Genomic DNA, 115,343 nt, shown 5'->3' on the forward strand with positions numbered 1-115,343 from the left:
GCCGTTCATCTGGCGGATGGCATCGACGAACCCATCCCCGAGCTCGTTGAAGAGTCGCTTGAGATCGGGGAGCGGGATCGCCGAACCGATCTTGCTGCTCGGGATGTCCAGACACCCAGAAACGAATCGGCTGACGAGCTTCACGCTGAACCTGGTCGCGGCGGCGATGACCTCTTTCTCGGTCGGATCCTTGCCCTTAGAGGATTTGGGCGAGTACGTCGAGAACTCCTCGAGTGCCTGGATGACCGTCATGCCCGTAGCCTCCTCGATCGCGACCATGCGGTCGAGATCGAAGACGACGGTCTGCGGTTTGCCGGCCACGGTCACGGTCACGGTCACGGACGGAGCGTTCATGTTCGTCTCCAGCGGAGAACGGGCACTGCGGCGACTCGGATCTCACCTCGCCGCTTCGATTTGAGCGTCACCATCCTGAACCAGACCGTGTGAGGTCGGCGGCGGAAGAGGAACGCGACCAAACGCACCAGCACGACCGCGAGCCGAACCCTCCATGTGCTCGTAAGCACGGTGATGTTCGGCGATGTCGCCATGGTTTAGGGATGCGTTTCCTTGGCGACCTTCCCGGAGATCGAGAGCGTCACGTCGTTCATCATCACGCCCTTCACAGGGAAGGTGTGGCCGATGTTCGCGACATACGCCGTGAAGGCCAGGCGCTTGGTTCCGCTAGGGAAGACAAGCCTGTAGTTCGAGAGGGTTCCGGCGGCCTGGTCCAGATACAGGGGGTTCTGGGTGGCGTCGTCCTGGACAAGGTGCATCTGGAACGTCAGGTCGCCGGCGTTCTTCAGGCCGACGTGGACCTTCTCCTCCCAGCCCTCGGGCGACTCCATGTGTGTGGCGTCCTCGATCACGCTACCGAGTGTCGGGCCGTTGAAATCCTTGCAGTCGGCGACGGCGACGAACGTTCCTGTTCCGTCGTCTCGAAACAACTTGGTTCCGAAGCCGCCCTTGGCTTTGTGTGCAGCCATGACCACCGCCTCCTCACGTCCACGCCGCGAAACTAGGCGCGTCAGTCGTCGCCGGCGACCTCACTCGACGTGGGCGATGGCAAAGTCCATGCGGTACCAGTAGACCTTCATGTCGTCGTCGTATCCATCGTCGTCGTCCTCGAGGAACGCGCTCTGGACATCGACCGTACCCATTGGCCCTCTGTACCCGCTGAGTGCGAGCCGAAGTCCCTCGGCGAGGGCCTTCGCCCCCACGTGGGTCCTGTCGTAGCAATCGAACTGGAACCTCGGCTCTGCCCGGTTGCCTGATCCGTCGTGCGAGTAGTCCCGAGCCCCCGAGATCCTGTGGTAGACGATCGCCGGGTAGATGGGGTTCTGCGGCAACTGTTTCGGGTAGAGCCGATCAGCGAGCAGGCCGGACAGGGCGGCGTTCGTCGTCAGGAACTGGAACAACTCGGCCTCGATTGTCACGACGCGGCCTTCCTTCTCGTTCCCTGTCCGAGCTTGGTCAGTTCCTTCTGGAACTCCTGTCGAAGGGTCGCGATGATCTTGCTCGAGGCCTCACCGCGCTTGGTGTCGTACGCCGGCCGGATAAACGGCTGTGGCGGTGTGCCTGGGTGCATGGCTCCACCAGCCCTGCCTTTGCTGAGTCTCGATCCCTTTCCAACGGCGTGCGGCCTGGTGCCGAACTCGACCAGGTGCGCGTACGCACGCGGGTAGACCTCGCCCTTGACGCTGCGCTTGCCGCGAGCCTTCTGCACCTTGCTACTCACCGTCTTGGCCCGACCCTTCGGGGAGACGGTGTAGGACTTTGGCGCGATCTTCACGACGGCGACCAGCCGATCCCGGGTCGAACCCTTTCGGTCGGTCTCGGCGACGATGGCCTTCTTGAGGGCGCCGGTCCGTTTCGGGGCCTTGATCCTGGCCTCGTCGCGGATCACCCTCGCGCCAGAGAGGAGGGCTCGCCGGATGACGTTTGTCGTCAACCGCACGCCCAGGAGCTCCATCTTGCGACGGACATCCGCGACGTCGATCTCGACTCGAAACCCATTACCGATCGCGGGCACGTCACCCTCCTCCGCTCTTGACCTCGCGAGCGTACCCGCTCAGCACCAGGCCGTCACGCCGGCCGTCACCTGCCTCGCCCACATCCTCGATCTCGTATCGCTCGCCGTCGTAAACCACGCTCATGGTCGGGTCGATGTCGGCCCTGTATCGGATCGTGAACTGCACCTGCTGGCGGTTCGATCGCTGCTCGGCCTTCTGCTCCTCGACGCCGCTCACTCGCTTGAACGCCGCCCAGGTCGTGGCGACGTCGACCCAACCCATGATGATCTCGCCGTGGTCGTTCCGCAGGGCCACGGCCCGCTGGATCAGGATTCGTCGATCGAGCTCGCCGGCCTTCATGCCCATGGATCTCCCGGGATCACGCGAACTGGAACAGCCTGACGTCCGCCAGTTTCAACTCAAGCGAGGGCAGGAAGTCCCCGCGACCGACCGCCTCGCGGTTCTCGTAGTTCCAGCCCACGTGGAGCAGCACCGCTTGCTTGATGATCGCCGGGACGGCCGTGGCGTCGCCATAGCCGGCGGTGTACTCGATCTGCACCGCGTTAGGTTCGGATCTGGCGATCGGCCAGGTCTTTCCATACGCCGGCAGGAGCCTGGAGTGCTTCTGCGGGTCCTTGGAGTCGAGCGCGTACTCGGTGCCGGCGAGCGTCTGCAGCACGCCGGCGGAGTCGATGTACTTCACGCTGTTGATCGACTTGATCTTGCCACCGGGGAGCCAGATCGCCACGTCGCCCAGCGGCCGGTTGCCCAGGATCGGTTTCCCGTACTCGTCGACCGCGCCGTCAGGGAACCTGTCGACCCACAGCCGCCAGGTCTGGTCCACAACCGCTCGCCTGGTGTATCGCTCGACCCACTCGCGGGCTTCGGCGATCAGCCGCGTGATCAGATCGTCCTCGGCCGTGACGTCGACCCGCAGGTGGGCCTTCGCCTCGACGAGGGTGACCGGCTCTTCGGTCGGTGGTGTGACGATCTCGACCGCCATCGATGGGCGCTCCATGGAGCGGGGACGGACCAGCAGGGAACCGGCCCGCCCCCGATTCCGGACGCGTGGACTCGCCGGGGTGCGAGGAACGGGCCGGCGGCCGCCACATTGGCGACCAGGGTGCAGCACGGTGGGGTCGGGTCCAACGTGCGGCGAAAACACCAGGGGTGGGCTTTACGTCCCACCCCCAGTGCTCGTGGGGGTGGGGTTAGGGCGTTCCGGTCGGTGGGCTCACAAGCGACTTGCTGATCAGGGTGTTGGCGACCTGGTTGAGCGTCGGCTTGAACTGCCCTTTGTACAGGATGTAGTACATGTCGCCGGTGATGGTTGCTGCGGTGCGGACGATCGCGGGCTTCACATACCGCTTCATGGGCTTGTTGATGTCGACGCAGACTACCTGGCCGTTGGCGACGGCCACGACCTTCGAGCCTGCCACATTGGCGCCGTCGGACATATCCGAGGCGTCGCCATGATCAAGCGCGAGGTAGTTGCCGGCGTTCTGGGTGGCGATCGTGCAGAACACCGCCACACCGTCGTAGCCGGCCGTGTCGATCGTGGCGCCGCTCACCGGCGTGGTGCCGCTGGCAGCGCCGGCGACGGCGAGACGAATCGCATTCTCCTCGGTAAACACGTTGGCCATGATGCTCTCCTTGCCCCGGTGGATTCCGGTGCGAATGTCCACTACCGGCCCAGAGCGTCACCGCTTGAGCGTCGTTTCTTCCTTGGTCTTGCCCGATCGCTTGCCGGTGCCTGCGCCGTCGGCGTGTTCAACCTTGCGATCGTCCTTCGCGGCGGCCTTCGCGGCGGCCTTGGTCGGCTCAACGAGTTCGGCATAGCCGGCGTCGATAAACCGCTTCGCTTCCTTGTCGTCGGGCCAGTCAACATCCTCGCCGGGCATGTGGCTGTAGTTCAAACCCGAAATCGAGGTGCGGAACTTGATGCGCATGGCTGGTCTCCAGTGATCGGGACGGGCATCGGCTTCTCAATGGGTCCGGCCCGCGGGTAGCGAGCCGGACCCTCTCACGAATGAGTAAAGGATCTCGGTGTCGAGCCAGGACTAGGCCTGAATCAGGTGCTTGATGGGATTCGTGCCGGCGTTGGAGAGGCGGCCGTCGGCACGCAGGTAGGCGAAGAAGCCGACCTGCAGCTTCTCGGCGTAGCGCTCGGTGAGCCGGAGGATCTGCATCCCGCGAACACGGCGGATCTTGTACTTGCTGAAGTCGCCGAAAAGCACAGACTTCTTGCCGGTGGTGGGCAGGTCCATGTTCTGGTTGACGAGGTAGGGCCGGTTGTTGAGCAGGCCCGGGGCGCCGTCCGCCATCCCCGCGTTCATCGAGGGCATCCACAGCGGCCGACCGGCCGAGTCCTTGAGCTTTCGGAGGAGGCCGACGGTCGTGTCGTGCAACATGAACGCGGCGTTGGTCCGGTACGCCGGATCGACCGAGTGCTCAAGGTCGACAAGCTCGTCGTACGTGATCGCCGTGGCGCCGGCCGCGGTCTTCCCGAGCGTCGACCCGTTCACCACGCCCTGGGGCTGATTCGCGCCAGTACCAATCGTCAGCATCCGGTTCAGGATGCGGCCGATGCGCTCGGAGATGAGATCGGAGAGCAGGGCCTCGACATTGACGCCCGTGTCCTGGAGCAACTGGATCGGAACCAGGATGAGCTTCGAGCTGAAGGTGTAGGCCTTCGCGGTGATCTGGCCGAAGGAGACATCGGCGTTGGCAACCGCCGTGTTCTCGCCGACCAACTCGCCCTCGTTGCTCGTGTCGTTCACCGTGGGCCAGGGCAGGTCGTTGCCGCTGTCGGTCGTGATCGTCTGCGCGTTGGACTTCAGCACGCCGCTGTAGTCCTTCATCGCTTTGTCGACCTGCGCCATGAATCCGGTCGGGACGGTGAACCCGCCCGTCGCGCCGGTGATGGCGGACAGGTCGCGGGCCTCGATGTCATTGGGTAGTGACGAGAACCGAGACTGGAGGATCGAACGCTCTTCCTGGGTGACGCTACCCAGACCATGGCGGAGGAACTTGTCGAAGGCCGCGGAGTAGTTCGACTCACGCTCCTCGGCCTCGGTGCGCCCGCTCTCGCCGGCGGACCTTCGGGGATCGACGTCTCGGTTCTGGGTTCTGGAGACACCCTCGTCGTCGGCATCCTCGTGGGACTTCAGGTGCTTGGTCAGCAGGTCCTCACGCTTCTGATATGCGACGATCTGGTCCTGGAGCTCCTTGAGCTCCTTCTCCTCGTCGGGTGTGAACTCACGATCCTCAGTCGTGACACGAGCAACCAGTTCGTCGGCCTTGTCGCGGGCCTTCGAACGCTTGTCCTGCAGATCGTCAATTGTCTTCGACAGATCGACCGTGATCGTCCGCTTCTTGACTGCCATGTGTGCCTCCCGCGGCCATGCGGTTCACGTCCACTTCCCGCGCGCCGAGACTAGACCTCGCCTACTTCCCAGTCCACAACGCCACGCGTGTGCGATACGCGCTGATGAGTCGATCTCTCCGCCGGAAGGACCCGTGGCCGGCGTCCTTGCCGAGCCGACGGATCCCCTCCTCGAGGATGTCCTTCGCCGAACGATCGGTGTTTCTGGCCTCGACGCTCGTTTCCGGATAGGCCGGGAACGCGACAGCCGAGACCTCGAACAGGTCCACCTCGATCAGCTCGCGGAAGTACACCGTCCGTGCGTTCTCCGTCTTCCTGGTCCACTCGTCCTCGACCGTGGCGAACCCGAAACTCATGCCGGTGATGTCGCCTCGCTTGACGCTCACGACCAGGTCGCGACCGGCAGAGGTGTCGGGCACGGCGATCTCGACCTTGAGGCCTTTTTTGTCCTCGGAGATGTCGAGCGTCTTCGCGGTCCGCCGGCCGATCACCAGGTCGGTGTTGTGACCGACCAGGGCACGGATGTCGTCGCCGCGATCGAGAGAGGTCTTGAACGCGCCGGCACGGATCGTCTCAACGAATCCGCCCAGGTCCTCACTCTTGGAATCGAAGAGGGCGGCGTACCCCTGCAGCGTGGCGATGCGACCATCCTTGGCGTCGCCAGCCTCGCGAAGTTCAACGCCGGCGTGGAATCGCCGCTCGACTTTCTTCACAGCCATGAGCGCACCTGTCTGCCGTCCACGCGGCGAAACTAGGCGCGTCAGCCGTCCTTCGCTACTTTGCCATCGGTCTTGGGATCGGGTGAGCCCGGATCGTCGCCAGGTCCACCCGAGCCGCCGGGTCCGCCGCCCTTCTTGATCCAGGAGTCGATGAGTTCGTCGCGCTGGTCCTCGGTCGGCATGGGCATGTTCGACGACTGGGTCCAGTAGGTCCTGCCGCGGCCGTCGGGCAGGTCGTTCATATTCTCCCGCTCGCGGATCTCGTCGCTCGAGATGCCGCCGACCCGGAACAACCGCTCGTAGAACTGGCCTCGGGCGTTCGCGTCCATCTGGATGATCGCCTGGGTCAGGTGCTCGACGTAGTGGGTGTCCTGCTCGTCCTGGCCGAAGAGCTTCCAGTTGAACTCCTGCTCGGTCGCCTCGACCCACGGCGCCAGCGTGTCGCCCAGGAAGTCGAGGCTCTGCTGCTCGATGTTGTTGTTCGTCGCCCGGGCCAGGTGCTGGATCTTGTGCGGCTGCACGCCGAACCACCGGCAGATCTCCTCGACGCGGAACTGGCCAGTCTCGATGAACTGGGCGTCCTCGAGGGGCATCGCGGCCGCGGCCCATTTCATGCCCTCCTCGAGGATCATCGGCTTGCCGGCGTTGGCCGTGCCTCCGTAGACGTGCGTCAAAGACTCACGGAGGTTCTTGAGAGCAGCGTCGCCGATTTTCCCGGGGTGCTCGAGGACGCCGCTGGGTCGGAGCCCGTTCTTGAGGAGTGTGCCCTGGAACTTGTCGGCCGCGAGCGCCGCACCGATCGTCTGCCGCGCGTGGGCAATGACCGACAGGCCGCAGATCCCGTCGTACGACAGCCCGGGAATGTGGAGCATGTCACGCTTCAGCAGCGTGATCATGCCCCGATCGGTCTGCACCTTGTACCGCAGTTCTCCGTTCTCGCGGCAGGGCGTCACACGGGGCGACTCGATAGGGATGAGGGCGTCGATCATCCCCGATCGCCGGCGGACGATCTCGGCGTAGCCGTTCCCCCAGAGGAGTGTGTTCGCCTGCATCGTTTTGCGGAACGCGAAGGCGCTCATGTCCGGGTTCGGCCGGATCTTCAGCAGGCGATAGAGCGGGTGGTCCTTGGCCCGCTCGCGGCCATTCTCGGTGCGCTCGTACGTGATGAGGGGCATCCGGGCCAGGGCGTCGGAGATCACCCGCACGCAGGCGAAGACGGCGCTCACGCGCATCGAGCTGGCCGGCGTGACCGTCTCGCCCGAGCCCGACTCGCCGCCGGCGAGGATGCCCGCGAGCTGGGCGGCGGTGATCGGGGTGTTGGGGTCCTCGAGGTTCCGGCTCTCGCCCAGGAGCAGGGTGCGGAAACGCCCGAGCAACCCGCCCGACGTGTGCTTCTGTGTCGCGGTCATAACTGGATCACTCCGCGTTTCTCGTACACCGAGGGTGCCACGTCGGCCACACTAGCGCGGACGAGGGCCGTCACCAACGCCGCCAAGCCGTCGATGCGGCTGGTCGATCCCTTCTTGGTCAGCCGCTCGTTCCCGTTCACGTCGGAGATCACCGCGACGTTCTCGACCATCCATCGCAGAACCGGGTTGCCGCCGTGGGAGATCTTGCCCTCGAGGACCAGGTTCTTCAGTTCCATCGTCGCCGGCGAGACGTGCTTGATCGTCTGAATGATCTCGGCGCAGGTCATGCCGGCGGCCGTGAGTTCGTTCGCGATCTGGGTCGCGTTGTACGGGTCGTACGCGACCTCTCGGATCTGGAACCGCCTCGCCCAGTCCTCGAGGATCTTCTCGCGGATGGCGGCGTAGTCGACGACGTTGCCCGGGGTCAGGGTGACATGGCCGGCCTTCGCCCACTCTCGGTACGGGACGCCGTCGCGCTTCTCTTTGAGGTCGATGTTGTCCTCGGGAACGAAGAAGTGGGGCAGCACGTAGAACCGTTTCGCGCCCCCCTCGGACTGCCGGAAGAGTGAGACCAGGGCGGTGAGGTCGGACCGCTTGGAGAGATCCAGCCCGAGCCAGGCCTGGAGCGACGCCATGACCGCAGGGTCCACCTGACCGGCGCACTTGTCCCAGTCCTCGACGTCGAGCCATCCGGTCTTCTGCCCGGTCCAGATGTTTAGGAAATACCGCTTGAAGGCCGCTTCCTTGCTCGCGTCCTCGAGCGCCTCGTTGAAGAGCGACCGGAACTCCCTCGGCTTGATCGTGACGCCATATCCGGGGTTCGCCTTCTTCCAGGTCGATTCCTGTTTCCAATCGTCCTTCGGGCCCGCCTCGTAGATCACGACGAGTCGGTCCTCGATGCGGCTCTTGCCCTCGAGGATTCGCTTGTCCTGGACGTACTCGCGCCAGCCCACGGTGTGCCGGTCGTAGCCGGCGGTCGAGATGACGAAAGTGAGCGGCTGCCGGCGAGTCGCCGATCCGGTCGTCATCTTGTCCCAGAGCTCGAAATCCCGAAGTTCGTGGATTTCGTCGAACACCACGCCGCTGGGATTCAGGCCGTCCTTGTTCTGCGGCAACGACGAGAGCGCCTGCAGCGATGACATCTGCTCGGGGTAGACGATCGACTTCGTCCTGGCCGAGTCGAACACCTGGCTCCGGTCGTTCAGATCCGGGCACGCCCGCACCATCCGAGCGGCCTCGCGGAACACGATCGAGGCCTGTTCCTTGTCGTTGGCGAGCAGATAGAGCTCGGCGCCGGCCTCCTCGTCCCCGAAGAGCAGGTAGAGCGCGACGCCGGCGGCGAGCGTGCTCTTGCCGTTTTTCCTGGGCACCCACAGATCGCAGCGCCGGTACCAGCGCAGGCCATCGGACTTGCGACGCCAGCCGAAGAGCGGTCGGATGATCTGGTCACGCTGCCAGTCGTGCGGGATGAACGGCTGGCCCGCCCACTCGCCCTTCGTGTGGGTCAGGAAGAGTTCGAAGAACTGGCACGCGCGGTTGGCCTGCTCCTTGTCGAAGTAGGCCTCGGCGATGGGCGGCGTTCGTGCCTCAGCCGGTCTTCGGCGAGGACGGCCGCGAGCCGAAGAACTTCGCTTTGAGCTCATTCACGTCACCTTGACTCGCTTTCTCGGCCGCGACCTGGATGCGCGATCGCGCCGACGGCGTGAGCCCGAACTCCCGCTCGATCGCCAGGAGGTCACGCGAGAGCCGCAGCACCATGGATATCTCCGGGAACGCGGAGAATCGGATGATCTTGCCGGGCTTCTTCGGGTTCCCGCTGTCCGCTCGAACGGGATAGGAGCGGCCATTCTTCTCGATGAACGCCGTCGCGTCGCGCCACAGAACGATCATCTGGCAGTACCGGGCGAGCGCCTCGCCGTCGACCGAACGGGCGAGTCCGATCCGCGTCAACTTCGGGACGACCTGATCCCACACGAGACGGGCACGTTCGTCGAGATGCTCGGGCGCCTCGGCGTCGCCGGGCGGGGGCACGACTTCCTGGACGTTGAGCTTGCGCCCGCCGGGGTTTCCGGCGACGAGTTTCAGCACGGTCGGCTTCGGCGGAGGACCACGTTTCCCCATGCGCCAAAACTAGCCGCGTCGGCGTTGGTCGCTAAGTGTTTTCAAAACCTGCGCGCGCGCACGCGACGGGCCCCACTGCGGTCCCCACGCACCCTCCCAGAGAAATTGCCCCCCCTCCCCCCAACGACGCTCTGGATGCCCAATGCCGCGTCCTGGACGCCCTGGGCAGCCTGCTGGCCATCGACGTGGGCCGCGTCTAGTCTGGCCGAACGCGGCCCGTGGAAGCCGCCCTGGAGGCCGAACATGGCTGCTATTACGCCTGCCGTTCCATCGATGATTGGCACCAACCCCGCTGGCATCTCCGCGAATGCCGGTGGCGACACGATCAAGAACACCAGCGGAAACTCATTCCTGCGGGTCACGAACGGCAGCGGCGCGTCTATCGATGTGACGCTTGCTGCTGGCGTGAACAAGAACAGGCCGGGCGACGGTGTCTTCCCGCCCATGGTGCTGGAGGATCAGGTGGTCGCCATACCGGCAGGACAATCTCGGATCATCGGGCCGATTCCGCCGGCGTTCAACGATGGAAGCTCGAACGTCCTCGTCTCGTATAGCTCTGTCACCTCGGTTACTGTCGAGGCGTACCGGCTCTCCTGATCGTGTTGGCCAGACGCGTCGCCGCCTTCCTCGCATGGCCGTCTCTGGCGGTCTTCTGCATGTGACAACGCTCGCACAACCCTCGCAGGTTGTCGAGCGATTCCCCTCCACCCGTGGCCTTGGGCTTGATGTGGTCGACGTGCTTCGTCGGCTGCTTCATGCACAACACACAGATCGGATCGCGGGCGATCACCAGCTTCCTCAATCGACGCCAGCGGGCACCGTACCCCCTCGAGGTCGAGCTCCCTTGCGTGGTCCTCCACGCCGGCGCGGGCTCATGCTTGGGTCCGTGGACATCGCAGTATCGTCGGTCGGTGAGGATGTGGCATCCGGGGTGATTGCAGGGGTGCTTGGGCTTGGTGGGCATGGCGCATGCTCCTCGACGTCGACGCCGCGGGACCTGGCGATCTCGGCCCACGTGCGCCCGTCGCCGGCCAGCCTAGCGGCTCGCCCAGTCATCATCTGCCATCGTCGGACTCCGACGTCCACGAACACGGGCTCGAGCTCCATTGCGTAACAGCGCCGGCCGAGCTGCTCGGCCGCGACCAGTTGCGAGCCTGATCCGCTGAAGGGCTCATAGCACACGTCTCCGCGTTTGGTGTGCTTCCGTATCGGTCTGGCGAAGATCTCGACGGGCTTCTGGGTCGGGTGCTCGTTGCCAATGGGCCTGGACTTGCCTTCCCAGTCGACCTCCCACACCGAAGACGCGTCCTTGATGATGCCGAGGAGTTGGGACTTTGTGAGTTGCTCGAGTGGGATGGCGTCACCGGCGGACGTCCACACCGAGTCGAAGTCGTGAAGGCCATTGTGCGTCGGCTTGCTCCCCTGCACCCATCCCATGAGACATGGCTCATGCCGAAAGTGCCAGAAGACCGACCCGAACACGGCCGCCGGCTTCACCCAGATGATCTGCTGGTGATCGAGAATATCCAGCGATCGCCATGCATCAATGATCTCGACCAGTCGCTTGTGCGCGTGCCAGCAATAGATCGCTGCATTGGGCGCGAGCACACGGACGATGTTCCCGAAGACCGATCGAAAGAAGCCGGCGGCATCCGTAATCTCGACCTCGCGATAAGTGGCAGACCAGTCTTTGCCGCGATCGCCGGCACGTACTCCGGTGTAGTCAACCAGGTAGGGAGGATCGGTCGCCACAAGGCTCGCACGATGGCCGTTCATGAGCTTGTCAACGTCGTCGTCCTCGGTTGAATCTCCACACAGCAGTCGGTGCGAATCAAGTTCCCAGAGATCACCAGGCTGAGTCACGGCTATTGGCAAGAGATCTGGCGCCGTGTGCTCGACCGCCGGCTCGTCCGAGTCCACGGTGAGGAGTTCGGCGAGTTCGTCCTGGGACCAGCCGGCCGACTCGGCCATGTCGGCGGGCATGTCCGCCAGCACGAGCCGGAGCGCGTCGTCGTCCCATCTGGAGAGTTCGGCAGTGCGGTTGTCGGCGATCGCGTAGGCCGTCCGGTCGACGCCAACCAGATCCGATTTGATCGTGGCGACGTGTGTCCATCCAAGCGACTTGGCAGCCTCAAACGTGCCGTTCCCGGCCACGACCACGCCGGCGTCGTCCACGACGATGGGCTTCTGTTGCCCGAACCGGCGTAATGACGCCCTCAGGGCCTCGATACTGCGCTCATCGTGGATTCTGAGGTTCGCCGGGTCAGTCGAGACGTCGCCGACGGGCGTGGCCAGGGAGATCAGGTTGGGCGCGATATTGTGAGTTCCGGTCTTTGGTTTGGCCTTGGCCATGGATCTTCGCCCCTGGAACCACCACAAGTCCAAGCACCCGCATGACAAGCACGGCCTGTCGGACGCGGATGCTGCGAACACCGCTGAGCCATCGGCCCAAGACCGAGCGATCAACGCCCGACTTCTTTGCCAGCCGGCTGATCGACATCTCGCGACGTTGCATCTCGCGAAGGACCTCGATGGCGATCGTGTCATCGGCGGGCACGTCTCTACTAGGCGGTTCTGTCATGGGCCAGACGCATCGAGTGCGCCGTCGTGGCACATAAACGCGCGTGATGAAAACTTCACGCCCGCATTCGGGTAGAACCGTCTCTGAGGACCGATCACCCGGGCATGGCTGCCCAATGGAGGCAGCCATGCGACTTGTCCCCTCCGATAATGACCCTTCTGACAGGCTTACAGGCCACGCCGTGGTCGAGATTCACGTCCGGGAACCGATCACGGGCAAGACGATCTCCCATTTGGTCTTGCGTCTCGCAAGTGACTGTGCTGTAATGCCTTGCATGGAGCCTTCCTCCCTTGGCACTCAGGAGGCGGGCACGGACTCGTCAACGGTCTGTGGTCCCGTTGCCGGGCGCATTGCGTCCGAGGGGACGCCATTGGCACACGCCGTAGACGCATGGCTCGAGTACCTCAGAAGCCGCCGGAAGAAGCCCCGAAGCGTCGCGTCGTTTCGTCAGGTCGTGTCCAAGGCCATGGGTGAATGCGGATGGTCATCGCCGGCAGACGTGACGTTCGCCGCGGTGACGTCCTGGATGGGCGCTCAGGCCTGGAAGGGATCGACGTACAACCGCAATCTCTCGTGCTTCAGATCGCTGTGCAGGCACATGAAGCGGTCCGGAGTCATATCGCTCGACCCGCTGGAACTAGTCGAGCGTGCTGAGGATGATGGTGGGGAAGGGGCACGACCGGCGACAGTGGACGAGGCCAGCAGGATCATCCTGCACGCGTGGGTTCGCGACCAGGCCGACCGCCGGTGCAAGGGAAATCGGGCGCTCTATTGGCTGTGCCTGTTCTCCCATGCCTCGCGGGTGACCGAACCGAGTCTGTGGAAGCGTCGGCACTTGGTGCTCGACCATCCCGTGCCGCATGTGATCTGGGAACCGGAGATCAACAAGGGCCGCAAGCGCCGCGACTGTGCGCTCGCGCCCGAGATCGTCGAGCAACTCCGGCTCCATCTCGCCGCCGTCGATCGCGACCTTGCCGCAGCGGGACTTGCTCCAGCCGGCCCGAACGATCCGGTGTTCCCGGTGGTTCCGAGCAAGGGGACATTCCTCGCTGATCGCGACGCCGCCGGTATCGCCGCCGAGGACTATCGCGGCCGTCGGTTCAGCACGCACTCGGCCCGGAAGTACTTCGCGACGGTGCTCGGGTCGACCGCCAGCGAAAAAATGGTGGATTTTCTGATGCGGCATTCCGGGCGGGTCGAGCACCGGTATTACATCCCACCCCTCGAGGAGCAAGCCTCGGCCCTGTCGGCACTTCCGCGTCTCTGGCCGGCATCCGGCCGGGGTGATGGGAATGCCCAGCCCAAACCGCCGGCGCGTGGTCCGCGTCATGATTCCTCGCCTGATGATTTGACAAACCGGGGCGACATGGCCGAAGATGGGGGCGGCACTCACGAGGGACTCCACGAAAACCCGTCCCGAGTTTCGTCCCCTGGCTCTGCTCCTTGCCCACGTGAGTGCCAACGAAGGTGGTCGATCGCAGAGTCGGGGACGATGATCGGGGAGTTGATGCGGGCGGTCGGGCAAGGCCGTCTCGAGCACGCGGAGGACGAGTTGAGTCCAGCCGCAGTATGCAGACGAAAATCGGCATTTGTTTGAGAGTCTTTCCCGGGATGACGGGATTCTGAAACGAGAAAGCCCCCGCGATGGTGCGGGGGCTTGTGTGTTTTTTGGGGTGCGGCGTGTGTGCCGGTCTGTGGTCGATCAGCACCCAGCGAAGAAGTGATCGAGGAAGAAGAGCAGGTCGTCGATGGTGACGGCTCCGTCGGGAGTGCCTGTGGTAGAGCCGTCGTCGAGGTCTGCGGCGAGATTGCCGGCCTGGAAGACGGCGAGGAAGTAGAGGAGATCGTCGATGGTGACGGCGCCGTCGGGTGTGGCGGAGTTCGTGCCATCGTCGAGGTCGGCGGGGCAATCGGGGCAGTTGCCAAAGGTGTATCGGGCGAAGTAGGCGGAGGGGTTGCCGCCTGCTGCGGTGAAGGAACCTCCCACGAGGACGTCTCCGTTCTGGAGAGCAACTAGATTTGTGACGGTATCGTTTACCCCTGAATCTAGGGCTGACCACGTACTTGTCGTCCAGTCATACAAGGCGACATTACGTGCCGCCACGCCGAATGCGTTAGAAAAACTGCCCCCTGTTACCACTTCACTGTTTGGGAGCACGACAAATGCGTTGATAGTATAAGACACAGGCCATGTGGTAAAGGCCGACCATGTATTAATGTATGGGTTATATATCGCGTAGTCGAGTGCTGACTCCGCCTGCAGTCCTGAAGTTACCGCTTACGATAATGTTGCCGTTGAGGAGCGGCGTAAATGAAAAAATAACACTGCTCGTGCCCGATCCCGGATTCGACCATGTGTCGCTGGTAGGATTGTATCGTGCGAGATGGCTGACTTCGATGCCGCCCGCGATAGTGAAATATCCGCCCACGAGCACGTCGCCATTCTGAAGTACGGCAAGCGCATTGACCTTGTCGAAATCATCTGTGCCGATTCCAGAGCCAAGTGGAGACCAGGTGTTTGTGTCTGAGTGATAGCGGGCAATCTTGCGAGCGGTGACACTTCCGACGGAGTTGAAGTCGCCTCCTGCGATTATGTCGCCGTCCGCGAGCATACACATGGCGCGGATCGTGTTGTTCATGCCCGGCCCAAAGGCGGACCAAGTGCTCGACGTCGTGTTGTAACGGGCGATGCGGTTCACATGAACTCCGTCAACTTGATATAATGAGCCGCCCACAATAATGTCGCCTCCAGGCAACTCGACCGCGGCCTTGATCCCAAACTCGGTGCCGTATACGCCCGAGCCCATGGCAGACCACATGTTTGTCGATGGGTCGTAGCGAGCAACGTGGTTGACCGCAACTCCGCCCGCTGTGGTGAAGGCGCCGCTCACAATCACCTCGCCGCTCTGGAGCACCGTCATGTTGGAAATGGTGTCGTTCAAACCTCGCCCAAGAGTGGTCCATGTGTCTGAGGCCGACTGATAGCGAGCGATGCGATTGACATCCATTCCGCTAACTGAGGTAAAGGCCAGCCGCGATCACGTCGCCATTCTGGAGAACGGCTGACGCGCCGATAAAGCCGATCGTTCCTGAGCCAAGAGTTGTCCAGGTATTTGTGGCGGTTTGATACTTGGCGACTTGGTACCCGGTGCTTGTTCCGGGCCATTTGCTCCCCACGATAATGTCGCCGTCCGGGAGTACAGAGATTGTGTTGACGATGTCGGCCGCGCCTGATCCGAGAGTGGTCCATTGGTTCGTTGCCGGGCGATACCGGGCGATGCGGTTGGCCTGGGCCCCGCCGGCAGATTGGAATGATCCCCCCGCGACCAGGTCGCCATCTGGGAGCACCGCCATGTCGAAGATGGCGCTGTTTACGCCCGATCCGAGAGGCGACCATGTGTTTGTTGTTGGGTTGTAGCGGGCGATGTTGTTTGCCAGTGCTCCACCTGCCGAGATGAACGATCCTCCTGCGACTAGATCGCCATCCGGGAGCACAACCAAGGCGAACGCGGTGCTGCCTAGGCCTGAGCCAAGTGCTGACCAAGTGTTCGTGGCGGGGTCATAGCGGGCAATATTGTTTGCTTCGACCCCGCCGGCTGATGAAAATAAACCGCCCGCAATCATGTTGCCGTCCGGGAGTACAGCTAGCGCGTGGACAGTGCCATTCAGGCCTGATCCAAGCGATGTCCATGTGCTAGAGGTTGGATTGAAACGGGCTATGCGGTTCACCAGAACCCCGCCAGCAGAGCTGACTGTTCCGGCGGCGACAATGTCGCCATTATGGAGAACCGTCAGCGCCCGAACATCCCCGAGTACACCTGTTCCGAGGGCGGACCAAGTCTGCGTGGTCGGGTTGAAACGTGCGATTCGGCTTGCTGCAACGCCGCCCGCTATCGAAAAACGGCCCCCAACGATCAGGTCGCCATCGGGAAGGACTGCGGTGGATAGGGCATCATTGTTCAATCCCGGCACACCCTCGCCCGGGAGCCAGTGTGGGTCGCAAGGGCCTTGGCCGAATGCGCGAGAGCAGACTGGCATGAGCAGGGTGAACAGAACAAGCACAGTTCGCACGACTGGGGAGGGTTGGTATATGGCTGACTCCTTTGTGCGATATCACAAGAGTTGTGCGAGGGTCTCTGGATGTCGGCGGGAGATGTCCGTCAGCACCCCGCGTTGAAGCGGTTGAGGTAGTAGAGGAGGTCGTCGATGGTGACGCCGCCGTCGGGGTTTCCTGTGGCGGTGCCGTCGTCGACGTCGGCGTTGAGGGTTCCGGCGTTGAAGGCGTTGAGGTAGTACAGCAGGTCGTCGATGGTGACGCCGCCGTCTGGTTGGCCTGTGCCGCTGCCGTCGTCGAAGTCGGCGACGCAGACGACGCGGAACTGCCGCATCATCTCGTGGTCCTCGTGCTCCAGGATGTGGCAGTGGTAGGGGAAGAGACCCGTGAAGCCCTCGAAGCGGGCGGCGACGCGGGTGATCATGTTGGGCGAGGCCTGGACGGTGTCCTTCCAGCCGGTCTCGGACGGGGAGGGCGGGATGAGCGGGCCGGTGGGGACGACGACGTTGCTGACGATGGTGAAGGCCTGGCGATCGAGGATCTGGAAGCGGACGAGGTGCATGTGCATGGGATGGGTGAAGGGTGAGCGGTTGACCCAGGACCAGATTTCCGTGGCGTTCTCGCGCGGGAACTCGGTGATGTCGTCCCAGAGGAGGCCGTTGATCATCCAGGTGCCGTCGTCGTGGCCTGGGCAGTGGGCGTCGGCGAAGTTTCGGAGTTCGAGGGAGCGTTCGATCGTGCCCGGATTGATGTTCATGGGGGTGACGGGGACGAGGGTTGCGGGGAGGGCGTCGGTGTCGCCGGGGGAGTTGGTGACGCGGAACTGCATGACCTGGGGGACTTCGCTGCCGGGCGTGCCGTTGGGGAAGGGGGCGACGGCGGAGTTGACGAACTCGATGGTGGTGCCGGTGGAGTAGGGGGCGAAGTCGACGACGATCTCGGCGCGCTCGGCGGGAGAAAGGGTGATGGAGGTGAGGGGGACGGGGGTGGAGGTCATGCCCAGGTCTGTGGCGATGAGGTGGAAGGTGGCGTTGTTGGAGAGGGCGAGGGTGTAGGTGCGTGAGTTGCTGCCGTTCAAGAGGCGGAAGCGGTACTTGCCCTTACGGACATCGAGGAAAGGCCAGACCTTGCCGTTGACGCAGACGAACTCGCCGAAGAAGTCTTCCTGGAGATCGGTGTTGTACTTGAGTTGGCCCGTGGGGTGGAAGGAGCGGTCCTGGATGACCAGGGGGATGTCGTTGTGTCCCTGGGGGAGATTGAGGGCGTTGCTCTCGGTGTCTCGGAGGAGATAGAACCCGGCGAGGCCCATGTAGACGTTGAGTCGCGTGATGCCGAGGGCGTGGTCGTGGTACCACATGGTGCAGGCGGGCTGGTTGTTCGGGTAGGTGTAGAGGGGTGCGCCGGTGCCCGGGGGGAAGGCGGTGTCGGGGTCGCCGTCGGACTCGCTGGCGACCTTGGCGCCGTGGAGGTGGACGACGGTGACGGGGACGTTGCCGGTGACGTCGGGCCCGTGGAGGCAGGTGTCGACGTTGAGTCGGTGCTGGGTCTTGAGGGAGTTGTCCTCGTTTCGGAGGTTGTTGAACCAGTTGACGGTGACGGTTTGGCCCTTGAAGGCCTCGATGGTGTCGCCGGGGTACTTGCCGTCGTAGGCCCAGACCCAGGCGTCGCCGGAGAGCTCGGAGTGGAAGCGGTGGGTGGTCTCGACGATGTCGATGTCGTAGTGGGCGGCGCCGCCGGCGGAGCCTGTGGTGGGGACGGCGGTGCCTGGGATGGGGAGGGCGTCAATGTAGGGCGTGAGGATGATGGGGCAGTTGGCGTCGGCGCAGAGGGTGTTGTCGCCGTTGTAGGTGCCGTTGGAGGCGAGGCAGTTGGCGGCGGTGACGGTGACACAGAAGCCACTGGGAAGGCAGCAGGAGCCGGTGGGTTGGGGGCAGAGATTGGGGGAGCAGTTTGTGTTGTCGCCGTTGTAGAAGCCGCCGGCGGAGCTGCAGCCGACCTGGGTGTTGACCTGGCAAGAGCCGTCGGGGAAGCAGCAGGCGCCAGTAGCGGGGATGACCTGGTACTGGACTTCGAGGACGGGTTGATTGCCGCGGGTTGGGTTGTTCCTGGAGCCGAAGCCGCGGAGAGCGTTGCCGCCGAGGGCGTTGGAGGAGAGGATGATCCACCCGTGGTTCTGGCTTGGGTTCTGGATCCATTGCTGGACGTTGGCGGCTACTTGGGATCCTGTGAAGTCGTGGAAGGTGTTGAGGATGGTGGAGACGGTGGTGGTCGCGCTGGCGGGTGTGGCGAAGGCGCCGCCGGGAGTGGACCAGGCGGTGAAGGGGAAACTTCTCACGGTCCAGTTGGCATCGGTGATCTGTGCGGCGGCACCGGTGTATTCGTCACCGACCGCGTTGGACCCGGCCTCACCCCAGGATTGGGTGACGCGGTAGATGGAAACGCCGCGCGAGGCGGAGTCGTTGGTCTCGAGAAGGCGCAGGGTGAGCGTGGCGCTGATGACGGTGGCGTTGGAGGGGATGGAGGAGAGATCGAACTTGATGAGGCCGTTGCGGCTGAGGAGTTCGGTGAAGATGGAGCCTGTGGTTCCGGTGATAATGAACTCTCCAGCGCCATTGGAGTTGCCGGTGGCGTTCTCGTAGATCGTGGTATCCTGGAGGGCGCCGAAGGTGTCGGTGATGGTGGCGATGCAGGGGGAGGGAGAACAGGAAGTGCCGTGGCCTTGGTAGGTGCCGCCTTGAGTCGTGCAGTCGGCGGGCTCGAGGACGACGCAGGTTTGGTTGGGGAGGCAGCAGGCGCCCGTCGGCGGTGGACAGGGGTTGGGTGAGCAGGAGGTGTTGTTGCCTTGGTAGGTGCCGCTCTGGGAGTTGCACGAGGCCTGGGTGACGACGACACAGGTGCCGTCGACGAGGCAGCAGGCGCCGGTGGGCGGAGTGAAATCGACGGTCAGCGTCGGGCGGCTGGCGGTTGTGGCAAAGGTTCGGGAGGCGAACTTCTTGGTGCTGCCGAGGGTGGTCTCGTTGCCTCGGACGATCCAGCCGAAGTTGGTGGAGGAGTTGTTCACCCAGTTGGAGACGTCGGTGATCATGCCGGCGCTGGACCAGGTGTAGGCGCCCGTGGCGCCGACGGAGAGGGTGGCGCTGGAGCCGGCGGTGAACTGGCCGCCGGCGGTGGACCAGTTGGTGCCGGAGAAGAAGCGGTGGATCCAGGTGACGGAGTTGGTGGTGGGCGCGCCGCCGGAGCCGCCGCCGGTGCCGCCGGTGGAGGTTCCTTCGCCCCAATCGGCGAGGACTTTGTGGAGGGTGATGTTGAAGTTGCCGCTGGCGTTGTTCTGGATGGCGGTCAGTTTGAGCGTGACACTGTTGATGGTGGAGCCTGCGGGGATGGAGGAGAGGTTGAAGGCGAGGATGCCGCGTCGGATGCCCTCACCCGCGCCGCCCTGGTTGGTGTGGCCGACTTGGAAGCCGTCCTCGCCGCCGTTGGCGAAGTCGCCTTGTGCGTCCTCGATGAGTGTGGCGTCCTTGGTTGGGGTGAGGACGACGGAGTCGGCGAGCGCGGGTGTGGTGAGCGTGACGGCGAGGGCCAGGGCGAGAGTGTTCGCACGGATGGCGCTGGACCACGAGAAGAGCGAGGGCATCGGAGACTCCTTGCACACGGACAGGGGCGCTGCGTATGAGTGAGCGCTTGGGACGGCACTGATCGGGCGGATGGCCCTGAATACCAAGGTCATAGCGTACCACCGAAGCATGGTGGGCACAATGGGAATCGGCTTGGAAACGGGTTGATCCCCAGGTTTTCGTGGGGGTGAGGGTCGTGGAGGTTTGGGCGAGGGAGTTAGACCGAGGCCGGGTGCCAGATGGTTTTCATTTCGACGAAGGGCTCGATCCAGGAGACCCCCTGGGCCGTTATCCAGTCGGTGTTCTGGCGGATCTTGACGCGTTTGAGATTCTCGGCGGCACCGGCGCGGAGGGCGGCAGCGTGGTCAAGAGAGTCGCAAGCGGCGTGGACGGCGTCGATGTCGCGGTGCGAGGCGATGTGGGGGATGAGTTCGCTGTGATCGGCGGTGAGAATATTTACAACGCCGGGCGGGATGTCGCTGGTGGCGCAGGCTTCAGCGAAGATGGTGGCGATGGTTGGGGCGGATTGGCTGGGGACAAGGATCGCGGTGTTGCCCGGGCAGAGCACAGGGGCGAGGAGTGAAACGATGGCGAGGAGTGGTGGCGAGTTGGGGCAGAGGATGGCGACGACGCCAGTGGGGTCGGGAACGGTGAAGTTGTAGTGGGGGCTGGCGACGGGGTTCTGGCCGCCGAGGATCTGGGCGTGCTTGTCCGCCCAGCCGGCGTAGTGGACGAGGCGGTCGATGGAGGCGGCGACCTCGTGGGCGGGCGAGAGGCGCGGCGTGGACGATTTGGACTTGGCGGATTTCGCTGCAGGCTTTGCTGGTTTCTGGTACAGAGCGAGTTCGTGCTCGAACTCGTTGGCGCGGGCCTCGATCATCTCGGCAAGGCGGTAGAGGATCTGGCCACGGTTGTAGGCTGTGGCGGCGGCCCATTTGGGTTGGGCGGCGCGGGCGTGCTCGACGGCGTCTCGGAGGTCTTTGCGCGAGGCGAGGGAGACGTGGGCGATGAGGGAGCCATCGGCGGCATGGGCGGGAGTGGTGCGGCCTGATTCGCTCCGGGGGAACTGGCCATTGATGTAGAGTTTGCAAGTCTTATGGACTTCGAGCCTGGTGGACATGGATCGCTCCCGTCGCGCGGCCCGGTGGAGTGGTTGGCTCTCCGGGAGATCGCGCTTCACCAAGTGTACGGCGAGTCGGGGGATTCCTCGTGGGCGTGCTCGCTCTGGCGGGCGAGGAGGTCGCTGTAACTGCAGTCGATGACCTCGCCCATGACGGGCTGGAAGGCCTTGCGGAGTTCGGTGATGGCGTCGTGGCAGCGGGCGAGGTTGTGCTCGCGACTCACGAGGCACTCGAACTCGAGGAAGTTGCCGAGGTTCTCGACGGCGTCGAGGTGGATTCGGGAGTTCCCGATCATCCAGAGCGATCGTCGTTTCTTGACGGCGACCCAGATGGGGAGGGGTTGCGTGCCGAAGCGTTCGAGGGCCTGCTGCTCGGAGTAGATGGCGAAGTGGCTGAGTTTGGGCCTGGCGAGGTTGGGACGTTCGTAGAAGATGTATTCGGTCTCTTCGCCGATGGTCTCGCGGCGTTTGAGCCGGCCTGTGGGCGTGCGGAAATAGGTGTCGGTCTGGACGAGGTCGGCGATCCAGGTGGCCTTGAGGGCGTGGCAAATGGACCGGGCGAGGCCCGGGTCTCGGAGTTCGGCTTTGAACTCGACGTTGTGCATGGATCGATGGACCGAGAACGTGGGACGAGAGGGCGTACGCGATGAGCGTATCGGCGAGTGAACGTCGCGCATTGATCGACGGCCGGGAAAGATGGGTGAATGAATCGCATACGATCCGCGCGTTCCGAATGGTTGACAAGGAATCCCACGCCGTGCGAGTTGATTTGCACACGCACATCCTGCCGGAGCGATGGCCGGACTGGACTCGAAGGTCCGGATATCCGGGGTGGATCGCGCTGGATCACTGCGGGCCCGGGTGTGCGCGGATGTGCCGATCGAACGCGGACGGGACGACGACGTTCTTCCGGGAGATCGGGGCGAACTGCTGGGATCCGTCGGTTCGGCTTGGCGAGATGGACGCGACGGGCGTGTTGATGCAGGTGCTGTCGACGGTGCCGGTGATGTTCTCGTATTGGGCGGCGGCGAGCGACGCATTGGATCTGGCGCGGCTTCTCAACGACCACATCGCGGAGATCGTGCGGGCGCATCCGGCTCGGTTCGCGGGGCTGGGGACGGTGCCGATGCAGGATCCGGGGATGGCGTGCCGAGAGTTGGAGCGTTGCGTGGGTGAGTTGGGGATGAGGGGCGTCCAGATCGGGACGAATGTCAACGGTCTGAACCTCGATGAGCCTGGCGTGTTCGAGGTGCTGGCGTGTGCCGAGCGATTGGGGGCGGCGGTGTTCGTGCACCCGTGGGACATGTTGCAGCACCAGATGGTGCGAGCACCGGGTGGGGTGTCGGCTGGCGATGGTGCGAGGGCTGTGGATCGGATGGCTCGGTATTGGATGCCGTGGTTGGTGGGCATGCCTTGTGAGACGACGATCGCGATGATGTCGGTGATGTTTGGCGGGGTGCTGGATCGGTTGCCGCGGCTGAAGATCGCGTTCGCGCATGGGGGCGGGAGTTTTCCGGGGACGCTGGGGCGAATCGCGCACGGGTTTGCGTGCCGAAGGGATTTGTTTCCGGAAGGGGCGCGAGATCCGCGGGAGTATCTGGCGAGTGATGGGCGAGTGGCGCGGGTGTATGTAGACTCGCTCGTGCATGACGCGGAAGCGCTTCGGCTTCTGTTGAAGCAGTTCGGGGCGCCGCGGGTGGCGCTGGGGAGCGACTATCCCTTCCCATTGGGCGAGGAGAAGGCGGGGGAGTTGGTGTGGTCGATGCGGGGGGAACTGGGAGAGGATGTTGTGGAACGGTTGTTGCGAGGGACGGCGAGGGAGTTGTTGGGGATTCTGGACAGCAGAACATCTGAAGGATGAATATGGAGAAGAGGTAGACACAGGCGAGACGCCTGTGCCACGAGGGTGGGTAGGGCCAGACGAGATCGAAGCGATGGAGATCGGAATCGATGACGACGAGTCCGTATGAGTTTGATCGGGAGTTGAACGCCGCGGTGGCGATGGACCTGGCGGATCCGATGCGCGAGTTCCGTGGTGAGTTTGCGCTGCCGAGTGCTGGGGAGATCGCGAGGACAGTGGGGGCGGCGTTGCCCGCGAGCGAGGCGTCGAGGGCGGCGATCTATCTGGTGGGGAACTCGCTGGGGGCGCAGCCGAAGTCGGCGCGGGTGGCGGTGGAGCAGGAACTGGACGACTGGGCGCGGCTGGGCGTGGAGGGGCACCTGCACGGGAAGCATCCGTGGTATCCGTATCACGAGTTTGTGCGCGAGGGGCTGTCGATGATCGCCGGGGCGTCGGCGCGCGAGGTTGTGGCGATGAACTCGCTGACGACGAACCTGCACCTGCTCATGGTGAGTTTCTATCGCCCGACGCGCGAGCGGTACAAGATCGTCTTTGAGGACTCGGCGTTTCCGAGCGATTCGTACGCGATCCAGAGCCAGTTGGAGTTTCACGCGCGGCACGCGGGGTTTGACACGAAGGCCGGGAGCGTGCGATTGAAGCCTCGCGCTGGGGAGGCGACGCTGCGGACGGAAGACATCCTTGATCGGATTGATCGCGAGAAGGACTCGATCGCGATGGTGATGCTTGGGGGCGTGAACTATCTGACCGGGCAGCGGTTCGACATGGAGACGATCACGCGGTTTGCGCGGGAGCGGGAGATCGTCGTGGGGTGGGACCTAGCGCATGCGGCGGGGAACGTGCCGCTGCGGCTGCACGACTGGGGGGCGGACTTTGCGGCGTGGTGCAGTTACAAGTACCTCAACTCCGGGCCTGGCGCGGTGGCCGGGGCGTTCGTGCATGAGCGGCATCTGGCGGACCAGAGCCTTGTGCGGTTTGCGGGATGGTGGGGGAACGATCCGACAACGCGGTTTGCGATGACGCCGGACTTTGTGCCGGTGCAATCGGCGGACGCGTGGCAGTTGTCGAATCCGCCGATTCTCGCGTTGGCGCCGCTTCGGGCGTCGCTGGAGATTTTCAAAAGGGCGGGGGTGGATCGACGCTGGGCGAAGGCGCAGAAGTTGACGGCGTTTTTGCGTTATCTCGTGGGTGAGATCGAGGGGCGGCCTTTGGAGGTCACGACGCCTGAGGATCCGGAGCAGCGCGGGTCGCAGTTGTCGCTGCGGCTGAAGCACGCGGGGGGCGGGGCGGGGAGGGCGCTGCACCAGGAGTTGCTGGCGCGGGGCGTGGTGTGCGATTTCCGCGAGCCGGACGTGCTCCGTGCCGCACCCGTGCCGTTGTATACGACGTATGAGGATGTGTGGCGGTTCGTGGACCACCTTCGCGAGATTCTGACGCGGAAGTAGGACGGGGCGGAGTTCGCGTCGGTTCGGTACACTGAACGGCCTTTGGTCGCGATCTTCATCCAGTCGTCCACGCGTGTCTCGATCTCTCCCGCATGATTCTGAATGTCCTTGCTCTTGGTGTGCTCGCGTTTCTGATCGCTCTGCCGGCGACGGTGGTGGTGCGCGGGGTGGCGCGGCGGTGGAGCGCGTTCGATTCGGCGGGAGTTGAAGGGCAGGTGAAGGCGCCGCGGAGGAAGGTGCCGAATGTTGGCGGTATCGGGATCTTTGTGGCGATCGCGTTGCCGATGGTCCTTTTCCTGTCGCTTGCCCGACTGCACGGACACGCGGAGATGCTGGATCCGAGCGATCCGTCGCTCGTTCCTGTCGATGTCCAGGAGCATCTGCCTGGGGTGCTCTCGAGGTGGCGCGAGGCCGTGGTGCTGTTGGGCGGGGCGTTTCTTGTCCACGGGCTTGGGTTGATTGATGATCGGCGGCCATTGGGGCCGTTTGTGAAACTGGCGGTGATGGCGATTCCGGCGTTGGCGGTGCCGATGTTCGGTGGGACGCGGCTGCTCACGCTGATGGATGCGCACGTGGGCGGGGCGTGGTTGTCGGTGGGGTTGACGGCGGTGTGGATCGTTGTGGTGATGAACGCGTTCAACTTCATGGACAACATGGATGGGCTGTGCGGCGGGGTGGCGCTGGTTGCGTCGTGCTCGTTGCTGGTCACCGCGGTGCGATTTGAGCAGTGGTTTGTGGCGGGGACGCTGGCGCTGGTGGCGGGGGGGACGCTGGGGTTTCTGGTCTTCAACTTTCCGTGGAGGCCGAGAGGACACGATGGGCAGACGCGGGGCGCGTCGATCTTTCTTGGTGATGGCGGGTCGCTCTTGCTTGGGTTTGTGCTGGCGGTGTTGAGTGTGCGGCTGACGTATATCCGAGTTGGAGACGCGGCTCCCGGGTGGCACGCGCCATTGACGCCGCTGGTGGTGCTGGCGGTGCCGTTGTATGACTTTGCGAGCGTGGTGCTGATCCGGTTGGTGCAGGGGAAGTCGCCGTTTGTGGGAGATTTGCAGCACTTGTCGCATCGGATCGAGCGGCGTGGGCTTTCGCGGCGGGCGACGGTGACGGTGATCGTGCTGTTCGCGGCGGCGTTTGGGCTTGGGGGGACGGTGCTGGCAACGAGCACGCCTCGCGACGCGATGGTGATCGGGGCGCAGAGCGCGGCGATTCTGGGGGCGTTAGCGCTCTTTGAGTGGTCGGAGACCCGGCAGAAACGGCGCGGGGCATGAACGAACGCGAGATGGGCGTAACCGATGGAGGCGGGGCGTCGCGGGCCGTCGCGACGGTGTCGTGCATGGTGGTGTGCGTGATGGTGCTGGCGAAGATGGTGGCGACGCGGGAGGTGATGCCGTATTGGTCGGAGGATCCGTTGTTGGTGCCGGCGTTCTCGGCGGGGGTGACGCCGGCGATCTCGCTGACGATGGATGTGGTGTCGCTGGTGGCGTCGTCGGTGTTGCTGTTCTCGATGCGGCGGGCGAATGTCGCGGGGCTGGTGTGCCTGGTGTGCTGTGCGATCTTGGGTCTTGCGCCGGCGGGCGTGCACGCGTTCTCGCCACGGTTCAATCTTGAGAATCTTGTGATGTTCTCGAACTGGTCGGCGGCGTTCTTCGGGGCGATCGCGCTGCATGCGGCGTCACGGGACTCGCGGCTGCATCGGCTCGCGTCGGCGGTGCTCCTCGCGGTGGTGGGGATGCTCATCGCGAAGGGGGCGATGCAGTTCTTTGTCGACCATCCGCAGACGATGGCGGAGTTTGAGCGGAATCGCGAGCGGATCCTGGATTCGCACGGATGGTCGAAGGACTCGGTGAATGCGAGGCTGTTCGAGCGGCGGCTCTTGCAGCGAGAGGCGACGGGGTGGTTCGGATTGTCGAACGTTTACGCGAGCGTGCTGGCTGCGGCGTGCGGGGCGTGGCTGGGGGCGTTTGTTTGCGCGGAGCGGGAACGGCGGGAGAACGCAGCGAGGCCGATCATGGCGACGATGCTCGGCATGGGGGCGTGCGCGTTTGGGTTGGCGCTCTCGATGTCGAAGGGTGGGATGGTCGCGGCGTGCGTGGGGGCGGTCTTTGCGGTGCTGCCACGCGTGCTCGATCGATTGACGGCGAGGCCATCGGCGTTGGGGTGGCTCGTGCGTGATGAGGTACGGCGGGCGGGGGTGCTCGGCACGGTGTATGTGCTGGTGCCTCTTGTGGTGATCGCGATGGTGGTGGTGCGTGGGGTGATCGGGACACGGGTCGGCGAGTTGAGCGTGCTGTTCCGGTGGTTCTATATCAAGGCGTCGTGCCGGATGCTGGTGGATCATCCGTGGCGTGGCGTGGGGTCGGACGCGTTCCAGGCGATGTATCAGATCGTGAAAGATCCGCGGAGTCCCGAGTCGGTGACTTCGCCTCACTCGATGTTCTTTGAGTATGTGGCGACGCTGGGGATCGCGGGATGTGCGTTGGTCGCGGTGGTGCTTGTACTCGCCGGGCGGGCGGGTGCGGCGCTCGGTTCGAAGAAGAGTGGGGATGATGGGCCGACGGACCCTTCGGATCGGCGGACGGAGGTGTACACGATCGTGCTGGTGCTGCTCGCGGTGAGCGGATTCTCGCACACGATCGCGGCGGTGATCGGGGATCCCGCGGGGGCGAGCCAGAACGTGATCGCGACGGTGGCCGGGCTGGTGCTGGCGATCGCGATGTCGCTGGTGGTGCTGCGCTGGAGTGTGCCGGCACGGGTGGTGGCGATGGCGGCGGGGTGTGCGGCCTTGCTGGCGCACGGGCAGATCGAGTTGACGCCGACGAATCTATCGTCGGGGGCGTGGGTGATGGCGATGCTGGGTGTGGCGGGGGCGGGACGGGCGCTTTGCGGACGTGGTGTCGGAGGAGAGGCTAGACACGCGGCCGTCAACTCGCGTCGGCGATGGTCGATGCTGGTGCCGGGCGTGGCGGCGCTGGTGCCGGTCGTGGTGGTGGGGACACGGCTCGAGAGTGTGTGGCGGTGGGAGGGGGCGCTGGCGTCAGCAGCAAAGCGGTTGGACTTGCTCCCGGTGGTGGACTCGTTGGGTCAGGCCGCGTCGGAGGCGACGAGTGCCCAGGAGCGGCAGCGGGCACAGCAGGATCTCCGCGCGGTGCTGGAGCCGGAGGGGCTTCGGCCTGACGATCGCGAGCATTTCATCGAGTCGTACGCGGCATGGCGGCAGGGGAAGATGAAGTTGGCGGCGGAGGACTTGGGCCGAGCGACGCGGATCATGACGACGCACGCGGAGACGTGGCACGCGTTGAGCGGGCTGCTGGTGCACTCGGCGTCGGATGCTGTGGCGATGGGGGACGAGCGGACGGCGATCGAGAAGTTCCTGTTTGCCGGCGACGCGGCGCGGCGCGCGGTGGATGTCCGTGGCCGGGCCGGGGACTGGGTGTGGCTCTCGACGGTGAACCGGTCGGAGGCTGAGTTGAAGATCGGAGATTCGAGGACGAGTCTCGCTTTGGCCCTGGAGGCGCTCGATCATGCCCGGGTGCTCGATCCATACGCGTTGTCGCCGGTGGTTCAGGCGATCGAGGTAGCCGGGAAGATGGGGGATGCCGCTCGACAGCGAGACCTGGCGCGCGAGGCGTTGCGGCTGGATGGACTGATGGGGCTCGATCGGGAGGCCGGGCTGACGAAGGAACAGCGGGGGATGTTCGAAAGATTGTCCAGGGAAGGGGATGCGGGGCTCTCTCGGGATGATCATGCCCCTTGATTCGCGTGTGTGGTTTCCTAGACTTTTGTCTCGGCCTTTTGGAAGGGATCTGTTTGGATCCCGGGCAAAGAGTGTTTTTCGAGTGCTTGCGATGGAAGAGGACGAAGTCGACGCCCCGCCGCAACGGACGTGACGCTGCCGAGATCTTCGGTCGGCGTGCGTCGAAGCCCACTCGAGCGCACCATGAATTCAGTGCCGCGATCCAGCGGCGATTTGCACCGGACGCGAGACGGCTTGCGATTCGGAATCGGTAGTTGACCCCAGTCACGCATCCCCACGGTCCCAACGAGCGTTGGACCCTGGCTTGAATCACGAAGGAACCGTCCATGTCCAATCCGTTGCCCTCTGATCTGCCCCACATCCGCAACTTCGGGATCTGCGCCCACATCGACGCCGGGAAGACGACGGTGTCGGAGCGCATTCTGTACTACACCGGGAAGAACTACAAGATCGGCGAGGTCCACGAGGGGACCGCGACGATGGACTTCCTCGAGGAAGAGCAGCAGCGCGGGATCACGATCCAGTCGGCGGCGACGACGTGCCCCTGGCAGCGTCACGGCGAGGACTACAAACTGAACCTCATCGACACGCCCGGGCACGTGGACTTCACGATCGAGGTCGAGCGGTCGCTGCGCGTGCTCGACGGCGCGGTGGCGGTCTTCGACGGCAAGGAAGGCGTCGAGGCGCAGTCCGAGACGGTGTGGCGTCAGGCGGACCGGTACAAGGTGCCGCGGATGTGCTTCGTCAACAAGATGGACAAGATCGGCGCGTCGTTCGAGTTCTCGTTCAAGACGATCAAGACGCGTCTGGGCGCGAACGGGATCGCGATCCAGTTCCCCATCGGGAGCGGGCACGACTTCAAGGGTCTGGTCGATCTCATGACGATGCGGGCGTACTTCTTTGAGGGTGAGAAGGGCGAGATCGTCACGGAGAAGGACATTCCGGCGGATCTCAAGGACACGATCGATCAGTGGCGTCACGACATGATCGAGAAGATCGCGGAACTCGACGACGATCTGATGATGAAGTATCTCGACGGCAAGGAACTCTCGACCGAGGACCTCAAGGCGGGGCTGCGCAAGGGGACGGTGTCGCGGAAGTGCTACCCGGTCCTGTGCGGGGCGGCTCTCCGGAACATCGGTGTGCAGCGATTGTTGGATGCCGTGGTGGATTATCTCCCCGCGCCCGATGAGTGCCCGCCGGTCGAGGGGACCGACCCCAGGGACGAAGAGAAGAAACTCACGCGTCCGCACGACCCCAAGGCGCCCTTCTCGGCGCTGGTCTTCAAGGTCGTCTCGGACACGCACGGCGACCTCACGTACATGCGGGTCTACTCGGGCACGCTGACCAAGGGCACGCGCCTTCTGAACCCCGGGAATGGGAAGCGCGAGAACGCGTCGCGCATCTTCGAGATGCACGCGCAGAACCGCATCCCGCTCGAGGAAGTCACGGCGGGGAACATCGTCGCGGTGGTCGGGATCAAGGACTCGTACACGGGCGACACCCTGTGCGACTCGGACGAGCCGATCATGCTCGAGCGGATGCACTTCCCAGAGCCCGTGATCTCGATGTCGATCGAGCCCAAGACGCAGGACGACAAGCGGAAACTGTCGGAGGCGCTGGCGGTCATCCGGCGCGAGGATCCGTCGTTCCGCTCGAACTACAACGAGGAGACGGGCGAGACGATCATTTCGGGGATGGGCGAACTCCACCTCGAGATCATCGCGAATAAGTTGCGTCGCGACATGAAGGTCGGCGTCGAGGTCGGCAAGCCCAAGGTCAGTTATCGCGAGGCGATCACGAAGAAGGTCACCGACGTCCGCGGGCTCTTCAAGAAGCAGACGGGCGGTCGCGGGCAGTTCGGCGACTGCATGATCTCGCTCGAGCCGTACACCGCGGCCCAGGCGGCGGAGGAGGAACTGAACTTCAAGGACTCCATCGCCTTCGACAACGCGATCGTGGGCGGCGTGATCCCCAAGGAGTTCATCCCGTCGGTGGAGTACGGGGCGCGTCAGCGCGCGATCACGGGCGTGAAGTTCGGGTATCCGCTGATCAATATCAAGATCACGCTGACCTATGGCTCGTACCACGCGGTCGACTCGAACCAGAACGCCTTCGAGATGGCGGGGCGCATCGCGCTCGATGAGGCCGTCGATCGCGCCGGGCCCGTGCTGCTCGAGCCGATCATGAAGGTCGTGGTGACGGTGCCGAATGAGTACCTCGGGAACGTGACGGGCGACATCTCGTCGCGTCGCGGGATGATCATCGACACCGACGACCGCGGCGTGGTAAAACTCGTGACGTGCGAGGTGCCTCTGTCGGAGATGTTCGGCTACACGACGGCCCTCCGCGGGATGTCGCAGGGCCGGGCGAGTTCGACGATGGAGTTCCTGGAGTACCGCCAGATGCCGGCGAGCCTGCAGAAGGCGATCACCGAGGGCGAGGGCGGGAAGGGTAAGAAGTAAGACCCCGGGTCTATTCCCCTGGACAGTTGCATGTACGTGCGGCGCCCCATTCGATTGAATGGGGCGTCTTTTTTTTTGCCGGTCACGGGAAGGTCCGAGTAGCGTGGACACCACAGGAAACTCGGGGTTTCGCGGGGGTTGTGCGGGCTGGATGGGCCCGATGTTGGATTGATCGCGGGGATGTTGGCGTGGCGGGTTGCGAGAGCGGCGGGGGTGGTGTAGGTTGATGGGCCGGCGAAGCGTGCGGCGGGTGCGCGTAGAATCCAGACCCGGAGAATCACCATGGCTCAGCGATACCAGACCATTCTCCTTTTCGGCGCCCCTGGCGCGGGCAAGGGCACGCAGGGCAAGATCCTGGGCGTTGTCCCGGGGTTCTATCACCTGTCGTGCGGCGAGATCTTCCGGACGCTGGACGTGCACTCGGAACTGGGCAAGACGTTCTATGAGTACTCGTCGCGCGGCGAGTTGGTCCCTGACGACGTGACGGTGAAGATGTGGGTGCAGAACGTGCACGCGCAGACGGTCTTGTCGTTGTACAAGCCTCACCAGGATCTGCTCGTGCTCGACGGCATCCCCCGGAACGTGGCGCAGGCGAAACTGATGGAGAAGCACATCAATGTGCTGCTGGTGCTGCATCTGGTGTGCCCGGACAAGGAGGAGATGATCATGCGTCTCCGCCGGCGGGCGCTCAAGGAGAACCGGCACGACGACGCGCGGGAGGACGTGATTCGCAAGCGGTGGTCGGTGTACGAGCGGGAGACGTATCCGGTGCTGGAGCATTATCCCAAGTCGATCATCCGCGACGTGGACGCGATGGGGTCGCCGGCGGCGGTGCTGGCGAAGGTCTTGGAGCAGGTGGTCCCGATCCAGGACTCGCATTTCAACAATCCGCTGGTCGGCGACGCGAAGCGATAACGCTCGTCGCTATAGGATCGCGCGAACGAGGGCGAGAAAGAGGCCGTCGCCGAGCGTCGGGTCGGTCGTGCGCTCGGGGTGCCATTGGACGCCGAGGGAGAAGCGTTTTTTCGGGTCGATCACGGCCTCAATGACGCCGTCATGGGCGCGGGCGATGACGACGAGTGTGCCCGGTGAGCGGAGCGCCTGGCGGTGGTGGCTGTGCACCGTGCCCATGAGTTCGGGAAGTTCCGACGCGAGCGAGGGCGTGTGCTCCGGGATGATCTCGTGATCGTGGCTCAGGTGGTCGGCGTGGGTGGGGAGCGTGTCGGGAAGGTGCTGGTCGAGTTCGCCCCCGGCGAGAAGCCCCATCAGTTGCATGCCGAGGCACACACCGAGGAGGGGGGTCTCGGGGTGATCGTCGAGCGCGCGAAGAAGCCTGATCTCAAACTCCTGGCGATCGTGCTCAATCGGCGTGGTCCTGGGGTGCGTGGGCTTGCCGAAGGGTTCGGTGCGTGGGTCGTCGCCTCCCGTCAGGACAAACGCGTCGCAGGTTTCGGCGAATCGTTCGGCGAGGCTTGGAATCGGCGGGAGGATGATGGGCGTGGCGCCGGCGCGTTCGATGGCCTGGGCGTAGGCGAGGGCGACGCGCGCTTGGGGGCGTGCGGTGCGCGGGTGTGGGCCGAGGTCTGCCGTGATGCCGACGAGGGGTCGAGTCGAGTGCGGCACGCGTGGTCTCTGATCGGGTTCAACGTGGTCACGCGCTGGGCGTGGATGAGGGACTCCCTACGATAGTGGTCCGCACGGGTGCGGCGTGGCTGGATATGGGGTCATGGAAGGGAACTCACGGTGACACGCAAGGGATTGCTGATTCTTCTGGTGGTCACGCTGGGGCTTGGGCTGGCGACGCTGGCGGTGCTGAAGAGCCCGGTGAAGGCGGCGAATGCCCCGGTGGACTGGCTGGTGACGACGGATCTCCAGACGCTCAAGGGCCTGGAGATCGAGATGCCGCCGGCGTTGCGGGCGTCGTTCTCGCCGGATCGGGCGAGCGGCGAGTGGCTGCTGCGGCGCGAGGACCTCCAACGTCCGGTGTGGCCTGTGGGGCAAAGCAACCTGAAGGGGCTGCTCCGGCTGTTGCAGGAGTCGGCGGGGCGCGTGGAGGAGACGAGAGCCGGCGAGGTGCCCGCGGCGGTGGGGGAGACGCGGCTGCTCTTTCGCGGGCCCGACGACATCCAGAGGGTGATCTCGGTGCGACCCGACGCGATCGGTGGGTTTGTGACGGTCGCGATCTCGAGCGATGATCCGAAACGGCATGTGATCGCACGTCTCGATGCGGGCGTTGCGGGGACGTTGACACCCACAGGGATCGATGCGTGGCGGAAACTGGCGCCCCTGCCCCGGGAGGGTGCGGACACCACGGCGCTCACGCTCTCGATTCGCCGGCCTGCGGTGCGGATCGTGCGGAGCGAGGCGAAGTGGACGGTCACGGACCCGGTGAAGCACCCGGCGGATCATGAGGCGATGGGCGTGCTCTTTGCGCAGTTGAGTTCGCTGCGGGCGGCGAAACTGGTGGACGAGCCTCCCGACGCGGCGACGCTGGGGGTGGACGATCCGACGACGCCGACGATCGAGGTGTGGTCGGGAGTCCGGCGGAACCCGATGGATCCGGATCGCGGGCAGATCGTGGAGCGTGTGCGGCTTGGGGCTCCGGCGGACGTGGCACGGACGACGCGATTCGTCGTGGTTGAGGCGTCATTGGAAGAGGGTGAGACGCGGACCGAGTTGTGGGGGCCGGTGGTCATGGTTGTGGAGATCGATCGGCTCGCGGCCATTGACTCCAAGGTCGGGCGATACATCGCGAAGCGGGCGGTGGATCTCCCCGCGCCGGACGCGATTGGGTTTGCGATTCGTGCGCCCGGCGGGAACATGAGCGAGAACCCGGCGGGGGTTGGCGCGGCGGTGCCGAACGATTCGATGGTGGTGGTGCGGGCGGGGGAGGGGTTCAATGTGCTCGCGCCGCCGAATCCGCCTTCGGTGCTCGCGTCGGACGAGGTCGAACTCGCGAAGGGGTTGATCACGCTGCTGTGCGAGACTCCGGCGCGCCGGGTGGAGGTGAACACGGGCGTGGAGGATCAGGCGATTGTGATCGACCCGCCACCGGCGATCGCGGATGTGATCGTGTGTCAGCGGCCGATGCTTCCCGTGGCGGCGGCGCGGATCGGTTTGGTGATGGACGGCACCGAGAGCGTGCTGGCGGTACGGACGACGTCGATGACACGGTACTACGAGGTGACGGGAAAGGACAAACTCGTCGCATGGTTGCGATCGAAGACGGGGCCGGTTGGGGCGTCAGGCAGCGGCGCTCAGTAGTTCGCGCGTCTGGCGTCGCGCAAGCCGAAGGACCGCGGGAACGGCGGCGCCGACCGTGAAGAGGAGCGTCAGCCCCCAGCCGACCGCGATCGGGACCGGCGGCGGACGGACGTGGAGGAGCAGGCCGAAGAGCAGTTCGTCGATGCGCTGGATGGCGTAGACGCCCTGCATGCCCATGAGCGTGCCGAGCATGCCGGCGGTGACGGCGACGAGGATCGCCTCGGCGAGGACGAGTCGCGAGACGAGCCAGCGGCCCGCGCCGACGGCGCGGAGCACGCCGAACTCGTAGCGGCGCGACTCGATCCCCGCGATGATGAGGTTGGCGACGCCTAGGCCGGCGATGAGCATGGCGGCGACGGCGACGGCACTTGAGGCGAGCAGGCCGCCGCGGACGAACTCGAGGATCTGGTTCTTGATGGCGCGACCGCTGCCGGCGTCGAGGACGCCCGCTCCGGCGAGGATCTCGCGGATGCGTGCGAGAGCCTTTTCATCATCGACGGCGTCGTTGAACTGGATCTGGAGGAGGTGGATCGCGTCGGAGCCGAAGATGGCTTTGAGATCTTTTCGCGAGCCGAAGACGGCGTGGAGGGACTGCTCGGTGAAGTCCTCGCCGATGTTGAAGAACTGGCTGACGACCTCGAGGCCCGGGCTAGTGACGACGCCGACGATCTCGAAGTCGTGGGGCTTGCCGGCGACGCTGCACTGGAAGGTGTCGCCGACGCCAAGCCCGCGCGCGACCATGAACTCGCGGGCGACGACGACGGCACCGCCCTCATTGAGTCGGCGGATCGCGGTGTTCGGGTCGCCCTGGACCCATTGCGGGTGGACCATGTCGAAGAAGGTCTCGGGCTCGAACGCCATGAAGGTGGAGCGATAGGACTGGAGGGCGTGGACGCCGAAGGTGTCGGTCTCGACCTTGCGGAGGGTGATGGCGCAGGTGCTCTTGACCTCGGGGAGCGCGTTGACGAGTTCCTGGCTTCGTTCGGAGAGGTTGAGTCCTGTGACGAAGGCGTCGGGGAACTCGAGTTTTCCGATCCAGTCGCGCTGGATCGCCGCGCCCTGGGTCCACAGGCCGACGAGGAGGCTGAGGCCCATCATCATGGAGCCAGCGGTGAAGCCGAAGCGATAGCGACGCGCGAGAAGTTCGCGGGCGACGACGGTGCGCGGAAGTCGTAGGAGGCGCGAGATGGGGCTAGCGAGAAGACAGACGACACCCATACCGATGGGGACGGAGAGGGCGAAGTAGCCGAAGAAATGGACGGGAATGCCGAGGGTCACATAGGTCCAGAAACGGACCTGGCCGTTGGTGGTGAGGGTGACGATGGCGATGTGGACGATGAGGCAGGCGACGCCGAAGAGGAGCAGGGCGATCCAGCCGCGGCGTGATGGGGCGGCGGCGCGAATGCTGAGCGCCTCGAGGGGCGAGACGCGAGCGGCGCGCCATGCCGGGTAGGCCGCGCCGAGAACGCCGCTGAGCACCGCGCCGAGTCCCGCGGCGACGAGACCCAGGGGCAGGATCTCGAAGTGGACCTCGATGCGTGTCTTGATGAGTTCGATGAGCACCCAGGCGATGGCGAGGCCTAGGGGGATGCCCACAATGGCGCCGACGATACCGAGGATCGCGCCGCTCAAGAGTTGGCTCCTGGCGAGTTGGGCTCGTGTGGCGCCGACGCAGCGGAGCATGGCGAGTTCGCGGATGCGTTCGAGGATGCCCGTGCTCATGCCTGTGGTGATGATGAAGGCGGCACAAAGGAAGGCCATGACGGTGCCGAGGATGAAGCCGAGGCGGCTGGCCTGGATGTTCTGGTCGAGGCCCGAGGTGACCCTGGCGCTGGGCTGCATGATGACGCCGGTGGGGAGTTCGCTCGCGTGAGCCTCCACGAAGGTCTCGGCGTTGACGCCCTCGCGAAGGCGGAGGTCGATCTGGGCGAAGCCGGGGGATTTCTGGCGTGTGATCCAAGCGAGTGATTCGAGGGTGGTGTAGCAGCGCCAGCGCCCGCCGAAGGGAGGCGACTTGCCGATGCCAACGACCTTGACGTCGAGGGGCTTCGCGAAGATGGAGAGAATGTTGGTTGGGGAGAACTCGATGCCGGCCTCCTTCGCCAGCGCGCGTGCGCGGGCCGGATCGGCGAGGACGGCGGAGATGTTGATGTCGGGGAGGGCCTGCTGGGCGATCTGGATGGTGTCGCCGAGGCGAACGCCAACGCGGGCATTGAGCGCCTCGGCCGCGGCGGGGTCGAGTGAGGTCTCTGGAATCTGCGGTGGCGAATCGAGGAGGAGCGACTTGTTCGCGGCGTGAGCGCCGTGGAGGTTGGAGGCACGGCCCGCCTTCATCCAGCGGTGGGTGAGGCCTCGCGCGAGTTGTTCGTCGATGACGATCTCGCCCTTGGCCTTGGGGAGTGTGCCCGCGAGGAGAGTGAGATCGGACTCGGAGATGTCGGCGATCGCGATGCCGACGGCCGTGGCGGAGACCTTGCCGGTTGAACGGCGGAAGGTGGTGGCCGCATCGTCCGTGGGTTCGAGGAACGTGAGTTGTGCGGAGAGGCTGAGGGCGGCCTCGCTCCGTCCGCGCGCGGAATCGACCTCGGGCCAGGTCGAGGCGAGCGTGGAGAGGGAGTCATCGAGTTGCGCGCCGGTGCCGAGGGGCTTGATCCAGGCGTCGGCGCTCCCCACGAGGTTTCCGGCCTGGGTGCGGGCGGCGGACTGGATGGAGTGCATGGCGCAGGAGACCGCGGCGATCAGGGCCGCCGAGAGCGCCACCGTGAGGGCGAGAAGAATGGAACGGCTACGCAGCGCCGACAGACTGCTGGTAGCGAGCCGCCACTCCGACCGCATCGAGTCCCTCCGTTTCGAGGTCCCCCGCGAGTTGCCCGTCGCGGAGGAAGAACACCCGCCGGCAGCGTGCGGCGGCGGCGGGCTCGTGGGTGACCATGAGGACGAGCATGCCCTGCTCTTGGGCGAGTTCGCCGAGGAGATCCCACAGTCGCTGGGCGCTGGCGGAATCGAGATTGCCCGTCGGCTCGTCGGCGAGGATGAGTTTGGGGGAATAGAGCAGGGACCGCGCGATGGCGACACGCTGCTGCTCGCCTCCCGAAAGGGCGTCGGGACGGTGCTCGGATCGGGGCGACAGGCCGAGGCGTTCGAGCAGAGCGGCGGATCGCGAGCGCAGCCACGAGGGATCGTCGCCGGCAAGCATTCCGGGGAGTTCGACGTTCTCTCGCGCGGTGAGCGTGGCAATCAGATTGAACTGCTGGAAGATGATGCCGATCTCGCGACGGCGATACTGCACCGCCTCGTTCTCACGAAGCAGGTGGACGGCACGACCATTGGCGTGGATCTCGCCGGCGTCGGGCGTGTCGAGGGCGCCGATCAGGTGGAGCAGGGTCGACTTGCCGCTGCCCGACGCGCCCATGACGGCGTAGAAGCCGGCATCGGGGATCTCGAGGGAGACGCCCCGGAGGACGGGTACCTCGTTCCCGCCCCTGCGGTAGGCCTTGTGCACGTTCACGCATCGCAGCACGAGGGGCGCATCTCCGGTTCAAGGTCGAGGCGTCAGTGGGCCCCGTGCGCCTTGTCGTAGGCGGCGGCATTCATGAGTTTCGAGAGGGCGTCCGGCGAGGCGATCTTCACCTTCACGAGCCACCCCTTGCCATAGGGGTCGGTGTTGAGGAGGCTGGGATCGCTGACGACGGCCTGGTTGACCTCGGCGATCTCGCCGTCGCAGGAGCAATAGACGTCGCTGGTGGTCTTGACGCTCTCGACCTCGCCGACATGGTCGCCGGCCTTGAACTTCGTGCCGGGTTTCTTCATCTCGACGTAGGTGACGTCGGTGAGTTGGTCGACGGCGAACTTGGTGAGGCCGAGCGTGAGGGTCGAGCCCTCGACCTTGTGCCACTCGTGGGATTCGGAGTACGTGCGATCGCTGGGTGAGGACATGCCTGGGGTGCTCCAGAAACAACGGGAAACGGACGAAGGGCGGGCATGGGCGGCGTCGGGGCCGTCCGGGAACGATCGTACGCCGGCCTCGGGTTCGTTCGGCAAGGCCGCGCCGGATTCGGGAGTGCGAGTTGGCGTCACGCCGGGGGGCGTCGATGTCCGATAGATGGCACGTCCTTCGCGTCTGTTGTCCGCGTGCGAATCGTGGCCGCCTTCGGTCGTGCTCGCTTGTCGATCCGCCTTGCCCGCTCGTACACTGCCGTCGCACGATGCTTCTGACACTCACCGTTTCGTGCCTTCGACCGCTGCTTCACCCTTCCGAGAAGGGCAAGAAGCCGGCTTTGTCGCTTCTCGATGTGCCACGCTACACGCGGGAGTCCCTGGGTCTGGCGGGGATCAATCTCACGACGGATCTGCTCACGGGTGCGGATCGCCCGCTCCTGGAAGCGATGCGGGATCGTGGGGACAAGGCGAGTTGCGCGTGCTTGCTTCTGATCGAGCCCGAGCCGCAGGATTTCGGGAGTTTGGGCGAAGGGGCGGCCGCGAAAGCCGGGGAGCGGATGCTGCGCGTGCTCGAGGCGGCGCACATTCTGGGATGCTCGGCGGTGTCGATGCCACTTGTCGCGGGCGTGGACGAGGACTCGACCCTGCGCGTGGTGACACGCCTCAAGCCTGTCGCCGCTCGGGCGGAGCGACTGGACATCAATCTGCTCCTCTCGCCCCGAGAGGGTCTGACCGCCGAGCCGGATCGCGTGACGGACCTCATCAAGCGTGTCGGTGGTTTTCGCCTGGGGACCTTCCCGGACTTTGCCATGGCTCACGCCTCGGGCGATGCGGAAGGGTACTTGCGACGGCTGACGCCTTACGCCTCGGCGGTCTCGGCGACGACGACGGGCTTTGGCAAGCCCAAGGGCGCGAAGAAGGGGAAGGACAGCGACGAGATCGTCCATACGGCGTATGACCTTCGCCCGATGGTCGATGCGATCATCTCCGTGGGATTCGACCGCCCGCTCGCGGTGGACTATCGCGGGCCTGGGGACGTTCTCGAGGGGATCAACCAGAGCCGGAACCTTCTCCAGGCGGCGTTGAGCGACGAGGACCCCGCGCTCGAGGACATCCTCGAAGAGATGGAAGCCGAGTTTGGAGAGGCCGAGGACTCCGCAGAGGAGTAGGGCGGCCGTCGCCAGCCTCAGTGAACGCGTATTGAAGAACTCCGCACTCGCCGAGATCGAGAATCTGTGGTATGCTGGGGTGTCGCACGACCGTGATCCACACGGGGAAGGGCCCGCATGCCACACGTCGAATCGGAATCGACCGGGCGGATGGCGTTGAGCCAGGGGACAAGGGTGTCCCAGGCGGTCGCGCCCCTTGCGAGCGGGCGTACCGTTGCCATAGAGATGTTCTCACTCACCGGGCCACTCATCGTGACGATCGACGGGCCTGCAGGCACGGGGAAGTCGGCCGTGGCGCGTCGCCTGGCCGATCGGCTGGACCTGCAGTTCCTGGATACCGGCGCGATGTATCGGGCGGCGACGCTCATCGCGATCCTCGAGGGCATCCCGATCGACGACACGAATCTCCTGCTCGAGCGGGTCGAGGCGTCGAACATGCACATCGACTGGACGCGCGAGACGCCCTCGGTCGTGATCTTCGATCGCGCGGTGGACGACCGGATTCGCGACGCCGACGTGACGCGGCTGGTCTCGCCGGTCTCGGCAATCCCGCGATTGCGCGAGTACATGGTGACCAAGCAGCGCCAGATCTCGACTCGGCACCCGCGGCTGGTGAGCGAGGGGCGCGACCAGGGGTCGGTGGTCTTCCCGGACGCCCAGGCTCGGTTCTATGTCGATGCCGACCCGGCAGAGCGGGCGAGGCGGCGGGTCCTGCAACTCAAGGCGACCAAGGGCATCGACGCCGATTTCAGGGCGACGCTCGACGAGATCAATCGACGCGACGCGAGCGACAAGGCGCGGTCCGACGGGCCGCTGCGGGTGCCCGAGGGGGCGATCGTGGTGGACACGACGCGCCTGACCGAGGCGGAGGTCGTGGATGCGATCGCGTCGAAGGTGATGGAACTCGCCGCGGCTCCGTAGCGATTGTGCAACCAGGGTCTTGGCGATACGCTTGCCCGCGATGTTCCAGGGATTGCTGTACACATTCTGCCGCGGGTTCTGCCGGCTCCTCTTCCGCGTGTGGGGGCGCGTGGAGGTGATCGACGCCGGGAACGTCCCCGACACCGGCTCGCTCCTCATCGCGTCGAATCACCAGTCGTATCTCGACCCGCCGCTCGTGGGCGGGGGCGTCCGGCGGCACATGCACTTTGTCGCGCGGTCGGGGCTATTCAAGTTCAGGCCGTTCGCGTGGCTGATCGCGTCGCTCAACTCGATTCCGCTGCGCGAGAACGAGGGGGACGCCGCGGCGATCCGTGAGGTTCTGCGACGGCTGGGTGACGGGCATGGCGTGGTGATCTTCCCGGAAGGGGCGCGGACGACCGACGGCGCGATGCACGAGTTCAAGCGTGGCGTGATCGTGCTGGTGAAGAAGGCGAAGTGTCCGGTCGTGCCCGCGGCGGTGGAGGGGTGCTGGGACGCGTATCCGCCCGGCGGGAAGCCACGACTCTTCGGCGTGCGCCTCGCGGTGAAGTATGGGAAGGCGATTCCCTATGACGAACTCTTTGCGGAGGGCGCCGATGGGGCGCTCACGAGGCTGCAGCGCGAGGTGGACGCGATGCGGCTGGATCTCCGGGCGAGATTGCGAGCGAGGACGAACGGCCGCTGGCCGGCGCCGGGGCCTGGTGATGAGCCGGTTCTAAAGTCGATCACGGACGATCCGGCCGCGTCGGATTAGACCGCGCGACCCTCGCGAGCCGCGTTGAGTCTCGCACCGACTTCGCGCAGGGCGGCGATCCGGAGTTCGGTGCGCGGGTGGGTCGCGAAGAGGCTGACGAGCGAGCCGCCGGCGAGAGGCTCGATGATGAAGAGGTTGTTCTGAGCGGGGTTGGGCTGGCGGAGGGGGATCCGCTGGGAATAGACCTCGAGTTTCTGGAGCGCCGAGATCAGGCCCGAGGAGTCACCCGCGATGGCGGCACCATCGGCGTCGGCGACGAACTCGCGGCTGCGCGAGATCATCGCCTTGATGAGGGCGGCACCGATGCCGGCGAGCAGGAACGTGACGATCGCCACGAGCGGATTGCCTCCCTCGCGGTTGTTCCCGCCGCCGACCCACAGGCCCCACTGGGCGATGTACGCGAGGATGCCCGCGATGGTGGCGGCAACGCACGAGGTGAGCGTGTCGCGATTCTTGACGTGGGCGAGTTCGTGCCCGATCACGCCGCGGAGTTCGTTCTCGGAAAGGAGGCGAAGCGCGCCGTGCGTGACCGCGACTGCGGCCTTGCGGGGCGAACGTCCCGTGGCGAACGCGTTGGGCGCGTCGTGCGGGCAGATGTACACGCGGGGCATGGGGAGGCCGGCCCGCGTGCGGAGTTCATCGACGAGGGCGTAGAGATTCAGTGCCTCGCCCGAGTCCTCGTGGGTGACCTCGCGCCCCTGCATGGCGGCGATGGCGATCTTGTCGGAGAAGAACCAGGCGATAACGTTGCTCACGCCGCCGAGGATGAGGGCGATGAGCATCCCGCCGCGACCGAACTGGGCGCCGACGAGGAGGAAGAGGCCCATCATGGCGAGCATGAGGACGAGGGTCTTGAGGTTGTTGGTGGTCTTTCCCATGGCGTGTCGTGGATCGGTCGGGCGGACGAGAGTCGATGAGCGTCTGTTCGAGTTATTCGGAACGGGGTCTTGTCGGATTCGATGCCGAGGGATGAAGAGTGATTCTTCTCGATTAAAATGCAGCAGCGCCCGTGCCAAACGACAGGCCGTATCTTGGCTTGAGAGGCATCCGATAGCAAGGAAGGCCTGCCAGAGTGGCAGCAACGGGCTGGAGGTGGTGGTCGCAGGCACAACCGACAGCCTTGTGAAAGCAGGCAACTCAGAATCGGAGTATCATGGCAACGAGTCGGGAATTCCCGATCGGCCCACCATCGTTTGATGGTGCAGACGCGCAGTGGCTTGCGCGGGCGGATCGGGGGCGGCTCGGGTGGAGTGGTCACCGTGTCGAACGGCACGATGCCGAACGCGCGATACCTGCGGGGCGCCTTGGCGCGTCTGCAGCGAGCCCGGACCTGGGCGTGGGTGGCCGCATGGACTGTGGTCCTGGGGTTCACCATCGGCTCGGCGATCCTGGCGAAGGAGATGCGGTATGCGCCGCCTCTGGCCGCGGTCACCCCGATCTCGGTGGCTCCGAACGACGGGACTGTGGTTCTGCCCCTGCACCCCGAGACGATCGTCACGCCGAGTGCCGAGGTTGCCGCGCTCTTTGAGAATCGCGTGAGCACGCTCGACGATCTCGAGCATTTCGGGCCCGCGCTCAACCCGGACGCGGCGTTCGCCTTTGACCCGACGATCCGCTGGTTCCAGGGACGTCCGATCCGCCCCGCACGCTCGGTGTCGATGCTGGTGACGGCCTATTCGCCCGATGCGCGGTCGTGCGGGAAGTACGCCGACGGGCGCACCGCGACGATGCACCACATCTCGACCAACGCCGGGCACTTCGTGGCGGCCGATCCCACGATCCTGCCATACGGCTCGATGATCTCTGTTCCGGGATATGACGAGGGTGAGGTCGTCCCCGTGCTCGACTGCGGCGGGGCGATCAAGGGCTACCGTCTCGACGTGCTCTACCCCACGCACGAATCGGCCTTGAAGTGGGGGAGCCAGCGGCTCAACGTCGTCGTGTGGGAGTTCGCCGATGGTCTTGGGCCGTCGAATCCGCGCCAGACACGATCCGGGCAAGTCGCGAACTAGTTCAACGGCCGAGTGACCGTGGCGTAGCGGCCGATGGTGTGGCGCGGACCGATCCTCTGTACACTCAACGCATGATCGTCTCCAGCGAGGGGAACAAGCCGAAGTCGGTGGACGAGTTGATCGGCCCGGCGCTCGCCGCGAGGCTGGATCGGCTGGACCTCGCCTCGCGCACGCTCCTCTCGGGGACGATGCCCGGCGAGCGACGCAGCAAACGCCGCGGCAAGAGCGTCGAGTTCGACGACTTCCGCAACTACACGCCCGGCGATGATCTCCGGCACATCGACTGGAACGTCTACGCCCGCCTCGATCGGCTCTTCATCAAGATCTTCCGCGAGGAGGAGGACCTGGCGCTCCACCTGCTCGTCGATGCCTCGGCGTCGATGGATGCCGGCGAGGGGGCCACGAACAAACTCGTCTTCTCGGCCCGGCTTGCGATGGCTCTCGCGTACGTCGGGCTGGTGCGGCAGAACCGTGTCTCGGTCGCCGTGCTGGGCGGGCGACGCCCGGAGGCACCGACTCGAGAACTCGTGCGACAGATCTCGCCGGTGCGAGGGCGGGCGGGCGTGCGGATCGTGGGAAGGCTTCTCCTCGACGCGCTCGAGGGATCGAGCGTGGAGAACCGCGCCTTCGAGGCGATGGATCTCAATGAGGCCGTCGCGAGGTCGATGCTCTCGCGGGCCGGCACGGGCAAACGCGGCGTGGTCGTCCTGCTCACCGACGCGCTGCAGGAGGGCGGCGTGACCCGGGCGATCAACGTGCTCGCCTCGGCCGGGGCGGGCGGGCAGCGGACCGATGGCTACTTCGTGCGGGTGCTCTCGCCGACCGAGATCGATCCGGCGGCGAGCCGCAGCGTCGATGGGGGCGTAGGAATCGGGCGCATGCGATCGCTCCTGGGCGATGTCCGCCTGACCGATGTCGAGACCGGGCGCGCCCGAGAGGTCTCGATCACGCCCGCGGTCCTCGACGCGTATCGATCACGCGTCCGCGTCCACGCAGAGAACCTGAAACGCGAGTGCTCCCGCCGGGGCGTGGCCTTCATCCCGATCTCGAGCGACGCGTCGGTCGAGGATCTCGTGCTCACGACGCTCCGCCGGGGCGGGATGCTCGTGTGACACGCCGGGATTCGGTTGTCTGGGGGGAGGATGGAAAGGTCGGGGTGGGATTCGAACCCACGGAAAGCGGATTTGCAATCCGCCCCATTAGACCACTCTGGCACCCGACCGGTGGATGCAAGGGTAGGCCGCGAAGGCAGGACTGTGATACGGACGTGTGTGGTGCGAGATGGGTCACGTGCCGTTCACATCGGCGAAACGGAAGGCCTGAGAGATCCTGGAGAATCGGAACTCCAGATTTCGGCCGCGGCTGTAGACCTCGATTCTGGGCGGGAATCGACGCTCGAACCAGCGCACGGCGATGGCTGTAGCAAAGCAGATCCATGTGGCTTGGGAGGGCCGAATCGGACCCGAAGGAAGAATGCCCACGCGTGTGAGGATATAGAACTCGGCGAAGATGATCGGCACCACGACGATCCACGTGAACCATCGGCGAAACCACATCGCGCGACGAAGCGGCCATCGACAGGAGTGACAGACCGGCGCCTCGATCGTGGGAAGCGACGGGTCAAAGGGGATGCGCGGAAGGAGAACTCTCAGCCACCCGGTGCGTTCTGGGAGGATGCGCACTTGGGCCGAGGGAAGCGGCTTGCAGCAATACACGCACTCGTCGGGCCATTCCACGAATCGGCCCTTGGCGACATCGACGCCGATCTGTTTCGACTTGCGGATTTTATCAACAACAGACATTGTGGCCTCGTGGGAGTACGTGTGCTGTGGTGACGCCGTCAGTTACGTGCGTGTGCGGTTCGCGCCAGGCACCCAGAGCACGTCGGCCTTGCCGTCGTCGTTCGCCGCTCGCGCCATCACAAAGATCAGGTCGCTGAGGCGATTCAGATATCGCACCGGCTCCATGCTCGTGGCGTCTGGTGCGGCGGCGTGGAGCGAGACCGCGAGGCGCTCGGCACGGCGGACGATGGTTCGCGCCAGGTGCAGAGAGGCCGCGAGGGGCGAGCCGCCAGGGAGCACGAAACTGGTCAACGGCCCGAGGTTCTCGTTGATCGCGTCGATCATCGGCTCGAGGCGATCGGTCTGGCTCGACTGGATGCGAAGGCGGGGCGGCCCGGAGCCGGCGCGTTCTTCGGCGGAGATCGGCGTGGCGAGGTCGGCGCCAAGGTCGAAGAGGTCGTGCTGGATGCCCTGCAGGCTCGCCCGGAGTTTCGCGTGCGAGGCCGAGGCCCCGGCGTGGGTGATCGCCACGCCGATCGCCGCGTTGGCCTCGTCCACAGTGCCATAGGTCTCGACGCGGAGGTCGTCCTTGCGGACGCGGGCGCCGCTGGCGAGCCCGGTGGTCCCGTCGTCGCCGGTGCGGGTGTAGATTTTCGTGAGTTTGACCATGCTTCCTCGGCGTGATGTGGCGGAAATGCCTTCGAAGGCACAGTAGGATGACGATCAACGAGTGGCCCACGATGGATGGCCCACTCGGGAACGGCCCAGATGCGTGAGTGTGGTCAGGAGGAGTCGATGCCGGGAACGGAGGCCGGGACGAGCGTGGTGTCGGTCGATTCGCCGAGTGATAGCGATTCGGTCGCGACACGCCCCACGCGTGGCCTTCGAGCGAGATGGATTGGGCCGGCTCCGTCGCCCCCGACTGACGGATCGCTCGTTGATCGCGTCCTCGCGGCCCGCGGGCTGGCAAGCGGCACGCCCGAGGCGGCGAGATTCCTCACGCCCTCACTCAAGGACCTGCACGACCCCACGCTGCTCGCGGGCATCGACGCCGCGGCCGAGCGGCTCCTCCGGGCGGCCCGCGATGGCGAGCGGATCGTGATCTATGGCGACTATGACGTTGATGGCGTCACCGCGACCGCGATCCTCTACCACACGCTGCTCACGCTCTATCCAGGCGCGAGCATCGAGACGTACGTTCCGCATCGCATCGACGAGGGCTACGGCTTGAACGCCGAGGCGATCGCGCGGCTGGCCGACGCCGGGGCTCGCGTCATTGTCAGTGTGGACTGCGGGATCACGGCCTTTGAGCCAGCCCGCGTCGCGAAAGCCCGGGGCGTCGATCTCGTCATCACGGATCACCACACGATGTCGCCCGAGGCGGGCGTCCAACTCCCCGACGCCTTCGCATGCGTACATCCGGCAATCGAGTCGGGCCCCGGGGCGTGCTATCCCAACGCCGACCTTTGCGGCGCGGGTGTGGCCTTCAAACTCGCGTGGCGGATCGCGACGCTCCATGCGGGCGGTGGGGGGGGTGGAGAAAGCAGTGGCGAACGCGTCTCGCCCCGTGTGCGAGAGACGCTCCTCGACATGCTGGCGCTCGCGTCCCTGGGTGTGATCGCCGATGTCATGCCATTGGTGGGTGAGAATCGAGTGATCGCCAGATTCGGTTTATCGCGGATGAAATCGACCCAAGTGGAAGGGTTGCACGCGCTGATCGACGCGAGCGGGATGGGGGGCGAGCGCGTCCAGGCCGAGGACGTGGGTTTCAAACTCGCCCCGCGACTCAACGCCTGCGGCAGGATGGGGCACGCGAGAGAGGCGGTCGAACTGCTGACGACAGCGTCGGGCGCCCGGGCCCGCGACATCGCCGAGGAACTCACGCGACAGAACGACACCCGCCGCGCGACCGAGCGGGCGATCTTCGAACACGCCGAGAAACTCGCGACCGAGTCGGGCATGACTGGAAAGGACCATCGCGCGATCGTCCTCGCACACGAGACCTGGCACCAGGGCGTCGTCGGCATCGTGTGCTCGCGGCTCGTCGAGCGATTCCATCGCCCCACGATCCTCTTCCAGAACCACGGCGAGATGTGCCATGGCTCGGGCCGGTCGATCGATGGCTTCTCGCTCCACGGCGCGATCGAGGCGTGCAAGGACCACGTCGAGACCTTCGGCGGGCACGAGATGGCCGCGGGCTTGAAGGTTCGCACCGATCGAATCGAGGCATTCACCCGCGTCTTCACCGAGGTCTGCAATCAACGATTGAGCGAGGACGATCTCCTGCCACGAGCGAGATACGACACAGAGGCCGCGATTGCCGATCTCACCCTGGAGGGCGTGCGTGACCTCGCGCGGCTTGCGCCCTTTGGCCGCGGCAACCCTTCGGTCTGCGTGCGATTGACCGGCGTGAAAATCGCGGGTCGGGCCGAGACCTTTGGGAGCGGGAACAAGCACCTCGCGATCCGAGTAAGCGACTCGCGGGCGTCACGCTCGCGCCTGATGCGGATTGTTGGGTGGAACTGGGCGGCCCGGGCTGACGCGTTCCCTGCCGGGGCCGAGTTGGAACTGCTCGTCCGACCGAAGATCTCGACCTATGGCGGTGTGAGCGTGGAGCCGGAACTCGTCGACGTTTCCCACGTGGGAATGGCCTGACAAGCGTAAGGAGCCATTGACCATTGGCGTACGGTTACTCGGGCGGCTACCATCAGCCCACGATTCCCGCGGCCATGGCGGAATTGGCAGACGCGCTAGATTCAGGTTCTAGTGGGGTAACACCCGTGGAGGTTCGACTCCTCTTGGCCGCATTCTGTTCGAGGTGGACCGTCGTCGCAACCGTCGTTTTTATGAGGTGCTGCCGATGTCCAGCAAAGTGACTTCCAATCCGCCGACCAAACGAGCCTCCCTGGAAGCAATGGATTCCCCACGGGAGGGAGGCCGCTCGGGCAAGACGTCGGCGAGCGCTAAGCCCCAGCCGGTGAAACTCGCGATCGCGATCGTGGCTCTCGCCGCCGCAGCGTTTGTCATCTACTGGTTCAACTTCCACGAGAGCGGCGGCCCGAACGTGCAACGCGCTGACCAACCCATGACCGCGACGGCTCCCGGACCCGCCGCGTCCACGCCGACGCCAACCCCGAACACACCAACGCCCTCGGGCGCCCAGGCGACCGGCGCAAAGCCAGAGCCGAAGCCCGAACCGGTCGGAACATCGCAACTCGCGCCGGGCGTGCAGTAGCATTTCGACCGACTCCCGATCGTGGGCATGCATGCCGTACCACCCTCGTACAGTCCACGCATGGCGATGGTGATCGCGGGCATCGACGAGGCGGGATATGGGCCGACGCTCGGGCCTCTCGTGGTCTCTATGACGGTCTTTCGAATCGATCGCCCCATCGACGAGGGCGTGCCGAATCTGTGGACGCTGCTGGGGTCGGGTGTCTGCCGCGATCCCGGACGAAACGGGGCGGCCGGTCCCGGCGGGCGCGTCCCCATCGCGGATTCCAAGCGTTTAAAACTCGCGAACTCGGTCCGATCGACGCATCCGCTCGTGCATCTGGAGCGTGGCGTGCTCGCTTTCAAGTCCCACACGGCCGGTTCGGCGCGCCTCGATGTCGCCTTGCACACCGACGTGTCCCTTGCCGAGTCGGTCGGGGCCGTCCTTCCGAGCAGCGCGTGGTACCAGGGCGAGCCGATCCCGCTTCCCGTCGCGTTGACATCGGGCGAGACGGGCATCTCGTCCAACCTCGTCGGGCAGGCGCTCGAGCGTTCGGGCGTATCGCTGCTGTCGATGCGTGGCGAGATCGTGAGCGAGTCGGCCTTCAACTCGACGATCGACGACACGGGCAACAAGTCCGAGACGACGATTCTCGCCGTGGGCAGGCACATCCGCTGGCTGCTGGAGTCGCCCCCGAGTGATCTCGGCATGACCGACGACGATCGCCTCGGCGTGGTCTGCGATCGTCTGGGCGGGCGCGCGATGTACGCCGAGGTGCTCGAGCGGCTTCTCCCCGGGTTCGCCGCGTCGGTGGTGGAGGAAGGCCCCGAGCGCAGCCGGTATGTTGTTGAAGGACAGGGAAGGCGTGTCGGCGTCTCGTTCCTCACCGAGGCGGAAGGAGCGCACCTTCCCGTGGCGCTCGCCTCGATGCTCTCGAAGTATCTCCGCGAGTTGGCGATGCTGCGGTTCAATCGATATTGGTCGGCGCGCGCGGCCGAACAAGGGGTTGGCGAACTCAAGCCCACCGCCGGCTACGCCCTGGACGCTCGCCGCTGGCTGAACGACGCGGCGCCGATGCTCGACGCGACACTCCGCCGGGATCTGGTGCGCAAGGCATGAGCGGCGCCATCGACAAGGCCATGCTGGACCTCGCCGCCCGGCTGGCGCTGCGCGCGCAAGGCGACGTCGAGCCAAACCCGATCGTCGGCGCCGTTCTCGCCCGCGATGGTCGAGTCATCGGCATGGGGCACCATCGCCGGTTCGGCGGATTCCACGCCGAGCGCGAGGCGATCGAGGATTGTCGGCGTCGTGGAGAATCGCCAAAGGGTGCCACGCTGTACTGCACGCTCGAGCCGTGTGCCCACGTGGGCAAACAGCCGGCCTGTACCACCACCATCATCGAACAGGGCCTCGCTCGGGTGGTCTACGCCCGCAAGGACCCCAACCCCGTCGCCGCGGGCGGGGCGGCCGCACTCGAGGCTGCTGGCGTGCGCACAGAACTCTGCGAATCCAGCACGCTCGCCGTGGGCATCAACGTCCCGTTTGTCAAGCGCCTCACCACAGGCCTGCCGTGGGTGATCGCGAAGTGGGCCCAGACAATCGACGGACGCCTCGCGACGCGCAGCGGCGACAGCAAGTGGATCAGCAGCGAGACCTCGCGCCGGCGCGTGCATCGCCTCCGCGCGCGCGTCGATGCGATCGTGACGGGACTCGGCACCGTGCTCGCCGACGACCCGCAACTGACCGCGCGAGGCGTCACGCGGGTTCGGCGCCGGGCGATCCGCGTGGTCTGCGACACGGACCTCCAGATCCCGCTCGGCACGAACCTCGTTCGCACAGCGCGAGAAACGCCGACGATCGTGGCGTGCGCAAGGGAACTCGTGTCATTGGGCATCGCACGAGATCGGGTGGAGACGCTGACGAGTGAGGGCGTGCGAGTTGTTGGCGTCCGGGAGAGTGCCGTCGGTCGAGGTCTGGAGATCGAGGAACTTCTCGCGACACTCCTTCGAGACCACGGCGTCTGCAACGTGCTCGTCGAGGCCGGTCCGGGCCTAATCGGCAGCCTCTTCGAGCGCCGACTTGTGGACGAGGCGATCGTGTTCATCGGCCCGATGCTGCTGGGCGACGAGATGGCGCGGAGCGTCTCGGCCGGGCGTGCCGTCGAGCAACTCCGCGGCGCGACGAGGCTCACGCTCTGGCGGGTGAAGCGCCTCGGGAACGACATGGAACTGACGTATCGGACTCGATGAAGTGTCTCGCATCGCTCCGCGCTACCTGTGGTTGGCGACCAATGATCCCCAAGTTCTGAGTCCGTCCTGGAGGTCTCTGAGGTGAAGAAGAGCGCATCGATTTCGTCGAAGATCCTGGGGATTCTGATTTTATTGGCCGTCGTAGGGTGGCAGGCATGGCAACGCACGCACGCGCCCTCGGACAACTCAACAAACTCATCAACCCCGCCCGCGAGCGTTCCCACATCAGACCGCCGGCCCTCGATTCCACCTCCGACTGCCTCGCGTGACGCTGGCACCACCACACCAGCAGCTCCGAGCGACGGAGCCGATCGCATCGCACGTGCCTTCCGTGTACAGGCATCGGGCGAACAGATCCGAGCGACCGGCAAAGTCAAAAAGATGCTCCCCGACGACAACGATGGCGATCGCCACCAGAGAGCCATCATCGTCCTCTCCAATAAGCGCACCATCCTCATCGCCCACAACATCGACCTCGCGCCGCGCGTCCCCTGGCGCGAGGGCGACACCATCGAGTTCTACGGCGAGTACGAGTGGTCCGAAGAGGGCGGCGTCATGCACTGGACCCACCACGACCCCGCCCGACGACATGTGGACGGCTGGATCAAACTCGACGGCAAGGTCTACAAGTAACGAATCATCCTCGCCTCACTCGGCATGGAGTTGCGAATGAACGACGCGGCATCGATCTACGAGAAACTCGGCGTCTTTTACCTCGGCAAGGAGTACGACCTGGCGTCGCGCGCGCGTCGCGACGAGTTCGTCCTCTACGACGCCAAGGACCTGACGACCCACGCCGTCTGCGTCGGCATGACCGGCAGCGGCAAGACCGGGCTCTGCGTCACGCTCCTCGAAGAGGCCGCGATCGACGGCATCCCCGCAATCGTCATCGACCCCAAGGGCGACCTGGGCAACATGCTCCTGACGTTTCCCGATCTCAAGCCCACCGACTTTGAGCCGTGGGTCAATGCCAACGACGCGGCGAAGAAGGGACTCTCGGCAAAGGACTTTGCCGCGAAGCAAGCGGCAATGTGGGAGAAGGGTCTGGGCGAATGGGCCCAGGACGGCGAACGCATCCGCCGGTTGAAAGACGCCGCAGACTTCACGATCTTCACACCCGGGAGCAACGCGGGCGTGCCGATCTCCATCCTCGATTCGTTCGCAGCCCCGCCCGCCGAGATTGCCGAGGATGCCGAACTGATGCGTGACCGCGTCTCGACGACGGCGACGAGCCTCCTTGGCCTCATCGGTGTCGATGCCGACCCGATCAAGAGTCGCGAGCACATCCTGCTGTCGACGATCCTTGCCGGCGAGTGGTCGAACGGTCGCGACGTGAGCCTGCCGACATTGATCCATCACGTGCAGAACCCGCCGTTCTCGAAGGTGGGCGTGATGGATGTCGAGGCGTTCTTCCCGTCGAAGGACCGCTTCGCGCTCGCGTTGCAACTGAACAACCTGCTCGCGGCCCCGGGGTTTGAGTTGTGGCTGCAAGGCGAGGCGCTCGACATCGGGGCGCTCCTGCGCACCCCCGCGGGCAAGCCCCGCGTCTCGATCTTTTCGATCGCGCACCTCTCCGATTCCGAGCGGATGTTCTTCGTCTCGCTCCTCTTCAACCAGATTCTGGGCTGGGTCCGAACGCAGCGCGGCACGACGAGCCTTCGCGCGCTCGTGTATATGGACGAGATCGCGGGATATTTCCCGCCCGTCGCCAATCCGCCCTCGAAGGCACCGATGCTCACGATGATGAAGCAGGCCCGCGCGTTCGGCGTGGGCATGGTCCTCGCGACCCAGAATCCCGTGGACATCGACTACAAAGGACTCTCCAACGCCGGAACCTGGTTCATTGGTCGACTGCAGACCGAGCGCGACAAGGCGCGCGTCCTCGAGGGGCTTGAAGGCGCGGCGGCCCAGGCCTCGGCGAAGTTCGACCGCTCGAAGACCGAGCAGATCCTCTCCAGCCTCGGGCAGCGTGTGTTCTACATGAACAACGTGCACGACAACACGCCCACGATCTTCGAGACGCGCTGGGCGATGTCGTATCTCTGTGGTCCGCTGACGCGCGCGCAGATCAAGTCGCTCACGGCAGAGCGCGGCGTGATACCGGACTCGGGACTTGCATCCACAACGAAGACATCAGCCTCGCCAAGTACGAAACCATCGGCGACCTTGAACGCGTCAACGTCGGGTATGCGGCCAGTGCTCCCACCGGAGATTCCCCAGTACTTCGTCCCCGCGCGTTCGGCCTCGGGCGGTGAGATTGTCTACGTCCCCATGGTCCTCGGGCTGACTCGGGTCTATTACCAGGATTCCAAGAAGGGCATCGACGAGGAGGTGCTCTCGTCGTATGTCGCCGAGGCGAGCGACGGGCCCGTGGCGGTGGATTGGGATCGTGCCATCGAGATGGAGGTTGAGGAGACGGACCTGGAGTCATCGCCCGCGGGTGCGGCCATATTCGCTCTCGTACCTGGGGAGGCGGCGAGGGCGAAGTCGTACGACGCGTGGAAGAAATCGCTCGCCGACTATGTGTATCGTGCGGGGAAACTGGAGATCCTGCAGTGCGACGAGCTCGACGAGCGGTCGCGTCCCGGCGAGAACGAGCGACAGTTTCGCGCGCGCCTTTCCGACAAGGCCCGCGAGGAGCGGGATGCGGCCACGGCGAAACTGCGCGAGAAGTACGCCTCGAAGATCCAGACACTGACCGATCGCGTGCGCCGCGCCGAGCAGGCCGTCGAGGTCCAGAAGGGCCAGGCCCGCGACGCGAAATGGTCCACGGCAATGTCCTTCGGCGCGGCGGTGCTCTCGTCGCTGTTGGGAAAGAAAAAAGTCTCGATGTCAAGCGTCGGTCGCGCGACAACAGCGATGCGGGGCGTCGGGCGCAGCGCCCGAGAATCGGGCGATGTCGATCGGGCCGAGGAGAACGTGGACGCGCTCCAGCAGCAACTCAAGGACCTGGAGGCGAAGGTGCAGGCGGAGATCGACGAGATCGCGGGCCGGCTCGACCCGACGACCGCGGAACTCACGAGCGTGATCCTGAAGCCCAAGAAGTCGAACATCACGGTGCGTTCGGTGGTGCTCGCGTGGACGCCGCACGCCAAGGACGCGTCGGGGCGGCTGATCTCGCTGGTCCAGTAATATTGTGTCGCGGCGAAACGGCGCGAACCGAACGCGGTTTGGGGAGTAGAATCTTGGGTCGAGCGGCATTTCGTGTGCGAACGAGGTCCGCAAACAACCGATGCTCGACGAGTGAATCGCACACCTTCAAGCCATGGACGTGGCATGGCTGATCTGGTACGCCCCCACGAAGGTTGGACCGAGTGTTGAGTTGAGAACGTCAGCCGCCAACGTTGCGACCAAGGTCATCGCGCTCCTGGCTGCGGCGATGTACGCGTGGATCGGGGTCGCGACAGGACCGGGCGATTGCGGTGGGGCTGTCAACTCGGGCTCCGTCGTCTGCATGCACGCCCGCCTCTGCCACCAGTTCGGAGAGGTCGCCCAAGATGATGTGGCCCCGGTGAAGTCCTGCTGCCATAAGACGGCGGCGGCACGTCACAGTGGACCAACAGTGGAGCAAACACCGGAGTCGTGCCATTGCTGCGCCAAGGCGCCCGGTTCTTCGGTCGCGTCGCGGGTGACGAACGTACTCGAAGCCCCGACGCTGGTCCACTATCCGATCTATTCGCAGCCGCGGCACGCGATCTCAAACGACGAACTCGTGCGACTGGCGTGCCTTGTTCATGGTCGACCGCCACCGAATCCGTGTGGTGTTGAATCACTTCGCGCCCGCCGAGCGTGTGCTGGCCTTCTCTCCTCGCGATTGGTGATCTAGTCGAGACCCGAGCACGACCTACGCCCCAACCCTCGTTGTTTGGTGGCGTCGATGTGCCATGCGCGTCGTACGACTTGTTCCACTCGTCCTTTGAGGAAAGTTTCCATGTCCACCGCGGATCTCGGCGCGCTCACCGGCGCACCTCGTTCTGATTCCAACTCAGTGGTGCCCCGTCCGCCCAGACGATGGGCGACGCGCGTCCTCATCCCGGCGTCATTGCTGCTCGGGATGGCGGGTGTTCTTGCCTTCGCGGCACGGGGCACGCTTCTTCCGCCGCCGGGCGTGTGGGTCGCGCCGGTGGTACTTGTCGATCGTTCACCGACGCCGATCGCCGCGACTGGCGAGCCCGCGTCCGCGAAAGGCAAGCCGGCTGCGCTCGGCCCGGTGCTCGTGCAGGCGCCGGGGTGGATCGAGGCCGATCCGTATTCCACGACCGTGCCCGTGCTCGCCGAAGGATTCGTGCGCGAGGTGCTCGTGCTCGAGGGGGAGCGCGTCGAGATGGACCAGGTCGTCGCCCGCCTCATCGAGGATGACGCGAGGCTGGCGCTCGAGGGAGCAAGGGCCGAGCGTGATATGGCGAACGCCGAACTCTCGATCGCCCGGCGTGATGCCGATGTCGCCCAGGCAAGAGTTGACGAGGTCGTCGAGGATCGGCGTCGAAAGACACTCGCGGGTTCGGCGGCGGTCTCGGCCCTCGAGATCAGCCAACTCGAACTCCGCGAGCGCACTATGGAGCGAGAGGTGCTCGCCGCCCAGGCGCGTGTGGCGAGCATCGACGCGCGGCTGAAGTCCCGTCAGGTCGCGGTGGACGAGGCCGAACTCCGACTGAGCCGCATGGAGATCCGGGCCCCGATCACGGGTGTCGTCCAGACGCGCACGCTCGAGCCCGGCATGCGCGTGGGGATGCCCGAGCCGATGACGCGTGAATCGATGGGCACGGGGCAGATCCGTCTCTACGACCCAGCACGCATCCAGGCCCGCGTCGATGTCCCTATCGCTGATGCGGCCCGTGTGGGTATCGGTTCGCGAGCCGAAGTAATCTGCGAGGCACTCCCCAATCGAGCATTCCATGGCGAGGTCACGCGGATCGTGCACGAGGCCGACATCCAGCGCAACACGGTGCAGATGAAGGTCCGCATCCACGACCCAAACGAGATCCTCAAGCCCGAGATGCTCGTGCGGGTGCGTTTGTACTCCAGGGCGGCCGAGAGCGCCGATCGCCCGGCGTCCAACGCCAATCAACAGTTGCCAAATCCGCTCGCCTCAACCGTGAGCATCCCCGCCGGGGCCGTCGTGGACGGCAAGGCGGCGTGGGTCGTCATTCCGGGGAACCGCGCGGGAACGAGCGTCACGCGTCGGCGTGATATCACCTTCCAACAAACCACGCCCGCTTCGGGTGCCGTGAACGTGACTACGGGCTTGTCCATAGGCGATCGAGTCATCGTTGATCCTCCAACCACGCTCACCGAAGGCGCTCGCGTCCGCATCCTCGGCGAATGGACCGAGCAAACACATCAGTCCAAGGAGTCCACCCATGGCTCTCATTGAATGTCGCCAACTCACCAAGTCGTACTCCAAGGGCGACGCCACGATCACGCCCCTGAGCGGCGTGGACCTCGATGTCGAGGCCGGCGAGTTCCTCGCCCTCATGGGCCCTTCCGGAAGCGGGAAGACGACGCTCCTCAATCTCATCGCCGGGATCGACGTGCCGTCCTCTGGCTCGTTGAGGATCGGCGGGACGGAACTCGCGGGGCTAAGCCGCGGCAAACTCGCCGACTGGCGCCGCGACCACGTCGGATACATCTTCCAACTCTACAACCTCGTGCCGGTTCTCACGGCCTACGAGAACGTCGAACTCCCGATGCTGCTCCATTCGGTCTCGTCGCGCGAGCGTCACGAGCGCGTCTCGGCCGCCCTCTCGCTCGTGGGCATCGCCGACCGGCATGATCACTACCCGCGACAACTCTCGGGTGGACAGGAGCAGCGCGTCGCGATCGCGCGCGCGATCGTGACCAACCCGACCATCATCGTCGCCGACGAACCGACGGGGGATCTTGATGCCGAGTCTGCCGCGGCGATCATGGGCTTGCTCAAGCGACTGAACGAGGAACTCGGTCGCACCCTCATCATGGTGACGCACGACGCGAAATCGGCCCGTCATGCCTCTCGCCAACTCCACCTCGAGAAGGGACGCCTCATCGAGTCGTCCGAACCGCAGACCGCACTCGCCGGAGCCAGCGCATGATCCCCGCGAAACACATTCCCACGATTCTGAAGCAGGTTGTTCGTCATCGAACGCGCACGGCCCTCACCGTCGCCGGCGTCGCGGTCGCGATGTTCCTCTTTGTCGCAGTCCAATCGCTCCGCGATGGCGTCCATGCGGCGACACAGTCAGCATCAAGCGACACCAAACTCGTCGTCTATCGCCAGAACCGATTCTGCCCCGCAACCAGCCGCCTTCCCGAGAACTATGGCGATCGGATCGAGCGGATCGCGGGCGTCGCCGAGGTCGTCCCGATGAAGGTCGTTGTCAATAACTGCGGCGCAAGCCTGGACGTGGTCACCTTCCGGGGCGTCCCCGAGGATTCACTCCCGCTGATCTCCAAGTCCTGGCTCGTGCTCGAAGGCTCCATCGACGAGTGGAATCGCCGCTCCGACTCGGCGTTGGTCGGGGCACGCCTTGCCGAGCGTCGGGGCATTCGCGTCGGCCAGTCATTCGATGCCGCCGGCGTCACCGTCAACGTCGCGGGGATCATCGAGTCCGATGAGGCCCAGGATCAGAATGTCGCGTACGTCCATCTCCCCTTCCTCCAGCAGGCGGCCAAGGGAAGCACGCTGGGCATCGTGACGCAGTTTGCCGTCCGAGTCACTGATTCCTCGCAACTCGATTCCGTTGCGAAGCAGATCGACGAGGAGTTCAAAACCGACCAGGAGCCGACGCAGACCCGACCGGAGAAGGCCTTCGTCGCCCAGGCGGCGAGCGACGTGATCGCGATCGTTGGCTTCACGAGGTATCTTGGCTGGGCGTGCCTCGCCGCGGTCCTCGCGCTCGTCGCCAACTCGATCATCCTCAGCGTGCGTGATCGGGTGAAGGAGCACGCCGTTCTCCAGACGCTCGGCTATCGCCCTGGCCTCCTCGCCCGACTCGTGATTGTCGAGAGCGTGATCCTCTCGCTGCTCGGTGGGCTTGTGGGAACGGGCCTCGCGCTCGTCGTCGTGCGCTTCGGGCAGTTCACGCTCTCCAACGAGGGGCTGAGCATCCCGATCACCGCGCGTCCAGGCCTCGTCGCGCTCGGCCTGGGGATCTCGATCGTGGTAGGAGTGCTCGCGGGGCTGGTCCCCGCGTTCAGCGCGGGCCGACGCGATCTCGCGACCTGTTTCCGGGCCGTGTAAGAGGAGCCAGACGTGAGACGACTCCCACTCGACTATGCCGTCCGGAATCTGGGCCGATCGCACACGCGTCTCGCGCTCGCGGTGATCGGGAGCACGCTCGTCGCGCTCCTCACGCTCGCCGCGGGGGCCTTCGTCCGAGGCATGACGACCTCGCTGCAATCGACAGGCGGGGAGCACAATGTCATCATCGTCGGCACGGGGAGCGAAGAGTCCGTGGAACGCAGCGAGATCGGTGCACGAATCCCCGGTCTGATCGGCGCGTCGATCCAGGGAATCCAGTCCCGCGGCTCGACGTCCTACCTCTCTCCCGAGGTCTACGTGCAACTCATCATCGGCCCGGAGTCCGATCCTCAACGGCGCAGCCTTGCCGCAGTGCGCGGAGTCACGCCCACCGCCCTGCTCGTCCACTCCGGCGTGCGTCTCACCGAGGGCCGCTTCCCCCGCGCGGGCGAGGACGAGGTCATGCTCGGAGCGATGACCCACGTCCGCCTCGGCGTCCCGAGTGAGTCGATCGCCGTGGGAAAGTCGCTCATGCTCGAGGGTCGCCCATGGGAAATCGTCGGCACGTTCGATGCCTCGGGCACAATCATGCAGGCCGAGGTCTGGGCGCCGCTCACCGACATCAAGGAAGCCACGAAGCGAGAGACGATCTCCTGCGTGGTGATGACGCTCGATCCCGATCGCGCCGAGTTCGGCGATGTGGACTACTTCTGCCGCTCACGAATCGACCTCGAACTGAGCGCCATGCGCGAGTCCGAGTACTACGCCGGTCTCAGCCGCTTCTTCGCGCCGATCCGTTTCGTCGCGTGGGCGACGGCCGGCCTGATCGGGCTGGGCGGTCTGTTCGGCGGGCTGAACACGATGTACGCCGCCTTCGCCGCCCGCGTCCGAGAGGTCGGCATGCTCCAATCGCTGGGTTATCGACGCGGCGCTGTCGTACTGAGCCTCGTGCAGGAATCGGTGATTGCGGCGTCGGCGGGCGGCCTGTTCGCGTGCGTCGCGGGACTGCTCGTGCTCGATGGGCTGGCCGTACGATTCTCCATGGGCGCGTTCGGCCTGGTGGTCGACGAGTCCGTGCTCCTCGTCGGCCTCGGCGCCTCGCTGGTGCTGGGCATCGTCGGGGCGCTCCCACCCGCGTGGAAGTGTCTGACGCTCCCCATCCCCCAGGCTCTCAAAGGCGTCTAGTCCGGTTCATGTCAGCAGAGTTGCTCACCAAGGAACTTGACGACGATTCAATCGTCGAACCACAGATCACCGAAGGAGTCACCATGACCAAGCCCACGATCGCCATACTGCTCGCCGCCGTCTTCTTTCTGAGTGCCTGCGAGAAAGCCTCATCGCCGGCTCCCAAGCCTCAGCCCGCCGCGGCTCTCCCTGAGACCCTCATGCTCGCCAACGCTCCCAGCGACGCCAAGCCTGTCGAGGACGCCAAGTCCGCGGCCAAGGTGGGCGAGATCGTCACGATCTCCGGCAAGATCGGCGGCATGATGAAGCCCTTCGCCGAGGATCGCGCGGTCTTCACACTCGTCGGCCCTGGCATCCCCTCGTGCGCCGACACGCCAGGCGACACCTGCACCACTCCTTGGGATTACTGCTGCGAGACCAGCGAGGACATCGCCGCCCACGCCGCGACGATCAACGTCGTGGATGACAGCGGCAAGGTCATCAAGGCCACACTCAAAGGCGTCGGCGGCATGAAGGAACTCAGCACCGTCACCGTCGTCGGCAAAGTCCGAGCGATCGAGGGGGCCTCACTCGTGATCGATGCCCAGGGGATCTTCGTGGCCACCAAGTAGCCCCCGCTCTACACGCACTCCCATTCATGAGCAACAAAGACGCCCATCGCCGAACGCGTGACGACCATGCGCAGGAAACGGCACAGGACTATGTCGAGGCCGTCGCCGAGTTCTCGGCGTCGCGTGGGTGCTGCCGCGTGAAGGATCTCGCCTCGCGCTTCGGCGTGAGCCACGTCACGGTCACGCGGATCGTCAGTCGCCTCGTGCGTGAGGGGCTGCTCACGACCGAGCCGCATCGTCCCATCGAACTCACGCGCCGCGGCGGCGCGCTCGCCAAGCGTGCCCGCGAGCGGCACGACGCCGTCTACGCGTTCCTTGTCGCGATCGGGGTTCCGGCGACGGTCGCCGCCATCGACGCCGAGGGCATCGAGCACCACGCCAGCCCCAAGACGATCGCCCGCTTCCGAGCCATCACGCGGGCCAAGTCGCCCATTCCACGCCCGAAGTCAACCCCAGCACGCGTCCCCAGACCCACCCGAAAGGTCCATTAAGTCCGATGCACCCATGTCTCGCTGTGCCGTGTCCATTTCTGTAGCCGATGCTACATGTAGCCATGCCTACACTTGCACGACACGCCAGCGATCACGAGAGCCCTCCCATGAATCACTCACGCTCAGGAACGACACCCCGCCCCACAACACTGAGGCCCACGCGCCTCCAGGCCGATCTCATGAGTCGCATCTTCGTCCTCGTGTTCCCGCTGCTCTGCGCCGTGCTCCTCATCGCCTGTGACTCCCGCTCCAACTCACCCAACGCGGCCTCTTCCAACGCGCCCGTCGAGCACCGCCTTCCCAAGGTCGTCACCACCGTCGGCATGGTCACCGACATCGTCCGAGGCGTCGCGGGCGAACGCGCCCAGGTCGTCGGCCTCCTCGGAGAGGGCATCGACCCGCACCTCTACAAGCCCACCAGATCCGACATCCAGGAACTCATGGGCGCCGACATCATCTTCTACAACGGGCTGCTCCTCGAGGGCAAGATGACCGACGTCCTCGTCCGCGCCGCGAGCGCCGGGAGGCCCGTGCACGCCGTCACTGAACTCCTCGATGAGTCGGAACTCCTCGAGCCGCCGGCCTTCGCCGGCCACGTCGATCCCCACGTCTGGATGGACCCGCTCGCGTGGGCCAAGGCGGTCGAGGTCGTGCGCGATCGCCTCATCGAGCACGACCCCAAGGGCAAGCCCGTATTCGAGGCCAATGCTCAGCACATCATCGAGCAGATCCACGCCCTCCACAACTACGCGACCGCCGCGATCGCCACGATCCCCAAGGACAGTCGCGTCCTCATCACCGCCCACGACGCCTTCAACTACTTCGGCCGGCGCTACGACATCGAAGTCGTCGGCATCCAGGGCCTCTCCACCGAGTCCGAGGCCGGTGTGCAGGACATCGAGCGCCTCGTGAGCCTCATCGTCTCACGCCACGTCCCCGCGGTCTTCATCGAGTCCACCGTCTCCGAGCGCAACGTCAATGCTCTGATCGCCGGCGCCAAGGCCCAGGGACACGTCGTCCACATCGGCGGCACGCTCTACAGCGACGCCATGGGTCCGACTGGAACCTACGAGGGAACCTACCTCGGCATGATCGACCACAACGTCACCACCATCGTCCGAGCACTCGGCGGCGACGCCCCGATCGGCGGCTGGCAGGGGAAACTCAAAGAGGCCGCCGCGGGAGACTCGAAGTGACCCAACGCGAGACCACGGTCGCCACCGAACACTCACCCGAGTCACGCTCAACCCTCCCACCGGGTGCGGTTCCAACGCGCTCCATTCTCGACGCCCGCCCCGAACACTCAGCCCAGTCACCCGTCGCGATCCACGCGATGACGATCGCGTACAACAAAAAACCCGTCCTCTGGGATGTCGACTACGACGCCCCCGTGGGAGCCCTCGTCGCGATCGTCGGGCCCAACGGCGCCGGCAAGAGCACCCTCATCAAGGGCTGCCTCGGCATCGTCCCACGCGCCTCCGGCACCGTCGAGTTCTGGGGCGAGCCGCTCGCCGACGCCCGCGCCCGCATCGGCTATGTCCCCCAGCGTGAATCCGTCGATTGGGACTTTCCGGTATCGGCGCTCGACGTCGTCTGCATGGGTCGATACCGCAAGATTGGCTGGTTCCGCCGAGTCTCGCGCCAGCACAAGGACGCCGCTCGACACGCCCTCGAGCGCGTTGGCATGGCCGACTTCGCCGACCGCCAGATCAGCCAACTCTCGGGTGGGCAGCAGCAACGCGTCTTCCTCGCTCGCGCCCTCGCCCAGGAGGCCGATCTCTACTTCATGGACGAGCCGTTCGCCGGCGTCGATGCCGCCACCGAGCGTGCGATCATCGAGGTCCTCCGCGAACTCCGCGCCCAGGGCAAGACCGTCATCTGTGTCCACCACGATCTCCAGAGCGTCCCGGAATACTTCGACCACGCGCTCCTCCTCAACATGCGCGTCGTCGCCGCGGGGCCCGTCGACCAGGTCTTCACGCCGCAGAATCTCCACCGCACCTACGGCGGCCGCCTCACGCTCCTCGCCGACGCCGCCGAAGCCGTCGCAAAGGCGGGCGTGGGCAGCACCGGAAGCAGTGGGGGCACAAACCGGTGACGCCCACGTTGGCCAATCTCAGTGACGCGGTCTCGCCCGATCAAGGCTCCCTCGCACGCGTGACGCAATGGCCCACGCTCCACGATGCGCTCAGTGTCCTCACCTTCCGCGCCGGGTACAACACCAATCTCGTCATCGCCGGCACGATGCTCCTCGGGCTCGCCGCCGGGCTCGTCGGTGTCCTCGCCCTCATGCGCAAGCGTTCCCTCATGGCCGACACGCTCAGCCACGCCTCACTCCCCGGGATCGCCCTCGCTTTCATCCTCGCCACCACGCTCGGCGTCAACGCCAAAAGCCTCCCGCTGCTCATGACAGGCGCCGCGATCACCGGCGTCCTCGGCGTCCTCGCCGTCCAATGGCTCAAGACACGCACGCGCCTGAAGGAAGACGCCTGCCTCGGCGCCATCCTCAGCACCTTCTTTGGGTTTGGCATCGTCCTCCTAAGCATCGTCCAGACCATGCGAGCAGGTAACGCCGCGGGCCTTCCTCGATTCATCTATGGCCAGACCGCCGCCATGCTCCCCGCCGACGCGATCCTCATGTCCGCCATCGCCGGCCTCTCCATCGTCGCGGTCCTCCTGCTCAGCAAGGAGTTCGCCGTCGTCGCCTTTGACGACGAGTTCTCGCTCGTGCAGGGCTGGCCCGTCTCACGCCTCGATCTCGCGATGATGGCCCTCATCGTCCTCGTCACCGTCTCGGGTCTCCAGGCCGTCGGCCTCATCCTCGTCGTTGCGATGCTCATCATCCCCCCCGTCGCCGCGAGGTTCTGGACCGATCGACTCTGGCTCCTCTTCGTCCTCGCGGCCTGCTTCGGCACGCTCAGCGGCTATCTCGGCTCCTCTATCTCCGCCCTCTTCCCGGGCAAGCCCGCCGGGAGCGTCATCGTCCTGACCTCGGGCGTGCTCTTCCTCGTCAGCATGATCGCAGCGCCTCGTCGTGGCGTGGTTGCCGGACTCGTGCGCCGCATTCGCCTCCGCCTCCGCTTCGAGGTCGATCACGTCTGCGAGGCCGCCTACGAGCGCTCCCTCGAGTCCGATCGACCCGTGCTGACCCACGCCACGCTCCAGGACTTGACCAAGACCCGAGGCCTCGACCCGTTCACCCGTGCCGCTGTGGCAACGGCGCTTCGCACACGCCATTACGTTCGCTCCACACCCGCCGGCCTGGAGCCAACCCCAGCCGCACTCGCCCGCGGCGCCCGCGTCTATCGCAACCATCGCCTCTGGGAGCAGTACCTCATCACCCACGCCGACATCGCCCCGTCCCACGTCGACTGGTCCGTCGATCAGGTCGAGCACGTCCTCTCCGCGGATCTCATCCGCCAACTCGAAGACGCCCTCGGCCAGGACGGCATCGATCTCCGCACTCCCACACCAACCATCGGAGCCGCCCCATGAGCGACTCCATCTTCCAGTTCATCACCCTCGATCTCTTCCCGCTCCTCGCGGCGACGCTGGCCTCCCTCGTCTGCGCGCTCCTGGGCAACTATCTCGTCCTCCGCCGCCAGAGCATGATGGGCGATGCGATCTCCCATGCCGTCCTCCCCGGCCTCGTCGTCGCCTTCCTCATCACCCAGCAGCGTCTCCCGATTCCCATGTTCCTCGGTGCCGCCGTCGCGGGGCTTGTCACCGTGATCCTCATCGAACTCGTTCGCAAACTCGGGCGCGTCGAGCCGGGGGCCGCGATGGGCGTCGTTTTCTCCGTCCTCTTCGCCTTCGGCGTTCTCCTGCTCTCGAGCGATCGCATGCGCAGCGTCGATCTCGACGCCGACTGCGTCCTCCATGGCGTCCTCGAAGGCCTCACGCTCAACCTCCCGCACGACACGCCCCACACATGGGGCGGCATCTTCTCACTCTCCAACCTCGCTCACATCCCACGCCCCGTCGTCACGCTCCTCGTCGTGCTCCTGATCTCATCCACCTGCGTCGCGATTCTCTTCAAGGAGTTCCGCCTCGCCGCCTTCGATCCCGCCCTCGCCACGGCACAAGGCTTCCGCGCCGGCGCGCTCCACATGCTCCTCATGGCCCTCGTCGCCGCAGCCACCGTCGCATCCTTCGAGGCCGTCGGCTCCATTCTCGTCATCGCCATGCTTATCTGCCCTCCGGCCGCCGCACGCCTCCTCACCGATCGCCTCAACACACAAATCTGGGCAAGCCTCGTTCTCGCTCTCACGTCCGCGGTATCGGGCTACGCCAGCGCCATCTACATTCCCAGCGCCATGGGCCGCGACTCCGTCAGCGTCGCCGGATCCATCGCCGTGGCCAGCGGCCTCATCCTCGCCCTCGCCGCACTCTTCGCGCCCACGCATGGTGTCCTCGCCCGCACGCTCCGTCAGAAGCGACTCACGCGCGAGATTGCCCTCGACGACCTTCTCGCCATGCTCTACCGCGCCAAGGAGATCGAGGCCGAGCCACTTTCGGTCGCCTCTCTCGGTTTCGCGGCAGAACCCAGGACACTCGCCATCGCGCGCCAGGCCGATCTCATCGCTCTCGCCAACGATCGAGTCACGCTCACGCCATCCGGTCTCGATCGCGCCCGGAATCTCGTCCGAACCCACCGCCTCTGGGAGACCTACCTCGTCGACGAGGCCGGCCTCGCCCCCGACCACGTCCACGACATCGCCGAAAAACTCGAACACACGAATCTCACACCTCCAGATGCCGAACACGACCCCCACGGGCGTCGTATTCCCTCAGAATGACGTGTATGTTCAATATGCGAACAAAATAAGAACGAGTCTGGCATGGGTTGCTCAACCGACTTATCGCCCCACATCTCTGCAACCGCCCCCAACATCCACCGCATCCCTCGCTTGCATTCAACCGAAGACTCTGATAGTGTGTATGTCGTCTACTCGTGGGTTCTTTGGGCGTCTCTCAGCGCCTAGGGGTTCGGCCAGCGCATTCCGCCTCGCCGATTGTCGTTCGGAGGTCATCATGAAGATGCGTTCGTTGGCTCTCAAGCGTCATGGATTCACGCTCATCGAGTTGCTCGTGGTCATCGCGATCATCGCGCTCCTCATCAGCCTTCTCCTCCCCGCGCTCAGCAAGGCCAAGGTCGTCGCCAAAACGCTGAAAGAGCAAGCCATCGGCCACGAGATGGTCGTCGCCTCCGCCGGATACCAATCCGACTCCAAGGACAAGATCCTCCCCGGCGGCTGCCACTGGGCCTGGAACCATGCCCCCGCCAATCGATACAGCATCTTCCCCGGCGATCCGTGGAACACCCGCCGTCGCCTCGAAGGGTCCATCACCAAGGCCTGGACCCTCTACTACCTCGCCTGGAACACCTTCCCCCTCGAAGGCATCCAGATCGACAAGGCCACTTTTATCGCGTTCAACTCACGTGCGAACACCGGCTTCGCCGCCGCAGGTGGTTTCTGGCAATACGGCTCGACCGAGGCCGCCGGTGCGTTCGCCTGGCACCCCTCGCTCGGTATGAACACCACGTACTACGGCGGTAACTACTCCTTCGGTGCGTTCCGCGGCCAGAGCGCTCCCGTGACCAACCCACCCGATCTGAACTCTGGATACGGCAACCCCACTCCCGCTGGCAACCCACGAGCCTCCGGTGGCCAGTTCTACGTCCAGCGCGGCGCCGATGTCCGTTACCCCAGCACCATGCTCCAGTTCGCCTCCGCTCGCGGCGGTGACATTCAGTCCGGCGGCGCCTTCTGGGGCTATGGCCAGACGATTCCCAACTCCGGCGTTATCCGCCCCGGCTACTACACCGTCTCCGCCCCCGTCGCCTCGCCCTATGCCCGCGGTGGGTTCAACGCCGCATACACCCTCGCCAACGCCTGGAACCCCTCCAACAAGTTCAACCCCGCCGCCGTCGCCGGCACCTGGGGCATGATGGACATGCGCTACGAAGGCAAGGCCGTCACCGCCATGGTCGATGGGCATGTCGAGATGCAGAACCTCGAGCAACTCCGCGACATGCGCAAGTGGTCCAACGTCGCCACCAGCGCCAACTGGACCTTCCCAACCTCGGCCGCCCAGATCAACTGGTAAGCCGTCGTCAATCCCAACGCACTCATGAGCAACCGGCCCGAACTCGGGCCGGTTGTTTTTTCCTCTGGAGGCTAAAGACGACCGAGGGAACGCCGCTGTCCCAGACCGCGTCCCTGAGGCCATTCACACATTCTGGAATCCATCCGCAACCCGCTCGCAACCGCCTGACTCCCGTCCCTGTACGCTTCTTCGTCGTGTCGGCTTGACGACTCGCCACCACCGGAGACGCTCGCATGTCCTCCCCTCGCCGCGCCCTCACGCTCCTCGAAGTCCTCGTCGCCCTCGCGGTCCTCATCCTGTTCCTCGCCACGGCCTTCCCCGCGCGCCGCGCCACGCTCGACGCCGCCAGCGCCGCGCGCGAACTCGCCGCCGCCAAGGACCAACTCATCGCCCTGCGGTCCTACGCCAGTGACAACCGAGGCCGCATCATGCCCTCCGCCGCCCACTGGGCCTGGGTCCACCAGCCCGAATCCGCCTACAGCCTCTTCCCGCGCAATCCCTGGAACACATCGCGTCGCATGAGCGGCAGCGAGGTCAAGGTCTGGACGCTCCACCTCATGGGCGCCGGATATCTCCGCCCCGAGACCTTCGTCGTCGATCGCGCCACACGCAACGTCTTCGATGCACGCTCGCCGCTCCCCCAAACCGTCTCCGCCAATATCGAGTCCTACACCATCTCCTCGCGCCAAACCGCCTACGCCTGGCACCCCACCCTCGGCATGAACGCCGCATACGTCGGCGGAGCCTACGTCTTCGGCGCCTTCCGAGGCCAAACCTCCGGCGGCAGCAGCCCCTTCGGAAACCCCGCGCCCGCCCCCAACCCCCGCACCTCAGGCGGTCAGTTCTACGTCCAGTCCTTCGACGCCATCAAACGCCCCAGCCAACTCATCATCTTCGCTTCCGCCCGCGCCGGCGACGTGATCAATGGCGGCGCCTTCTGGAACTACGGTGCCGCCATCCCCAACTCCGGCACAATCCGCCCCGGCCACTGGGCCGTCCTCCCGCCCGCCGCCTCGCCCAATGGACGCGGCTCATACTCCCAGCCCTACTCCCTCGCCAACGCCTGGATCTCCTCCAACACCTACAACCCCGCCCAAATCCCCGGCGCCTGGGGCATGATGGACCTGCGCCACGACAACCACGCCGTCACCGTCACCGCCGATGGCCACGCCGAACTCCAGACCCTCGAGCAACTCCGCGACATGCGGAAGTGGTCCAACGTCGCGAACAAGCCCAACTGGACCTTCCCGACGAACATCCGCCAGATCCAGTGGTGATCTCCCGGTCGTATGCCAAGCGAGACATCACACATCGTCGCGCGGTTGTTCATGCAACTGATCACACGATGTTCGCGCTGAATGGAATCAATAATTCCGATCGCCTCCTGCAACCGTCACAAACACGGCCCGGTATAACCTCGTATCGAGGCGCCCGTTCGGGTAACAAGGCCTCGCGGTGCATTCGCACAACTGAATACATGCAGGAGAATCTCATGTCCCTCATCCGCCGCGGCTTCACACTCATCGAACTTCTCGTCGTCATCGCCATCATCGCTCTCCTCATCAGCCTGCTCCTCCCCTCGTTCGCCGCCGCCAAGACCACGGCCAAATCGCTCAAGGAGCAGGGCGTTGCCCACCAGATGGTTACGGCATCAGTTGCGTACCAGTCGGACTCAAAGGACATGATCCTTCCCGGAGGATGTCACTGGTCTTGGAACCACGCTCCGGCGAACAGGTACAGTTTGCTCCCTTCTGATCCATGGAATCCTCGCCGTCGTCTCATGGGCTCCATCACGAAGATCTGGGTCATGCACTTTGTGTCGTGGAACTCGTTTCCGTTGGAATCAGTCCAACTGGACAAGGCTACATATTTGAACTTTCTCTCACGGCCTGTCTATGGATATTTCTCGTCAGACATGAACTACAGCACATATTTGATGGATGAAAGTCTGAGTGCATTCGCCTGGCATCCATCACTCGGCATGAACACGGTGTATTACGGTGGTAACTATTCTTTCGGTGCGTTCCGTGGGCAGGGGCCCTCGATAGACGATCAAAACTCGGATTTGTACTCGCCCTATGGAAACCCGACTCCGGCTGGTAACCCAAAGATCTCTGGCGGGCAGTTCTACGTCCAGCGAGGTGCCGATGTCCGGTATCCAAGCACAATGCTCGAGTTCGCTTCGTCCCGAGGTGGAGATGTGGCGACCGGTGCAGGTTGGTCGTACGGCGAAGCCATTCCCAACTCGGGTGTGATTCGCCCCGGGTACTACACAGTACTTCCACCCACGATGTCACCATATCACAGAGGTGGATTCCGGCAGGCCTACACGCTAGCAAATCGCTGGTACCCCTCCAACAATTTCAACCCCTCCGCCGTTGCCGGCACCTGGGGCATGATGGACATGCGCTACCATAACAAGGCCGTCACCGCCATGGTCGATGGGCACGTCGAGATGCAGTCCCTCGAGCAACTCCGCGACATGCGCAAGTGGGCCAACATGGCCGACCGGGCCGATTGGACCTTTCCCACAAACGCCAGCCAGATCACATGGTGAACGGCTGATTTCTACGTCAGTCACCCCCGGTCAAGCGCGTACCCTCCCCCGCATGACCGACTTCCTCGCCGAACTTGAATGGCGGGGCCTGCTCCATCAGGCCTCCGATCCCGTCGCCATCCGCACCCACCTCGCCTCGGCGCAGCGCCGGGCCTACTGCGGCTTCGATCCCACCGCCGACTCGCTCACCATCGGCAACCTCGTCCCCATCCTCCTCCTCGCCCGCTTCCAACGCTGCGGCCACCAGCCCATCGTCCTCGCCGGCGGCGGCACAGGACTCATCGGCGACCCCAGCGGCAAGTCCGCCGAGAGGCAACTCCTGACCCGCGAGCGCGTCGCCAGCAACGTCGCCTCCATCAAGCGCATCTTCGAGCGCGCTATCGACTTCTCGCCCGCGTCCAAGAACGCCGCGATCCTCGTCGACAACGCCGACTGGCTCTTGAAACTCACCTACCTCGACGCCCTGCGTGACGTCGGCAAGCACTTCTCCGTCAACGCGATGATCCAGAAGGACTCGGTCCGCGATCGCCTCCACAACCGCGATCAAGGCATCAGTTACACCGAGTTCAGTTACATGATCCTCCAGGCCTACGACTTCCTCCACCTCCACAAGTCCCTCGGCGTCACCATCCAACTCGGCGGGAGCGACCAGTGGGGCAACATGACCGCCGGCACCGACCTCATCCGAAAGACCCATGCCGCCGAGCACGCCGATCAGGCCGAGCGTGAGCACGCCTTCGTCATCACCACGCCCCTCATCACCAAGGCCGACGGCGGGAAGTTCGGCAAGACCGAGACCGGCGCCATCTGGCTCACCGCCGATCGCACCAGCCCCTTCGCCTTCTACCAGTTCTGGCTCAACTCCGCCGACGCCGACATCCCCAAGTTTCTGCGGACGTTCACGTTCCTCTCGCGCCCCGACATCGAATCGCTCGAAGCCTCGCACGCGCAGAACCCCGGCGAGCGGGCCGCCCATCGCGCCCTCGCGCGGCACATGACCGAGATGCTCCACGGCACCACCGAGGCCGATCACGCCGAGAGCGCCGCCAAAGCGCTCTTCTCGGGCGAGATCGCGGGCCTCTCCGAGAAGACCCTCCGCGAGGTGCTCTCCACAGTCCCCGCAAGCACACACCCACGATCGCAACTCGAGAGTGGTGGTGGTAGCGGGGGAGTGGTGCTGCTGGATCTGCTCGTGACGACCGCGCTCGCCAAGAGCAAGCGCGAGGCGCGCGAGTTCCTCCAGGCTGGATCCGTTACGATCAATGGCAAAAAGGCCGAGCCGGACACGACGCTCTCAACCAAAGACCTCCTCCACGGCAGCATGATCGCGCTCCGCCGCGGCAAGAAGCAATGGCATCTCACGACGTGGGAGTAACGCCGATTCGAAATCGATGAGTTGTGGTCGGGAATACCGCGCACGACGCGGCGAGTAGATTCTAGCGCGTCGGGCAAGCGCTCCGTCCGAGATGTGCAAATCTCGCAAAGACTCACGAAAACAGCCCCGTTTTCGTCGATGACCGCTGTCAATCTCCCGCACGCGCTGGACCGACTCCAGGTCCCCACCAATCCTTGGGACTGGCGCGGACGGACCCACGCCATCGATTCGACTGTCCACCGAGGAACCTTCGTGTCCCAGTTCCACGACCCAACCCGCCCCAACGCCTTCACGCCCCGGCCCATGCCGGTCCCCAAGCCACTTCCCGCCAACCCGCGCCGTGTGCGTGGTGGCGTGAAACTCACCCAGAGCGAAGGCGTCGGTGATCCCGCCGCCGGCTGGGCCTCGCAGCGCTGGTCACGTCTCATCGAGGACGCCGCCGAGGGGGCCGCGCTCCGCGAGGGGCTGGAATACGCGAAACTCGGACAAACCAAGCGCCTCACGATCGAGCCAGGCCGACTCGATGCCGTCGTGCAGGGTCGCGCGCCACGCGCATACGTGACACGCATCACCATCCCCACGCTCGACGCCGAGCAATGGACCAAGGCCATCGGCGCGCTCGCCGACAGCGCGATGTACGCCGCCAAGATCCTCTCCGGCGAGGTCCCGCCCAGCATCGAGGATCTCTTCATCCCGCTCGGCTTCCGACTCCTCCCCGCTTCCGCCGCGGACCTCGGCGTGACATGCACCTGCACCATCGCTGGCCCTCCGGGTGGCCCGCCGCCGCCACCGCCCGGCGGTCTGTGGTGCAAGCACGCCTGCTGTGTCGCGCACCTCTTCGCCGCGCGCCTCTCGACAGACCCGTTCCTCGCGTTCCTCCTTCGCGGCCTGGAGCGTGAGGATCTCACCGATCGATTGCTCCACCGACGTGCCGCCTCGCAGGCCGGTCATGGCACCGTGCCCGTCTACGTCCAACGCGTCACCGGCGCCTCCGAGATGCCCCCGCCGGCCTTCGACCAGAACCTCGACCACTTCTGGGAGATGCCCCAGCCCCTCGACGCGATCGAGATCCCCATCGAGCCGCCCCCGGTCAGCCACCCGCTCCTGCGCCGCCTTGGCCCAAGCCCATTCCTAAATGCCGCCTTCCCCCTCGTGGGACTCCTTGCCAGTTGCTACGAACGAATCAGCGAGGACGCTCTCTCCGAACCGTCGCCCGAAACGCCAGCGGAGTCACCCGATTCTGATCCCGACATAGACGACGAGTCCCCCCAAACACCCACCGATTGACTCGGCCGCCCGACCACCTACACTCTCCCCGCTTGGAGCCGACCGTGACGGACGCGAGTGCAATCTCGCCGAGGCACGGCAGGGGCGAAGACCATCGCGGCGATGGGTCGTCCAGCTCCGCTCAAATGCCCACACCGATTCGTTCGGGTGGGCCGTAGAGCACCAAGCCGCGGCGTATCGCCCCAGCCCATCATGTGACCTAGAGGTCACATTCTTGGACGCTCCGGGTGCGTGAGACCGCGTTCGACGGTCCCTCACGCACCGCCCTCCGCACCCGCGGCGGGCCCAACCCCAGGAGTTGTTCCGAGTTCGGCGCCATCCATCACTGGTCGATGGTGTAATCGGCAGCACAGCAGATTTTGGTTCTGTTAGTCCTGGTTCGAGTCCAGGTCGACCAGTTTTCTGCCGTGGGCACCAGCGGCGCCACCCAACTCGGGGCCGAGCATGACTCGCCCTCTCCACGCCATCATCCTCGCCGCGGGCAAGGGCACTCGGATGAAATCCGACCTGCCCAAGGTCGTGCATCCGGTGGGCGGTCGGCCGATGGTGTGCGCCGTGGTCGATGCGTGCATCGCCGCGGGTTGCGCGCGCATCGTCGCCATCGTGGGGTACAAGCAGGAGGCCGTGCGCGAGGCGCTCGCGTCGTATGGCCCGCGCGTCGAGTTTGCCGTTCAGGGGGAGCAACTCGGGACGGGGCACGCGGTGCAGATGGCCTCGCCGATGCTTGGCGGCGATCGGGCGTCGGATTGTCTTGTGCTCTGTGGCGATGGGCCGCTGATTCGATCTTCGACCATCGCGAAGGTCATGGATCGGCACCGTTCGGCCAACGCTTCGGCCACGCTCGCGACCGCCGTGATCGACGATCCCACGGGGTACGGGCGCATCGTGCGTGACTCAAAGGGCCGCTTTCAGGCGATCGTTGAGCAGAAGAACGCCACGCCGGAGCAACTCAAGGTCCGCGAGGTCAACCCGAGTTACTACTGCTTCCACACGGGCGATCTCTTCGACAGCCTGGGGAAGGTGACGCGGAACGCGCTGACGGGCGAGTACTACCTGACGGATGTGCCGGCGCTCCTGCTCGGGTCGGGCAAGCGAGTCGAGGTGATCGAGGCCGTTCCGCCCGAGGATGTGCTCTCGATCAACACGCTGGATGATCTGGGCGTGGTCGATCGGTTGTTCCGCGCCCGCACGGGCGTCACTGGAGGCAAGGCATGAGCAGGAACTCTCGGGAGATGAAGATCTTCGCGGGGCGGTCCAGCCATGCGCTCGCCACACGTGTGTGCAATCTGATGGGCGTGGCGATGGGTGCCGCGCGCGTCGTGTCGTTCCCCGATGGCGAGTTGATCGTGAAACTCGACGAGGACGTGCGCGGGCGTGACTGCTATGTGATCCTCTCGACGTGCGAGCCGGTGAACGACACGCTGATGGAACTCCTGGTCTACATCGACTGCTTGCGTCGCGCCAGCGCCGACCGGGTCTCGGTGGTGATCCCGTATTTCGGCTACGCGCGCCAGGACCGCAAGGACGAGGGACGCGTGCCGATCACGGCGAAACTCGTGGCGAATCTCATCACGGCGGCCGGCGCGTCGCGCGTGCTGGCGATCGACCTCCATGCCGCCCAGATCCAGGGGTTCTTCGACATCCCCGTCGATCACCTCTCGGCGACGCCCGTCTTCGTCGATTACTTCCTGCAGAAACGATCCGAACTGGGCGATCTGTGCCTGGTCAGCCCGGACGTGGGCAACGTCAAGGTCGCCGAGAGCATGGCGAACCTGCTTTCGGGCGATCTGGCGATCATCAACAAGCGGCGTCTCTCGGGCTCGACGGTCACGACGGGGAACCTCATCGGCAGCGTCGAGGGGAAGACCGTCCTGATGTTCGATGACATGATCTCGACCGCGGGGACGGTGGTTGAGGCGGCGAAACTGGTGATGGATCGCGGGGCGCGCCAGGTGATCGCCGCCGCCACGCATCCGGTGCTCGTGGGTCCGGCCGTCGAACGGCTGAAGAACGGTCCGATCAGCAAGGTGGTCGTGTGCAACACGATCCCCCTAACGCCGCAGCGTCGCGAACTCGGAGAGAAACTGGTCGAACTGTGCGTGGGGTCGCTTTTGGCGCAGGCGATCTACCGCATCCACAACAACGAGTCGGTCAGCGCCCTGTTCACGAAGACCGCGGGGGTCAAGCGATAGCGATCGCCAGCCCGTCGCGACTGGAACTCAAGAATCAGAACTCAGAAGCGCACGATTAGAGATTGAAAGGAAGAAGTCATGCACGAGAAGTCTCCACTGTTGGCCGCGAAGAAGCGTGAGCACCTGGGCTCGCGATACTCGCAGCGCATCCGCAAGCAGGGCGGTCTCCCCGCAGTGCTCTACGGGCACGGCGAGGCGCCCGTCGCGATCACGCTCGACGCGCGCGACGCGATCTCCCACATCACCAAGGGCGAGAAGGTCTTTCGCCTCGACTTCCCCGGGACGAAGAACAAGGACGAGGGCCAGGTCGTTCTGGTGAAGGACCTCCAGTTCGATTACCTCGGCACGAACATCATCCACGCGGACCTGGCGCGAGTCGATCTCAACGAGCGCGTCCACACGCGTGTGCCCCTTCGTCTGGTGGGCGAGGCGGTTGGTCTGAAGCAGGCCGGCGCGATCATGATGCACCCCACGAGCGAACTCGAGATCGAGTGCCTCGTCCTCGAACTTCCCGACTCCATCGAGGTGACGATCACCAGCCTTGACGTCGGGCACGCGATCACCGCGGCGGACGTCAAACTCCCCACGACCTCGATGAAACTGCTCACCGACTCGCACGCGATCGTGGCGCAGATCGTGATCCAGGTCGAGGCCCCGACCGCCGCCGAGGCGACCGCCGCCGACGCGACCGCCGCCGGCCCCGAGGTGATCACGGCCAAGAAGCCCGAGGAGGGCGCCGCCGCCGCGGGCAAGGACGCGAAGCCCGCCGGCGACAAGAAGAAGTAATCCCACACGCACCCCGCACCCATTCGCACGCACCCCGCACGCGATCAAGTCTTTGGAATGAAGGTTCTCGTCGGACTGGGCAATCCCGAAGGGCAGCACGCTAAGACCCGGCACAACGCCGGATTCATGGTGATCGATCGGCTGCTCGCTCGCTACGCCGCCCACGCGCCCCTCAAGGCCCGCTTCAACTCCGCCACCGTCGAGATCGAGATTCCAAGGCCCGACCGCACGACTGAACGCTGCCTGCTCATGAAGCCGACCACCTACATGAACCGATCCGGACTCGCCGTGGGCGAGGCGATGCGCTTCTACAAAGTCGCGCCCGCGGATCTGCTCGTCATCTCCGACGAGTTGTATCTTCCGGTCGGGACGGTCCGGCTTCGCCAGAGCGGAAGCCCCGGCGGGCACAACGGGCTCGCGGATATCTCGCGCGTGCTCGGCACGCACGACTATCCGCGGCTTCGCGTGGGCGTGGGACTCAAGCCCAAGGGAGGCAAGCCGGCCCAGATGGACCAGGCCGACTTTGTCCTCTCGCGGTTCATGGACGAGGAGCACGCGGACCTCTCGGCGTCGCTCGATCGGGCGGCGGAGGCGTGCGTGCTCTTCTCGACTCGCGGCATCGATGCCGCGATGAACGTGGTCAATGCCGACCCAAAGTCGACGGACCCAAAGCCGTCGGAACCGAAACCATCCAACATCAAGGGCGCGGCTGCTCGTCCTACCAATTCCATGCCGCCGCCGATCCCGCCAGCGTGAGGCACGCCGCGAGAATCCAATCACGTTTCACCCGTATCACCACACGACAGAACACACGCGAAACACGCAAGAAGAAGGAAGGACCGAACCATGGCACAACCCGCCACCCAGATCGTGAACGAGAAGCAGACATACACCTATGAGGCGATGTTCCTCATCAGCCAGGCCGTCGCGTCGGATCTCAACTCCGTCGTGGAGCACATCAACGAGATCCTGCACCGCGGGCACGCGACGCTGCTCGCGATGCGCAAGTGGGACGAGCGGCGCCTCGCCTACGAGATCAAGGGGCAGAAGCGCGGGCTCTACATCCTCGCGTACTTCACGACCGTCGGCGAGAACATCGCCCACATCGAGCGTGACTGCAACCTGTCGGAGAAGATTCTCCGCGCGATGATCCTCCGCTGCGACCACATGACCAAGGACCAGATCGAGGCCGCCGACGACCGCAAGGGTCTCGAGGTCGAGGCGAAACTGCGTTCGGAGCGTGCGGCCAGCCCTGCCGCGTCGGCTGCGGTCGTTACCGAGGCGAGCAGCGACGAGGGCGACGAGACCTCGAACTGAGTTCGCATCAGTCTTGATTTCAGGCGCGGCCCGGGCCACTCCGGGCCGCGTTCGTTTTTTGACATCAGGCGATCCGCGGATCGACCCAGCGATAGAGCACATCGACGGCAAGATTCAGCACGATCAGCAGCGTGGAGAAGACGAGCACGACGCCGATGAGCAGGAAGACGTCCTTGTTCTGGACGGCGTTGACGAAGTGTTGGCCCATGCCGGGGATCGAGAAGACGCGCTCGACGACGAACGATCCGGTCATGGCCAGGGCGCACGCGGGGCCGAGATAACTGAGCACCGGAAGGAAGGCGTTTTTCAGAGCGTGGCGCATGACGACGCGCCACTCTCGGACTCCCTTGGCCCGGGCCGTGCGGATGTAGTCCTCGCCCATCGCGTCGATCATGCCCAGGCGGGCGAGACGGGCGATGTACCCGGCGTAGGGCAACGAGAGCGTGACGGACGGGAGCACGAGGTCGCGGAGCGATCCCCACTCGGCGACGGGCAGGAGGCGGAGCCACACGGCAAACACGAGCAGGAGTGCCGAGCCGGTGACGAAACTCGGGAGGCTGACGCCCAGGAGTGCCAGGGCGAGCGTGCCCGAGTCGGCGAGGGATTTGGGCTTGATCGCGCCGAGGACGCCCGCGGCCGTGCCCACGACGAGCGCGATGAGCATCGCGGCGGCTCCGATGGTGACGCTGACGGGAAGCGAGGCGGCGATGATGGAGCCGACGCGTTGATCTTTGTACGAGAGGCTGGGGCCGAAGTCGAAGATGTCTCGTTCGGCGTGGAGGGTGGCGTTGGATGTCGGAGTGTCGAGGCGTGATCGCGCCCATGCCACGCCGGTGATGTGTGTGAGGTAGGACGTGTAGAAGCGTGGGAACGAGTCGAGGTTATATTGCGCCTGCATGGCCTCGACGACCTCGGGGCTGGGGCGGCGGCCCTCGGGCTTGTCGAGCGGGTTGCCCGGGATTGCCCACGCGAGGGCGAGCACGATGGTGTAGACCGCGAGGAGCAGAACGGGGAGGAGGAGCAGGCGTCGGGTGATGAGCGCGAGCATGGCGAGCACAAGCGTAGTTCGCGCTCGGGCCGGCAATGGTCTCGAGGAAGAATCGGTTACGCGGTCAAGAGTTTGGCGACTTCTCGATACCGGTCCACCGTGCCCTGGATGACGTGCGCGGGGAGCGACGGGCCGGGCGGGGACTTGTGCCAGTTGCCCTTCGCGACGAGCGATTCGAGGTATTCCCGGAGGAACTGCTTGTCGTAACTCGCTTGGGAGTGGCCTGGTTCGTAGCGGTCGGCGGGCCAGAATCGGGAACTGTCGGGGGTGAGTGCTTCATCGATGAGAATCGGCGTGTCGCTTTCCTTGCCACTCGCGTCGATGGGAAAGCCGAACTCGAACTTGGTGTCGGCGATGATGACGCCCCGGGCGAGTGCGTGCTCGGCGGCCTTAGTGTAGATCGCGAGCGATGTGTCGCGGAGAGATCGCATGAGGTCGCCACCGACGAGATCGGCCGCCTTTTCAAAGGAGACGTTCTCGTCGTGCTTGCCGAGGTCTTCCTTGGTGGCGGGGGTGAAGATCGGCAGTGGGAGACGGTCACACTGGCGGAGGCCCTTGGGGAGGGCGATACCGCAGACGCTTCCCGTTTGCTGATACTCGCGCCAGCCGGAGCCTTCGAGATAGCCTCGGACGACGCACTCGATGGGGACGACGTGGGCGCGGCGGGCGATGGTGATGCGGCCGACGAGAGATTCACGCGGCGTTCGTGTGCCCGTGTCGGTCCCGAGATGGAAGGCGGTTTCAGGAATCTCTGCGGCATCTGTGGAGAGGAGATGGGTCTTGCAGAGTCCGGCATTCACGATGAACCTGAACCAGAAGGTGGAGATGGCCGTGAGCGTCGCGCCCTTGCCGGGGATGGGCGTGGGCATGACGACGTCGAAGGCGGAGATTCGATCGGTGGCGACGATGAGGAGTCTGGGCGTGCCGTCCCGACCAGGGGGAAGGTCGTAGACATCGCGGACCTTGCCCCGGCGGAGTCCGGCGAGATTCAGCCCGGATTTCAGGAGCGGCCCGGTGTCGGGGGCAGGGTGATTCGGCATGGAGAGGGAGCGTAGGTTCGTGCCGAATCCGTGTGCTGGCGCTACCCTGCCATCCCCGGCGGATTTCGCGTATCAACGTGCCGGGAGGTTGGAGCCGACGCGGGATGATGACGTTTGTGGTGTTCGAGGCCGACGGAGTGGTGCCGGAGAACTTTCCGCCGCGCCACGCGTTCGTTCATGGCCCCGACGCGCTGCCGATTCAGGCGGATCTGTCGATCGGCGGGGGGGTAATCTCGTGCGCGTTCTCGGCGCCGCACTCGACGGCCTTGGTCGTGCAGTTTGAGGTCGGACCGGTCGGCGACGAGTCAGACGCGGTCGGTCTGGGATTGCTCACGCTTCCGACGTGCCTCCTTCCCGCGCGGGGGAAGGACAACCCGTATCTGCTCTCGATCGAGTTGGCGCGACACCAGATCATGCTGGTTCTCAACAAGATGGAGGACTGGCAACTCACGGAGTTGTCCGCCGACGAGCCGGTGATGCGACAGTTCGAGCGGGCGCGGTCGCAGTTCACCAAGGCGCTCTCGGCGCAGCGCGATGAGTCGTCGAATGGGCAGCCCTCGATTGGTGGATACAGCCCCGACGCCGATCGTCTCGCCGCTCGCACAATCGCGCTCGCGGTTGACGCGGGCGAGCAACTCGCGGTGATCGAGGCGGCGCGAAACCTTCGCACTCGGGGCGATGGCTCCGCTCACACCGAGGCCTCGGAGCACTACACAAGGATCACGCGCGAGAAACTCCCTCCGCAGACGGCCGTGGTGGTCCCCGGCTCCATGCGGGCCGTGCTCCCTGGGACGGCAATGATCGGTTGCGCGATCAGCCCCGCGACGTGGTCCGAGACGTTGCAACGCGTGGCGCACGCGACGTGCGACTTCATCTCCATGCCGATGCGGTGGCGGGACCTCGAGCCGCGCGAGGGGAAGTACAACTTCGCGCCGACGGACCGCTGGATCGAATGGGCGGTGCGGACGGCGAAGATTCCGGTCTTCGGCGGGCCTCTGCTCGATTTTCGCCAGGCGTGCGTCCCGGACTGGCTGTACATCTGGGAGAACGACTACGAGACGCTCCGCGATCTTGTCGTGGAGCATGTGCAGGCGGTGGTGACGCGGTATCGGCGCACGGTGCAGCGATGGACGGTCTGTTCCGGGTTGAACGTGAACACGAACATCAAGGTCTCGTTCGACCAGATCGTGGATCTCACGAGGCTGTGTGTGCTGATCGTGAAGAAGTTGCAGCCGACGGCGAAGGTGCAGGTGGAGATCACGCAGCCCTGGGGCGAGTACCACGCGTGGAACAAGCGATCGCTGCCGCCGGTTCTGTACGCGGACGCGATCGTGCAGACGGGCCTCCCGATCGATGCGATCTCGCTGCGTGTCCCGATGGGGCACGCCGAGCCGGGGCTGACGACGCGTGACATGCTCTCGTTCTCGGCGATCCTCGATCGATTCGCGGCGTTCGAGAAGCCCATCGCGGTGACGCTCGGCGCCCCGAGTTCGCCGATCCCAGCGGCGGCGTATGTGCCGCGTGCCGGTGCTCCTCCCGAAGATCCGCACGAGCCGGGTCGCTGGCGTGGCAACTGGACCGAGGCGCGTCAGGCATCCTGGCTGGCGCACGCGATGAGCATTGCTGCGTCGAAGCCGTTCGTGCACAACGTCTGCTGGCAGGAACTCGCCGATGGTGTCGGCGGAGCCTCGGCCGCGCCCGAGATGCCGTTTGGTGGACTGGTCGGCACCAACGGGCAACTCAAAGCCTCGGCCACGCGATTGGGATTGGTGCGTGAGGCCGTTCGTAAGGGCGTGATGCCTGTGCTCGCGGAGTAACTCGCGGGGTTACGTCGATCGTTCTCAGGAACGCCCGAGACTTTTTAGTATCTGTTTGGGTCGGGCGAACAGGCGACTGTTTCTGTACACTACCAGCATGGGTGGTGACACAAAGTCTGTGACCGCCGGCGTGGTGGCCGGTCCGGTCAAGTGGGCCGGCGTGGGTGCGCTCGTGACGTTGGCGATCGGGGCCACGGTGATGGCGTTCTATTCACGAACGCCAGATCCGATCACGCCCAACTCGTCTGTTTCGTCCGATGTGGCATCGACGATTCTCGTCGCCTCTTCGACGTCCTCTACTCAAACGTCTGCGCCAACGACACCCGTTGCACCAGATCGTGTGATGCCACCGGTCGCGATCACTCCGGTAGCTGGCCTCGTCACGAACGAGCCGTTGGGTCCGCCATTACCGGTGCTCCCGCTCACGGCGCCTTCGGGCCTGGGGCCGGTTGCTCCGGCCGCGCATCCCGCGGGCGACTCGCCACGCGAACCTTCGCCAGCCGCCGCGGATTCGCCACGCGTTGAGCCGTCTCAGAAACCTACCACGTCTCCGGCGCCGAAGGTCACACCAACCAAGCCGACGGTTCCGTCGTCGATTGCGCGCCTCATCAACATCAACACCGCTTCGCAGTCCGAGTTGGAGTTGCTCCCGCGCATCGGCCCCGCGCTCGCCGGGCGGATCGTCGAGTATCGCGAGGAGCACGGGCCGTTTCGCCGACCCGAGGACCTCGATCGCGTGAAGGGCATCGGGGCGAAGACACTCGAGAAGCTCCTGCCGCTCATCACCACAGGCGAGTGACGCCGCCGGCGTGAGTCCAACAACTCCGACGTGCGCGTGTCGATCGTGCGGCGCCGAGTGCGAGTTTTATTGCCTGGGGCTGGGGGCGTCTATCACGTCCTAGCATCGCCCGATGATTGTGCCGGTGTCGCTCGGGCCCATGCGGTTGGGCCGGGGCGTGCGCCTGCGCGCTCGTCGTGGAGTTTCGAGGTCAACTCGACCATTATGCACGAGCCGGTGGACATTCTGGGTTCCGACGCTTCCATCGCGGCACTCTGCGACGCGGTGGCGTCGGGGCGTCGCGTCGTGGCGACCGGGGCTGTCGGCTCGATGCCCTCGTTGCTCGCGGGAGCGATGCGGCGCCGTCTGGATCGTCCGATCGTGCTGATGGTGGCGCACCTCGATGACGCCGACGAGGCCCTGGACGAACTCGAGTCCGCGGGCATCGCCGCGGTACGACTTCCGGCCCTCGAGACCCTCCCGGGCGAGGGAGGCGACGACGCCGGCGCGATCGAGCAACTCACCGAGCGGATCTTAGTTGTCCGCGAGACGATCGCCGCCGAACGTCCCCTGGTGCACGTCTGCTCGATCCAGTCGTGCATGCAACTCGTGCCGATGGTCGAGCGTCTGGAGGCGATGATCCGCACGCTTCGCAAGGGCGAGGATCACAAGCGTGAGGCGCTCATCGAGTGGTTGGCGGCGGCGGGATACTCACGCGTCGAGGCCGTTGAGGAGCCGGGCGATTTCGCGTTGCGTGGCGGCCTGCTCGACATATTCCCGCCCGGTGGCGCGAGCGTCGGCGATGCCTCGATCTCGTCCGGAGCGCCCGTGCGGCTCGATTTTTTCGGCGACACGCTCGAGCGGATCACCGAGATTGATCTCGACACGCAGGGGAGCGACCGAGAAGTGGGGGGCGTCACGCTGGTCGTGGCCGACCCGATGAAGGCCAGGCCCGACGACTCGGGCGTGTCGTATCTGTCACTCGTGCCCAAGAACGCGATCGTGGTGCTCGTCGAGACGATGGAGGTCGTCGAGCAGGGACGCGGCTACTTCGAACGTGTGACGAGCGGGCATGGAATCGTCGGCCCGCCGAGCGTGCTGAAACTCCTCGAGACACGCTTCCACGCGATGGTCGAGTTGAACCAGTTCTCGGCCGGCGGCGTGAGCGCGGACCATCGGATGCAACTCCCGGTGTCGCCTTGCCCCGCGTTCTCGCAGGACGTGAAGGAGGCGATGCGAAAACTGGTGTCGCTCGCGGGTGAGCACCGCAGTACTGTCGGCGCGACGCATGGACGGCGTGTGGTCGTCTGCTGCCAGAACGCGGGCGAGCGATCGAGGCTGGCCGAACTCCTCGAGGAATCCAAGGAGGGCATCGACCCCGCGCTCGCGACACGAGTCTCGTCGATCGAGCGATACCTCCACCGGGGCGTGGTGTGGGACGCGTCGTCCGAGGGCGAAGTCGGGCATGTGTTCGTGCCGTATCACGAGGTGCTCAATCGTTTCACGGTTCGAAGACGCACGGGCCGCCTGCGGGCCGCGCGAGCGATGGACACGTTCCTCGACCTCCAGGTCGGCGATCACGTCGTCCACGTCGATCATGGCATCGCGAAGTTCACGGGGCTGACGCTGCTCACGCCGCGCGAGATGCCCGGGAAGAAGGCGGGGAGCGTGGACCAGGAGGAGTTCCTGACGCTCGAGTTCGCCGGGCGGAGCAAACTGCACGTCCCGGCGTCGCAGATCGAGAAGGTGCAGAAGTACGTCGGCGGGTTCAGCGGCTCGCCGCCGCTCTCGACGCTGGGGGGCGTGAAGTGGAAGCACCAGAAGGAACGCGCCGCCGAGAGCGTGCGGGATCTGGCGGCGGAACTGCTGCGCGTGCGTGCGGCCCGAGAGCACATGCCTGGGCAAGCCTTCCCGGGAGACACCAACTGGCAGCGGGAGTTCGAGGCCGAGTTCCCCTATACCGAGACCGACGACCAACTCGCGGCTCTCGCCGAGATCAAGCGCGACATGCAGGCGGCCCGTCCCATGGATCGGCTCATCTGCGGGGACGTCGGCTTCGGGAAGACCGAACTGGCGATCCGTGCGGCGTTCAAGGCGTGCGAGTTCGGGAAGCAGGTCGCGGTGCTTGTGCCGACGACCGTGCTCGCCGAGCAGCATGAGCGGACGTTTCGATCGAGGTTCGCGGGGTACCCGTTCCGGATCGAGAGCCTCTCGCGGTTCAAGACGAACAAGGAGGCCAACGACATCCTCGCGGCCCTTCGCAAGGGGCACGTGGACGTCATCATCGGCACGCACCGCCTGCTCTCGGGCGATGTTCGCTTCAGCGATCTCGGGCTTGTCGTCGTGGACGAGGAGCAGCGATTCGGCGTTGAGCACAAGGAAGCGCTCCTCAAACTCCGTCTCACGGTCGACGTCATCACGCTCTCGGCGACACCCATCCCCGCACGTTGCACATGTCCATGCTGGGCATCCGGGACATCTCGAGCCTGACGACGCCGCCGCTCGATCGACGGGCGATCGTCACCGAGGTGATCCCCTACAACGAGCGTCGGATTGAGCAGGCGATCGCGCGGGAACTCTCTCGCGAGGGGCAAGTGTACTTTGTGCACAACCGCGTCCACAACATCAAGAGCATCGCCGACGACGTGCGTCGCCTGGCTCCGGGGGCCCGCATCGTGATCGGGCATGGGCAGATGTCGCCGCACGAACTCGAGGACGTGATGCTGAAGTTCATGCGTCGCGAGGCCGATATTTTGGTGAGCACCACGATCATCGAGTCGGGGATCGACATCGCCTCGGCGAACACCATGATCATCAACGACGCCGATCGATTCGGGCTTGCCGATCTGCACCAGTTGCGCGGGCGCGTCGGCCGCAGCAAGCACCGGGCGTATTGCTACATGCTCACAAGCCCGGATAGACCATTGCGCGAGGTTGCGAAGAAGCGGCTCAAGGCCATCGAGCAGTACTCGATGCTCGGCGCCGGGTTCAAGATCGCGATGCGCGACCTCGAGATCCGCGGCGCGGGGAACATCCTCGGCGCGGAGCAATCCGGGCACATCGCGGCCGTGGGCTATGAGATGTTCTGCCAGTTGCTCGAGCGTGCGGTCCATGATCTGCGAGCTGAACGCCCTCCCAGGACGACGGCAAGCGTGAGCATCGAGATCGGCGTCTCGGGGACGATTCCCAGGGGCTATATCCCGTCGGAACAACGCCGCCTGGAGGCGTATCGACGCCTCGCCGCCGCGACGACGCTGGAGCAACTCGACGCTGTCCGCACGGACATGGTCCAGGCGTACGGCGAGCCGCCCAAGCCCACGCAGCGTCTGCTCGATCTCGCCGAGATCCGCATCGCGGCGATGGAACTCGAAATCAAGACGATCACCATACGGGGTAAGGATGTCGTGTTCGTTTCGCCGGCGACCGAGGAGCTCGATCGTCGTCTTCGCAGACCGCAATCGACGAAGCAGGCGGGCGATCGACGTCGCCCCGCGTCGTCGGTCGCATCCGACACTGCGGTACCCACCGTGCGTGTCCTCCCGGTTGTTGGTCAGGAGGGTGTCTTCGAGGTGTACTTTCGCCCTCCGCCCAACTACCTCGAGCCCGAGACGCTGGTTCGTGTGCTCCGTCATCGCCTGCGAAGCGACGAGAACTCGTGGCTCGCTGACACGTCCGCGTCTTTTTCGGATCGAGGCCCGCGACCCCCCGCGTATAGTCACGATTCATAGGAGTTCCCGGCCACGAGACGCCGATGAATGACGGATCGGAGCACGGTATGGACGCGACACGATTCGATGCAGGCGAGGGCCCCAATATCGGCGCGGGAGGGCTGGGGGGAGCCGAGGGGGAGACCACCTTCGAGGCGAGTCTCCGGCAGTTGAAACGGCGTCTGATCCGAGAGGCCACCATGGCGACGGGGATGCTCGAGGCCGCCCTTCGAGCCTTGTGGCCCCTCGACGCCGACGCCGCCCGAGCCGTCCGTCGCGACGACGACGCGATCGACATGGAAGAGGTCGCGATCGAGACGGCCTGCTATGAACTGCTCGCGCTCCACCATCCCTTCGCACGCGACTTTCGTGTGGTGACATTTATCCTCAAGGTGAACTCGGACATCGAGCGCATGGCCGACCACGCGACGTCTATCGCCAAGGTTGTGATCCGCATCTCGAAACTCCACCCCAACACCGCTCCCCCGAAGTGGCCGACGGCCCTTGTGGAACTCGCGCAGCGCGTCCCGGCGGCGTGCCATGAGTTGCTCCGCAGTGTTCTCAACGAGGATGTCGACGGCGCCCGTCAGATTGTCCTGGGCGATGAGGTGATCGACGACCTGGAACGCCAACTCTTCGAGGAGGTCGTGCAACTCACGCGTGCCGAGCGCCCGTCTGACGAGGGGCTCTCGGTCGCCATGCTCTTGTACCGAATCGGCCGCGAACTCGAACGTATCGGCGATCTTATGAAGAACATTGCCGAGGACGTGATCTATCTCTCCACGGGGACGATCGTGCGTCACGAGAAGCGCCGTTTGAAGCAGTCTTGACGTCCACGTATTTTGAGTAGAGATTCCGACCAGGTTCAATCAGCGAGAGGTCTTGCCTTCCGCGGGAACCAGGAAGGTGATCGCCTCGCCGAACCGATCCGCCCAGGCACGCTCATTGTGGGTCGCCTCGGGGGCGATGAGGACTTGGACCTTCGTGTTCGGGCTCGTCTTCCCGATCGAGTCGGCAAAGGCCCGGATCGCGTCAGCGAAATCCTGATTCTTCTGGGACTGCTCGGGCGCGGCGCCGAACTCTTTGCCACCTCCACCGAGATAGACCTTGTCCGGCCAGCGTCGGACCGAGCCGACATACGACGACCACGACTGCGGTGCGAACGCGGAGATCGGCAGGCTCTCGGCAAGCACCCAGCGGAAGGTCTCGGGGCGTGATGTTGCCGCATAGAGCGAGATGAGCGCGCCCATCGACGAGCCGCCCACGCCCGCGCGCGACGAATCCACACGGAACGCTCGCTCGACCCGCGGGACCACCTCGCGGCCGAGCCACGCCACGTGTTCCTCACCCATCGGCACCACGCCCGGGACCGCTTCGAAGGGCGAGTACTCGCCAATCCGCGTTGCGCCCGAGTGGGGCACGCCGACGATGATCAGCGGCTCGATGGCGTGTTCGCTCACCAGTTTCGCGGCGGTCTCGTCCGCGTGCCACTCATCGGGGATCGAAGGGAGTTTCTCGAAGAGGTTCTGTCCGTCGTGCATGTAGAGCACGGGGTAATGCCGGTCGCGATTGGCCGCGTCGTTGTATCCCGGCGGGAGCCAGATGAGCACGTCACGCGTGCCCCGCTCGGCATCGCCCACGCCGCCCTGGACTTGAAGCCGCCTGAGCGAGCCGCCTCCGGGTGTGATCGATCGATAGGGATCGATCGCCTTCTTCGCGGCGAACTCGGGCTTCTCGTCCGACCAGTGGTGCACGGTGAGTTCGATCGTCGGGCGCTCGCCGGGCTTGATCGTCGAGGTGAGAATCGGATCGAGCGTTCGATTGCCCGGAACGCTCATGTCGGCCTTCAACTCCTCGAGTTCCCACGAGCCGCGCGTGAACTTGAACTCCATCTTGTCGACCGCCGGCTTGTCCATGATGAGCCGCCAGCGCATGTCCGACTGCGCCTCGAGGCGATACGCCGGGTCCGCGGGGTTCCAGTTGTTGACGTTTCCCGCGAGATAGATCGGGGAACTGGGCGAGGCCTTCCCCGACGCGTCGCGCACGATGAGCACGAAGCCGGTCGCGAGCATCTCGGGACGGACGGAGTCGCCTGCCGCGCCGGTTGTCGGAGGTTGCGCTGGAGCCGTCGCCTGCGTTTCGGCCTCGACCTCGCGATCAAAGGGCATCGCGACCGCGCCGGCGTTCGCTCGATGACCCGCGAGGAGTTCGCCGATGGCGTTCGCGCCCCCCGTCCCGCCCGCCCCTGCGCCGACAGGCGGGGCATCCATCAACGGCTTGGAGAGCGCGATCACCCACATCAGCCCCACGAAGAGCACGACCGGAGCGAGCAAGAACGCTGTAAGACCCAACTGCTTCCGGGTCATTCTCAAGCCTCCCGCAGGCACAGACTGAGCCATGGATACCTCGTCCAAAGTGGAGAACTGAACGACCTGACGTCCAGAGACGTGCGTCTCGCAACGATCACTTCACGCCTTCGCGAAACGCTCTTGCACCTTCGCCCAGTTCACGACGTTCCACCACGCCGTCACGTAGTCGGGCCGGCGATTCTGATACTTCAGGTAATACGCGTGCTCCCAGACATCCAGCCCCAGGAGGGGCGTTCCGCCGCACCCGGCGATGGCCTTGCCCATGAGCGGCGAGTCCTGATTCGCGGTCGAGCAGATGCCCACGCTCCCATCGGGCAGTTTGCACAGCCATGCCCACCCCGAGCCGAATCGGCCCGCGGCGGCCTTGGCAAACTCGTCCTTGAAGTGCGAGATCTCGCCGAACGATTTCTTGATCGCGTCGGCGAGCGGACCGGAGGGATCGCCTCCACCGCCCTTGCCCGAGGCCCCCATGGATTCCCAGAACATGGAGTGGTTCAGGTGCCCGCCGGCGTTGTTGCGGACGGCCGTGCGCTTCTCCTCGGGGATCTCGCCCAGTTTCGTGACGAGTTGCTCCACCGTCCAGGAGGCGAAGGGAGTTCCTTCGAGGGCCTTGTTGGCGTTGTTCACGTAGGCCGCGTGATGCTTCCCGTGGTGGATCTGCATCGTCTGGGCATCGATGAATGGCTCCAGGGCGTCGAAGGCATACGGCAGGTTGGGGAGTGTGAGCGGCATCGTGATCTCCTTCTAAACCGATCAAACTACGAACAATTTGAGATTCCGAGAACACCTCATAGAGCAAAAAGTACTGGCGTTCTCGGCTCGTCTGTGCTATCTTCCTCGCCCGTCCCAGGGTGTCGAATGCTGGTCGGGGGATATTGGGACCGACACGCAAGCGTAGGCGCACCCAAGAAAGCCACTGGATGTCGATTTGTACTCGCGGGATTGACGTCCCGAGGGTTCGGTTCGGTCTCGAAGCGAATGTGCGATCAAACTACGAACTTTTGGGAACGCTGACGCCAAATCATGCATCCAACAGGAGTTCGGCATGGAATGAGTGGGAGAGATATGACGGCAAGTCTGAGTGAGGGGCGATTGATTTTCGGACGTTGACAAAGTGTGAGCAAGAACGAAACACAACCAAGGCGCGGCGTTGATTTTCTGGTAGACTCCGGTTCGTCCGGAAAGCACCCGCCAGGAAGGCCGCGCGACCCACGGAGCGTTTGGGGACGTAGAGACGAACGAAACTCTGAAAGACCGGCGCGTACGGCGCATCTTTGAGAGTCTGGACAATCGGGAAGGCCAATGACGGCCTTTCCCGGGCATTCTGGGACGACGCGCGTCCTCGAATGTCGCAAGGTGAAGGAATCGGTGAGGCGAATGCAGACGACGAACACGAAACGAACCATCAGCCCTCTTGAGCAGGTCCGCCGGCGCCATCGCGCGGGCGTGGCGGGCTCGGCGCTGACGGAGGCTGCGAATCCCGGGCAGGCGCAGGTGCGCCGGCGCCTGAGTGTGGATGAGGAGCGTCTCCTCAACCACATCATGTCGCGCGAGCAGGATTTCATCCCCAGCCCGGCCTTCGAAGAGAAGGACGCGAACAACAAGATCTATGACGAGGCGCCCCCGGTTCCCAAGCCGGACACGACGTGGTATCACCCTGTGATGGACGACCTCTCGGGGACGCGCAACCGGACCGTCAAGAGCGCCCAGCAGGTCATCCTGACGGGTGCTCAGGAGAAGATCCTTTTCCACCAGTTCAACTACGCGCGATACCGCATCAACGAGATCCAGAAACTGGTGTGGGCGAGCCCGGACCGCAAGCCCAACCCCGAGCAGGCGAGTGACATCCTGCACTGGTACCGCATCTCCGAGCGCATCCGCGAGCAGATCGCCGAGACCAACCTCGCGCTCGTGCTGGCGATGGCGAAGCGCACCCGCATGAGCGAGGTGGACTTTGCCGACCTGGTGAGCGAGGGGAACATGGCCCTGCTCCGCGCCGTCGACAAGTTCGACGCCGGCCGCGGGTACAAGTTCAGCACCTACGCCTGCCGCGCCATCCTCAAGGCGTTCAGCCGCCAGGGGATGAAGTTGAGCAAGTACCGTCAGCGCTTCCCCACGGACTTTGACCCGAAACTCGAGAAGTCGAACTTCCTCGAGACCAAGCGGTCGGGGTTCGAGAAGGACGCGGCGGACGAGGTCAAGCGGATCGTGCTGGAGAACAGCGCCGATCTCTCCGACGTCGAGCGCACGGTCATCGAGCACCGATTCGGGCTTGAGGCCGGCGAGATCGACAAGCCGATGACGCTCGAGCAGGTCGGGCAGATCATCGGCGTGACGAAGGAGCGCGTGCGTCAGATCCAGAACAAGGCGATGGAGAAGATCCGCCTGCAACTGGAGGCGAACTTCCTGGGGAACAAGGAGGCGGAGGAGGCCGTGCGTCTCGCCGCGGAGGCTGCCCAGGTCGGTACGCCGCAGGCCGCAACGGGAATCGACCCCGCGATGATCACGATCAAGTCGACCAAGCGTGAGTCGATCGCCTTCAACTGATCGAGTTCCTCTCGACCGATCTTCGAGCCTTCAACACCAGTGTCACAACCTCCGGCCCGGCTCACCTCTGAGCCGGGCCGTTTCAATTCGCACGCTACCCTGCGTCATGACGAGCGTCAGAAGCAGCCGAGATTCCGGAGCGACGACCGACGCCAGCACGCCGCGCTTCTATGAGGCGCTCGGCCTCGATGGGGACATCACGCCCCTCGGCGCGATGATGCACCACGCGTTTGGCGGGCCGGTTGAAGGATCCATTGAGTGGATCAAGACCGCGCCGGCCGAGAATCGAGTCGTGCGGACAGGTGAGCCCGTGCGTGGTCCGATCGCCGCGTGCCTTCGGCGGATGAAGATGGGCCTGTGGGTGGGCGGCAAGTCCGTGCCGCTGATGGGCATCGCGGGCGTGGCGGTCTCTCCCGAGGCGCGTGGCTTTGGGCACGCGCCGTGGATGATGGGCGAGGCGATCAAAGAGATGTGGACCGAGGGCGTGGCGCTCTCGGGGCTGTACGCCTCGACGCAGCCGCTGTATCGCAAGGTTGGCTATGAGCACGCGGGTCGATTGACGGTGGTGTCCGCGCCGATCGCGTCGATCGTGCCCGATATCCCGACGTCGCTGGGCGTGGTGCGTCCGATCGTCGACGCCGACGCGCAGAGCGTGCGAGCCTGTTATGCGTCGATGGCGAGCCGTCTCGACGGGATGCTCGATCGCGGCGAGTACGTGTGGGATCGCGTGAAGAACTTCCGGGGTGAGCCGCACACGGGCTTCGCAATGCTCGACGATGCGGGCGAGATCGTGGCGTACGCGTACGTCGCGATGCGTCGGCGGGCGAGCGGCGGCGTGGACGTGTCCGTCTCCGATGCCGCGTTCATCGATGCCGATGCGGGCCGGCGTGTGCTGACGTTCCTCGCGGGGTATGGCACGATGGGGCACAACGTGCGGATGGTCTACGCGCCCGGGCATCCCCTGGCGTCGCTCATGCGGCTCTCGCCCACGCTCATGGGGCGTGGCCCGGTCGAGATCGACGAGGCCCACTTCGTCCGTGTGGTCCGCGTCCGCGAAGCGATCGAGTCGCGGGGGTATCCGCTAGGGATTTCGGCCGAGGTTCACCTCCGCGTCCGTGACGAACTCCTCCCCGGGAACGCCGGTGTCTGGCGGGTGGTGATCGAGAAGGGCGTGGCGAAGGCGGATCGCTTGGGGGATGTCGGTTCGGCGGCTCCCGAGTCGGTCATCGATCTGGACATCCGCGGGCTGGCCTCGGTCGTGACCGGGTTCCGTCCGGCGAAGGAACTCCCCCTGGTCGGCCTGGGCGACGGTGCACGCGAGTCCCTCCGCCTGGCGTCGGCGGTCTTTTCCGGTGGTCGGGGGATGATCGTGGACGCGTACTGACGCCGGTCCGCAAAATCCATTTCCTCGGCAGACAGAATTTGAGAGGAGTGGGGCTGGCCCTGCTTCTTTGGATTCTGGAACTTGGCTACGCTCACCGCGCCTCGCCGGAGGCCTGTCTGGTCCGACGCTGTGTCAGCGAGAACCGGGCGTGGTGTGCGGCATTGGGCAACACGTCGTGAGTCTTTACCAGTATCCGGAGGTCTACGCGGCGCTTCGCGCGCCCGACGATGACCTGCTCCCCAAGGTGCAACGCGCCATCGCTCGCCTCATGCCGGTCGATCGTCATGGCGAAAGGGCAAGTCAGGCTCGACGCGGTGGACGCATCCGATCGGTGATGGACCCGGCGTGCGGCCCGGGCAACTGGCTCGAGCCGTTCGTGGATGAGTGGTACGTCGCGGGAAACGATCTCGAGCCGGCGATGATCGAGGCTGCGGATCGGGTGCTGGGGTCTGCACCACGTGAACTCGTCGTGGGCGACATGCGCGACCTCCGCTTTGAGACCGGGCCCTTTGATCTGGCGCTCGAGATCGCGGGGACGGCGTCCATTTGGACGGACCCCAGGGACCTTCGCGATCACTTCCGCTCCGTGGCGACTCATCTTGTGCCCGGCGGGCTGTTCCTACTGACGCTCATATTCGAGACCGAGACGACGCGCCGGCGTGACGAGATCACGATGCCGATGGTGACCCACGAGGCGGGGCCTGTCGCCACGCGACCGGAGCATCGGGCCATGACGGATCGGTCGAGCCGTACACGTGGTGGGATGTCAGGCGAGGCGTGGGTCCGCTACGAGATCGTGGGGTTCAACGAGGAGATTCGGGCCGAACGGATTCGGCGGACCGTGCGCACTCGGGGCGTCCCGGATTGCCCGGAAACGATCCAGGAGGAGTATGAGATGCGATTCTGGACTCCCCAGGAGGTGCAGAATCTGGTAGACTCGTGTCCGGAGTTGGACTTGGTCGATGGCGACGCGTTGGGCGATGCCGAGACCGATCCACTCGGTGAACGAGTGCTGGCGCTGCGACGAATCTGATGGCGTTGAACGAGTCGAGATGGACAGCGGTGGGGGTGGTGATCGGAGGACGATGGATCTGTACATCGTCAGGCACGGGCACGCCGAGCGTGCTGGAACGAGCGACGAGCGTCGCACCTTGTCGAACGAGGGGCACGCCCAGGCCGCTCATCTTGCGGGGATGTTTGCGGAGTTCGTGCCGCCGCTGATGGCGAGGCCGACTGTGGTGCTGTCGAGCGGCGCGGATCGGGCGCGCTTGACGGCGGAGATCATCGCCGACGCGGTCGGGGTTGAGCCGAAGATCGAGGAGGCTCTGGGACTTACGGGAAGCGTCAGGGCGGTCGCGGAACTGCTGGGTGCTTTGGCCGATGAGCATGATTCGATCATGATCGTCGGGCACAATCCGACGCTCAGTGACCTCGTAGAGCACCTGACAGGTCGGGAGTCGCCCTGTTTGCGCACGGGGGAACTGGCGTTACTGTCGAACATCCAGGCTGGGATCCATGGGGAGGCGACGTTGATGGAACTGGTGCGCCTTGAGGGTTCCGTCGGCGAGTGACTGACGATTGAAGATGAGACGATTCGATCACTGACAAAGTCGTCTCGCACACGGACTGGTCTGGACGACACACCCCGAACTCGTGCACCGTTGCAGCGTGCGTGTGCGACGAGCCGATGACTCGGGGATGAGCCACGCTGGAGCCACCACGAGTTTGACCGGAGTGCCTGCCGCAAGTGGTGGGGCGCCGCCGGCGTTGCAAGTCTGGCGTCAGTTCGAGTCGCGGTACTCGCTCCTCGACGCGATGGTCGGCGAGATCGTCGAGGCGTTCGCGGCGTGCGGATGGCGTGTGGTCGAGCAGGCCGTGCACGGGCCGAGGCTCGTGCTCGCGCTCAACTTCCCCTCGGACTTCGACGCGTTTCTGCGATGGGCGAGGCCCGCGGACCCGGCGTGCGGCGTGGCGCACCTCGTCGTCGATCATCCCTTCGCCCTGCCGACAGGCACGATCGAGCGGCTGTGCACGCTGCCCGCGTATCGCCTCTTCATGACCGGGATCGACGATCGGCACCTTCTGGGCTTGCGATTCCCCACGATCAGGCACTTCACGTGCATGCATGGCGTGCCGACGAGCGCGCTCGCGGATGAACGCGAGATCGAGCCGTCGCACTCGCACACCGATGCGTCCCGGGGCGGGCGGGATCTTGGTGTCGTCGTTGCCGGGTCGATCCATTCGGTGACGCAGATCGAGGATCTCGTGGGGACGCTCCCCGCATCGCTCGTGGGCGTGGCGAGAGAGGCCGCCCGCGTGCTCGTCGAGTCGCCGGGGGTCACGTTTACGCAGGCGATGGATCTGGTGGGTCCGCCGGGGTTGTTTGCCGTGGATCAGTGGCGGCAGTTGGCGGCGGTGTGGCGCGTCGCCATTGCGATCGCCAACCGTGAGCGGCGCCTCGCGCTCGTGCGGGCGTTGCGAGGTCTTCCCGTCACGATCGTCGGCGGCGAGGCGTGGGACGAGGTGTGCGACGGGACGACCGTGCGGCTGGGCTCGGTGGACTACGCCCAACTTCCCGGCGTGCTGCGGCGAGCGCGGGTGTGTGTCGCGTGGGGAGCGACGCAGTTCGCGATGAGCACGACCGAAAGGCCGCTCCTCTCGATGGCGAGCGGGTGCGCGACGATCGCGGAGGATCGGGTCGTGCTGAGGCGTGAGTTTGGATCGGATGGCCACGCCGAGTCGTCGGGATTGGCGTTGTACGACGCCCGTGTGCCGGAGCGGGCGCGGGAACTCGCGGAGACAATGCTCGCGGATCCTTCGGCATGCGCCGTGATGGGATATGCCGGGCGCGAGAGGATCGCGGCGGCCCACTTGTGGCGGCACCGGGTGAGGGGCATACTCAGCGCGTACGCGAACGTGCCCGCGTTGGCAGGTCTCGTCGCGTCACGCTGAATCGCGGATCAATCCTCGTCGTGGTCGGCGGCGTTCTGAGCCTGGAGTTCGGCGTCGAGTTGCTCGATCGTCTTCTCCTCCTCGACCTTCTCGCCGCGGGCGAGTTTCTCGGCGCGTTCCTTGTCGAGGGAGCGCTTGTAGGCCTCGACCTTGGGCTTGTCGGGGGCGAGCATCATCGTCCAGGCGCGTCCGACGTCACGCGGCGGCTGCTCGACCTTGGCGATGTCCTGGAGCGCCTCGAGGACTCGCTTGAGGTTGTCCATGCCCAGGGACTTGTGCGCGACCTCGCGCCCTTTCAGTCGCTGGGTGAAGAGGACCTTGTGCCCCGCGACGAGGAACCGGCGTGCCTGCTGCACTCGGACCATGATGTCGTGGGGGTCGATCTTGACGCTCCGGCCGAGGCGGATTTCCTTGAGTTCGGTCGCCTTGCTTGCCGCGCGATTCTTGCGGTCCTTCTGGCCTTGTTCGTACTTGAACTTGCCATAGTCCATGATCTTGCAGACGGGCGGGCGCGCGTCGGGGGAGATCTCGACGAGGTCGAGTCCCTGCTCCTGCGCCATTTTGATCGCGTCGTTCGTCTCGATGACGCCGATCTGCTCGTTCTCCGGCCCGATCACGCGGATCGGCGTGATACGGATCATGAAGTTCACGCGGGTGCGCTGCACCGGGCCCTGGTCACGCCTGAATCGTCCGAATGAGATGGTTCGATCTCCGAGAAGGTTTAACGAATGATGGATGCGACGGTCGCTCGGAACGCGGACCACAAGTCCGACGCTCCGCACACAACGAGAGAAACACTCAGCACGGAAGATCCGAGCGGCGAGCGTTGGTCCGAGATGGGTAAACAACGACGACTCACGACCACCATGCGCCACCACGCGTCACGGGGTCGAGGTTGAGATTCAATCGAGTCATGCGTCGTTGGATCATTTCAAACAGCGAGATTTGCAGGCTTCATCGGCCCCTTGGACAACTCCGATCTACCGGGGACACGACTGGCCAAAAGCCTAACCGGTGGGAGGGCAAAATGCAAGCCTCGGGCGTCAAATCCCTGCAATATCGAGTGAAATCTAACGGAACATCAGCACGATGTTCCCGATCAGGCTCAAGGCCAGGGCAACTATGAGCGCAATCGCGAGGGATCGGCGGACCATGGGGACGTCCGGCTCAGAAATCGCGATCTCGCCCGGGGCGGCCGCGGCCTCGGCCTTGACGAGCGACGCGAGGTCGGCCTCGCCGAAGTCCTTGTGGGCGATCGGGGGTGATTTTCCCTCGCGGAGCGCCCGAAGATCGACGAGCAGGTCGGCACAGTTCTGGTAGCGGGCCTTGGGCGAACGGGCCATCATCCGCTCGATGACCTCGGAGATTCCTGCCGAGAGACGGGGATTGACGTGGTCTGGGGCGACGAGGTCGGCCTTGAGGTGCTTGTGCATGACGGCGGAGGGGTTCTTGCCGTCGAAGGGGACCGAGCCGGTCACCATGTGGTAGAGCGTGGCGCCGAGGGAGTAGATGTCCGCGGGGGGGCCGATGTTCACCTCGCCTCGAATCTGCTCGGGGCTGATGTAGTAGGGCGTGCCGAAGGCCTTTCCCTGCTCGGCCTCGGCCATCTCGCGGTCGGAGATGGCCCGGGCGAGGCCCATGTCGGCGAGTTTCGCGACGCCCGTCCTGGTGATCATGATGTTCTTGGGCTTCACGTCGCGGTGGATGAGGCCCTTGGCGTGGGCGTGCTGCAACGCCTCGGTGATCTGGATCACGATGTCGATCGCGTCGGACTCGCTGTACTTCTTGTTCTTGACGATCTCGTCGTAGACGGTGTTGCCGTCGACGAACTCCATCACGAAGTAGTGGTAATCGCCGGCCTTGCCGACGTCGAAGGCCTGCACGATGTTGGGGTGGTTGAGTTGGGCGGCCGAGCGTCCCTCGGCGTAGAACCGCTCGATGAACTGCGGATTGCTCGAGAACTTCCGCGGGAGGACCTTGATCGCGACCTCACGATCGAGGCTGAGTTGCTTGGCCTTGAAGACCGTCGCCATCGCGCCAGCACCGAGTTTCCCCAGCACCTTGTACCCGGGGATCTTCTGCCCGCTGCGCTCGGCGGCGAGGATCTCCTTCAGCCGATCGATCTGGCGCTGCGTGACGTACGAGTTGTTGATGAGCAGTTCGGCGAGCGAGCGCTGGTTGCGCTCCTCGGCGAGTGACTTCGATTGCGTGAGGCAGTGCTGGACTTCCTCGGGTGTCGCGAGGCCCTGGTCGATGACGAGACGGCCGAGTTGCGTGTCGACGTTCGTGCCGTTCTTTGCGAGTTCGGCCTGGACCTCTTCGGGCGAGACGACCGGCCCCGTTGAGCCATGGCTGACGGCGCTCGCGACGCCCGTGGCGCGCGGATCGAGAGGCGCGGTCTTCCCGGGATCGCGTCCGAGGTCGCGCTGAGGCTCGTGATGTTGTTCCGCGTTGCTCATGTCCGACGCCACCACGCTTTGATGCCGACCGGAGGAGAGCGCCGGTCGGCCTGAGTCCTTCAGGCCGCCTCCGCGACCGATGCGCGGGGCATGAACCTAGAGGCTCAAGGAGAAATCGTCAAATCCGAGACGTCGGCAGAGGAACATTCCCGGGCAGTTCGCACAAATCCCCACGTCGGCCCGGATCTCGGTACGAGTGGCGCAGCACAATGGTTGCGGAATACCAAACAAAATGCTATTAGACACAATGTGAGGATTGGGCATTTTTTGTGGAATTGACTGAAGTCTTGAAGAAGTATGAATCTCGATAGAACCCAATGCCGAGATTCTGGTATAGTTCTGAAGTATCGCGGTGGGGAGTCCGCGCGTTTTCCATAGAAACACGGATTATGGAGTCTCGCCATGGATTGTACTTGGCTCGGTCAAGCGCCCCACCCGACATACGTCAGAGATTTCTCTAGAGAACATTTATCTGATTATCCCCTGCGAGATGTCGTAGGGCGGCGAGCCAGCCATTGGCGGCTGGGTTTCACGCTGATCGAGTTGCTGGTGGTCATCGCGATTATCGCGCTCTTGATCGGCCTGCTCTTGCCCGCGCTCGCGAAGAGCCGGACACGAGCCCGTCTCATGGTCTCGATGAGCAATGAGCGGCAGATCACCACGGCGGCCCTTTTGTACCGTGAGGACAACAAGGGCAACATGCCGCTGTCTCCTTCATACAAGCCTTTTCCACCCGTGGGCAACTATCGACCACTTCCAAGACCTGTAGCGGAGTCCCGGCGTGTGTCGGACATTCTGGGGTGGGCGTCGTTCCTTTACGGCGGCAAAAATGCCCATGGCTATTGGTTGGGAATCAACCTTCGAGCGTACGACATGAACGCGAAGGACCGGTTGTTGAACCCGTATGTGTACTCGGATCTGGATTTCCCCGCCCCCCCGAATGGCGCGGCATTCGGACCCAACGATTCGGGACGCACCGAGTTCAAGATGGACGTCTTCCGCGACCCCGGGGACAAACTCGTCTCGCGTCAGCACGTGAACTACCCCACGGACTGCACCAGCGGATTCACGGCGTATGACTGCACGGGCACGTCCTACCAGGCGAACTTCAAATGGCTCCAGCAACTCCGCGACCCGCCATTCCTGGCGTTCACAGGGAATGGACCTCTGATGCGGGCCTTTGACTTCGGGATGCTCCGAATGCGGAAGGCCGACGAGTTTTCGCCCTCGAAGTTTGTCTGGCTGAACGACCAGTTTTCGGATATCGTGGTGAACTGGTGGACCGCCGGGCACCAGGAGAAGAACGGGTTCGGCGACACCAACATGGGTGTGCTCGCCTTTCTTGATGGGCACGTTGGCTACGTGCCGATTCGGTCCGGGCATGATGCGGAGAGTTACTCGAACGAGCACTACAGCATGATCTTCGATGGGCTTCCGATTCCGCAGGACTAAGTCGCAACGATTTGGTAGCGACGATGAAGGTTGGCCTAGAGTGAGTTGGTGGTGTGCGAGTGTGGAGGGGGGCGTCGGCCGAATCGTGAGGCGGGCGTGTGTGGTTGTGGGTGTATGTGGTGTTTCGGGTGTGCGTGTTCTGGTCTCGTTGGTGGGCGAAGAGTTCTTGAGACGGTGTGACGGACCATTCGCGTGCGTCAGCGTCTCACAAAGGGGTGCCCCACGATGGATCGAAACGAATCGGTGTGCCGTTGGCTGAGTCGAGTGATCCGCGGCGAGCGAGGCCGACGGGGCTTCACTCTGATTGAGTTGCTCGTGGTCATCGCGATCATCGCGCTCTTGATCTCGTTGCTCTTGCCGGCGCTCAAGAAGGCGAGGATTCGGGCGCAGATTCTGATTTCGCTCAGTAATGCGCGTCAGATTACTGGTGCCGCGATGACCTATCGCGAGGACTACAAGGGCTTCATGCCCATGACGCTCAGTTATCGCCCATTTCCGGTCGTGGGGAACTATCGCCCCCAGACCAAGCGGCAGCGATCGGATATGAACGAGCACCTCGACGTGCTGGGTTGGTCCACGTGGTCGTTCGGTGGAGGGAACGGGCACGGATACTGGCTCGGTCAAGCGGCCCGCGCGTTCGACGTGCATGCCGCCGATCGCCCGATGAATCCCTATATCTATCCCGATGTCTCGTTCACCGCACCGGCGAATATGCAAGCCTTTGCCGCGAACGATCCGCAGCGGTCGGCGCTTCGTCTGGGTGTCTTCAGGGATCCCGGGGACAAGTTGAGCCAGCAGCACACGCCGTTCCCGCGCGGGTGTGACGAGTTTCTCTCGTGTTACTACTGCACGGGCTCGAGTTACCATTTCAATGCGAAATGGTGGAATCAGCCCGAGGTCGTCACCTATCGCGCCTCTCAGGGAGCACGCGGATTCATGAACTCGTTCTACTTCGGGGCCCGGGTGCTCCAAAAGTCAGACTCGTTCATCCCCTCGCGAATGGTCTGGCTCAATGACCAGAACACCGACCTCGTTGTGAACAATACGAACACGAACTACAAGCTCCGCAACGGTTTCGATGACATCAATCGCGGTGTGCTCGGGTTCATGGATGGGCACGCGAGCTATCTGCCCGTTTTTCCGGGTAGCACGGCCTCAACGTTCATCAACGAGAACTACTCCATGTGGTTCGAGGGAATCCGCCCGTGATCGCGTATTTGTTCGTATGAAGTTCGGTTTTACGGCGATCTTCGCGGTGTTCGCAACCTAAAATACCGCATTCACGAATACTCTTGGTCGCGTATGACGAAGATTTTGTGTATCTTTGAGGTCACGGCACGTTTCGTTGAGTAGACCGGCCGGACCGAGTCGTGCGTGGGGTTGGAGTTCGGGTCTGTGGCGGGTTGAGACTCGCCGTGGGCTTGTTTGATGGAACCGTTCGCTTTCGACACCGCGGCAGGATCAACGGGCGTGCAAGCCTGTGAAGAGTCCGGCCGCCAAGCCGTACTTGCCCGTGGCATCGCTCTTCGATCGCCGGGCCTTCTGGACAAGGGGACAGGCATGGAACGCACGACACGCCGGAACCGCATGAACCTCACACGCTCCACGGCATCCACCTCGCGGGGCTTCACGCTGATCGAGTTGCTGGTGGTCATCGCGATCATTGCGCTTTTGATCGGGTTGCTGCTGCCGGCGCTCGGGAAGGCACGCAAGGCGGCGCAGAATCTGAACAGCCTTGTCAACATGAAGGGCTTCGGCAACTTCTTCGCGGCATACGCAGCGTCGTACAAGGATGAGTTCCCGAATCCGTTCCCGACGCAGGCGACCGGCACAGCATGGATGCGGGCCACGAACCCGTGGGGCAACGGGTTCTGGCAGTTCGACAACTATCCCGGTGGCGGCACACCGGCGCAGAGCGTCGGCGAGCCATTCTCCGTGTACGGCCTTTCGTATGAGATGCGGACGGATGATGTGTCACTGACGGCGGCGAAGAATCTCATCCACCCCGCGGATCCCTATTACGCGTCCTATTTCCGTCAGGAATGGAATAACCCCGCGGTGAACCTGACTGGCACGATCTTCCCGTCGTCGTATTTTTATTCGCCGACGTGCTGGATGAGGTCGGATCGGTACGCGGGTTCGACCCCCGTGATCGCGTCCGCGGCAAATGGGTACATGCTTCGTCGGAACCGGTTCAGTGACGCCACCTTCCCCGACAAGAAGGTGCTCGTCTATGAGCGAATGGACTTCAATCGCAAATCCAAGCCGATACTTCCGTGGTTTGTTCCTGGGAGCCGTCCTGGTGTTCTGGCGGCCGATGGGCATTCGGACTATGTGATTACTTCGGACATCATCTCGAACACGGCGGCCCCGAACGTGACCGTGCCGACGTTCGACAAGCCGCTGCTTTTCCCGAGCGGAATCATTGACTATGGCGATGACGACTATGGTGCGTCACCGGCCTACTTCCTCCGCACGCGGCTCGGCATCAAGGGACGTGACTTCTAATGGGTGCACTCAGGGATTTCATTTCGCCCGACGGCGACAAGGTCTCACCGAAAGCGATCGGCGTACTCGCATTCTTTGTTGTCGCGGTGATCTTTGTGGGCTTTCAGGCCTGGCGCGTGATGGGCGGTGGTGAATCCGCTCAAGATCCACGGAAGACCCCAGAAGCCCTGGCCGCTCAAAGGGTCCAGGACGAGAACATGAAGCAGTTGCCACCAACTCCTCAGCCGGTCGGCACGGCTTCGAATGCACCGACGGAGGTCAGCCTTCCACGCGCAGGAATGCCTCAGCAGGGCGGGAACTGAGAGCATCCGGCCCCGCGAGGTATGGGTATTGTGAGAGTTGAGGGCTGACATGCGACATGAGCCGCAATCTCGCGTGGCCGTGATCCTTGCCGGCTGTGGCCGGGCTGACGGGAGCGAAATTCACGAGTCGGTGTGCGTGCTAGTGCATCTGGATCGGCTTGGGATCGCGTATCGGTGTTTCGCGCCGGATCTGGATCAGCCCGAGGTGATCGATCATGTCAGCGGTAGGCCCATGCCGCCGGGGACTTCGAGGCGGAACATGCTGGTCGAGGCCGCCCGCATCGCGCGGGGCGAGATCGACCCGATCGATAGGCTGCACGCGCGTGACTATGCAGGCGTGGTCTTCCCGGGTGGATTTGGAGCGGCGAAGAACCTCTGCAACTTTGCGAGCAAAGGCTCTGGTTGCACAGCAATCCCGCAGGTCGAGCGCGTCATCAAGGAGTTCCATGCCGCGCGGAAGCCGATCGCGATGTGCTGCATCGCACCGGTGCTCGCGGCACGCGTGCTCGGGTCGGCGACGGGCGGGCCGGGGTGCCGCGTGACGGTTGGCGCCGAGGGAGATGCGGCGATCGCGGTCCGCGAGATGGGTGCAACGAATATCGAGAAGGTTGTGACCGAATCTCTGGTGGACGAGAAGAACCTGCTGGTGACGTCGCCCGCGTATATGTGTGAGACTGGGCCGCATGGCGTGTTCGTGGGGATCGGCTCGATGATCGAGGAGTTCGCGAGGCTGCTTGCGAGTTCGCCCGCGGCTCCTATGCATCGCTGATCGCCCCGACAAGCCTGATCTCGAGAGATTCGATCGGTCGCCGCGGAGTCCATACGATGTCGCCCGCCTGGGATGTCGCGAGCGCGGCCACTCGCCGAGGCGTTGGTTCGGACCTCTCGCGATGCTGACGATCGAGAATCGCCCGAGGAATCTCTCCTGGCTTCACGCCGGGCCGCTGCTATTTGGGGATTGGGGGACGAGCCGTCTGTATGTGCTCGGCTTGGCGTTCTACTACACCGGGCACGCGTCGGTGTGGTTCCTGCTGGCGATGTCGGTGATCATGGTGATCGTGGCGGGCGGGTACACGGTGGTCTGTCGGTGCTTTCCCGACGGCGGCGGGGTGTACACGGCGGCGCGGCAAGTGAACCCGACGCTCTCGGTGATCGGGGCGACGCTGCTCTTGTGCGGCTACATCATCACGGCATCGCTCTCGGTGGTGGAGGGGTTTCACTATGCGGGGCTCGCGCACGAGTGGGTGGTGCCGGCCTCGATCGTAACGATCGCGGTGATCGGCATCATCAACTGGCTCGGGGCGCGATGGGCGGGACGGTTCGCCCTCGTGATCGCGATCGCGGCCGTGGCTGTCTCGGCGGTGATCGGGGCGATGTGCCTTCCGATGCTCCCCGCGGGTGTCAAGTCGATGACATTCAACGTGGACGGCGTGACCAGGGTCGGGGAGCGATGGGAGTCGCTGGTTCGCATCATCCTCGCGCTCAGCGGCGTCGAGGCGGTCGCCAATATGACGGGCCTGATGAAGAAGCCTGTGGCGCGGACGGCCAAGCGCACCATCTGGCCGGTGCTCATCGAGGTCGTGCTGCTCAATATGGTCTTCGGGGTCGCACTCAACGCGATGCCCGGACGCCTGGACACGACGACGCCCGACTATGTCGCGTATGAGATTCGTCAGGACATCGAACCCGAGGATGTGCCGAGGGATGTGCGTCAGTATCGCGACACGGCGGTGAAGATGCTCGCCACGCACACGGCCGGAGAGATGTTCGGTCTCCACGCGGGGCAGACCGTCGGTGTCGTCGCTGGGATCGTCTTTGGGATGTTGCTACTCTCGGCGGTGAACACGGCGGTGATGGCGATGGTCTCGGTGAAGTACTCGCTGGCGCAGGACGGCGAGTTGCCTCGCGCGCTGACACGACTGAACTATTCGGGCGTGCCCTGGGTCGGGCTGATCGTCGCCGTGGTCCTGCCCAGCGTGGTGCTGCTCTTGATCTCCGACGCGAAGGCGCTGGGCGAGTTGTACGCGATCGGCGTGGTGGGCGCGATCGCAATCAACTTTCTGTCGTGCGCGGTGAATCGCGGGCTGGATATCACCACGTGGGAGCGGCGTGGGCTGTGGATCATGGGCGTCTTCATGTCGCTCGTGGAGATCACGATCATTGTCCGAAAGCCCATGGCGACGCTCTTCGCGGGCGTGATGGTGATCTCGGTGCTCGCGATTCGATTCGGGCTGCGGTCGCTTCGTCCCAGGGAGGGAGAGCCGGTCGCCGCGCCGAGCGAGGGATGGCTCGCGGCGCTCAGGGCCGCGCCGGCGAAGATGCCCGCGGATGCGCCACGGATCATGCTCGCCGCACGCGGGCAGGAGCAGGCGGAGTTTGCTGTGGACCTCGCGAAGAAGCGTGGCGGCGTGCTCTTTGCGATCTATGTGCGCACGATGCGATTGATCGACGTGGCGCCCGGGCAGTTGCCACGGGTCGAGAGCGATCCGCAGGCGCAGAAGTCGCTGGGGACGGTGGCGGTGCTCGCCCAGCAGTCAGGCGTCCCATTCTTCCCGATCTATGTGGTCTCGCCGACGGTCGCCGAGGAGATTCTCGATTACACGGTGACGTATGGCTGCGACACGCTGATCATGGGCAAGAGCCAGCGGACGCTCTTTGCGCGGCGAGTGTCGGGGGACGTGGTCGCGAAGGTTGCCGAGACTCTGCCCGATGAGGTCTCGCTGGTGCTCCGTGCGACGAAACTCATGGCCCACGAGGTCCAGGCGACGGCGGCTCACCCGGCAAGCGTGGCCGGCGTGCAGGCCTCTTCCACGACGGACGAGGATGACGTCGGTCACGCCTGAAACGCCCGCTTTTGCCGGGCGTCGTGAGTACGCTTGCGGCGTGACAGAACCACGGATGGAGTTGCTGGAAGGTCTGACGGAGGCGCAGCGGTCGGCGGTGACGCACACCGAGGGCCCATTGCTCGTGCTGGCCGCCGCGGGGAGCGGGAAGACGCGCGTCATCACCCGCCGGATCGCGTATCTCGTTTCGTTGGGCGTGCCCGCGTGGTCGATCCTCGCAGTGACGTTTACGAACAAGGCCGCGGGCGAGATGCGTGAGCGTGTGCGGGCGATCCTGGGCGATGATCCGCGCGTGATGCGAGGAATGACGGTCTCGACGTTCCACGCGCTGGGGGCGAGGCTCCTGCGGCGATTCGCGGATCGCGCGGGGCTGGCGCCGGACTTTGCGATCTACGACGCGTCGGACCAGCAGTCGCTGTGCAAACGCGTGATCGCGGATGTGGGACTCTCGACGAGCAACTTCCCACCCCGCGCGGTCCTCTCGGCGATCAGCACGGCGAAGAATGCTTTGCAGGACGAGAATGCCTATGCCGCCAGGGCCACGGACTTCTCATCGAAGAACATCGCGAAGGTGTACAAGGCGTACGCGGCGGCGCTGCGCAAAGCCGGAGCCGTGGACTTTGACGATCTCCTCCTCAAAACAGCGATGATGCTCAAGAACGATCGCGAGGCGCGCGAGGAGATCGGGCGTCGCTGGTCGTACCTGCTGATCGACGAGTATCAGGACACGAACGCCGCCCAGTTCGAGATTGCGGCAGCGATCGCCGAGGCGGGCGCGAGCGAGGGTCGCACGCCCAACATCTGTGTCGTGGGTGATCCGGACCAGGCGATCTATGGCTGGCGCGGGGCCGACATCAGCAATATCCTCGAGTTCGAGCGGCACTTCCCCGGCACGCGCGTCGTCACGCTGGGCGAGAACTTTCGCTCGACGGCCCCGATCCTCGCCGCCGCCGACACGCTCATCCGCAACAACAAGCGCCGCAAGCACAAGGACCTCTTCACGACACGCCCCGGCGGCGAGCGGATCGAGTGCGTGCTCTGCCGCGATGAACGCCACGAGGCCTCGCTCGTCGTTGACTGGCTCAAGGCCCGGCGCGATGTCGGTGATGGCGAGAGTGTCCTTCCCTGGAACGAGATGGCGGTCTTCTATCGCACGAACGCGCTCAGCCGTGTGCTCGAGGACGCGCTCCGCACTGAGGGCGTGCCGTACACCATCGCCCGGGGTACGGCGTTCTATGAGCGAGAGGAAGTCAAGAGTGCGCTGGCGTACCTGCGTGTACTCGCGAACCAGGCCGACGACGTCTCGCTGCTACGGATCGTGAACACGCCGGCGCGGGGCATCGGTGACGCGGCGATGAAGCACGTGCAACAGTTCGCGAGCGAACAGCAGACGACGCTCTTCGAGGCGCTGCGGCGGGCGCGAGAAGTCGCGGCCCTCTCGACGCGCGCGGCTTCGGGCATCGAGAAGTTCGTCGCGATGGTGGACTCGTGGACGGGCAATGGGACGTTCTTCGCGGAAGGGGCAGGAACGGGCGAGTCTGCAGGATCGCTTGGCGATCTCGTCGAGCGTGTCGTGCAGGAATCGGGCCTGATGGCGATGTACAAGGCGCAGGCCGCCGCGAGCAAGAGTGACTCCGACGAGCAGCGGCTGGACAACCTCGACGAACTCATCGGCTCGGCCCGTGAGTTCGAGGACTCGTACGACCCGGCGGACGATCCAGCGTTCTTCGAGGCGTCGCTGGTTGAGCCGGGCGAGAAAGGTGGGGGCGAGAATGCGAGTGTGTCATCGAACGCCACCCCGCCACTGCTCGCGATGCTTCGGGCGTATCTGGAGCGTGTCGCGCTTGTTGCCGATGCCGACGCGGTGGATCCGTCGCAGGGGAGCGTGACGCTGATGACGCTGCACGCGGCGAAGGGGCTGGAGTTCGCGTGCGTTGCGATGGTTGGGCTGGAGGAAGGGACGCTGCCGCATTCTCGCGCGTTTGAGAGCGAGGCGGAACTCGAGGAGGAACGCCGTCTGTGCTTTGTGGGGATCACGCGGGCGCGTCGGCGCCTGCATATCACCTCGGCGAAATATCGTGCCGTGCGAGGCTTCGCGGAGCGGACGATTCCCAGCCGATTCCTCTCGGAACTGCCCAGGGAGCACGTGACCTTCAGCGACCAGAGCGACGCGTTTGATGACCTCGAGCAGAGCGGCTGGTTCGACGGCGTGCCGACGCGAAAGGCCGGGGTGGGGGGCGGCACCGGAGGGAGCGGGCCAGGCCGGCCCGGTTCCACGGGAACATCTCGGTCGACGAGCGGTGCGCGTCGCAGCGCCGGCGGCGTATCGGTCGGCTCGAAGGTCAGCCACCCGCAGTTCGGTGTCGGCGTCGTGAAGTCGGTCTCGGGCGGGGCTCAGGCGAGGGCCGTCATCGAGTTCAAGGGCGTGGGGACGAAGACGCTGGTGCTGGAGTACGCGCGGCTGACGGTTGTGTCGTGACGAGAATCTTGCAGGTTCAACCTTCAGGCGCCTCTGGCGAGTTCGTGTTGGATCGCGAGGTCGATCTCTTCAACCTTCAGGAGTTTTCCAAGCGGCGACCCACGGGTTTTCGCGAGGTCCAGCATGGAATGAACCTCGTCATGTGATGGTCTGAATGCGGCGAGTGATCGGGCAAGTTTGGGAAGGGCGTATTTTCGTGCCGCGATGCGTGGACTACGGATCTTCCAGATGATGAGCCACGTCAGGATCAGGAGCGGAGTACTCGCAAGGGCATACATAAAGAGCACGTGATGAATCGGGTGTGACAGGCCATTGAATCGCGTCATGAGCGAGAGCACGCACACGATGATGCTCGGAATAAAAAGAAAGATGAAAACAAGGGCCCAGGGCAGCATGTGCCAGTCCGAGTTCATTTTGCGTACGAGAAGAACAAGAAGATTGTCCATGGCCTCGGCCATCAACGAGTGACGCTCCTGCGGTTCGAGGAGGCCGGCACGTAACTCATCTTCCAACTGGAGTCTGGTGTGCAGTTTCTCAAGAGGCCACGGCGAGGTCTTCTCGGCAAGCAGCAGAAGCGACTCTAAGGATTGATCGAGAACCTCATTGCGCGGTGCTGAACAGCCAGTCAGTGGATCAAAGACCTGTCCCACTTTGCACTCTGTGCACTGGAACTCTCGTCCGATGTTCTTTCGTCCCCAGAGCGGGATGTAGTAGAGGTGCTCGACGCTGATCAGATCGATCACCTTAAAGAGCCGAAGTGCTCGGCATTGTGGACAGAAGTGCCCCGCGACGCCAATCTGTTTGCGGCTGATTTTTCGGCCGTAAATAATGATCATGAGAGGCACCCCTGTGGACTGAAAGGTCTGCCAAGGTTAGCCCAGCATCCGCGCCAGATACCGCCCCGTGTGCGAGCCCTTCGCCTTTGCGACGGCCTCGGGGGTGCCCGTCGCGATGACGCGCCCACCGCCCTCGCCGCCCTCGGGCCCGAGGTCGATGAGCCAGTCGGCCCGCTTGATCACGTCGAGGTTGTGCTCGATGACGACGAGGGTGTTGCCCGCGTCGGCGAGGCGGTCGAAGACCTCGACGAGTTTGCGGATGTCCTCAAAGTGCAGTCCCGTCGTCGGCTCGTCGAGGATGTAGAGCGTCGAGCCGCTCGACCCCGCACGCGGCAGGCGGGAACGCGTCGGCGTGGATTCCTCGTCGTCGGATTCGAGTTCGATGAGGTCGGCGTCATCGGATCCCGAGTCGTGTGCGTCGGCGTCGTCTGTGTCGGTGTCGGATGAGGTCAGGGCCACGGCGGCGTACGCGCCGGCGGTCTTGCCGAGTTCTGACGCGAGTTTGATGCGCTGGGCCTCGCCCCCCGAGAGCGTCGTGCTGGGCTGGCCGAGTTGCAGGTAATCGAGTCCGACATCGTGGAGGCACTTCAGGAACCGGGCGATCTTCGGGTGGTTCTCGAAGAAGCCGACGGCCTTTTCCACCGTCATGTCGAGCACGTCGGCGATCGACTGCCCGCGATACTTCACCTCGAGCGTCTCGCGGTTGTAGCGCTTGCCGCGACAGACCTCGCACTCGACGTAGACATCGGGGAGGAAGTGCATCTCGATCTTCTTGAGGCCCTGACCCTGGCAGGCCTCGCAGCGCCCGCCGCCGCGAGTGGAGGGGACGTTGAAGGAGAATCGCCCGGGCTTGTAGCCGCGGATCTTGGCTTCCTTGGTCGTGACGAAGACCTTGCGGATCTCGTCGAAGATGCCGGTGTAGGTCGCGGGGTTGGAGCGGGGCGTGCGGCCGATGGGTGTCTGATCGACCTCGATGACGCGGTCGAGCGATTTGGGCCATTTCACGGACTTGTGCTTGCCGGGCGTGACGCGCGAGCCGGTGATGTGCTTGCGCGCAGATTGCAGCAGGATGTCGGTGACGAGGGTGGACTTGCCCGAGCCGGAGACGCCCGTGACGCAGACGAGGCCGCCGAGCGGGAAGGCGACGTCGATCCCCTTGAGGTTGTTCTCGCTCGCGCCCTTGACGACGACGGCTTTGGATTCCGACACATCGCGTCGCGATTTGGGCACGTCGATCGATTTGCGTCCGGAGAGATAGTCGCCCGTGAACGAGCCTTCGGTCTCGCAGATTTCCTCGATGGTGCCCTGCGCGACGACGCGCCCGCCGTGCACGCCGGGACCAGGGCCGATGTCGAGCACGTGGTCCGCGGCCCGGATCATGTCCTCGTCATGCTCGACGACGAGGACGGTGTTTCCGATGTCGGCGAGATGGCGGAGTGTGGCGATGAGGCGGTCGTTGTCGCGCTGGTGCAGGCCGATGGTCGGCTCATCGAGGACGTAGCACGCGCCGACGAGGCCGCTGCCGACCTGTGAGGCGAGGCGGATGCGCTGCGCCTCGCCGCCGGAGAGCGTGGCGGTGCGTCGATCGAGGGAGAGATACTCGAGACCCACGCCGCGGAGGAAGCGGAGGCGGTTATTGATCTCCTTGAGGATCGGCTCGGCGATCTTGGATTGCTCTTCGCTCAGGACGACGCGTTCGAGGAACTCCGCGGCGTCGGGGATCGTGAGGCGCGAGAGTTCGGCTATGTTGAGCATCGTGCCGTCGTGCTTCGGGCGACCGATGACGGCTTCCGATGCGGCCTTCTTCATGTCGGCCTTGTGCGTGCTCGCGAGCAGCACGTGCAACGCCTCGATCTTCAGACGGTCACCCAGGCACGAGGCGCAGGGTTTCTGGGAGAGGAATCGCCCCAAGAACTCTTTCACGTTGTCCGACTCACTCGTCTTCCACCACTCCGAGATTTCGGGGATGACACCGGGCCAGTTCTTCTTGCGTTTCCCCCAGCTCTGCTTCCTCGGCTTGGCACCGCCCCCCGCGGCGTCCGGCTCGCCATAGAGCAGGATCTGGCGCTGGTCTTTGGTGAGGTCGCCGATGGGGCGTTGCATCGAGCCGCCGAACTGGGCACAGAACTTCCGGAGTTTGCGGTTGAACCAGCCTCGCCACGCGCCGTTCTTGTTCCAGGGCGCAATCGCGCCCTCGTTCAGGAGAACCGAGTTGTCGGGGACGATGAGCGATTCGTCGAACTCGACAGCCGTCCCGAGCCCGTTGCACGTGGGGCAGGCGCCGAAGGGCGAGTTGAACGAGAAGAGCCGCGGCGCGAGTTCTTCGAGGGCGACCTCGGGATGATCGGGATCGGCGAAGCGCGTCGAATACGTCGTGTCGCGCCACTCGGCACCTTTGGCGCCCGGCGATTCCATCGACACCGTGACCACGCCGCCCTCGCCGAGACGGAGGGCCGCCTCGATCGACTCGGCAAGTCGCTGGCGTGAACCCGCATCGGGTGACGCGTCCATCGAGAGTCGATCGACGACGGCCTCGATGGTGTGTTTCTCGTAGCGCCCGAGATTCAGCGGGTTCTCGCCCGGCTCCTTGAGCACGTCGCGGAGATCGACGATCGCGGCGTTGACGCGCGCGCGGGTCCAGCCCTGCTGCGTGAGTTCCTCGAGCACCTCGCGGTGGAAGCCCTTCTTGCCGCGGACGACCGGGGCGAGGATCATGAGGCGCGTGCCCTGGTGGCCCGCCTCTCCGAGGCGGGTCTTTGTAACTCCCGAAGCAGAGCCGCCCGACTCGGCGAGGCGGGCCACCAACGAATCAACGATCTGCGTCGAGGATGTCGCGCTGATGGGCACGCCCGATCGCGCGGTCGGCGTGCCATCCTTCTTCGCCTTCGTCACAGCCCATGAGTGCGGGCGCCCGCAGCGGGCGAAGAGCAGGCGGAGATAGTCGTAGATCTCCGTCGTCGTCGCGACGGTGGATCGCGGCGTGCCCGTCCCGGACCGCTGCTCGATCGCGATCGTCGGCGGCACGCCCTCGACCTCGTCCACATCAGGCTTCTTCAGTTGTTCCAGAAACTGGCGCGCGTACGCAGAGAGCGACTCCATGTACTTGCGCTGGCCCTCGGCGAAGATCGTGTCGAACGCGAGGCTGCTCTTGCCGCTCCCCGAGAGGCCCGTGATGACGACGAGTTGATCGCGTGGGATGGTGACGTCGATGTTCTTGAGGTTGTGCTCGCGCGCGCCACGCACGACGATCGATTTGGAGTCGGGACGTGCCTTCGTTCTGGATTCGGGCATCGCGCGGCGACTCACAGGCTTGGCTTCGACGACGCCGTCCGAAGCAGATTCGGCGCTCGATTGTGACGGCTCCGAGGCTCGAACCCGGCGTGGAACTGATTTCGTGGACATGCGATCACCACCCTCCATGACCATGCATGATAGGGTTCCGTTCATATGTGGTCTGTCTTGGTTCACTGTATCGAGAAGTGCCACTTGCGATTCGACAGCCAATTAGGGAGGTAGCCTCGAGTCGTACCTGGGCATCATTTGTGTCGATTCGGGCCGAGGTCTGAGCCGCATTCAGGGCACTTCAAGCCCTTGAGCGAGTAGCCGCATGAACCGCACGTGCCTCGGCGGGCGTGCTCGAAGAACTTCGAACCGAGTTCGAGGAGCGTCCAGCACGCCACCAGGGTGACGACGATCGTCGTGCACGCCTGGATGTCGTTGGTCCCGTAGTTCACGATGGGCAGCCCGGAAATGCGGATCGCCAGGAACGCGTACACCACAAAGCACGCGGCGATCACGAGCAGCCAATGTCTGTGCTTCATGGCATCCTCCGGAGCCACGGTCCAATCACCTACCGGGCGGGCACGATTCTCTTCGCATCGGACGGGGTCATTGTTCCTGATGCGGGTGTTTCCGGTAACGGCGCCACGGGTGGAGTGGCGTTCATCTGTTCCGCCCTTCGTGCCTTCTCGTGTCCCATGCGGATGAACCCCAGCATCACGAACCCGATCGCCAGGCCGATCAGGTAGTACGGCAGTTTCCGTCGCAGATTGTCCCACACGGTGGGCTCGGGCGGCATTCGACGGGGTGCTTGAGGCTCATCGGGCATGCGTCATCGTAGCGAGTCGGAAGCGCGACTCACTCCTTCGCCATCGATGCGATGTTCGAGAGTTGGTCAGACGAACCCGACGATGACAGTATCTCAAGCATCGAGCTCGCCCGGGCGTCGAACGTCCCGACCTCCAGGCATCGCTCATAACACCGGTCGGCGTGGGCCTGGAACCGCTCCGGATGCCGGGCGATCTCCGCGATTCTCTCGATTACCGATTCGATCGGCTCGCCGGATGAGATCACCGGGTCGAAGCCGAAGAGATCGCGGAGTTCGCGAGGGCAGTGTCCGACGACGAGCGCCCTCGACGCGAAGGCCTCGAAATACCGCTGCGTGACGGTCTCGATGGATCCCGCGCCGCGAGGGCCTCCGGCATGCGTCATGGATTTTGGGTGGCAGACGAGGACACGTGTGTCGGCAAGAGCGGTGCGCACACCCTCGGTTCCCGGGAAGAGTTGCTCGCCCGCTTTCGAGTAGACATGCGTCACGTGCGAACGCTGCAGAGCGGGTGTGATGGCGTCGTGGAACAACTCGAGGCGGCGGCCCAGTTCGAGCACGCCGATGGAGCGTTCATAGAGCGATTTCGAAGGATCCATCCACTCCGGCTCGATCGCCTCGGGGAGCCAGTGGCATCGCGCACGTGCCAGCGATTTCGAGAAGTGCGGGATCACATCGCGCGCAGAAAAAAAGATATCACGCGAGTCAAGATCACGAAGCGTCCGATCCCACAGCGTGAACATCGGCTCCCAGCAGTCGAAGCACCACGGCACGATCTCACGCGTCCACACATCAGGCAATGACCACCACGCGTACCCCCAACTCGCGCACATGATGGTGCGGCCCCGGCTCTGCCGACGTTCGGCCGACGAAAACGGACGTACCAGCCGCAATCGAGAGAGAACCTTTGCCAGTGGTTGTGGAACTGGAAAGTCCTTCGCGTCAACACCGGCCCGGATGAGTGCCGCCTGCAGGCCCAGCGGCGGACGCGCCTTTCCTGCGCCCGAGTCGGGCTGGCACATCACGCGTAGATCGCGCGGCACACTACACGATGCAGCCTTGGATGGGTCCTTGGACACGCGAGAAGGTAGGTCATGCCCGGTCGATGTCGAATCGGCGTCCCGGACTGATGAGGTCGACATCACCCGCGCTTCCGCCCCTTCTTCCCGGCACGCCGACCTGGGGCGCCAGGCGGGCCGTCCGTCCCCGATCCTCCACGCCCGCGTCCGATCCGCCCCGTCTGCCCCGAGGCGAGTGCTTGCAGTTCAGACCGACGCAACTTCGCCTCGCGACCCTTGGCGATGGCGTCGGCTTGCATCGCCTTGAGTTTCTGGAGTTGGTCACGCAAGGCCGCGGCCTTCTCGAACTCCAGGTCCTGGGCCGCGCCCACCATCTCCTGCTCGATCGTCGCGATGAGTTCCACGATCGGGAACTCCGGCTCGTTCGCCTCGACCGATCGCAACGCGGCCCGGCGGCTCTTGAGTTCCGCATCCAATCCGCGTTTGATCGCCTTGATGATCGTCTTGGGCGTGATGCCGTGGGCCTCGTTGTACGCGAGTTGCTTCGTGCGACGGCGTTCGGTCTCCTCGATCGCCGCCTGCATCGCGGGCGTCATGGCGTCGGCGTACATGATGACGAGCGCGTTCACGTTCCGGGCCGCGCGGCCCATCTGCTGGATCAGCGACGTCGGCGAGCGGAGGAATCCCTCCTTATCCGCGTCGAGGATGCACACGAGCGAGACCTCGGGGAGGTCCAGCCCCTCGCGCAGCAGGTTCACGCCCACGAGCACGTCGAAGTTGCCAAGGCGAAGGTCTGTCAGGATTTCCACGCGATCGAGCGTCTCGATGTCGCTGTGCAAGTATCGCACGCGCAGGCCTTGCTGGTCGAGATAGTGGGCGAGATCTTCGCAGAGGCGCTTCGTGAGGGCCGTCACCAGCACGCGCTCGCCCACCGCCACGCGCTCCTTCGCCTTTTCAAGGAGGTCCAGAATCTGCCCCTTCGCGGGCTTCACTTCGATGATCGGGTCGAGCAGTCCCGTCGGGCGAATGACTTGTTCCGCCACCTCGCCGCTCGTGCGCTGGAGTTCGTATGCCGATGGCGTCGCCGACACGAACATGATCTGGGGCACGATCGACTCGAACTCCTCGAATCGCAGCGGGCGATTGTCCAGGGCGCTGGGCAGGCGGAAGCCGTGATCAACGAGCACGGTCTTGCGAGCCCGGTCGCCATTGAACATCGCCTTGATCTGCGGGATCGTGACATGGCTCTCGTCGATGATGAGGAGCCAGTCGCGGAAGTTCGGGCGTGGCGAGGCTTCGGCGGAGGGCGCCTCGATCCCCTGCGATCGCATCCCGCGCGGGCCATGCTCCGCGATCGCCGCGGCGGATCGCGCCAGCACACCCTCCCGCTCGTTTGCGGGTGAGGGGGGGGGAGCGAAGTCGAAGTAGTCCATGAGGCAATACGGTCGTTCGCCGGGCGTGCGGCCGTCCATGAATCTTGAGTAGTTCTCGATCCCCGGGCAGATGCCCGTCTCTTCGAGGAGTTCGAGGTCGTACTTCGTCCGCGAGAGCAGCCGCTGCGCTTCGAGCAAGAGACCCTTCGATCGCAACTCCATCACTCGCGCGTCGAGTTCCGCGCGGATCCCCGCAAGGGCCGACTCCAACTGGTGCTCGGGCATCACGTGGTGAACCGCGGGGAAGAGGAAGAACTGGCGCTCCTCGGCCACGATCTCGCCCGTCGTCGGGTTGAGCAGGTCCACACGCTCGATCTCGTCGCCGAAGAGTTCGATGCGTACGGCATACTTCTCGTACGCCGGCCAGACCTCGATCGCGTCGCCACGCACTCGGAACTGCCCGCGCTTCCACTCGATCTCCGACCGCTGGTACTGCATCGCGTTCAGCGCCATGAGAAAATCGCGCCGGTGGATGCGGCTGCCCCGCGTCATCGAGAGCACACGCTCGCCGTAGGCCTGGGGGGAGCCAAGCCCGAAGATGCACGAGACGCTCGCGACCACGACCGAGTCGCGACGGCTCAGGATGTTGCTCGTCGCGGCCAGCCTCAACTGATCGAGTTCGTCGTTGCGCGACGAGTCCTTCTCGATGTAGATGTCGCGCGCGGGGATGTACGCCTCGGGCTGGTAGTAGTCGTAGTACGAGACGAAGTAGTTGACGGAGTTCTCGGGGAGGAAGTCGCGGAGTTCCTCGAAGAGTTGGGCCGCGAGTGTTTTGTTGTGGCTGATGATGAGCGTCGGTTTGTTCAGCCGAGCGATGACGTTCGCCATCGTGAACGTCTTGCCGGTTCCCGTCGCCCCCAACAGGCAGACGGCGGGCTTCCCATCGAGCAGCCCCCGATACAGCGCCTCGATCGCCTGGGGTTGGTCCCCCGTGGGCTTGAAGGGCGCGACAACCTGGAACGGGCGTTGGGTCACAAGAGCAGGATATCGGTCCCGTTCAAGTCGAGTCGGTCTCTGTTCGGATTTCAGTACATTGGGCACAATAAAACGGCGGTATCAGGGCAAAAATGCGGATTTTCGCCTCATTGGTGTTTTTCATGCAACAAACCCACGAGTTCAGCGTCATATTAGTGAGCACTCACAAAGCCAATCTGACGACGGTCGTCAGGAGGAACGAGTGGGGCTCGAAACTTGAGGAGCGCGAGTCACGACACTCGGCTCCGAGAGAACGTTTGCGAAAGAAGGAGGCAGCCATGTTCGGATTCAAGACCTCGTTCAAGGGCCTCACCCTCGCCGCTCTCGTGGGCGCGATGAGCCTCGGCTCGGCCGCGTTCGCCGGTGGGCCTCGCGGGAACGACAACGCCCGCAACCGGTACGACTTCCGCCAGAACGACGCCTCACGCGTGATCGTGACGGCAGGACACCGTGATCGCGACCATCACGATCGCGGACGTCGGGATCGAGGGGCGCACGGTCGCCACGACCGCGGTCGGGACTCTCACTGCCGTCCCGCGCCCCGGCCTGCACCGAGGCCCGTTTGCCGTCCCGCACCCCGTGACACCGGCATCACGATCCGCATCGGGGGCAACGGCGGGAGCCTCGTGATCTCCAGCGGCAGCACCCGCAGCCGCACCTACTGCGACTAACTCACACAGTGTGTGGGAACTTCGGGGGATCCGGGACGAAGAGATCCATGGAGGGATAAAGGGGGAATCACGGAAGGGCCGGCCGAGGGAGGTCGGCCCTTTCCATTTATACATCCCACCTTCTCTGTGTCGTGCATCCCGTGCACGAGTGCATTCACCTACACTGGGGCACTATGGCACTCATCGTCACCGGAACCATCGGGATCGACACTGTGTACACACCCACGGGCCACGCCGAACGCGTGCTTGGCGGGTCGTGCACCTATTTCGCCGCGGCGGCGTCATTCTTCGCGCCCGTGCGCCTCGTCGCGGCCGTCGGTGATGACTTCCCGAAGGAACACCGCGCCGTCCTCGAGCACTTCAAGGGCATCGATCTCGCTGGACTCGAGACCCGCCAAGGCTCCAAGACCTTCGCCTGGGGCGGGAAGTACCTCGCCAACATGAACTCGCGCGAGACGCTCTTCACGGAACTGGGCGTGCTCGCCGAGCACCCGCCGCGCGTTCCCGAGTCGTTCGCCCACTCACGCCACGTCTTCCTCGCCAACACCCACCCGGCCGTGCAACTCGGCATGATCGAGCAGTTGCCCCATCGCGTCCTCACCGTCGCCGACACGATGGACCTGTGGATCAACATCGCCAAGCCCGAACTGCTCATGCTGCTCAAGAAGATCGACGGCATCGTCCTGAACTACGACGAGGCCGAACTGCTCACCGGCAAGAGCAACCCCGTCACCGCGGGGCGGCACATTCTGGACCTGGGCCCGTCGTTCGTCGTCATCAAGAAGGGCGAGCACGGAGCGCTCCTCGTCCATCGCGACGGCAGCGCCCACGGCACGCTGGGCTTCGGCCTCGCCGCTCTCCCGGCATACCCGACCGAGAAGGTCGTCGATCCCACCGGCGCGGGCGACACCTTTGCCGGTGGCATGATGGGCTACCTCTCCAGCACAGGATCCACCGACGCGAAGAAACTCACGTCCTACGCCTCGATTCGCACGGCCCTCGCCTTTGGCACGGTCGCCGCGAGTTTCAACATCGAGTCGTACAGCCTCGAACGCCTCAAGACACTGAAGCGATCGGAGATCGATCAGCGCCTGCGCGAGTACGAGGAAATGACGCGCATCGGTTGATGGAAGCCGTCATTCCTCCGAGCCACGGGCACACGCACACACGAGGCGGGCGTGAGTGTGCGTGTGTCGGCCACAGTGTTCGGCGTTGCGTGGCAGGCGGTCACATCGCGGATACCTGAGGATCACAACACGCGTGTCCTATGGCGTGGGGACGGTCCAGGAGACCTGTGCCTGACCAAGTGTTGTGCCTGTGGCGAAGGCGAGATCGGTCTGGGCGATTTGGTAATCGGTGAGGGCCTGGAGTTCAACGAGTCGGGCCTCGGCGAGGCGGGATGAGGCGTCGAGGACGTTGGTGCTCGTGGACAGCCCGAGATCGAACTGGCGCTGCTCGGCGGTGAGGGTGCGCGTGTTGAGGATGACGGACTGGCGGGCGGCGAGGATGCGCTGCCAGGCGGAGTCGATCGTGTCGATCGCGGCGAGGACCTCGCGGGTGATCTGGAGTTCGCGGGCCTCGCGTGTGGAGAGGCGCTGCAGCCTGGTGAGGACGGCGCGGCGGACGCGGGCGCGAGCCTCGTCGTTGTTGA

The 115,343-nt window shown here is 64.8% G+C and carries 101 protein-coding genes, 3 tRNA genes and 1 pseudogene (2 of these 105 running past the window's edge); 62 read left to right on the top strand and 43 right to left on the bottom strand.

Annotated features, from left to right (window positions below):
* The 13 genes from IPK69_11895 to IPK69_11955 all read right to left on the bottom strand — a co-directional run.
* Positions 1-354, bottom strand: partial view of a hypothetical protein gene (locus tag IPK69_11895; protein ID QQS08674.1) — the 5' portion only. Its footprint begins 66 nt before the window's first position; only the first 354 of its 420 coding nucleotides appear in the window; it begins with the start codon at positions 352-354; its stop codon lies beyond the left edge, outside the window.
* Positions 355-551: 197 nt separating this feature from the next.
* Entirely contained in the window at positions 552-983 is a 432-nt protein-coding gene (locus tag IPK69_11900; GenBank protein QQS08675.1) for a hypothetical protein, read from the bottom strand.
* 60 nt (positions 984-1,043) lie between these two features.
* Entirely contained in the window at positions 1,044-1,433 is a 390-nt protein-coding gene (locus IPK69_11905; protein ID QQS08676.1) for a DUF3168 domain-containing protein, read from the bottom strand.
* A complete protein-coding gene (locus IPK69_11910; protein QQS08677.1) occupies positions 1,430-2,029 on the bottom strand; it encodes an HK97 gp10 family phage protein in 600 nt (199 codons plus the stop codon). Before IPK69_11910 ends, IPK69_11905 begins: the two co-directional genes overlap by 4 nt.
* A gap of 1 nt (position 2,030) precedes the next feature.
* The gene (locus IPK69_11915; GenBank protein QQS08678.1) at positions 2,031-2,369 is read right to left on the bottom strand and encodes a phage head closure protein; all 339 of its coding nucleotides are present in this window, start codon (positions 2,367-2,369) and stop codon (positions 2,031-2,033) included.
* Between the two features lie 19 nt (positions 2,370-2,388).
* Complete coding sequence (locus IPK69_11920; protein ID QQS08679.1) at positions 2,389-3,012, bottom strand: phage head-tail connector protein; 624 nt, start codon at positions 3,010-3,012, stop codon at positions 2,389-2,391.
* Between the two features lie 208 nt (positions 3,013-3,220).
* Positions 3,221-3,652: a hypothetical protein gene (locus IPK69_11925; GenBank protein ID QQS08680.1), complete on the bottom strand. Its 432-nt coding sequence runs from the start codon at positions 3,650-3,652 to the stop codon at positions 3,221-3,223.
* A gap of 57 nt (positions 3,653-3,709) precedes the next feature.
* Positions 3,710-3,958, bottom strand: a complete 249-nt coding sequence (locus tag IPK69_11930; GenBank protein ID QQS08681.1) for a hypothetical protein — start codon at positions 3,956-3,958, stop codon at positions 3,710-3,712.
* Positions 3,959-4,069: 111 nt separating this feature from the next.
* Positions 4,070-5,395: a phage major capsid protein gene (locus IPK69_11935; GenBank protein QQS08682.1), complete on the bottom strand. Its 1,326-nt coding sequence runs from the start codon at positions 5,393-5,395 to the stop codon at positions 4,070-4,072.
* 61 nt (positions 5,396-5,456) lie between these two features.
* Positions 5,457-6,113: an HK97 family phage prohead protease gene (locus tag IPK69_11940; GenBank protein QQS08683.1), complete on the bottom strand. Its 657-nt coding sequence runs from the start codon at positions 6,111-6,113 to the stop codon at positions 5,457-5,459.
* A gap of 41 nt (positions 6,114-6,154) precedes the next feature.
* Positions 6,155-7,522: a phage portal protein gene (locus IPK69_11945; protein QQS08684.1), complete on the bottom strand. Its 1,368-nt coding sequence runs from the start codon at positions 7,520-7,522 to the stop codon at positions 6,155-6,157.
* Entirely contained in the window at positions 7,519-9,165 is a 1,647-nt protein-coding gene (locus IPK69_11950; protein QQS08685.1) for a terminase large subunit, read from the bottom strand. Before IPK69_11950 ends, IPK69_11945 begins: the two co-directional genes overlap by 4 nt.
* Positions 9,110-9,610 carry a phage terminase small subunit P27 family gene (locus IPK69_11955; protein ID QQS08686.1) on the bottom strand — a complete coding sequence of 167 codons (501 nt, stop codon included), beginning with the start codon at positions 9,608-9,610 and terminating at the stop codon, positions 9,110-9,112. The genes IPK69_11950 and IPK69_11955 overlap by 56 nt, the downstream gene beginning before the upstream one ends.
* Positions 9,611-9,916: 306 nt before the next feature.
* Here IPK69_11955 and IPK69_11960 point away from each other — a divergent pair, with 306 nt between their 5' ends.
* A complete protein-coding gene (locus tag IPK69_11960; protein QQS08687.1) occupies positions 9,917-10,240 on the top strand; it encodes a hypothetical protein in 324 nt (107 codons plus the stop codon).
* Here IPK69_11960 and IPK69_11965 read toward each other — a convergent pair.
* The 3 genes from IPK69_11965 to IPK69_11975 are packed head-to-tail and all read right to left on the bottom strand — an operon-like array spanning position 10,212 to position 12,200.
* Positions 10,212-10,400: an HNH endonuclease gene (locus tag IPK69_11965; protein QQS08688.1), complete on the bottom strand. Its 189-nt coding sequence runs from the start codon at positions 10,398-10,400 to the stop codon at positions 10,212-10,214. The two genes, IPK69_11960 and IPK69_11965, sit on opposite strands and share 29 nt — an antisense overlap.
* A 41-nt stretch (positions 10,401-10,441) precedes the next feature.
* The gene (locus IPK69_11970) at positions 10,442-11,995 is read right to left on the bottom strand and encodes a DNA modification methylase (protein ID QQS08689.1); all 1,554 of its coding nucleotides are present in this window, start codon (positions 11,993-11,995) and stop codon (positions 10,442-10,444) included.
* A complete protein-coding gene (locus tag IPK69_11975) occupies positions 11,907-12,200 on the bottom strand; it encodes a helix-turn-helix transcriptional regulator (GenBank protein ID QQS08690.1) in 294 nt (97 codons plus the stop codon). Before IPK69_11975 ends, IPK69_11970 begins: the two co-directional genes overlap by 89 nt.
* A 139-nt stretch (positions 12,201-12,339) precedes the next feature.
* On the opposite strand from IPK69_11975, the gene IPK69_11980 reads away from it, so the two are divergent.
* The gene (locus IPK69_11980) at positions 12,340-13,821 is read left to right on the top strand and encodes a site-specific integrase (protein ID QQS08691.1); all 1,482 of its coding nucleotides are present in this window, start codon (positions 12,340-12,342) and stop codon (positions 13,819-13,821) included.
* Positions 13,822-13,926: 105 nt separating this feature from the next.
* Here IPK69_11980 and IPK69_11985 read toward each other — a convergent pair whose 3' ends face one another.
* From IPK69_11985 to IPK69_12010, 6 genes are all read right to left on the bottom strand, one after another.
* Positions 13,927-14,211 (bottom strand): hypothetical protein, encoded by a 285-nt coding sequence (locus tag IPK69_11985; GenBank protein ID QQS08692.1) that lies wholly within the window; start codon positions 14,209-14,211, stop codon positions 13,927-13,929.
* Positions 14,212-14,449: 238 nt separating this feature from the next.
* Positions 14,450-15,145 (bottom strand): hypothetical protein, encoded by a 696-nt coding sequence (locus IPK69_11990; GenBank protein QQS08693.1) that lies wholly within the window; start codon positions 15,143-15,145, stop codon positions 14,450-14,452.
* Positions 15,146-15,236: 91 nt separating this feature from the next.
* The gene (locus IPK69_11995) at positions 15,237-16,187 is read right to left on the bottom strand and encodes a hypothetical protein (protein ID QQS08694.1); all 951 of its coding nucleotides are present in this window, start codon (positions 16,185-16,187) and stop codon (positions 15,237-15,239) included.
* 197 nt (positions 16,188-16,384) lie between these two features.
* Positions 16,385-19,912, bottom strand: coding sequence for a multicopper oxidase family protein (locus tag IPK69_12000; protein ID QQS08695.1), 3,528 nt, complete (start codon positions 19,910-19,912; stop codon positions 16,385-16,387).
* 197 nt (positions 19,913-20,109) lie between these two features.
* Positions 20,110-21,012, bottom strand: a complete 903-nt coding sequence (locus tag IPK69_12005; GenBank protein ID QQS08696.1) for an aldehyde dehydrogenase family protein — start codon at positions 21,010-21,012, stop codon at positions 20,110-20,112.
* Between the two features lie 56 nt (positions 21,013-21,068).
* Positions 21,069-21,617, bottom strand: a complete 549-nt coding sequence (locus tag IPK69_12010; protein ID QQS08697.1) for a class IV adenylate cyclase — start codon at positions 21,615-21,617, stop codon at positions 21,069-21,071.
* Between the two features lie 152 nt (positions 21,618-21,769).
* Between IPK69_12010 and IPK69_12015 the strand changes: the two genes are divergently transcribed.
* The 6 genes from IPK69_12015 to IPK69_12040 all read left to right on the top strand — a co-directional run bounded on the left by IPK69_12015 (position 21,770) and on the right by IPK69_12040 (position 31,449).
* Complete coding sequence (locus tag IPK69_12015; GenBank protein QQS08698.1) at positions 21,770-22,873, top strand: amidohydrolase; 1,104 nt, start codon at positions 21,770-21,772, stop codon at positions 22,871-22,873.
* Between the two features lie 89 nt (positions 22,874-22,962).
* A complete protein-coding gene (gene kynU / locus IPK69_12020) occupies positions 22,963-24,315 on the top strand; it encodes a kynureninase (GenBank protein ID QQS08699.1) in 1,353 nt (450 codons plus the stop codon).
* A 92-nt stretch (positions 24,316-24,407) separates the two neighbouring features.
* On the top strand, positions 24,408-25,583 hold the full coding sequence (locus tag IPK69_12025) for an undecaprenyl/decaprenyl-phosphate alpha-N-acetylglucosaminyl 1-phosphate transferase (GenBank protein QQS08700.1): 1,176 nt from the start codon (positions 24,408-24,410) through the stop codon (positions 25,581-25,583).
* Positions 25,580-28,069 (top strand): O-antigen ligase family protein, encoded by a 2,490-nt coding sequence (locus IPK69_12030; GenBank protein QQS08701.1) that lies wholly within the window; start codon positions 25,580-25,582, stop codon positions 28,067-28,069. The genes IPK69_12025 and IPK69_12030 overlap by 4 nt, the downstream gene beginning before the upstream one ends.
* A 326-nt stretch (positions 28,070-28,395) precedes the next feature.
* Entirely contained in the window at positions 28,396-30,534 is a 2,139-nt protein-coding gene (fusA, locus tag IPK69_12035; protein QQS08702.1) for an elongation factor G, read from the top strand.
* Positions 30,535-30,816: 282 nt separating this feature from the next.
* Complete coding sequence (locus IPK69_12040; protein QQS08703.1) at positions 30,817-31,449, top strand: nucleoside monophosphate kinase; 633 nt, start codon at positions 30,817-30,819, stop codon at positions 31,447-31,449.
* Between the two features lie 9 nt (positions 31,450-31,458).
* Here the strand turns inward: IPK69_12040 and IPK69_12045 are convergent, their stop codons facing one another.
* Positions 31,459-32,157 carry a gamma-glutamyl-gamma-aminobutyrate hydrolase family protein gene (locus IPK69_12045; protein QQS08704.1) on the bottom strand — a complete coding sequence of 233 codons (699 nt, stop codon included), beginning with the start codon at positions 32,155-32,157 and terminating at the stop codon, positions 31,459-31,461.
* A 120-nt stretch (positions 32,158-32,277) separates the two neighbouring features.
* Here IPK69_12045 and IPK69_12050 point away from each other — a divergent pair, with 120 nt between their 5' ends.
* The gene (locus tag IPK69_12050) at positions 32,278-33,798 is read left to right on the top strand and encodes a hypothetical protein (protein ID QQS08705.1); all 1,521 of its coding nucleotides are present in this window, start codon (positions 32,278-32,280) and stop codon (positions 33,796-33,798) included.
* Here IPK69_12050 and IPK69_12055 read toward each other — a convergent pair.
* Genes IPK69_12055 through gcvH form a run of 3 tightly spaced genes read right to left on the bottom strand, consistent with a single transcriptional unit; the run spans position 33,778 to position 37,734 of the window.
* On the bottom strand, positions 33,778-36,633 hold the full coding sequence (locus tag IPK69_12055) for an FtsX-like permease family protein (GenBank protein ID QQS08706.1): 2,856 nt from the start codon (positions 36,631-36,633) through the stop codon (positions 33,778-33,780). The genes IPK69_12050 and IPK69_12055 overlap by 21 nt on opposite strands.
* Entirely contained in the window at positions 36,584-37,318 is a 735-nt protein-coding gene (locus IPK69_12060; GenBank protein ID QQS08707.1) for an ABC transporter ATP-binding protein, read from the bottom strand. Before IPK69_12060 ends, IPK69_12055 begins: the two co-directional genes overlap by 50 nt.
* Positions 37,319-37,350: 32 nt before the next feature.
* Positions 37,351-37,734, bottom strand: coding sequence for a glycine cleavage system protein GcvH (gcvH, locus tag IPK69_12065; GenBank protein QQS08708.1), 384 nt, complete (start codon positions 37,732-37,734; stop codon positions 37,351-37,353).
* 269 nt (positions 37,735-38,003) lie between these two features.
* On the opposite strand from gcvH, the gene IPK69_12070 reads away from it, so the two are divergent.
* The 3 genes from IPK69_12070 to IPK69_12080 all read left to right on the top strand — a co-directional run bounded on the left by IPK69_12070 (position 38,004) and on the right by IPK69_12080 (position 40,581).
* A complete protein-coding gene (locus IPK69_12070) occupies positions 38,004-38,906 on the top strand; it encodes a hypothetical protein (protein QQS08709.1) in 903 nt (300 codons plus the stop codon).
* A 225-nt stretch (positions 38,907-39,131) separates the two neighbouring features.
* Positions 39,132-39,827 carry a (d)CMP kinase gene (locus IPK69_12075; GenBank protein ID QQS08710.1) on the top strand — a complete coding sequence of 232 codons (696 nt, stop codon included), beginning with the start codon at positions 39,132-39,134 and terminating at the stop codon, positions 39,825-39,827.
* 31 nt (positions 39,828-39,858) lie between these two features.
* Positions 39,859-40,581 carry a 1-acyl-sn-glycerol-3-phosphate acyltransferase gene (locus tag IPK69_12080; GenBank protein QQS08711.1) on the top strand — a complete coding sequence of 241 codons (723 nt, stop codon included), beginning with the start codon at positions 39,859-39,861 and terminating at the stop codon, positions 40,579-40,581.
* On the opposite strand, the gene IPK69_12085 is transcribed toward IPK69_12080, so the two are convergent.
* Positions 40,578-41,459, bottom strand: a complete 882-nt coding sequence (locus IPK69_12085) for a M48 family metalloprotease (GenBank protein QQS08712.1) — start codon at positions 41,457-41,459, stop codon at positions 40,578-40,580. The two genes, IPK69_12080 and IPK69_12085, sit on opposite strands and share 4 nt — an antisense overlap.
* A 381-nt stretch (positions 41,460-41,840) precedes the next feature.
* Between IPK69_12085 and IPK69_12090 the strand changes: the two genes are divergently transcribed.
* Both IPK69_12090 and IPK69_12095 read left to right on the top strand, forming a co-directional pair.
* Positions 41,841-42,593, top strand: a complete 753-nt coding sequence (locus tag IPK69_12090) for a 3D domain-containing protein (GenBank protein ID QQS08713.1) — start codon at positions 41,841-41,843, stop codon at positions 42,591-42,593.
* A 71-nt stretch (positions 42,594-42,664) separates the two neighbouring features.
* On the top strand, positions 42,665-43,705 hold the full coding sequence (locus tag IPK69_12095; protein ID QQS08714.1) for a DUF58 domain-containing protein: 1,041 nt from the start codon (positions 42,665-42,667) through the stop codon (positions 43,703-43,705).
* 36 nt (positions 43,706-43,741) lie between these two features.
* On the opposite strand, the gene IPK69_12100 is transcribed toward IPK69_12095, so the two are convergent.
* The 3 genes from IPK69_12100 to IPK69_12110 form a co-directional block, all read right to left on the bottom strand.
* Positions 43,742-43,815, bottom strand: a tRNA-Cys gene (locus IPK69_12100).
* 64 nt (positions 43,816-43,879) lie between these two features.
* The gene (locus IPK69_12105) at positions 43,880-44,395 is read right to left on the bottom strand and encodes a hypothetical protein (GenBank protein QQS08715.1); all 516 of its coding nucleotides are present in this window, start codon (positions 44,393-44,395) and stop codon (positions 43,880-43,882) included.
* A 42-nt stretch (positions 44,396-44,437) separates the two neighbouring features.
* A complete protein-coding gene (locus IPK69_12110; GenBank protein ID QQS08716.1) occupies positions 44,438-45,043 on the bottom strand; it encodes a cob(I)yrinic acid a,c-diamide adenosyltransferase in 606 nt (201 codons plus the stop codon).
* A gap of 126 nt (positions 45,044-45,169) precedes the next feature.
* Between IPK69_12110 and recJ the strand changes: the two genes are divergently transcribed.
* The 29 genes from recJ to rpsF all read left to right on the top strand — a co-directional run bounded on the left by recJ (position 45,170) and on the right by rpsF (position 74,968).
* Entirely contained in the window at positions 45,170-47,029 is a 1,860-nt protein-coding gene (gene recJ, locus IPK69_12115; GenBank protein QQS08717.1) for a single-stranded-DNA-specific exonuclease RecJ, read from the top strand.
* A gap of 68 nt (positions 47,030-47,097) precedes the next feature.
* Positions 47,098-47,181, top strand: a tRNA-Leu gene (locus IPK69_12120).
* Positions 47,182-47,234: 53 nt separating this feature from the next.
* Positions 47,235-47,609: a hypothetical protein gene (locus tag IPK69_12125; GenBank protein QQS08718.1), complete on the top strand. Its 375-nt coding sequence runs from the start codon at positions 47,235-47,237 to the stop codon at positions 47,607-47,609.
* Between the two features lie 60 nt (positions 47,610-47,669).
* Entirely contained in the window at positions 47,670-48,707 is a 1,038-nt protein-coding gene (locus IPK69_12130) for a hypothetical protein (GenBank protein QQS08719.1), read from the top strand.
* Positions 48,704-49,837 (top strand): bifunctional diaminohydroxyphosphoribosylaminopyrimidine deaminase/5-amino-6-(5-phosphoribosylamino)uracil reductase RibD, encoded by a 1,134-nt coding sequence (gene ribD / locus IPK69_12135; protein ID QQS08720.1) that lies wholly within the window; start codon positions 48,704-48,706, stop codon positions 49,835-49,837. The genes IPK69_12130 and ribD overlap by 4 nt, the downstream gene beginning before the upstream one ends.
* An 81-nt stretch (positions 49,838-49,918) precedes the next feature.
* Positions 49,919-50,470, top strand: a complete 552-nt coding sequence (locus IPK69_12140; GenBank protein ID QQS08721.1) for a DUF3465 domain-containing protein — start codon at positions 49,919-49,921, stop codon at positions 50,468-50,470.
* Positions 50,471-50,506: 36 nt separating this feature from the next.
* Entirely contained in the window at positions 50,507-52,969 is a 2,463-nt protein-coding gene (locus IPK69_12145) for a DUF87 domain-containing protein (protein ID QQS08722.1), read from the top strand.
* A 139-nt stretch (positions 52,970-53,108) separates the two neighbouring features.
* On the top strand, positions 53,109-53,663 hold the full coding sequence (locus tag IPK69_12150; protein QQS08723.1) for a hypothetical protein: 555 nt from the start codon (positions 53,109-53,111) through the stop codon (positions 53,661-53,663).
* Positions 53,664-53,768: 105 nt separating this feature from the next.
* Positions 53,769-55,211 (top strand): efflux RND transporter periplasmic adaptor subunit, encoded by a 1,443-nt coding sequence (locus IPK69_12155; GenBank protein QQS08724.1) that lies wholly within the window; start codon positions 53,769-53,771, stop codon positions 55,209-55,211.
* On the top strand, positions 55,198-55,908 hold the full coding sequence (locus IPK69_12160) for an ABC transporter ATP-binding protein (protein ID QQS08725.1): 711 nt from the start codon (positions 55,198-55,200) through the stop codon (positions 55,906-55,908). The genes IPK69_12155 and IPK69_12160 overlap by 14 nt, the downstream gene beginning before the upstream one ends.
* The gene (locus IPK69_12165) at positions 55,905-57,056 is read left to right on the top strand and encodes an ABC transporter permease (GenBank protein ID QQS08726.1); all 1,152 of its coding nucleotides are present in this window, start codon (positions 55,905-55,907) and stop codon (positions 57,054-57,056) included. Before IPK69_12160 ends, IPK69_12165 begins: the two co-directional genes overlap by 4 nt.
* Before the next feature lie 12 nt (positions 57,057-57,068).
* Entirely contained in the window at positions 57,069-58,241 is a 1,173-nt protein-coding gene (locus IPK69_12170) for an ABC transporter permease (protein ID QQS08727.1), read from the top strand.
* A gap of 83 nt (positions 58,242-58,324) precedes the next feature.
* Positions 58,325-58,852, top strand: a complete 528-nt coding sequence (locus IPK69_12175) for a hypothetical protein (protein ID QQS08728.1) — start codon at positions 58,325-58,327, stop codon at positions 58,850-58,852.
* A gap of 26 nt (positions 58,853-58,878) precedes the next feature.
* Entirely contained in the window at positions 58,879-59,343 is a 465-nt protein-coding gene (locus IPK69_12180) for a MarR family transcriptional regulator (protein ID QQS08729.1), read from the top strand.
* A 179-nt stretch (positions 59,344-59,522) separates the two neighbouring features.
* A complete protein-coding gene (locus IPK69_12185) occupies positions 59,523-60,539 on the top strand; it encodes a zinc ABC transporter substrate-binding protein (protein ID QQS10480.1) in 1,017 nt (338 codons plus the stop codon).
* Positions 60,540-60,676: 137 nt separating this feature from the next.
* The gene (locus IPK69_12190; GenBank protein QQS08730.1) at positions 60,677-61,441 is read left to right on the top strand and encodes a metal ABC transporter ATP-binding protein; all 765 of its coding nucleotides are present in this window, start codon (positions 60,677-60,679) and stop codon (positions 61,439-61,441) included.
* A 146-nt stretch (positions 61,442-61,587) separates the two neighbouring features.
* Positions 61,588-62,838, top strand: coding sequence for a metal ABC transporter permease (locus IPK69_12195; protein ID QQS10481.1), 1,251 nt, complete (start codon positions 61,588-61,590; stop codon positions 62,836-62,838).
* The gene (locus IPK69_12200; GenBank protein ID QQS08731.1) at positions 62,835-64,142 is read left to right on the top strand and encodes a metal ABC transporter permease; all 1,308 of its coding nucleotides are present in this window, start codon (positions 62,835-62,837) and stop codon (positions 64,140-64,142) included. Before IPK69_12195 ends, IPK69_12200 begins: the two co-directional genes overlap by 4 nt.
* Positions 64,143-64,377: 235 nt before the next feature.
* Positions 64,378-65,454 carry a prepilin-type N-terminal cleavage/methylation domain-containing protein gene (locus IPK69_12205; GenBank protein QQS08732.1) on the top strand — a complete coding sequence of 359 codons (1,077 nt, stop codon included), beginning with the start codon at positions 64,378-64,380 and terminating at the stop codon, positions 65,452-65,454.
* A gap of 233 nt (positions 65,455-65,687) precedes the next feature.
* Positions 65,688-66,731: a prepilin-type N-terminal cleavage/methylation domain-containing protein gene (locus IPK69_12210; protein QQS08733.1), complete on the top strand. Its 1,044-nt coding sequence runs from the start codon at positions 65,688-65,690 to the stop codon at positions 66,729-66,731.
* Positions 66,732-66,946: 215 nt separating this feature from the next.
* Positions 66,947-68,011 (top strand): prepilin-type N-terminal cleavage/methylation domain-containing protein, encoded by a 1,065-nt coding sequence (locus IPK69_12215; protein QQS08734.1) that lies wholly within the window; start codon positions 66,947-66,949, stop codon positions 68,009-68,011.
* A 52-nt stretch (positions 68,012-68,063) separates the two neighbouring features.
* Complete coding sequence (locus tag IPK69_12220; GenBank protein QQS08735.1) at positions 68,064-69,386, top strand: tyrosine--tRNA ligase; 1,323 nt, start codon at positions 68,064-68,066, stop codon at positions 69,384-69,386.
* A gap of 252 nt (positions 69,387-69,638) precedes the next feature.
* Positions 69,639-70,673: a hypothetical protein gene (locus IPK69_12225; GenBank protein QQS08736.1), complete on the top strand. Its 1,035-nt coding sequence runs from the start codon at positions 69,639-69,641 to the stop codon at positions 70,671-70,673.
* Between the two features lie 326 nt (positions 70,674-70,999).
* Positions 71,000-71,071 (top strand) — tRNA-Gln (locus IPK69_12230).
* 46 nt (positions 71,072-71,117) lie between these two features.
* Positions 71,118-71,888: an NTP transferase domain-containing protein gene (locus IPK69_12235; GenBank protein ID QQS08737.1), complete on the top strand. Its 771-nt coding sequence runs from the start codon at positions 71,118-71,120 to the stop codon at positions 71,886-71,888.
* Positions 71,885-72,865, top strand: a complete 981-nt coding sequence (locus IPK69_12240) for a ribose-phosphate pyrophosphokinase (GenBank protein QQS08738.1) — start codon at positions 71,885-71,887, stop codon at positions 72,863-72,865. The genes IPK69_12235 and IPK69_12240 overlap by 4 nt, the downstream gene beginning before the upstream one ends.
* A gap of 78 nt (positions 72,866-72,943) precedes the next feature.
* Positions 72,944-73,651, top strand: coding sequence for a 50S ribosomal protein L25 (locus IPK69_12245; GenBank protein QQS08739.1), 708 nt, complete (start codon positions 72,944-72,946; stop codon positions 73,649-73,651).
* 57 nt (positions 73,652-73,708) lie between these two features.
* Positions 73,709-74,407 (top strand): aminoacyl-tRNA hydrolase, encoded by a 699-nt coding sequence (locus tag IPK69_12250; protein QQS08740.1) that lies wholly within the window; start codon positions 73,709-73,711, stop codon positions 74,405-74,407.
* Positions 74,408-74,497: 90 nt separating this feature from the next.
* Positions 74,498-74,968, top strand: coding sequence for a 30S ribosomal protein S6 (rpsF, locus tag IPK69_12255; GenBank protein ID QQS08741.1), 471 nt, complete (start codon positions 74,498-74,500; stop codon positions 74,966-74,968).
* 64 nt (positions 74,969-75,032) lie between these two features.
* Here rpsF and IPK69_12260 read toward each other — a convergent pair whose 3' ends face one another.
* The gene (locus IPK69_12260) at positions 75,033-76,016 is read right to left on the bottom strand and encodes an ABC transporter permease (GenBank protein QQS08742.1); all 984 of its coding nucleotides are present in this window, start codon (positions 76,014-76,016) and stop codon (positions 75,033-75,035) included.
* A gap of 56 nt (positions 76,017-76,072) precedes the next feature.
* Positions 76,073-77,056 carry a phosphoribosylaminoimidazolesuccinocarboxamide synthase gene (locus IPK69_12265; GenBank protein ID QQS08743.1) on the bottom strand — a complete coding sequence of 328 codons (984 nt, stop codon included), beginning with the start codon at positions 77,054-77,056 and terminating at the stop codon, positions 76,073-76,075.
* A 104-nt stretch (positions 77,057-77,160) separates the two neighbouring features.
* Between IPK69_12265 and IPK69_12270 the strand changes: the two genes are divergently transcribed.
* The 5 genes from IPK69_12270 (at position 77,161) to phoU (ending at position 84,188) form a co-directional block, all read left to right on the top strand.
* Positions 77,161-78,873 carry an endo-1,4-beta-xylanase gene (locus IPK69_12270; GenBank protein ID QQS08744.1) on the top strand — a complete coding sequence of 571 codons (1,713 nt, stop codon included), beginning with the start codon at positions 77,161-77,163 and terminating at the stop codon, positions 78,871-78,873.
* 343 nt (positions 78,874-79,216) lie between these two features.
* Positions 79,217-79,672, top strand: a complete 456-nt coding sequence (locus tag IPK69_12275) for a ComEA family DNA-binding protein (protein QQS10482.1) — start codon at positions 79,217-79,219, stop codon at positions 79,670-79,672.
* Positions 79,673-79,876: 204 nt separating this feature from the next.
* The gene (locus tag IPK69_12280; protein QQS08745.1) at positions 79,877-82,141 is read left to right on the top strand and encodes a DEAD/DEAH box helicase; all 2,265 of its coding nucleotides are present in this window, start codon (positions 79,877-79,879) and stop codon (positions 82,139-82,141) included.
* Positions 82,111-83,379: a hypothetical protein gene (locus tag IPK69_12285; protein ID QQS08746.1), complete on the top strand. Its 1,269-nt coding sequence runs from the start codon at positions 82,111-82,113 to the stop codon at positions 83,377-83,379. Before IPK69_12280 ends, IPK69_12285 begins: the two co-directional genes overlap by 31 nt.
* Positions 83,380-83,402: 23 nt before the next feature.
* Positions 83,403-84,188: a phosphate signaling complex protein PhoU gene (gene phoU / locus IPK69_12290; GenBank protein ID QQS08747.1), complete on the top strand. Its 786-nt coding sequence runs from the start codon at positions 83,403-83,405 to the stop codon at positions 84,186-84,188.
* A gap of 39 nt (positions 84,189-84,227) precedes the next feature.
* Here the strand turns inward: phoU and IPK69_12295 are convergent, their stop codons facing one another.
* Positions 84,228-85,724, bottom strand: coding sequence for an alpha/beta hydrolase (locus tag IPK69_12295; GenBank protein QQS08748.1), 1,497 nt, complete (start codon positions 85,722-85,724; stop codon positions 84,228-84,230).
* 102 nt (positions 85,725-85,826) lie between these two features.
* A complete protein-coding gene (locus IPK69_12300) occupies positions 85,827-86,459 on the bottom strand; it encodes a superoxide dismutase [Mn] (protein QQS08749.1) in 633 nt (210 codons plus the stop codon).
* 645 nt (positions 86,460-87,104) lie between these two features.
* On the opposite strand from IPK69_12300, the gene IPK69_12305 reads away from it, so the two are divergent.
* The 5 genes from IPK69_12305 (at position 87,105) to IPK69_12325 (ending at position 92,610) form a co-directional block, all read left to right on the top strand.
* On the top strand, positions 87,105-88,274 hold the full coding sequence (locus tag IPK69_12305; protein ID QQS08750.1) for a sigma-70 family RNA polymerase sigma factor: 1,170 nt from the start codon (positions 87,105-87,107) through the stop codon (positions 88,272-88,274).
* Between the two features lie 106 nt (positions 88,275-88,380).
* Positions 88,381-89,658: a GNAT family N-acetyltransferase gene (locus IPK69_12310; protein QQS08751.1), complete on the top strand. Its 1,278-nt coding sequence runs from the start codon at positions 88,381-88,383 to the stop codon at positions 89,656-89,658.
* A 175-nt stretch (positions 89,659-89,833) separates the two neighbouring features.
* The gene (locus tag IPK69_12315; GenBank protein ID QQS08752.1) at positions 89,834-90,691 is read left to right on the top strand and encodes a class I SAM-dependent methyltransferase; all 858 of its coding nucleotides are present in this window, start codon (positions 89,834-89,836) and stop codon (positions 90,689-90,691) included.
* Between the two features lie 52 nt (positions 90,692-90,743).
* Positions 90,744-91,229: a phosphohistidine phosphatase SixA gene (gene sixA / locus IPK69_12320; GenBank protein QQS08753.1), complete on the top strand. Its 486-nt coding sequence runs from the start codon at positions 90,744-90,746 to the stop codon at positions 91,227-91,229.
* Between the two features lie 103 nt (positions 91,230-91,332).
* On the top strand, positions 91,333-92,610 hold the full coding sequence (locus tag IPK69_12325) for a glycosyltransferase family 1 protein (protein QQS08754.1): 1,278 nt from the start codon (positions 91,333-91,335) through the stop codon (positions 92,608-92,610).
* Positions 92,611-92,618: 8 nt separating this feature from the next.
* Here the strand turns inward: IPK69_12325 and IPK69_12330 are convergent, their stop codons facing one another.
* Positions 92,619-93,275, bottom strand: coding sequence for a translation initiation factor IF-3 (locus IPK69_12330; GenBank protein ID QQS08755.1), 657 nt, complete (start codon positions 93,273-93,275; stop codon positions 92,619-92,621).
* Positions 93,276-93,680: 405 nt separating this feature from the next.
* Positions 93,681-95,069 (bottom strand): serine/threonine protein kinase, encoded by a 1,389-nt coding sequence (locus tag IPK69_12335; protein QQS08756.1) that lies wholly within the window; start codon positions 95,067-95,069, stop codon positions 93,681-93,683.
* Between the two features lie 549 nt (positions 95,070-95,618).
* On the opposite strand from IPK69_12335, the gene IPK69_12340 reads away from it, so the two are divergent.
* The 7 genes and pseudogenes from IPK69_12340 to IPK69_12370 all read left to right on the top strand — a co-directional run bounded on the left by IPK69_12340 (position 95,619) and on the right by IPK69_12370 (position 104,653).
* Entirely contained in the window at positions 95,619-96,521 is a 903-nt protein-coding gene (locus IPK69_12340) for a hypothetical protein (GenBank protein QQS08757.1), read from the top strand.
* A gap of 225 nt (positions 96,522-96,746) precedes the next feature.
* The gene (locus IPK69_12345; protein ID QQS08758.1) at positions 96,747-97,730 is read left to right on the top strand and encodes a prepilin-type N-terminal cleavage/methylation domain-containing protein; all 984 of its coding nucleotides are present in this window, start codon (positions 96,747-96,749) and stop codon (positions 97,728-97,730) included.
* Between the two features lie 378 nt (positions 97,731-98,108).
* Positions 98,109-98,240: pseudogene (locus tag IPK69_12350) on the top strand (prepilin-type N-terminal cleavage/methylation domain-containing protein).
* Between the two features lie 788 nt (positions 98,241-99,028).
* Positions 99,029-99,331 (top strand): hypothetical protein, encoded by a 303-nt coding sequence (locus IPK69_12355; protein ID QQS08759.1) that lies wholly within the window; start codon positions 99,029-99,031, stop codon positions 99,329-99,331.
* A gap of 49 nt (positions 99,332-99,380) precedes the next feature.
* On the top strand, positions 99,381-100,100 hold the full coding sequence (gene elbB / locus IPK69_12360) for an isoprenoid biosynthesis glyoxalase ElbB (protein QQS08760.1): 720 nt from the start codon (positions 99,381-99,383) through the stop codon (positions 100,098-100,100).
* 121 nt (positions 100,101-100,221) lie between these two features.
* Positions 100,222-102,174: an amino acid permease gene (locus IPK69_12365; GenBank protein QQS08761.1), complete on the top strand. Its 1,953-nt coding sequence runs from the start codon at positions 100,222-100,224 to the stop codon at positions 102,172-102,174.
* 40 nt (positions 102,175-102,214) lie between these two features.
* Entirely contained in the window at positions 102,215-104,653 is a 2,439-nt protein-coding gene (locus IPK69_12370; protein ID QQS08762.1) for a UvrD-helicase domain-containing protein, read from the top strand.
* Between the two features lie 23 nt (positions 104,654-104,676).
* Here the strand turns inward: IPK69_12370 and IPK69_12375 are convergent, their stop codons facing one another.
* The 6 genes from IPK69_12375 to IPK69_12400 form a co-directional block, all read right to left on the bottom strand.
* The gene (locus tag IPK69_12375) at positions 104,677-105,396 is read right to left on the bottom strand and encodes a hypothetical protein (GenBank protein ID QQS08763.1); all 720 of its coding nucleotides are present in this window, start codon (positions 105,394-105,396) and stop codon (positions 104,677-104,679) included.
* 129 nt (positions 105,397-105,525) lie between these two features.
* Positions 105,526-108,891, bottom strand: coding sequence for an excinuclease ABC subunit UvrA (uvrA, locus tag IPK69_12380; GenBank protein QQS08764.1), 3,366 nt, complete (start codon positions 108,889-108,891; stop codon positions 105,526-105,528).
* A gap of 134 nt (positions 108,892-109,025) precedes the next feature.
* Positions 109,026-109,310, bottom strand: coding sequence for a zinc ribbon domain-containing protein (locus tag IPK69_12385; protein QQS08765.1), 285 nt, complete (start codon positions 109,308-109,310; stop codon positions 109,026-109,028).
* Between the two features lie 29 nt (positions 109,311-109,339).
* On the bottom strand, positions 109,340-109,597 hold the full coding sequence (locus tag IPK69_12390; protein QQS08766.1) for a hypothetical protein: 258 nt from the start codon (positions 109,595-109,597) through the stop codon (positions 109,340-109,342).
* Between the two features lie 29 nt (positions 109,598-109,626).
* Complete coding sequence (locus IPK69_12395) at positions 109,627-110,619, bottom strand: glycosyltransferase (protein ID QQS08767.1); 993 nt, start codon at positions 110,617-110,619, stop codon at positions 109,627-109,629.
* Positions 110,620-110,735: 116 nt separating this feature from the next.
* The gene (locus tag IPK69_12400; GenBank protein ID QQS10483.1) at positions 110,736-113,090 is read right to left on the bottom strand and encodes an excinuclease ABC subunit UvrB; all 2,355 of its coding nucleotides are present in this window, start codon (positions 113,088-113,090) and stop codon (positions 110,736-110,738) included.
* A 209-nt stretch (positions 113,091-113,299) separates the two neighbouring features.
* On the opposite strand from IPK69_12400, the gene IPK69_12405 reads away from it, so the two are divergent.
* Positions 113,300-113,692 carry a hypothetical protein gene (locus tag IPK69_12405; GenBank protein QQS08768.1) on the top strand — a complete coding sequence of 131 codons (393 nt, stop codon included), beginning with the start codon at positions 113,300-113,302 and terminating at the stop codon, positions 113,690-113,692.
* 173 nt (positions 113,693-113,865) lie between these two features.
* Positions 113,866-114,819, top strand: a complete 954-nt coding sequence (locus IPK69_12410; protein QQS08769.1) for a sugar kinase — start codon at positions 113,866-113,868, stop codon at positions 114,817-114,819.
* Between the two features lie 138 nt (positions 114,820-114,957).
* Here IPK69_12410 and IPK69_12415 read toward each other — a convergent pair whose 3' ends face one another.
* Positions 114,958-115,343: the final stretch of a TolC family protein gene (locus tag IPK69_12415; GenBank protein ID QQS08770.1), read on the bottom strand. 1,249 nt of this gene lie beyond the right edge of the window; the window shows 386 of its 1,635 coding nt (coding positions 1,250-1,635); the start codon falls outside the window, past its right edge; it ends in the stop codon at positions 114,958-114,960.

The sequence above is a fragment of the Phycisphaerales bacterium genome (assembly GCA_016699835.1).
Taxonomy (GTDB): Bacteria; Planctomycetota; Phycisphaerae; order Phycisphaerales; family UBA1924.

Bases quoted from the DNA above. Each gene is read 5' to 3' on its own strand.
- IPK69_11940 (QQS08683.1), bottom strand. From the start codon at position 6,113: ATGGCTGTGAAGAAAGTCGAGCGGCGATTCCACGCCGGCGTTGAACTT.
- IPK69_12345 (QQS08758.1), top strand. From the start codon at position 96,747: ATGGATCGAAACGAATCGGTGTGCCGTTGGCTGAGTCGAGTGATCCGC.
- IPK69_12235 (QQS08737.1), top strand. From the start codon at position 71,118: ATGACTCGCCCTCTCCACGCCATCATCCTCGCCGCGGGCAAGGGCACT.
- IPK69_12075 (QQS08710.1), top strand. From the start codon at position 39,132: ATGTTCTCACTCACCGGGCCACTCATCGTGACGATCGACGGGCCTGCA.
- IPK69_12190 (QQS08730.1), top strand. From the start codon at position 60,677: ATGACGATCGCGTACAACAAAAAACCCGTCCTCTGGGATGTCGACTAC.
- IPK69_12025 (QQS08700.1), top strand. From the start codon at position 24,408: ATGATTCTGAATGTCCTTGCTCTTGGTGTGCTCGCGTTTCTGATCGCT.
- IPK69_12085 (QQS08712.1), bottom strand. From the start codon at position 41,459: ATGGGAAAGACCACCAACAACCTCAAGACCCTCGTCCTCATGCTCGCC.
- IPK69_12095 (QQS08714.1), top strand. From the start codon at position 42,665: ATGATCGTCTCCAGCGAGGGGAACAAGCCGAAGTCGGTGGACGAGTTG.
- IPK69_11925 (QQS08680.1), bottom strand. From the start codon at position 3,652: ATGGCCAACGTGTTTACCGAGGAGAATGCGATTCGTCTCGCCGTCGCC.
- IPK69_12175 (QQS08728.1), top strand. From the start codon at position 58,325: ATGACCAAGCCCACGATCGCCATACTGCTCGCCGCCGTCTTCTTTCTG.
- rpsF (QQS08741.1), top strand. From the start codon at position 74,498: ATGGCACAACCCGCCACCCAGATCGTGAACGAGAAGCAGACATACACC.
- IPK69_11980 (QQS08691.1), top strand. From the start codon at position 12,340: ATGGAGGCAGCCATGCGACTTGTCCCCTCCGATAATGACCCTTCTGAC.
- IPK69_12270 (QQS08744.1), top strand. From the start codon at position 77,161: ATGATGACGTTTGTGGTGTTCGAGGCCGACGGAGTGGTGCCGGAGAAC.
- IPK69_12300 (QQS08749.1), bottom strand. From the start codon at position 86,459: ATGCCGCTCACACTCCCCAACCTGCCGTATGCCTTCGACGCCCTGGAG.
- IPK69_12305 (QQS08750.1), top strand. From the start codon at position 87,105: ATGCAGACGACGAACACGAAACGAACCATCAGCCCTCTTGAGCAGGTC.
- IPK69_12280 (QQS08745.1), top strand. From the start codon at position 79,877: ATGCACGAGCCGGTGGACATTCTGGGTTCCGACGCTTCCATCGCGGCA.
- IPK69_12030 (QQS08701.1), top strand. From the start codon at position 25,580: ATGAACGAACGCGAGATGGGCGTAACCGATGGAGGCGGGGCGTCGCGG.
- IPK69_12210 (QQS08733.1), top strand. From the start codon at position 65,688: ATGTCCTCCCCTCGCCGCGCCCTCACGCTCCTCGAAGTCCTCGTCGCC.
- IPK69_11990 (QQS08693.1), bottom strand. From the start codon at position 15,145: ATGACGGTGCTCCAGAGCGGCGAGGTGATTGTGAGCGGCGCCTTCACC.
- IPK69_12265 (QQS08743.1), bottom strand. From the start codon at position 77,056: ATGCCGAATCACCCTGCCCCCGACACCGGGCCGCTCCTGAAATCCGGG.
- IPK69_12005 (QQS08696.1), bottom strand. From the start codon at position 21,012: ATGTCCACCAGGCTCGAAGTCCATAAGACTTGCAAACTCTACATCAAT.
- IPK69_12110 (QQS08716.1), bottom strand. From the start codon at position 45,043: ATGGTCAAACTCACGAAAATCTACACCCGCACCGGCGACGACGGGACC.
- IPK69_12250 (QQS08740.1), top strand. From the start codon at position 73,709: ATGAAGGTTCTCGTCGGACTGGGCAATCCCGAAGGGCAGCACGCTAAG.
- IPK69_12195 (QQS10481.1), top strand. From the start codon at position 61,588: ATGCTCCTCGGGCTCGCCGCCGGGCTCGTCGGTGTCCTCGCCCTCATG.
- IPK69_11920 (QQS08679.1), bottom strand. From the start codon at position 3,012: ATGGCGGTCGAGATCGTCACACCACCGACCGAAGAGCCGGTCACCCTC.
- IPK69_12205 (QQS08732.1), top strand. From the start codon at position 64,378: ATGAAGATGCGTTCGTTGGCTCTCAAGCGTCATGGATTCACGCTCATC.
- IPK69_11970 (QQS08689.1), bottom strand. From the start codon at position 11,995: ATGGCCAAGGCCAAACCAAAGACCGGAACTCACAATATCGCGCCCAAC.
- IPK69_12165 (QQS08726.1), top strand. From the start codon at position 55,905: ATGATCCCCGCGAAACACATTCCCACGATTCTGAAGCAGGTTGTTCGT.
- IPK69_12215 (QQS08734.1), top strand. From the start codon at position 66,947: ATGTCCCTCATCCGCCGCGGCTTCACACTCATCGAACTTCTCGTCGTC.
- IPK69_12355 (QQS08759.1), top strand. From the start codon at position 99,029: ATGGGTGCACTCAGGGATTTCATTTCGCCCGACGGCGACAAGGTCTCA.
- IPK69_12180 (QQS08729.1), top strand. From the start codon at position 58,879: ATGAGCAACAAAGACGCCCATCGCCGAACGCGTGACGACCATGCGCAG.
- IPK69_12335 (QQS08756.1), bottom strand. From the start codon at position 95,069: ATGAGCAACGCGGAACAACATCACGAGCCTCAGCGCGACCTCGGACGC.
- IPK69_12155 (QQS08724.1), top strand. From the start codon at position 53,769: ATGTCCACCGCGGATCTCGGCGCGCTCACCGGCGCACCTCGTTCTGAT.
- fusA (QQS08702.1), top strand. From the start codon at position 28,396: ATGTCCAATCCGTTGCCCTCTGATCTGCCCCACATCCGCAACTTCGGG.
- IPK69_12295 (QQS08748.1), bottom strand. From the start codon at position 85,724: ATGACCCGGAAGCAGTTGGGTCTTACAGCGTTCTTGCTCGCTCCGGTC.
- IPK69_12410 (QQS08769.1), top strand. From the start codon at position 113,866: ATGGCACTCATCGTCACCGGAACCATCGGGATCGACACTGTGTACACA.
- IPK69_11935 (QQS08682.1), bottom strand. From the start codon at position 5,395: ATGGCAGTCAAGAAGCGGACGATCACGGTCGATCTGTCGAAGACAATT.
- IPK69_12275 (QQS10482.1), top strand. From the start codon at position 79,217: ATGCCACCGGTCGCGATCACTCCGGTAGCTGGCCTCGTCACGAACGAG.
- phoU (QQS08747.1), top strand. From the start codon at position 83,403: ATGAATGACGGATCGGAGCACGGTATGGACGCGACACGATTCGATGCA.
- IPK69_12040 (QQS08703.1), top strand. From the start codon at position 30,817: ATGGCTCAGCGATACCAGACCATTCTCCTTTTCGGCGCCCCTGGCGCG.
- IPK69_12000 (QQS08695.1), bottom strand. From the start codon at position 19,912: ATGCCCTCGCTCTTCTCGTGGTCCAGCGCCATCCGTGCGAACACTCTC.
- IPK69_12285 (QQS08746.1), top strand. From the start codon at position 82,111: ATGCTGGGCATCCGGGACATCTCGAGCCTGACGACGCCGCCGCTCGAT.
- IPK69_12390 (QQS08766.1), bottom strand. From the start codon at position 109,597: ATGCCCGATGAGCCTCAAGCACCCCGTCGAATGCCGCCCGAGCCCACC.
- IPK69_12365 (QQS08761.1), top strand. From the start codon at position 100,222: ATGCTGACGATCGAGAATCGCCCGAGGAATCTCTCCTGGCTTCACGCC.
- IPK69_12405 (QQS08768.1), top strand. From the start codon at position 113,300: ATGTTCGGATTCAAGACCTCGTTCAAGGGCCTCACCCTCGCCGCTCTC.
- IPK69_12240 (QQS08738.1), top strand. From the start codon at position 71,885: ATGAGCAGGAACTCTCGGGAGATGAAGATCTTCGCGGGGCGGTCCAGC.
- IPK69_11930 (QQS08681.1), bottom strand. From the start codon at position 3,958: ATGCGCATCAAGTTCCGCACCTCGATTTCGGGTTTGAACTACAGCCAC.
- IPK69_12200 (QQS08731.1), top strand. From the start codon at position 62,835: ATGAGCGACTCCATCTTCCAGTTCATCACCCTCGATCTCTTCCCGCTC.
- uvrA (QQS08764.1), bottom strand. From the start codon at position 108,891: ATGTCCACGAAATCAGTTCCACGCCGGGTTCGAGCCTCGGAGCCGTCA.
- IPK69_12125 (QQS08718.1), top strand. From the start codon at position 47,235: ATGTCCAGCAAAGTGACTTCCAATCCGCCGACCAAACGAGCCTCCCTG.
- IPK69_12010 (QQS08697.1), bottom strand. From the start codon at position 21,617: ATGCACAACGTCGAGTTCAAAGCCGAACTCCGAGACCCGGGCCTCGCC.
- IPK69_12160 (QQS08725.1), top strand. From the start codon at position 55,198: ATGGCTCTCATTGAATGTCGCCAACTCACCAAGTCGTACTCCAAGGGC.
- sixA (QQS08753.1), top strand. From the start codon at position 90,744: ATGGATCTGTACATCGTCAGGCACGGGCACGCCGAGCGTGCTGGAACG.
- ribD (QQS08720.1), top strand. From the start codon at position 48,704: ATGAGCGGCGCCATCGACAAGGCCATGCTGGACCTCGCCGCCCGGCTG.
- IPK69_11915 (QQS08678.1), bottom strand. From the start codon at position 2,369: ATGAAGGCCGGCGAGCTCGATCGACGAATCCTGATCCAGCGGGCCGTG.
- IPK69_11900 (QQS08675.1), bottom strand. From the start codon at position 983: ATGGCTGCACACAAAGCCAAGGGCGGCTTCGGAACCAAGTTGTTTCGA.
- IPK69_12185 (QQS10480.1), top strand. From the start codon at position 59,523: ATGAGTCGCATCTTCGTCCTCGTGTTCCCGCTGCTCTGCGCCGTGCTC.
- IPK69_12130 (QQS08719.1), top strand. From the start codon at position 47,670: ATGGCGATGGTGATCGCGGGCATCGACGAGGCGGGATATGGGCCGACG.
- IPK69_12220 (QQS08735.1), top strand. From the start codon at position 68,064: ATGACCGACTTCCTCGCCGAACTTGAATGGCGGGGCCTGCTCCATCAG.
- kynU (QQS08699.1), top strand. From the start codon at position 22,963: ATGACGACGAGTCCGTATGAGTTTGATCGGGAGTTGAACGCCGCGGTG.
- IPK69_11945 (QQS08684.1), bottom strand. From the start codon at position 7,522: ATGACCGCGACACAGAAGCACACGTCGGGCGGGTTGCTCGGGCGTTTC.
- IPK69_12105 (QQS08715.1), bottom strand. From the start codon at position 44,395: ATGTCTGTTGTTGATAAAATCCGCAAGTCGAAACAGATCGGCGTCGAT.
- gcvH (QQS08708.1), bottom strand. From the start codon at position 37,734: ATGTCCTCACCCAGCGATCGCACGTACTCCGAATCCCACGAGTGGCAC.
- IPK69_12145 (QQS08722.1), top strand. From the start codon at position 50,507: ATGAACGACGCGGCATCGATCTACGAGAAACTCGGCGTCTTTTACCTC.
- IPK69_11965 (QQS08688.1), bottom strand. From the start codon at position 10,400: ATGAAGCAGCCGACGAAGCACGTCGACCACATCAAGCCCAAGGCCACG.
- IPK69_12055 (QQS08706.1), bottom strand. From the start codon at position 36,633: ATGCGGTCGGAGTGGCGGCTCGCTACCAGCAGTCTGTCGGCGCTGCGT.
- IPK69_12245 (QQS08739.1), top strand. From the start codon at position 72,944: ATGCACGAGAAGTCTCCACTGTTGGCCGCGAAGAAGCGTGAGCACCTG.
- IPK69_12070 (QQS08709.1), top strand. From the start codon at position 38,004: ATGCTTCTGACACTCACCGTTTCGTGCCTTCGACCGCTGCTTCACCCT.
- IPK69_12310 (QQS08751.1), top strand. From the start codon at position 88,381: ATGACGAGCGTCAGAAGCAGCCGAGATTCCGGAGCGACGACCGACGCC.
- IPK69_11950 (QQS08685.1), bottom strand. From the start codon at position 9,165: ATGAGCTCAAAGCGAAGTTCTTCGGCTCGCGGCCGTCCTCGCCGAAGA.
- IPK69_12385 (QQS08765.1), bottom strand. From the start codon at position 109,310: ATGAAGCACAGACATTGGCTGCTCGTGATCGCCGCGTGCTTTGTGGTG.
- recJ (QQS08717.1), top strand. From the start codon at position 45,170: ATGCCGGGAACGGAGGCCGGGACGAGCGTGGTGTCGGTCGATTCGCCG.
- IPK69_12260 (QQS08742.1), bottom strand. From the start codon at position 76,016: ATGCTCGCGCTCATCACCCGACGCCTGCTCCTCCTCCCCGTTCTGCTC.
- IPK69_11960 (QQS08687.1), top strand. From the start codon at position 9,917: ATGATTGGCACCAACCCCGCTGGCATCTCCGCGAATGCCGGTGGCGAC.
- elbB (QQS08760.1), top strand. From the start codon at position 99,381: ATGCGACATGAGCCGCAATCTCGCGTGGCCGTGATCCTTGCCGGCTGT.